Origin of the sequence: Cutibacterium granulosum (assembly GCF_900186975.1) — a bacterium.
Classification (GTDB): domain Bacteria; phylum Actinomycetota; class Actinomycetes; order Propionibacteriales; family Propionibacteriaceae; genus Cutibacterium; species Cutibacterium granulosum.
The window spans coordinates 1499135-1614477 of the sequence record NZ_LT906441.1 but is presented as its reverse complement, the minus strand read 5'-3'; the positions used below and the strand labels follow the sequence as shown (position 1 = coordinate 1614477).

Here is a 115343-nt window from a genome sequence, read left to right as displayed (position 1 = left end):
GGGGTGCACCCCCAGGACGATCAATTCCTCACCCGGGAGCTGTGGGACCTCTCGCAGACCCCGGAGTCGAGCCGGCCGCTGCTGCTGCACTACCACCCCCTGGTCATCTACCGCCACCAAGTGCTCAAGCAGGCAGATGTCGTCCTGGCACTCTTCCTCCAGGGTGACCAGTTCACCGACACCATCAAGCTTGCCGACTTTGAGTACTACGACCCGATCACGACGGGGGACTCCAGCCTCTCGGCAGTGGCACAGTCCATCATCGCCGCCGAGGTGGGACACCAGGAGATGGCGATGGACTACTTCCGGGACGCGCTGTTCTGCGATCTGGCCAACATCCATCACAACTCCGACGACGGGGTGCACGTCGCCTCGGCAGCGGGGATCTGGGGATGCCTGGTACAGGGATTCGGAGGGATGCGGTGCGACCGGCAGAACCTGAGGTTCGATCCACGTCTGCCACAAGGTTGGACGTCGATCCGGCACCACATGGTGCTCGGCAACTCCGACATGTCCATCGTCGTGGAACAGGACGCCATCACCTTCCAGATCCTCTCGGGTCGGGACCGCGACGTCACGGTGCGTGGCAAGCTCCACCACATCGGGTCCGAACCGGTGCGGGTACCGCTGGCCGACCAGGGACCGGTACGAGCCCGACTGCACGGCAGCCATCCCGTGACCGGTCTGCGCAGGGCGGACGGTTCCCTGGTGACCTCAGAGGTGCCAGACCTCCCCATGCCGGCAAGCAGTGTGCCGCTGGACACCAGCCGAGGCTGACGTCTTCCCATCCGAGCTGAGGAGGCGGGGTGGACGAGTCTGCCCATCCACCCCGCCGTACGTGTGGCACCGATGGGCCCATGGGAGCCCCTGCGCTCTTGAGGACTGCTGGGTTCTCATCGCTGATCGAGGTTGCCCCTGCTGGGCCTGTCCCGGGACTCTGTCTCCCGGCCCAGCTTCGATCACCTCGTGACGGAGATCACCGGGGACTCGGTCGTCACCGTGTCGGCTGGATGCCCCTCCACCGTGGTGAAGGCGAATCCATTGGTCACCAGCACCGGGGTGATGGTGGAGTAGCCAGCCTTCTCGATGATCTGGGGATCGAAGGTGACCAGCGGTTGTCCGGCGCGGAACTCCTCACCAGCCTTCACGTGCACGTCGAAGCCCTTGCCGTCCAGCTCGACGGTGTCGATGCCGATGTGGATGAGCAGTTCCACGCCGTTGTCCAGTTTCAGTCCCAGGGCATGTCCCGAGTCGGGAGCGGTGAGCACCGTACCCGCGGCTGGGGCGACGACCGCCGTCGACGTCGGATCGATGGCAATGCCCTGACCGACCACACCGGTGGAGAAGACCGGATCGGGAACCTCCTCGATCGGTAGTGCCCGACCGGCCAGGGGAGAGGTGATCTGGATGGGTGCCTGGTCCGCGTCAGGACTGGTGGACCCGGTGCTTCCATGACCCATCGGTACGTCAGCAGGGGTGGTGGTGTCAGGTGTCGTCTGGTCGGCGGACGACACGGCGGCAGAGGTCTCGACATCGGAAACCTCGCCAGTCCCAGTGCTGGCACCGACACTGACGGGGGCGGCTGCAGCCGGGATCGTCGCCCCGGCCGTGCCGTCCTCGCTCGCCGTCTGGGGATCCTGGTAACCACGGAAGAAGACCAGCAGACCCGAGACGACGAAGGAGGCAGCAATGGCAACACAGTACAGACCGATCTTGTCGAAGGCCGGAATCGTCAGCAGGGAGGTGAAGATGAATGCCTGGGTGTGCAGCCCGCCACCAATGCCGATGATGACGCCGCCCACGAGACAGCCGACCAGCATGGACGGGTAGATCCGTTTGTACCGCAGGTGGATACCGTACAGACTCGGTTCCGAGATGCCGCCGAGCAGGCCAGCCGCCAGGGCACCGACGGCCGTCTGTCGCATGGTCTCCTCGTGATTGCGGACCGACAGGGCCAGCACCCCGGCCGTTGCCCCGAAGCAGGCGAAGTTCCATGCCCCCATCGGCCCCTGGATGTAGTCGTAACCCAAGGTCTGGATGTTGAGCAGCATGACGGCGTTGAGTGGCCAGTGCAGGCCCAACGGCACCATGAACGGGTAGGCCAGCGGAATGATGATGGCGAAGATGAGTGGGCTGAAGCTGTTGACGGTGGCCAACCCCTTGGCCAGGTAGGCACCCAGGTACACGCCGATCGGGCCGATGAGAAAGGCCGTCAGCGGGATCATGACGAGCAGCGACAGGAAGGGCACGAAGATGAGCTGCACGCTCTGCGGAATGAGTTTCTTCAACCCCTTGTAGAGTGGGCCGAGCACTGCAGCCATGAGCAGTGGTGGGAAGACAGTTGATCCGTAGTTGAAGATCGTCAGTGGCAGACCGAAGATCTCGACGATCTTCACCGGGGTGCCGGCCACCGAGGCCGAGTGGGACAACGACTCCAGACCAGTGAATCCGGGCAGCATGACGAAGGCCATGATCGCGAATCCGAGCCACGGGTCCACGTCGAGCTTCTTCGACGCGTTGTAGGCCACCATGAGCGGCAGGAAGTAGAACACCGTCTGCCACATGAGGTTGACGAACTGCCAGCTCGGGGGCAGGGTGACGCGCGAGTCGGCCCAGTTCCCGATGACCCCGGTGGTCGCCATGAGCGACATGAAGGTGATGATGAGCGAGGCACCCAACAGGGCACCGATGATGGGACGGAACGAGTCGGAGAGGAACTCGAAGAAGGTGTCCAGCCACGAGAACCTGCCACGTGGCCCCTGGGAACGGGCAGCGGCCTTGACATCGTCATTGCTGCGCGACGCACCCGAGTCGAGAGCCGCCATGTCCGGCAGGGCCATGATCTCCTTGTAGACACTGTCGACTGCTCCACCGATGACGACCTGGAATCGGTCCCCGCTCTGGGGCACGGCTCCCGCGACTCCGGGAATCCTCTCGACCGCATCCTTGCTGGCCCTGGATCCGTCAATGAGTTGGAACCGCAATCTCGTGGCACAGTGTGTGAGGCTGCGAACGTTGCTCGCCCCACCCACTGCCTCGATGATCGCGGCAGGTGTTGAAGACATGTGATGACGCTTTCTGTCCGATCGTGTTTGAAATTGTGCGACTCATCATACGGCATCGCCCACACCACAGACACCTGTGCCACTTTCCGCTGAAAACCTGGTCGCTGACAACGACTTGCCCACGACCAGGTCACACCGCAACCGTGCCACCACACTGCGGTGAGAGGTCAGTACTGCTGCGTGTCCTCCGGTGTGAAGCGCAACCAGACCGATCCCAACGGCGGTACGCACACCGTGGCCCGAGCCGGCCAGGAGTCATTGTCGGCGCAGGGATGTGCCACCGCACGACCAAGATTGCCGAACTGTCCGGTACCGTCGTACTCCGCGGCATCCGAATTGAAGATCTCCTGCCACACACCTGTTCGGGGCAGCCCGATGGAGTACTGGGTCTGCGGGTTGGGGGAGAAGTTCGTGAGACAGGCGATGGTCTGCCCGTCCTCGGAGCGCCGCAGCCAGGAGAAGACGTTCCCCCCGGCGTCGTTGGCGTTGATCCAGGTGAAGCCACGCGGATCCGAGTCCATCTGCCACAACGCCGGATGCTCCCGGTAGATGTGGTTGAGGTCGCGGAACATCCGTTTGAGACCGCCATGACCCCACAGATCGGCGACGAACCATTCCAGGCTCGTCGACTCGTCGAATTCGTGGCGCTGACCGAACTCGCAACCCATGAAGATGAGCTGTTTGCCGGGGAAGGACCACATGTAGGAGTAGTAGGCGCGCAGTGAGGCGAACTGACGCCAGTCGTCACCATCGATCTTGTTGATCATGGAGCCCTTGCCGTGCACGACCTCGTCGTGACTGATCGGCAGGATGAAGTTCTCCGAGTACTGGTAGACCATCGCGAAGGTCATCTCGTTGTGATGGTACTGGCGATGGAACGGGTCGAGCTCGAGGTAGCGCAACGAGTCGTTCATCCACCCCATGTTCCACTTGAACCCGAAGCCCAGGCCGCCCTCGTCGACCGGCTTGGTGACGCCGGGGAAACTCGTGGACTCCTCGGCGATCATGGTGATTCCGGGGAAACGTTGGTAGAGATGGCTGTTGACGTAGCGCAGGAAGTCGATGGCCTCCAGGTTCTCCCGACCACCGTACTTGTTGGGCACCCACTCACCCTCCGCACGGGAGTAGTCCAGGTAGAGCATCGAGGCCACGGCGTCGACGCGCAGGCCATCGACGTGGAACTCGTCGATCCAGTACAGGGCGTTGGAGACGAGGAACGACTTCACCTCGTTGCGACCATAGTTGAAGATGTAGGTGCCCCAGTCCAGGTGCTCGCCCTGACGTGGATCGGCATGCTCGTACAGGGCCGTGCCGTCGAAACGTCCCAGTGCCCAGTCGTCCTTGGGGAAATGGCCGGGCACCCAGTCCATGATGACGCCGATGCCCGCCTGGTGCAGCTTGTCGATGAGCAAACGCAGGTCGTCGGGGGTGCCGTAGCGGCTGGTGGGGGAGAAGTAGCCGGTCACCTGGTATCCCCATGACGGGGCGAAGGGGTGCTCGGCCAGTGGCATGAACTCCACATGGGTGTAGCCCTGCCACACGAGGTACGAGACGAGCTCGTCGGCCAGGTCACGGTAGGTGAGCCCGGCACGCCAGCCACCCAGATGCAGCTCGTAGATGCTCATGGGCTCCTGGTGAGCGGCGGAACGTTCTCGCCGGGCAATCCACTGCGCATCGTTCCAGGTGTGGTGACTGGCGGTGACGATGGAGGCATTGCCAGGAGCCTGCTCGCTGAATCGGGCCATGGGGTCGACCTTCTCGTGCCAGTTGCCCCACTGGTCCTGGATGCGGAACTTGTAGAGGGTTCCCTCACCAATTCCCTCGACGAAGGTGCCCCAGACCCCCGATCCGGGGATGAGCTGCATGGGGTCACCGGTCCACCAGTTGAAGTCGGCGATGATCTCCACGGCCTGGGCGTTGGGTGCCCACACGGCGAATCTGGTGCCGGTGATCGCACCCCGCTCGTCGTCATCGATGGTGACGACGTGGGAACCCAGGCGTTTCCAGCACTCGGTGTCTCCACCGGAGTGGAAACCCTGCAGGTCTGTTCCGGTGAGGCCACCGAAGAGGTCGTGCGCCATCTCGTCTCCTAGATGTGTGGTCGCCAGATGTGTGGATCGTTGTTGCCAATCTACCGGGTGGGTCACCGAAAAGGCTGGTCAATTCCCGGAATGGTCGTGCGTCGACTGGCGCTGGTCCACGTGCCGATCCTGGTCAGCCGATGAGCTCATGCAGCGCCGTCAAGGGCACATCGATCCATTCGGGACGATTGAGTTTCTCGTACACCGTCTCGTATATCGCCTTGTCGGCCTCATAGGCAGCAAGGATGTTCCGCTCCCGACCAGTGGCAGCACCATACCCGTCCAGGAAGGCGGCTCGTGCGCATCGGTACCACTGCTGGGACTCGGTGCTGTGCGGGTCGGGGGTCGCGCTGGTGGCGTAGGAGAGGGAGCGCACCATCCCGGCGACGTCCTTCCAGCGAGAATCCGGTTGCCGGCGTTCCTGCGCCGTCTTGAGCGGCTCGCCCTCGAAGTCGATGATGCGCCAGCCGTCGTCGGTGAGCAGGGTCTGTCCCAGGTGGAAGTCGCCGTGCACCGGTTGCACCGGAACGGACATTGCCCGCAGTGGATCGAAGATCTGCACCAGTGCCGGCTGCAGTTCGATGAGATCGGGTACCCGATGACAGGCCCGGTGGAGTCGAGCCGACATGGCGTCGGCAATGCGAGTTCCCGAGACGGTGGTCGGCGTACTGAAATCGGCTAGGGCACGGTGGATGGCGGCAAGGCCTGCTCCGATCAGACGGGCGTCGTCACCTGCATCGTCCAGATCACGGGCCCTGTCACAGAAGTACTGCCAGCCGTCACGGGGATGGGGAAGTCGCTCGACGACCATGGCGAGATCGGTGGTGAGGGCCAAGGTGATGTCGGACGGGCAGGTCGTGGGGTGCTCGGCCGATGCGACGTGGTGTCCGGGTACGCCCACCGTGGCGTGCATCGCGGCATGCACGGTGGCGACCGAGGTGACACCCGCCTCGTTGAGGCCACGGTGCCGGACGATGTCCAGGTTCTCCCCGGGCTCCAGACGGCGGAACAGTTTGATGATGAGGGTGTCGTCGAGTTCTATCGACGTGTTCGACTGCTCCCCGCCGAAGCGCCGTGCGGTGCGCACCCTCGACCCGTCCACCGGACGATAGGTGTCGATGCTCCAGTGCCCTTCAGCACCACGCGCTGTGGGATCGACGGCACCGGAGAGGATGGCCCGCGCCCAGGCCAGTAGGGCATCTGGGTCATTCGTCGCATCTCGCCACGCACCTTCGGAATCGACGAGCAGGACGTCCTCGTCGTCTTTGCTGGCCGCGCTGAGCAGGAGTTGGTAGTACTCATCCGGCCCCTCGGGGTAGCCCACGGTTGCGATGACGTGACGCACCGATGGTTCGGTGATGACTGGTGACAGAGCAGTGAGTGCGATCAGTCGGCCGCCGCGTCCCTTGCCGGAGAACCATCGCGCGGCACTCATGTGTGCCCACAGGGAGCCGAGATCTGCCGTTGAGCGGTGCGTCATCAATGGTCCTCCCCATGGTGCAACAGGATCCAGGCAAAACCCCATCCCGCCAGGTCGTACTCCACCGTGCCAGCAGGATCCAAGGGGCCGAAGGGCTCGTCGCGCAGCATGTTGACCACCCGGTGCCCACCGAACTGCGGCAGGACGCCGACGTACCTGCGTTCGTCCGGGCTGAGGTTCACAAGGCACAGGATGGTGCTCGTCCGGTCACGACGCAGGAAGGCGAGGATGGCCTCGTCGTCGCCACCCAGATCGATGAACTCACCGGTGCCGAACACCGGGTATCGACGTCGCACCGCGAGCATGGAGCGCAACCAGACCAGTTGGGAGGAGGGATCCTCCATCTGACGCTCGACGTTGACACGTGCTGGACGGTAACCGAACTGGTCGATGACGGGCAGGTGGAATTTCTCCGGCGGAGCGTCCGAGAACCCTGCCGAGGGCGAATTGTCCCACTGCATCGGGGTGCGTACACCGTCCCTATCCGGTAGCCAGGGGTCGTCGCCCATACCGATCTCGTCGCCGTAGTAGAGCACCGGGGAGCCTGGCAGGGTGAGCAGCATGGCGTGGAGCAGACGGATCTGGTCCTGATCGTTGCCCACCAGGGTGGCCAGTCGGCGGCGTATGCCGAGATTGCACCGCATGCGATGTTCCGGGGCGTACTGGCCCCACAGGTATTCCCGCTCCTGCGCCGTGACCATCTCCAAGGTGAGTTCGTCGTGATTGCGCAGGAAGGTGCCCCACTGGCAGCCATCCGGGATCTGTGGGGTTCGGGCAAGAATGTCCGAGATGCTCTGGCGAGAATGCTGTCGGAGGGCCATGAACAGACGCGGCATCACCGGGAAGTGGAAGGCCATCTGGCACTCGTCACCGGCCCCGAAGTACTCGACGACGTCCTCAGGCCATTGATTGGCCTCGCAGAGCAGGATACGTCCCGGATATTCCCTGTCGACCATGGCTCGCAGGTCCTTGAGGATCTGGTGGGTCCCGGAAAGATTCTCACAATTCGTCCCATCCTCCTCGACGAGGTAGGGCACGGCGTCGAGCCGAAAACCGTCGATTCCCATGTCCATCCAGTACCGCACGGCATTGAACATCTCGTCGATGACTCGTGGCTCGTCGAAATTGAGATCGGGTTGGTGGTGGAAGAACCGGTGCCAATAGTACTGCCCCCGTTCCTCGTCCCATTTCCAGTTGGACTTCTCGGTGTCGAGAAAGATGATGCGGGCGTCCGAGTACTTCTCATCGGTGTCGGACCACACGTAGAAATTGCCGAATGGGCCATCGGGATCACTGCGGGAAGCCTGGAACCACGGATGGGAGTCCGAGGTATGGTTCATGACGAAATCGATGATGACGCGCAGGCCGCGGTCATGGGCGGAATCAAGGAATGTCTTGAAGTCCTCGATCGTTCCCAATTCCTCACGAATCCACCGATAATCGCTGATGTCGTATCCACCATCGCGCAATGGGGAGTCGTAGAACGGTGGGAGCCACAGGCAGTCCACGCCCAGCCACTGCAGGTAGTCCAGTTTGGATTCCAGTCCCTTGAAGTCGCCAATACCGTCGCCATTGGAGTCCTTGAAGGAACGCACCAGCACCTCGTAGAAGACGGCGGTGCGGAACCACTGGGTGTCGGTGCGGTCCAAGGAGCCCGTGGGGCGGACGTCGTCCAGTGCTCCGGCCAGCTCCTCGGCTGACATGTCGAGGACGTGCTCGTCCTTGGCAGGATCATGCCGGTTCGGACGTGGTGCCTCACGGTGGTCGAGGTGGGGACCGTCTGAACGTGTGGGATTGGAAACGGTGTGCGACTCAGGGACAGCGTGCAACGGGATGCCTTGATGGTAGCAGGTTCGGGGTTCAGGTTCAGGGAGTTCAGATTCAGGGGACTCGGGTGCGGGAGTTGAGGCGGAGCTCAGCCGCAAGGATCAGGTTCTGGTCGGGGTGGACGGAGTCGGAAACAGGAACCGGAGGATCGGGAAGACCTACATTCAGTGACTCCCTCGGACGGTGAGAATGTGTGCCGGTTGAGCCGGGTACAGGTTCACCCAGGCCTGTTGGGACCAGGTGAAATCGGCTCCGGTGAGTTCATCGTGGACGTCGAACTGGGCGTCGGACCTCAGGCCAAGTGCCGCCATGTCGAGCATCACCTGGCTGCTCGCCCCCCACACCGGATCCAGGCTCACGGCAACGATGACGACGTCGGAACCGGACTTCTTGGAGAAGACCAGGATGCGATCGTCAGGGGCGTGGTGGACCGTCACGTCACGAAGCTGTTGCAGAGCGGGGTGCTCTCTGCGGATCTCGTTGAGCCGAGTGATGAGGACACTGAGATTGGGTTCGCCGGAGTAGTCGCGCGGTCGGTACTCGTACTTCTCGGAGTGGTCATACTCCTCACGACCGGGCAATGGCACGTGCTCGCACAATTCGTACCCGGAATACATTCCCCACGACGGGCTCATCGTCGCGGCCAGAATCGCGCGAATGGCGAATGCAGCAGGGTTGCCGTCCTGCAGGTAGTAGGGGTTGATGTCAGGGGTGTTGACGAAGAAATTGGGTCGATACCAGGCAGAGGTCTGTGTGGACACCTCGGTGAGGAATTCCTCCAACTCCCATTTCGCGCTGCGCCACACGAAGTAGGAATATCCCTGCTGGAATCCCACCTTGGCCAAGGCCTGCATCATTTCCGGTCGGGTGAATGCCTCCGCCAGGAAGATGACCTCGGGATGACGGCGACGCATGGTCGCCATGAGCCAGGCCCAGAAATTGATCGGCTTGGTGTGCGGATTGTCCACCCGGAAGATCGTCACGCCGTGGGCGATCCAGAGTTCCAGGATGCGCACGCACTCGTGGTAGATGCCTTCTGGATCGTTGTCGAAGTTGATGGGGTAGATGTCCTGGTACTTCTTCGGCGGATTCTCCGCATAGGCGATGGTGCCATCCACTCGGGTGGTGAACCACTCCGGGTGCTCATGCACCCATGGATGGTCCGGGGAGGCCTGCAGGGCGAAGTCCAGGGCGACCTCAAGGCCCAGGGAATGGGCATGTGCCACGAAGTGGTCGAAGTCATCGAAGGTGCCCAGGTCCGGGTGGATCGAGTCATGGCCACCGTCTGGCGAGCCGATGGCCCACGGCGATCCCGGATCATTCGGCCCGGCATCCAAGGTGTTGTTCGGCCCCTTGCGGAATGCCGAACCGATCGGATGGATCGGTGGCAGGTAGACGACGTCGAAGCCCATGGCAGCGATCTCGTCCAGACGTTTCTCGGAACTGGCGAAGGTGCCGGACACCCAGCTGCCGTCGGGACGGCGATGGGCACCCTGGGAACGGAGGAAGAACTCGTACCACGACCCGTACAGCGCCCGACGGCGCTCGACGAGCAGGGGAGTGCGTTGCGTCGGGCTCACGAGGTCTCGATCGGCATGACGCGCCATGACCTCACAGAACTCCTCCCAGCCCACGACATCGGTGAGCAGGGCCTGAGCGTTGCCTGCCGACTTGAGACGGCTGAGCCCCGCACCAATGATCTCGGAGTCGGCGTCGTACCCGGCATCACGGGCACGATCGAAGGCGGTTTCGGCTAGGCAAACACCCTCGGCCCGTACCAGGTCGACGTCAATGTCGGCAGCAAGCTTGGCCTGCGCGGCATGGTGCCAGGTGTGCCACAGATCCGACCACCCCTCGACATGCATGGTCCACGAACCAGTGGCGTCCGCGTGCACCCGAGCCGACCAGATGTCCAGTCCCATGGGTTCCTGCTGGCACATGTCGGTACGCAGCTCGCGTCCGTCCGGTGCGGTGAGCACGACGGTGGCTCCCACCTTGTCGTGGCCCTCACGAAACACGTGCGCGGTGACCTCGAACTCCTCGTCGACGACGGCGTAGGCGGGCAGTCGACCCCCCTCGACCACAGGCTGCACGTCATGGACCCCGATACGTCCGAAACCCCGCAATGGGGGCTGTCCGGGGCGATCGATGGGAGGGTCCTGGAGGTCGGTGCCGTCGTCGGGGGCGGCGTGTCGTGGTGTGGTGGCGGAGGATTCCGGGATCACGGAACACTGCTGCACCGGTGCGTCCGGGGATGATTCGGGCATGTCCTCGATGCCACCTGGAACCGTGTCGCAGCCTTCATGGATCCTGGCCGCGTCGTCATCGCGCCGATTTCGCCTCCACATGTACCCAACGGTACCGGCTCGATCCGCGTGCGGCAGACTCCCGACGGCAAAATCTGCAATCGGAAGGCAGCCGCGGTTCCTCACTGCCGAGTGTCACCAGCTGGTGGCTGGCCAGTGGGGTCATCCACCAGCATACGACCAGTACCACTGGTCCCCGGTGACTGCTCGTCGGCGGCGTCGAGATCCTGGGTCTGGGGCTCTTGGGTCGGTCGAGAGTGGTCATGGGTACCAGCGGAGTCGTGGCGGAGCGTCGCACGGAAAATCGTCACACTGCGTGGTGGGATGACGAACTGCGCAGTTGGGGGGAGCGGGGCGTCGATCACCTCATCGGGGTGGGCCGTGGTGAGCTCCAGCTGCCAGTTCTCCCCGAACTGACGTGCTGGCAGTCGTGCACCCAGCGGCTGATCCCCACTGTGGAACCACATGAGGAACGCCTCGTCCGCACTCGAGGAATACATGCCCAGGGTGCGACGCCCCTGGTCGTTCCACTCCTCGGTGCACATCTCCGCACCGGACTCGGAGAACCAGGCCAGGTCTGGACGTCCGGTGTCCTGGCCGTCCTCGGTGTGCACCGAGCCATGATGCCGGTACGTGTTCGGACGCAGCGCTGGATGACTGGCACGCAGTGCAACGAGTGTGGTGGTGAGTTCGGTGATGTCGGACCACTCCACGGCGTCATCCCAGTTGAGCCAGGAGATCGGTGAGTCCTGGCAGTATGCATTGTTGTTGCCGTTCTGGGTACGCCCCATCTCGTCGCCGGCGGTGATCATCGGCACCCCAGCGGCCAGGAGCATGGTGGCCATGAGATTGCGTACCTGACGGTGTCGCAGATCGACGATCGCGTCGTCGGTCGTCTCACCTTCCCAGCCGCAGTTCCACGACCTGTTGTCGTTGGAACCGTCCCGGTTGTCCTCGCCGTTGTCCTCATTGTGCTTGTCGTTGTACGACACCAGGTCGCGCACCGTGAATCCGTCATGGGCGGTGACGAGGTTCACACTGTGAGTGGGATCGGCGTAGAGGTCCTCGGAGCCGGCCAGTCGAGTGGCGAGTCCCTGCACACCACAGGTCGCCATCCGCCAGAAGTCGCGGATGTGGTCGCGGAAGTGATCGTTCCACTCGCTCCAGTCCGCACCCCATTGGCCAACCTGGTACCCATAGGGACCGACGTCCCACGGCTCGACAATGTGCTTGACCTGGCTGAGCACCGGGTCATGGGCCATGGCCTGTTTGAACGGATGGTTCTGATCGACGCCGTGGGCGGCGTCACGAATGAGTGTCGTCGCCAGATCGAAGCGGAAGCCATCCACCCCCATCTGCGTCACCCAGTAGCGCAACGAGTCCAGCACCATGTCGAGCACCTCGGGCTGGGAGGTGTCCAGGGAATTGCCACACCCCGTGACGTCGTAGTCGTCACGGCAATCCTCGTTGAGTCGGTAGTAGGTGGAGTGGTCGATCCCTCGGAACGACAGGGTGGGGCCCTCATGGCCCCCCTCACCGGTGTGGTTGTAGACGACGTCGAGGATGACCTCGATACCTGCCCGGTGGAAGGCGGTGACCATGGCCTTGAACTCGTCGACCTGCTGGCCGAGGCTGCCCACCGAGCAGTAGGCCGCATGGGGGGCGAAGAATCCCAAGGTGTTGTATCCCCAGTAGTTGCGCAATCCCTTGGCCACGGAGAACGGCTCGGAGACGAAGTGGTGGACCGGCAGCAATTCCACCGCTGTCACCCCCAGACTCACCAAGTGCTCGATCACAGCCGGGTACGCCAGACCGGCGTAGGTACCACGCAAATGATCTGGCACCAGAGGATGGGTGCGGGTATAACCCTTGACGTGCATCTCGTAGATGACGGACTCGTCCATCGGTCGACGTCGGGCAACCGGTTCGGGAGCCGGTGAGTCCGCCACGACGATGGACAGCGGCACGCAGGCAGCCGAGTCGGTGGTGTCGGGCTCGAAGTTGGACTGCGAGGTGTGATCGAGAATCGGTCCGTGGTAGTCGACACCAGCAGTGATGGCCCGCGCATAGGGGTCCAGAAGCAGTTTCGCCGGGTTGAATCGCATCCCGTCGTCGGGATTCCACGGCCCATGCACCCGGTAGCCATAGATCTGTCCGGCTCGTACGCCGGGCACGTCCAGCTGCCACGCACCGTTCGCGCCACGGTTCATGTCAGTATTGTTCTGCGTACGGTCGAGGGACACGAGCACGAGTTCCACCCGTTCTGCTCGCGGTGCCCACAGGGCGAAACGACAGCCGCCGTCATGCAGATGTGCCCCGAACATCTCGTACGTGGGCGAGACGCTGTTCGAGGGGAGCGTGTCGGGCATGCATGGACCTTTCTGGTTGCAGCTGCCAGTCCTTCACGGCAGGACAATGGTGATGCCTTTGCAGACTGGCCACAAATTGCCACGGCCGAGACATGGCAGGAGGAAACCCACGAATGCTAACTGACCACGGTGAAAATGCACAGTCACCGGAACCTCGCGAGGTGCGCCGGCCCCGACGGACCTACCTCGACCATGCCGCGACCTCACCATTGCGCCCCTGTGCTGCCCAGGCGATGGCAGACACCCCGGCACTGGGCAATCCATCGGCGGTGCACGGATCCGGCCGGGCTGCTCGAGCCATGCTGGAGGACGCCCGCGAGGAGATCGCAGCCCTGCTCGGTGTGCGACCCCTGGAGATCATCCTCACCAGTGGTGGCACCGAGGCCGATGCTCTCGCGATCCTCGGTGGGCTGGCACCCCAGGGCAGGCTGTGGACCTCCGGCGTGGAGCATCCAGCCGTGGCAGGGCTGGCAGATCCGCGGCTGCTGGGTCAGCGCGTCAGCACGGTACCGGTGGACGGGCATGGGGTCGTCGATCTGGCTGGTTTCGCTGGTGGCAGAGGAATGGGGGACGGGCGGGGACCCCGGCCGGGGGATGTCGTGTCCCTCATGATGGTCAACAACGAGACCGGCGCCGTCCAACCCGTGGCCGAGATGGCACGGATGGCTCACGACGCCGGGGCGCTGGCCCACACCGATGCCGTCCAGGCCTTCGGACACATCGATGTGAACCCAGCCGAGCTCGGGGTGGACCTGATCTCGATCTCGGCACACAAGATCGGTGGTCCCGTTGGTATCGGCGCGCTGTGGGTTCGGCGTGGTGTGAACCTCGCCCCCATCACGGCTGGTGGCATGCAGCAGGCTCAGGTGCGATCCGGCACCCAGGCCGTCATGCTGGCCCGGGGATTCGCCGCCGCCGCCCGGCAGGCCGTCGAGAACCTGGACCGGGACCGAGCCCAGTGGCAGGCGTGGCACGACCTCATCGTCGCCGAGATGGGCCGACTGCCCGGTGTCCACGTCGACGACGCCCCGCAGACAAGTCCGTCGATCTGCCACCTCACCATCGACCGGGTACGTGCCACCGACCTGCTGCTCGTCCTGGACTCAGCAGGCATCGACTGCTCAGCCGGGTCCGCCTGCCAGGCCGGAGTCGCCCGACCCAGCTCCACCATGCTCGCCATGGGGCGCAGCGTTGATGAGGCCCAAGGGGGGCTGCGCATCTCCATGGGACACACCACCACTCGCAAGGACATCGAGCAGCTGCTGGACGTCCTGCCCGGGGCGATCGAGACCGTTCGCGGGGCGCGGTAGCAGTTCCGAATGCGGTTCATCGACACCTAGACTTGGACGGTCGATGAACAGGAAGCCAGGAGGAGAGACGGATGCGGGTACTCGCGGCGATGTCCGGGGGAGTGGACTCTGCTGTGGCGGCGGCACGTCTGGTGGCCCAGGGGCACGACGTCACAGGTGTGCACCTGGCCCTGTCCCGCAACCCACGTTCACAACGTGAGGGATCACGAGGCTGCTGCTCCCTGGAGGACTCCTTCGACGCACGGCGCGCAGCGGACAAGATCGGTATTCCGTTCTACGTGTGGGACTTCTCCGACCGATTCGCCGAGGAGGTCATCGATCCATTCGTCGCCGAGTACGCGGCCGGGCGCACCCCCAATCCGTGTCTGCGCTGCAATGAGCGGATCAAATTCGCTGCCCTGCTGGAGCGTGGACTTGATCTGGGATTCGACGCGGTGGCCACCGGCCACTACGCCCGTCTGGAACGCACCGCCTCGGGTACGAGGATGTACCGGGGGATCGACGCGGGCAAGGACCAGTCCTACGTGCTCGCAGTGCTCAACCAGGAGCAACTCGCCCATTCGATGTTCCCGCTGGGCGACACCGTCAAGATCGACATACGTGCCGAGGCTGCCGAGCTCGGACTCGCCGTGGCCGACAAGCCGGACTCCAACGATATCTGTTTCATTCCCGACGGGGACACCGCAGGATGGCTCTCGGGTGAACTTGGTGAGCGTCGGGGCGAGATCCATGATGAGTCCGGAACCGTGGTGGGCAGCCACGACGGCTACCACCACTTCACCATCGGGCAACGCCGAGGACTGCACCTCGGCGTCCCCGCCCAGGACGGTAAACCACGATACGTGTTGAACATCGAGCCGGTGTCCAACACCGTCGTCGTCGGCGGAGCCGAGGGGTTGTCCGTCAACCGTCTGGAGTCCATCCGTCCGGTGTGGTGCTCCGGGGAACCTGCTGACCAATGGGACGGTGAGGTGCAGGTGCGGGCGCACGGCACCCCAGTGGCAGCACATCTGAGACGCACTGAGGACGGGGTGATCACCGAGCTGGCCGAACCACTGCGCGCAGTGGCACCTGGGCAGGCCGTTGTCTTCTACGACGGTGATCTCGTCATCGGTTCGGCGACGATCTGTGGTACGGATCGGGCTGGTACGACGGCTGCGCTGGCCAGACAGGACGACAGGGCCGTGCCGGACACGACCACCCCGGATACAACCACTCCGGTGCAGTCATGACGATGCTTGCCCAAACCATGACCCGCACCCGACCGACGAGGAAGCTTCGATGAGAGCCACGACGATCGGGTCCGTGCCCGGCACCGACATGCGCGGTTGCCTGGCAGAGGTTGCCGAACTCTTCGATGACCTCATTGCCCTGCCAGAGTTGCCCGCGCGAGGGGCATCGGCTGGCATGGCTGGGCGTCTGACGGCTGTGCTGTGCGGACTGGACGTGGACCTGGGGCCCGGCGGTTGGCGATTGGCGGACAGCTCCGATGCGGCACATCGTCGGGCGCGCGCCCTGCTCCGGCAGGATCTCGACGATGTCGAGGAGACGCTCGCCGACAGCCAGACGTGCGCCAAGATCGCGTTCTGTGGTCCGGTGACGGCAATGACCCTCCTGCACCTGCCACGTGGTGAGGTCGTCCTTGCCGATCATGGCGCCGTGCGCGAGGTGGTGCAGAGCATGGCGAGCGGTCTCGCCGAACTCGTCGACGAGCTGCATCGACGCATGCCACAGGTGGAGTGGACGCTCCAGCTGGACGAGCCAGCTCTGCCCGCAGTCCTGGCTGGACGGATTCCCACGCAGTCCGGACTGCACACCCTTGCGCCAGTGTCCATCCACGAGGCCCGGCGGAGCTGGCAGATCCTCACCGAGGCATTGGACGGCATCGCGGTTGCCCTGCACTGCTGTGCGCCGGGGGTGCCGCTGGAGGAGCTGGGAACCGCCATCGACGCAGTGTTCCTCGACCTCACGGCGGCACTGGCCACTGGATCGGGCACGGGCATGGACACGGTGGCCGGCCGTCTGGAGGCTGGCCGGCAGGTGGGGCTGGGCGTCATTGCCACTGACGTTCCAGACGTCGTCGCCCCGGCTGATCGCATCATCACCACAGTCGTACAGCTGACTCGGCGGTGGGGAATCGATCCGGCCCTCGTGGTGGACCATGGTCTGCTCACCCCGGCATGTGGCCTGGCCGGCTGGTCGGTGCCGGCGGCACGCGAACAGATGCGTCAGCTCACCCGGGCGGCACGTCTCGTCGACGAACAACTTGGGTACGGAAAGTAGCGTGACCATCGTGGGTTTGTTCTCCAATCTTGACCTCAACGGTGACACACCGACACGTGTCCAACCCCAGCCTGGCTCGCAGCGCCCCATATCAGAGCCAGGACAGCCCCAGCCTGGCCAGCCGCCGGCATCTGGACAGACCTCGTTGGGGATGGCACCCCCACATACGTCTGACCCAGCGCACCTCGAATCAGGTCATCCTCAGCCCTCGCCATGGGCCCCACGTGGGGTGCCGTCCATCCGTCGCAAGAAGGTGCAGCGAGTGGTCGTTCCCATCGCATTCGTCCTGGTCCTCGCAGCTCTGGTGGCTCAGGGGTACTATTTCTTCACCGCGATGATGGGCTGAGCACCCTGGTGTGGGACGACATGGATCGGTGATACCCCGGCAGGTCCTGCCTTGGATGAACAGGCCCGAGGATCTTCCTTGGATGAACCGGTCCGAGGGCCTCTCAGATGAACAGATCGATGCCCCACACCGTGGCCAGCGCCAAGGCATAACACCGCAGGAAGAAACCGATGACCATGGTGACCATGAAGGGCACGGTGCGCATCTTCGTCGTTGCCGCGTAGATCGACGTGAGATACACCGGGGGGACACCGGTGATCGTGGAGAACATGAGGATGGCCACCCCCCACTTGGGGTGCTCCACGGCATGCGCTGCCTTGACGTTCCACCGACGCAGTTTGTCGCGCCAGGAGCCCGGTTCCACCGGTTTGGGCTCCTTGTGCCGGAACCAGCGGGAATCCTTGCCCTTGCGAATCCCCACAAAGATGATGAGCTTGCCGATGGCATGGCCAATGGCAAGACCGATCGAGATCTCCAGAGGACCGAGCAGGCCACTGGCCAGGGAACCAACGATGAAGATCTCGGAGTTGAGAACAGGTACCAGGCTGGATGCGATTCCAAAGCCCAGGGAGGAGAGAACCTCGTACCAGAAACGCCAGGTGAGCCAGGTCGACACGAAGAATCAGTTCGCCAGAGCCGCCATGTGACGCAGACGGTTGACCTCCGATGCCAGGAACACCGGGCCACCACGGCGCCCCAGCACCAGGCAGCGTCCACCGGACAGCGGGGCAAGGGCCACCACGGTGGCGCCCCATCCAGGCATCCAGGTCTCATCGAGTTCGACGCGACGCGGCTCATCCATCGCACCGAGCGCAGCAATCGCCTCACTGGTGAACTCCGGGGAGAGCGCAGTCGACGTCAGCACCTCATGACCAGGTCCGAAGAGAGTGGCCCACTGGCAGTGAAACACGGTGGGTGCCGCCTCGGTGAGCAGTTCGGCAGCATGCTGCTGGTCCTCGGCCATGCGGTTGAGGGTCGCGATGTCGGACTCCAGGCCCCAGTCCTCGAGGTGGCGCGACAGCCACAGGACCTTGACTCCCTCGAGCTGGTCACAGGTGGAGACCAAGGTGTCGGGCATGGTCTCGGTGGGCAGGGAGAGGATGAAGTCGTCAATGGCGTATCCATCGCCCTTCTCGACGATCTCCACGGCAGAGATGTCCGCGTCGACGGTCCCCATCGTCGTGGCCACCTTGCCGAGGGCGCCGGGGACGTCAGGGACCTGGATACGAAGAATGAGCACGTCTCCATTGTCCTACGTCGGGAGATCTCACCCAAATACGCGCCCGCATGTGAGACACGCGGTGTGCAGGAGCACCTGTTCCATCGACCGTGATCGGCAGTGCCGAGACATCGGCAGGACGTCAACCACTAGACTCGTGCTGTACGGCACATGCCGGACACCTTCCATCAGTCCACCTCCAGGAGAATCATCGTGGCCCTGACGCCTGATGACGTCGCCCGTCTGGCTGGCCTGGCACGTATCGACCTGACCGAGGAGGAGAAGGAGAACCTGGCCCCGCAGCTGGGACTCATCCTTGACTCGGTGGCCGTCGTCTCCCAGGTCGCCTCGGCCGACGTCCCACCCAGCTCGCACGCCCTGCCACTGTCCAACGTGTTCCGTGAGGACGTCGTGGCCCCGTCCATGCCAGTCGACGATGCCCTGGCCATGGCGCCCAAGGTCGAGGACAACAGGTTCCGTGTCCCCAGGATTCTGCAGGAGGAGCAGTGAGCGATCTCATTCACAGCACGGCTGCCGAACTCGGCACGCGCATCGCCCGCCGCGAGGTGTCGTCCGAAGAGGTGACTCGTGCCCACCTGGACCGCATCGAGCAGGTGGACGGTCCGGTCCATGCATTCCTCGCCGTCGACGGGGAACGTGCGATCGAGTCGGCTCGCAGGGTTGACGAGCGCATCGCCGCAGGTGAGAAGCTTGGCCCCTTGGCTGGGGTGCCCATCGCCGTCAAGGATCTCTTCTGCTACCGGGGGATGCCGACCACCGCTGCGTCACGGATGCTGGAGAAGTGGGTGCCCCCGTACAACTCCACCGTCGTACAGCGCTGCCTGGACGCCGGCCTGGTCGTCCTCGGCAAGACGAACCTCGATGAGTTCGCCATGGGATCCTCGACGGAGACCTCGGCATTCGGCCCCACCCACAACCCGTGGGACCTGGACCGGGTACCCGGCGGCTCCGGTGGTGGTTCGGCGGCAGCCCTGGCGGCCCACGAGGCACCCCTGGCCCTGGGCACCGACACCGGAGGCTCGATCCGTCAGCCCGCTGCCGTGACCGGCACCGTCGGCGTGAAACCCACCTACGGTGGCACCTCGCGCCACGGCGTCATCGCCATGGCGAGTTCCCTGGATCAGCCCGGCCCGTGTGCCCGCACCGTCCTGGACACCGCTCTGCTGCACGAGGTCATCGGCGGCCACGACCCGATGGACCAGACCTCCATCGACCAACCAGTCCCCGCAACCACCGAGGCGGCTCGCATCGGCGAGGTCCGTGGCATGAGAATCGGCGTCGTCAAGGAGCTCTCCGGTGAGGGGTACCAGCCCGGTGTCGAGGCACGGTTCACCGAGACCGTCGAGCTGCTCACCCGTCTGGGCGCCGAGGTCGTCGAGGTCTCCTGCCCGAACTTCGAGTACGCCCTGTCGGCCTACTACCTCATCCAGCCTGCTGAGGTGTCGAGCAATCTGGCCCGTTACGACGCCATGCGCTACGGACTGCGTCTGGACGACGATGGTGACCACAGCGCCGAGCAGGTGATGCGTGCCACCCGCGGTGCCGGCTTCGGGGAAGAGGCCAAGCGGCGCATCATTCTGGGCACCTACGCCCTGTCCGCCGGGTATTTCGACGCCTACTACGGTTCGGCGCAGAAGATCCGTACCCTCATCCAGCGTGACTTCGCGCAGGCGTGGCGCAGTTGTGACGCCCTCGTGGCCCCGACGACCCCCACTGTCGCCTTCACACTGGGGGAGCGCACCGATGACCCGATGGCGATGTACCGTGCAGATCTGTGCACCATCCCTGCGAACATGGCCGGTGTCGCGGCCGGATCGTTCCCGTGCGGTCTGGCCGATGGGTTGCCGGTGGGTCTGCAGGTCATGGCACCGGTCATGGCCGATGACCGCGTCTACCGAGTGGGTGCGGCTGTCGAACACGCCCTGGAGGAGTCGTGGGGTCATTCCCTGCTCTCCGAAGTTCCCGACCCGGCCAAGGAGGACGCACGATGACGGCCTATGCCACCGATGATCTGCTCGACTACGACGAGGCGATGGAGCGTTTCGACCCAGTCCTGGGGCTGGAGGTGCACGTCGAGTTGTCAACGGCCAGCAAGATGTTCTGCAGCTGCTCGACGAACTCCGACGCCGAGCCGAACACGAACGTCTGCCCGGTGTGTCTGGGACTTCCCGGTTCGCTGCCGGCAATCAACGGCAAGGCCGTGGAGTCGGCCATCCGCATCGGCCTCGCACTCAACTGTGAGATCGCCGAGTGGAGTCGCATGTCGCGCAAGAACTACTTCTACCCCGACATGACCAAGGACTACCAGATCTCGCAGTACGACGAGCCGATCTGTCACGACGGCTACGTCGACCTCGAGGTGGACGGGCAGACCTATCACGTCGAGGTCGAACGGGCTCACATGGAGGAGGATGCCGGCAAGTCGCTGCACGTCGGCGGCTCGGACGGGCGCATCCAGGGTGCTCAGTACTCGCTGTTGGACTACAACCGAGCCGGTGTCCCACTCATCGAGATCGTCACCAAACCGGTACGTGGCCTGGGGGCCAAGGCGCCGGAAGTGGCTCGTGCCTACATGGCCCATCTGCGCGACGTCATGCTTGCCCTGGGAGTCTCCGAGGCACGTATGGAGCGAGGCAATCTGCGCTGTGACGCCAACGTCTCACTCATGCCCAAGGGCTCTGATGTCCTGGGGACGCGAACCGAGACCAAGAACGTCAACTCACTGCGTTCGGTTGAAGGTGCGTTGCGTTACGAGATCTGCCGTCAGGCCGCCGTACTGGCTTCCGGAGGAAGCGTACGTCAGCAGACCCGCATGTGGCAGGAGAGTGGTGAGTATACCATCGCCGGTCGCGACAAGTCCGATGCCGAGGACTACCGTTACTTCCCCGAACCCGATCTGGTGCCGGTGGCACCGAGTCGGGAGTGGGTGGAGGAGCTGCGTGCCACCCTGCCCGAGCTGCCTGCCGTCAAACGAGCCCGACTCAAGGAGCTGTGGGGATTCGACGAGGTGGAGATGTCGGCCATCGTCAACGCCGGCGCCCTAGACCTCATCGAGCAGACGACCGAGGCAGGCTGTGCACCGGCCCCGGCCCGCAAGTGGTGGCTCACCGAGCTGTCCCGCCGGGCCAACGAGGCCGGTGTGGAGCTGCCCGAGGTGGGCATGAGCCCGGCCCAGGTCGCTCAGCTGCAGAACCTCGTCGACGACGGGACCCTCACCGACAAGCTGGCCCGTCAGGTCATTGACGGCGTCACAGCGGGGGAGGGCGATCCAGAGCAGGTCGTGGACGCCCGCGGCCTTGCCGTCGTCTCGGACGATGCCGCCCTGGGAGCTGCCGTCGATGACGCCATCGCCGCCAATCCGGACGTCGCAGAGCGTATCCGCGGCGGCAAGGTGCAGGCCGCCGGGGCTCTCATCGGCCAGGTGATGAAGGCCATGAAGGGTCAGGCCGATGCCAAGCGGGTGCGCGAGCTCATCCTGGAGAAACTCTCCTGAGACCGAGCACCCTGCTGGGGCCGGTGACGGGTGGGTCCGCACCGGCCCCAACACGTGGCGTTCATGTGTGAATGCGATGGGGTGGGGGTATTCCCCACTCAATGCACGAGCAGCGACCGAAATCACCCACCGTCAACTTTTCATGGGAGACGGCGTTCACAGAAAGGCAACGTTCACACGCAGGGGCAGGCAGAAGGCCCATCCCGACATCTTCAACTCGTTGAGAAGGCGACGTTCACACGCAGGGCAGGTTGTTTCCTCTCAGCTTTCAGGCACTCACCTGGCAGTACCACGACCGTGTCAAGCACAGTCCGGTGGCCGCTGAATGTGTGCACGTTCCGAACAGACCCCCATCCGACCTGATCAGGTACGTCATTGAACCTGGACGGACCCGCGTGTTCCCAGGTCCCGTGGTCACGGTTCTGTCGCCGCACCCTGGTTCACTGATGACGAACCAGCGAACAATGGGGTCGTGCTCATTCTTCGTATCCAGGTCCCTGACGTCCCCGGCGCCCTCGGCAAGGTGGCCACGACGATGGGGACGGTCGACGCGGACATCTCTGCCGTGGAGATCGTCGAGAAGGGCGATGGATACGCCATTGACGACTTCATCCTCTCCCTGCCCACCGAGACCATGCCCGACACCCTGGTCTCCACCTGCGACCAGCTCGAAGGAGTCAAGGTCCCGTAAGCACCATCCCGGCACGGCACCACATGCAACCCAAGCTGGATTTACGGCGATGACCACGGCTGATGTGTCATCCTGCCCTCGTCGTCCGTGCAGGGTTCACCGACAGCTCCAGCAGTCAGACAGAGCACTCCGTCTGGAGGAATGCCTCGACGCTCTCGCGTTCCCCAAGCACGGTGACCTGGGCGACGCTCTTTCGTCCATAGCAGTGCAGCAGCACCTCGGCAGGTTCTCCGACCACGGTGACGATACGGGATCCCGGACGCACCATGAGTGTGTGCAGGTCACCGCTCTGCCCAGTCATCTCCACCCGCACACCCACCGGGCTGCGGCGCAGGAGCAGGCGGGCATGTTGCTTGACGATCCTTGCCAGGTGGGTCTGGGTCTGGTGCCCCAGCTCTCGGGGTGACCACCCTTCCTCAGCCCGCAACACGTCCTCATGGTGCACGAAGAACTCCGCCCCGTTGGCGACCCGGTCGAGAAGCGGGATACGAAACGCACTCCACGGTTTGGGGCCGCGTCGGAACTGTGCCACCCGTTCATCGAAAGTCGTTGACGCTTCCAGGCGACGTGCTCGCGCAGCTGTCGTCTCGTCCAGCAGGTCGACCGCCATACCTGGAATGGCCAGTGGATCATTCTCACGCAGCAGCATGTGGGTGAGTAGGTCGTTGGTCGTCCACCCCTTGTCGAGGGTCGGGGCATCGGGGCCCAGACGATCCAGATCCCCCGCCAGCCCGGCTCGTTCACTCTGTGCCAGAGACATCGTCGTGTCCTTTCCCGGGAGCATGGGCATGCTCGCGTCACGTTTTGCCCCATTTTGCCAGCTCCAGAGGCAACAATGTGTGACATGCCTGATGATCGACTTCCCAACTCGCGTGGTAATCGTGTGTGCAACCCAAATAATCACCACAGCACCGACGCATCCTCGACCCGTGGGGACACGATTACCACAGCTCATGATGGTTCGGTCCCCACCTCGAGCCTTGCCCCCGCCATTGCTGCCCGTCTGAGGAAGAACGATGCTGGTCTCGTGCCAGCCATCGCTCAGGAGGCCAGCACTGGAGACGTCCTCATGCTCGCCTGGATGGACGAGGAGGCGCTTGCCCGCACCCTGCGTACCCGGCGTGCGACGTACTGGTCTCGCTCTCGCCAGGAGTACTGGGTCAAGGGAGAGACTTCTGGACACACCCAGCATGTCCGTGAGGTGAGACTGGACTGCGACGCAGATGCGATACTGCTCATCGTCGATCAAACCGGACCGGCCTGCCACACTGGTACGCACAGCTGCTTCGACACCGATGTGCTGCTCCACCCTGATGATCGGCCGAGCCATGTCAGTGGCACATGATCGATCTTCCCAGGATGGTTGCCTCCAGCGACCAGTTGACAAAGAGAAGGTTCTGACAGGGGACGAACCGCAGATGCGGATCCTGTTGAGGTGAGTGCGCCTCCATCAGTGCTGGAGGGCTAGCCCGGTGCGCTCGTCGCCATCCTTGCGACCCATGATGCGTGAAGCTGTAGGAATGTCGCACCATGAGAATTCATGCATGCCGAGATCCCGATAAGGTACCCCATGGGGGAGTAAACAGTGCATAACCAGTTTGGTCATCTGGAAGCTTGACCCAGCAGCCAATTTGGCTTGGTACCCAGTTGGACTCAGCAACGTTCCTGACGCATGGTCATTGTGGTGCCCACCAAGTTCGCGTCTGGCTCGGTTCCGACCTACTGGTTCTTGGTCACCAGATCCGTCCGAACAGGTTCCGTGCGACCCGCACCAACAAGGAGAAATCTCATGACGATCCAAGGCATGACGCCCGCAGTTGCACTGAGCATTCCCAGCCCGAATTGGAGCGGTTGGAGCATTGGTCACGTCACCATCCACATGTATGCCATCTGCATCCTCGCCGGGATCATCGTGGCGTATGTGCTCGGGACGAAACGATATGAGGCCCGCGGTGGCAACTCTGAGGAATTCGATCGAATCGCGACCTGGGGGATCATCTTCGGGATAGTCGGTGCAAGGACATATCACGTCATCACCGATCATCAGCTGTACTTCGGTCCCGGACGGCAGTGGTACCGCGCGTTGTACATCTGGGAAGGAGGCCTCGGGATCTGGGGCAGCATTGCCGGCGGCGCCCTGGCCGTGTGGGTCGTCACCCGGGTGCACAAACTGAATTTCGGCATCATCGCCGACAGCCTCGCCCCAGGCATCCTTTATGCCCAGGCCATCGGACGGTTGGGGAACTGGTTCAACCAAGAACTTTTCGGCCGCCCTACCGAAGTTCCATGGGCGCTGCGCATTGACTCCTCACACCGGCCAGTCGGGTACGAGCAATTCGCAACCTTTCACCCAACTTTTCTGTATGAGCTCATCTGGAACTCCTTGGGTGCCACGGTTCTGCTACTGGTGGACCGACGTTGGAAGCTCGACCATGGACGTCTTTTCGCGCTCTACGTCGTCGTCTACACCACAGGTCGGTTCTTCGTGGAACGACTGCGCATCGACCCTGCCAATCATGTTCAGGGATGGCGGATCAACTCGTACACCTCGATCATCGTGTGGGCAGCAGGGCTCGTCGTCTTCATCGCGCTGCAGGCCAAGTACGGACGTCACGATGGCAAGGAACCCGTCGAGCATCATGAGACCGAGGTCACCAAGAACTGACATCTGAGCTGTCCCCCACCGAGGTGAGAGCTCAAAGGCCCGTCGCGTTGAGTAACGGGATCGAGGTGCTGGCAGATTGATGAATTTTGTTCCGGCGGTGGTTGGCAATCACTACCGACAATCCTGATCCTCGCTTCTGCTTCACTGGTTCTCTCAGCATGAGTATGGTCAATCACAGATGAGCGGCCAACCGTGAGACAACTTTGCAATGCCTGACCATTCCTTTGTTCACTGACCAGATGCAAGCGTGGCCCCATTGATCTGAGAATCCAGAACCTAGCGTCATCAGCTACCTGTCGGTCAATGAGCGGACATGACTGCCTACTTTCTCCCTGCTGCCGTCCACGCATGTGGACAGTCCTGGTGCCCATCATGGAGAAATGTTCATCTTGGGTGAACACGCTCATCCAAGATGAACAGACGTTGCCAGGACCGTCAGTCACCGTTCTGCCACGTTCCTAGATCATGAATCCTCATAATGTGGTGCGGCCAATGGGTGACTGCTCATGAGGTCGTGGCATATCAACGGCGAAATGCACCCGGCACCACCCATAATCTCCCCAGCCCCTCCCGTCGTCCATGGCTGGTCTCGTACCTTCATGTCTGTGGTGATCGTGGTGGAAAACATGAGCGATGCCAGCACGTATGTTGGTGAGTGTTTTCTCTACCAAGATGTCCACAGCGACACACCTGATCCCGACTCTGGTTTTCCACAAGTTGGCGGGCTTGTGCCGGGATACAGGGCTTGGCCACGATAACCACAGGCATGAAGAGCTTGTATGAGCACCTTGAGCATCATGGCGTGGCCCGTATTCATCGCCACAGCCCAATACGCGGTCAGGCTGACCGAGCTGTAGCCAAGGGAGAAGCGATCCGCGTCTTGCCAGGTGTGGTCGCTGCCACAGTCTTGGCCAGAGATCCCAGAACCCTGATAAGGGCACTGTGGTTGTGGCACCGTGATGTCGTACTTGTGGGGAAAGCCGCCTTGTTGATGTTGGGGATGACGTCACCCCAATCTGGAAGATCACTCGATTTCACTGGCATCTCTCAAGTTGAAGCCTTCTCATGTACCCGTCGACTGGTACGGCCCGGAATACACGTGCATCGCTGGCACGTCCCTTGGAAATTCATCACTGAACGCGAACAGATCCGTATCGCCACCGCAGAAGTCTCGGTACTGATACTTGCGATCGAAGGAGAATGGGAGTGGGTGTGTCACGCTTTACGCCTCCGCCTGGTGACACCGGATTCCTGCAAGGCTGCTCGGCGTAGCCTCACTGGTCGGTACCCACAGCACCAGGTGGACAAGGCTCTTGCGGACATTGCCCTGGCTGCTTGGTCAATCCCTGAACTTGAGATGGCTCGGATATTGCGAGCAACTGGGGTTACGGGTCACAAGCCCAACCACAAAGTTCACGTGGGAGATCGTTTCTATTATCTCGACCAGGCCTTCGAGTCAGAGAAAATTTCGCTGGAGATCGATGGACGTTGTGTCCACGGCACAGCCGAAGGCTACGAATCAACCATGATGCGTTCAGCCAATCTTGACCGTCATGGTTGGAAGGTACTCCACGTCACGCCCACCATGCTCCGCCGCTGTCCACGTTTCGTCCTAGACTGGTTGACCTCCTACCTTCGCGCTCGGCACAAGCCCAAACGCCAATACAGTGACCACGTACTTCGACGCATCATGAACGGTCACATCACACCTGAGAAATCAGAGATACCCAAGAAGCCTCAGAGTAGCTAGCAAATTCAGATATCGATCGTCGCTTCCTTCCTCGTTGCATCACGACAGCCAACCCCCACAGTGCCCGTGGTAATCCGGTTGCCGATCACCCCATCTGCTGTGACACGTGGCTCTCCGCCAGCTGGCAACAAGATATCCACAGCTGAGAGACGAAGAAGGTATCACGTCATGAGAAGCACCAGTTTCAAGGCACGAGCAGTACGGGGTGAAGATGATCGTTGTTGGGAGCGCACACCAGCCATGCCAGAAGATCTGATGACGCACACGGATTGAAACCACTAGTCAGTAGATCGAGATCCCGCATCACTCACAATTGTGAGCAGTAAGTCCAGCGCATTCACATCAGCGTCAGCCGTCTGCTCTCACCAGATGTAGCTTCTGGCATCCTCATTGCCCAGCTTGTGGCAATCCTGCGTGCAGTGGCATCTGCAACCATGCACGAGGGCAAGCAACCGATCGCAAACCTAATTACCACAGCGGCGGTAAGGGATGGCAGCTGGGAAGATTGGCTAGAACTGGGGGGAGATGGAATGGAAGATGGGTTGCGGGAAAATGGCTCGCCAAGTGAGTGAGCAGCTCGCACAGAAGCGACTGTGCGGCCAGGGCGAACCGACGTGACAGGAAGGCCAATGACGGTGACGATCAAAGCGCGCAGAAGCGAGATGACCAGTACAGACCTGATCGAAAAGATTGGTGCCCTGAAGCGATGATTCAGAGGAACAGGTGTCATCATCGTGGATCGATCCGAAGAACGGCGCAACCGGGCAACCTGCCCCACAGAAGCGAGGCCCCGAACATGGCCCCGATCCCTGACCCAATACGAAGGGATGCATCTACCCCGCAGAAGTGAGATGACCAGTGCGGCCCTGAGCGATGCCCCAGAGAAACGGACGCTGACAACGTGATTGCTCCCGAGGAAGGGGTGCTGTCAACACGGATTGACCCAGAGGAACGGACCAGACAACGCGGATCGATCCAGAGGTAACGGGTGGCAGCCGGGCAGCCTGCCCGCAGAAACGAGGCCCCCGAACATGGCCCGCGATTCCTGGCCCCATGCGGCGAGAGGCATTTTCCTCGAGATCAGCCAGTGATCTGCGGTCCCTCGTTCCTCTGCTGCTTGTCACCTGGCTCATTGACGACCTCGCCCTCGACAATCGTATGGTCCGGCCGGCCGGCACGAGCAGCATTCAACGAGGACGACACCTGTGAGCTCACCTTGCGGATCCCCACTCCGAGCCCGATGTGGCTCACGCCGTAGGCGAGTACTGCCAGCCCGAGAATCCAGCTCATGGCCACCGCACCGAAACCTGGGTGAACGAGAACCGCGATCCCCGCAATGAATGCCACCGCACCTGAGACCAGACCCCAGATCCATGCCCTCTCAGTGATCGGAATGAGCAACACCGCGATGGCAATGATGAAAATTCCAGACACCAGTGCCCATGCACCCACCAGGACCACGATGAGGTTCATCACTGCTTGCGGGTGGGCCAGCATGATGATGGCAATGATGCCGCCAAGAACTCCCCAGACAACCATGAGACGTGATCCCGCGACGCCACGCATGGCTGCACCGTTGGCAACGGATATCACGGCATCCACCAGGACATAGACACCCAGCAACACGACAAGGGCGGTGATCGTTGCACGTGGCATCGCCATGGCGATGATGCCCACGACAACGGCGACAACTCCCTTGATGAGGGGGAGCCACCACACGGAGCTCAACGGACGGGACGTGGATGTGTCAGACATGTGATCAGTCTACGTTGAGCCAGTGAGCCAAGTCGCGGAACATCTGATGCCGTCGTGAATGCCGTTCCGTCGACTCGGCCGGCTAGGGTGGAGACCCCAACTGCCCATCGGCCCGAGGTCTCATTGAAAAAGGTCGACTGTCATCGGAAGGATCGTCGTGGCGCGTTCTGACTTCGTGCACCTGCACACTCACACCGAGTACTCCATGCTGGACGGTGCGGCGAGCAATGAGCGGTTGTTTGCCGAGGTGGCGCGTCAAGGCATGCCGGCTGTGGCGATGACCGACCACGGCAACATGTTCGGTGCCTATGAGTTCTTCCAGATCGCCAAGAAGTACGACGGCAACGAGAACCCCCTCGTCAAGCCCATCATTGGCATCGAGGCCTATGTGGCACCCTCCTCCCGCCACTCCCGCAAGCAGGAGTTCTGGGGACGTCGGCGCGGTGACGGCGGCGACCCGGACGTCGAGGGTGGCAAGGACGTCTCCGGTGGTGGTCGGTACACCCACATGACGATGTGGGCCAGGAATCCCACCGGACTGCACAACCTCTTCACCCTGTCGTCCCTGGCCTCCTACGAGGGCTATTACATGAAGCCTCGTATGGACCGCGAGATCATCAGCCAGTACAACGAGGGGGTCATCGCCTCCACCGGTTGCCCCTCGGGTGAGGTCCAGACCAGGCTGCGGCTGGGCCAGTTCGACGAGGCCGTCGAGGCGGCTGGTGCCTACCAGGAGATCTTCGGCAAGGATCACTACTTCTGTGAGCTCATGGACCACGGCGTGCCCATCGAGCGCCAGGTTCGCTCCGACCTGCTGCGACTGGCGAAGAAGATCGACGCCCCGCTGTTGCTCACCAACGACTCGCACTATGTCAACGAGGACGACGCGGACGCACACGACTCCTTGCTGTGTGTGGGCGTGGGGCGCAACAAGGACGACCCCAACCGATTCCGCTTCAACGGGTCGGGGTACTACATCAAGTCGTCCGACGAGATGCGTTCACTGTTCCCGGACATGCCGGAGGCCGCCGACAACACGTTGGCCCTCACCGAGATGATCGAGAGCTACGACGACGTCTTCGCCCACGTCGACCGCATGCCGCAGTTCGACGTGCCGGAGGGGGAGACCCAGGAGTCCTGGCTGCGCAAGAAGATCGCCGAGGGGCTGGACGAGAAGTACGGGTCCAATCCTCCTCAGGAGGTGCTGGACCGCATCGACAAGGAGCTGTCGGTCATCGAACCACTGGGGTTCTCGTCGTACTTCCTCGTCGTCTCCGACATCTGCAACTCTGCCCGTGCCATGGGGGTGCCAGTGGGGCCGGGACGAGGATCTGCCGCCGGTTCGATGGTCGCCTACCTCACCGGCATCATCCAGGTGAACCCGTTGGAGCACGGGTTGCTGTTCGAGCGATTCCTCAACCCCGAGCGAGTCAACCCGCCCGACATCGACCTCGACTTCGACGACCGTCAGCGCGACAAGGTCATCGACTACGTCACCAGAAAGTACGGCGCCGAGTACACCAGCCAGGTCAACACCTTCGGCAAGATCAAGGCGAAGGCCGCCGTCAAGGACGCCAACCGTATCCTCGGCTACCCCTTCGCCCTGGGCGACAAGATCACCAAGGCCATGCCACCCGACGTCATGGGCAAGGGGGTGCCACTGAGCAAGATCTTCGATCCCGAGCACCCGCGCTACGCCGAGGGCACCGAGTTCCGCCAACTCGTCGCCGACAACCCGGACGTGGCCAAGGTCGTCGAGACCGCCCGTGGCCTGGAGGGGCTGATCCGTGGCACAGGTGTGCACGCGTGCGCATTCATCCTGTCCAGTGCACCGCTGCTCGACCTCGTGCCGATGCACCGCCGCGACAAGGACGGCATGATCATCGCCGGGTTCGCCTACCCCCAGCTCGAGGAGATGGGGCTCATGAAGATGGACTTCCTGGGCCTGCGCAACCTCGGCATCATGGATCACTGTCTCAAGATCATCAAGGAGAACCGGGGCGAGGAGGTCGACCTCAACGCCGTCCCCCTCGATGACCAGAACACCTACGACATGCTCTCGCGTGGCGACACGCTCGGCGTCTTCCAGCTCGACGGCACCGCCATGCGCTCCCTGCTGCGTCTCATGGGGCCGACCGGATTCGACGACATCGTCGCCGTACTGGCCCTGTACCGGCCGGGCCCGATGGGTGCCAATGCGCACGTCCTCTATGCCCAGCGCAAGAACGGCCGCGAGCCGATCATCCCCATCCATCCAGAGCTCAAGGAGGACCTCGACGAGATCCTCGCTCCGACGTACCACCTCATCGTGTACCAGGAGCAGATCATGTCGATCGCCCGCAAACTCGCCGGGTACACCTTGGGTGGCGCCGATCTGTTGCGTCGCGCCATGGGCAAGAAGAAGAAGCACATCCTGGAGGAGAACTTCGTCCCCTTCCAGGCAGGCATGCGCAAGAACGGCTACTCCGACGACGCCATCCAGACCCTGTGGGACGTCATGGTCCCGTTCGCCGGATACGCCTTCAACAAGTCCCACGCCGCAGGCTACGGGCTCGTCTCGTACTGGACGGCCTACCTCAAGGCCAACTATCCGGCCGAGTACGGTGCTGCCCTGCTCACCAGTGTGGGGGACGACAAGGACAAGATGGCGCTGTACCTCTCCGACATGCGCGCCCAGCACATCAAGGTGCTGCCACCTGATGTCAACGCGTCCTCCTTGGAGTTCACGGCCGTCGGTGAGGACATCCGATTCGGCCTGGGGGCCATTCGCAATGTCGGGGCCAGTGCCGTCAACGACATCATCGCCACTCGTCAGGAACACGGCCCGGCCAAGGACTTCTTCGAGTTCCTCGACCGAGTGCCGTTGGGAGTGTGCAACAAGCGGCTCATCGAGTCGCTCATCAAGGCGGGGGCCTTCGACTCGATGGGTCACTCCCGGCGCGGTCTCATGGCGGTCTACGAGCAGGCCGTCGACGCTGCCACCGAGCTCAAACGCAACGAGGCCAACGGCCAGGACGACCTGTTCGGCATGGGCGCCACCGACGCACCACCCGAACTGGGTGTCGAGCGGGTGGTGCCTGAGGAGGACTGGGAACGACGCACGAAACTCTCCTTCGAGCGTGAGATGCTCAGCCTCTACGTCTCCGACCATCCGTTGCGCGGGATGGAATCGATCCTCGAGGCGGAGCGGGATGTCCCGCTGGCGCGTCTGGTGTCGGAGGATGGTCCACGGGAGGGCACGGTGACCGTCGTCGGCATGGTGACCCAGATCGTGCGTCGTACCACCAAGAATGGTGACATCTGGGCTTCGGTGACCATCGAGGATCTGGATGCCACCTTCAATGTGGCGTGTTTCCCCAGGGTCTACCAGCGCATCGAACCACTGCTCGCCACCGACGCGATCCTCAAGATCAGGGGGCGGCTGCGTGAACGCGACGAGACCGTCGAGATGTCCGCCTCCGACGTGTGGTTGCTGGACATCCGTGACAACGCCTCCCTGCCAGTGACCGTCCAGATGCACCAGACCCGGTGCACACGTCCCGTGGTTGAGCAGCTGCGCGCGGTACTGCGCAACCATCCCGGTCCCTCCGAGGTGCATCTGCGCCTGCTGGGGGACGAGTCGGTCACGGCCTTCAAGCTGGCCGACGAGCTCAAGGTGGCCAACGGCCAGCCGCTCATGGCCGATCTCAAGGCCCTGCTCGGCCCGCACTGCATCCCGGGAAGGACATCATGAGCAGTTCCCACGACTCGAAGGACGACCTCACGGCGGCCGCGTCGAATGGCCCCACGGCGGCCGCGTCGAATGGCTCAGCAACGCACCGGGACGGCGACCGGCAACCGAGTTCCCGTGAGACGAGGGTCGGTGACAGCCAGGTGGGGTCCGGCGGCGCAGCGGCGGCAGACGAGACGGTGGGCCGAGGTCATGCGTCCGGAACCCTCACCAGCGGAGACGGCGAACCACGGACGACCGAGGAATCCACGAGTGCGGAGCCAACTGGTGCCGGTACCGCCACCACACGTTCCACCGACCCACGGTCCCCGGTGACTGGTGTGCAGGGAAGGCAGGAGCACCACGCCGGGACCGACCGGCAAGAACAGGTGACGGACCCCCGCCCGGGAGTGTGGGCCCGAGTGAGGGACCTTCCAGAGGAACGTCCGGGACGGGCGGTCGTGCTCTGTCTCGCTGCCGCTGTCATCGCGGGCGTCGTCTGCGCGCTCATCTGGCACGCCTGCGTCCACCTTCCCATCTACCAGGTGGACGACAAGGGCTATGCCACGACGTCGGAGCGAGGGCTCACCGCCATCTTCTCCATCGACTCGACCTTCGCCCTGATCGGGATGGTCGTCGGGGTGGGATGCGGTTTCCTCTCGTGGTGGGCCCTGCACCATCGCGGAGTGGTCGTGCTCGTCCCGACGATCGCAACGGCATTGGTGAGTGCAACGGTGTGCTGGGCAGTGGGCACCCTCATGGGCCCGCACGATTTTTCCGACCGGGTGGCTGCAGCCTCACCGGGCGACGAGGTCCCGGTGGATTTCCGACTGCACACATGGACCTCCCTGCTCGTGTGGGTTCTTGGCGCACTGATCGTCACCCTCATCCTCGCAGTGGTCCACACAGTAGGTGATCAACGTTCTGCGAGCACCGGCCAGTCCGACCCCCATGAGGTCGAGCAGGGCCATCGGGGCCGGAGCGACGAGGGGAGCGGGCAGCAGGGCAGTGATCGGGATGTCACGCATCCCACCACGTGACGCCGAACCAGCACCACGGCCACGCCCTCGTACACTTGCGTCATGGTGAGAACAATCGACATCTGCGGGAAGGACCTCGAGGACTACCGCACCATCGTTCCCCGTGCCACGTTCGACGTCGAGACGGCGCTGCATGACGTCGTGGGAGTCTGCGATGCGGTTCGGGACCGAGGTGAGGAGGCCCTGAGAGAGTTCAGTGAGCGATTCGACCATGTGGTTCCCCCACATCTTCGTGTTCCCACCGACCAGCTCGACCAGGCCCTGGCCGAGCTGGACCCACAGCTGAGAGCTGCCTTCGAGGAATCCATTCGTCGCCGCCGTGGCGTGTGCGAGGCCGTCGAACTGGAGACGAGTTCACACCAGGTGGAGCTCGCTTCCGGTGCCCATGTGCGCCAACGCATCGTTCCGGTGCAACGGGTGGGGCTCTACGTGCCCGGTGGGCTGGCACCACTGGCCTCCAGCGTCATCATGAACGTCGTGGCCGCCCAGGTGGCCGGTGTCGAGTCGATCGCCGTCTCCTCCCCGCCGCAGGCCGAGTTCGACGGTCTGCCGCACCCGAACATCCTCGCCCTGTGTCGTCTGCTCGGGGTCGATGAGGTCTACGCCGTGGGGGGTGCCCAAGCCATCGCCATGTTCGCCCACGGTGTTGCCGGACTGTGCCGCCACGTCGACATGGTGACCGGACCGGGGAACATCTACGTTGTTGCCGCCAAGCGTCACGTACGGGGGATCGTGGGCATCGATTCGGAGGCTGGCCCCACCGAGATCGCCATTCTTGCCGATGAGACGGCCAATCCCCGGTTCGTCGCCGCCGATCTCATGAGTCAGGCCGAACATGACCCGATGGCTGCCGCCGTCCTCGTCACGACGAGTCCGGAGCTTGCCGACCAGGTGCGTCGCGAGCTTGACCCCATGATCGAGAACACGACGCATCGCGACCGCATCCGTACCTCACTCGGATCACAGCAGTCCGCGATCGTGCTGGTCCGTGACCTGGAGCAGGGAATTGCCGTCGTCGACGACTACGCCGCCGAGCACCTGGAGATTCACACCGCCAATGCAGCGCAGGTGGCCGCCCGAATCCACAATGCCGGGGCCATCTTCGTCGGGGAGTGGTCCCCGGTGTCGCTGGGGGACTACTCGGCGGGATCGACCCACGTCCTTCCCACCGGCGGAGCTGCCCGTCACTCCTCGGGGCTCACGGTACGTTCCTTCATGCGCGCCATGCACGTCATCGATTACGACGCCGATGGTTTGACGCAGGTCGCCGACGGTGTCGAGAGATTCGCCCACAGCGAGAACCTGCCCGGTCACGCCAATGCCATCTCCGTGCGTCGGGAAGCCAGGAAGGGTGACACCCATGACTGAGCGCGACCTCGGGAAAATCTCGCACGTCAATCCGATCACCTTGGCCGATCTTCCGCTGCGTGACGAGCTCGTCGGCGAGCAGCCCTACGGGGCTCCCATGCTCGAGGTGCCCGTACCGCTCAACGTCAACGAGAATCCGTACCCACCGAGCCCCGCGATACGACGCGAGATGGCCCGGGCCGTGGCCGAGGCGGCCGAGACCCTCAACCGGTACCCGGACCGGGAGGCGCTGGGACTGCGCGAGGACCTGGCCCACTACATCGGTTTCGGGGTCGGTTCCACCCAGGTGTGGGCGGCCAATGGTTCCAATGAGGTCATGGTGCAGATTCTGCAGGCCTTCGCCGGGCCGGGACGAACGGTGCTGGGTTTCACTCCGACGTATTCCATGTATCCCGAATATGCCCGAAACACCCATTCGCACTACGTCACTGCCGATCGGAACAGATGGTTCGGTCTCGACGTCGATGACGCGGTGCAGGCCATCAATGACTCCCATGCCTCCGTGGTGCTCATTGCCACCCCGAACAATCCCACTGGAACCGCGATTCCGGTCTCGGTCATCGACGAGATCTGTGAGCGGACCACGGCCATGATCGTCGTCGACGAGGCTTATCAGGAGTTCTCCGATGCCCCGGACGACTCCGCCATCGCCTTGTTGCCCAAGCATGGCCGTCTCATCGTGGTACGCACTCTCTCCAAGGCCTTCGCCCTGGCCGGTGGGCGAGTGGGGTACGCCGTCGCCGCCCCCGCCGTGGTCGACGCGTTGCGTGTCATACGGCTGCCATACCACCTCTCGGCACCGACCCAGGCCGTCGCCCGGGTGGCTCTGTCACATGCCCCGCAGATGCTCGACAAGGTGGCGGAACTGCGCATCACCCGAGATGAGACAGCCACCTGGTTGGCTCGTCATGGCCTGGACGTCGTGCCCAGCCAGGCCAATTTCGTGCTCTTCGGTCGATTCGCCGACCGACACAGCGTCTTCACCACACTGCTGGAACGCGGTGTGCTGGTGCGCGAGGTCGGGCCGGAGGGCTACCTGCGCGTCAGTGCCGGCACCCCGGAGCAGATGTCGGAGTTCCGGGCTGCGATGATCGAGGTGATCTCCACCTCGCCCCGACTGCCCGCCGGCCCCAGTGACGCGGGACACGGCGATCCTGGGCCGAGAACCACGGACTCTGCGGCGACGAGGGATCCCCGCCACGTCCCAGGAGGCCACGATGACTGAACGCACCGCACACATCGTCCGTCACACCAGTGAGTCCGAGGTCGACCTGCAGATCAATCTCGACGGCAGTGGATGCTCGCAGATCAACACCGGGGTGGGGTTCTACGACCACATGCTCACCACGCTTGCCAGACACTCCGGGATGGACCTGCGCGTCACGACCACCGGCGACCTGCAGATCGACGGCCACCACAGCGTCGAGGACACCGCCATCGCCCTGGGTCAGGCCATGTCCCAAGCACTGGGCGACAAGGTCGGCATCACCCGATTCGGTGAGGCCACCATCCCTCTGGACGAGGCCATGGCACAGTGCGTCGTCGACGTCGCCGGACGCCCCTACGTCTCGTGCACCGGTGAGCCCGAGGCACAGGCCTATGCCCGTATCGGAGGCTCCGGGGTGGCCTATCAGGGGTCGATGACGTATCACGTCGTCACCTCGTTGGCGCTCAATGCCGGGCTGTGCATCCACCTGCGGCTGTTGGCCGGACGCGATCCACACCACATCTGTGAGGCACAGTACAAGGCACTGGCTCGAGCCCTGCGTGTGGCCCTGGCACCCGATCCGCGTAGTGCGGGACGTGTGCCGTCCACGAAGGGAACCCTTGATGCCTGAGCCGATCGGAAAGCCCGGCGACGTGCATGACAGGGGGACTGGTCGCGTCCCGGATCCTGCCATCTGTGGTCGACGTGGCCCGCTCGTCGGAGTCATCGACCACGGTTCGGGCAATCTGCACTCCGTGTGCCAGGCGTTGCAGAAGGCCGGGGCGCACCCCAAGCTCGTCTCGGAGACTCGAATGCTCAGTGCTGTCGACGCTGTGGTGCTGCCCGGGGTGGGAGCGCTCGGCACGGCCATGGCCAACCTGCGACGCATCAACGGCGTGCAGCAGGTGCAGGAGCTGGTCCAGCGGGGGGAGCGCCCGGTGCTGGGCATCTGTGTGGGTCATCAGATGTTCTTCGAGCAGGGCACCGAACGAGACGAGACGGTCGATGGGTTGGGGTGCCTGCCCGGCACGGTCGTCCCCATGCCCACTTCGCGTCTGCCACACATGGGGTGGAACACGGTGCATCCCCCAGCTGACACTGCACTGTTCACGGGAATATCGGGGGAGCGGTTCTACTTCGTCCACTCCTGTGCCGTGGTGACGGTGAGCCCCTGTGCGCTGGCGCACGTCGAGGGTGATGCGGCTGCGCTGGCGCACACTGGGGATGACGCGACCGATCCCGAGACCGGCACGGGGACGGCATCGCCCGGAGCCATCGGGCACACTGCGGCGGGTCCCGAGTCAGCCCATGCCATGACAGGCCGGAACGGCCACCCGGTACGCACCACCACCACGTGTCATGACGGCTGCACTTTCGTCTCGGCAATCGAGTGCGGCCGGCTGTGCTCCACCCAGTTCCATCCGGAGAAGTCCGGCCCGGCGGGCATCCAGCTGCTGCGCAACTGGCTGGCGATGGTCTGATCCCGCTCGGCCACATCCCGACTGCTCCAGGACCTGGGTGGAGCTGAGAGGTTCCCGCTCCCACGCGGCACCCCAACCGTCAGGTGGGGGAACCGTCAGATGGGACGCGGGAACCTCAGGGTGCGGTCACTGCGCCCGGTACGCACTCTCGATCTGCTCGCCGACCTGTCGGTCGATCTTCCTCCAGTACTCGAAGACCCGCGAGAGCACCGGTTCCTCGACCTCGTCGAGCATCCCCACGACGGTGTCGACGAGCCGCTCACGGGAGGCGTCGTCGTAGACGTCCCGCACCAGGGTGTGGGCCTGTCCGAAGTCGTCATCCTCGGCATGCAGGCTGTAGGCGGCGCGCATGAGCTCACCATCGGTCTCCCAACCCGCCTCGTCGACGACATCACCGCTCTGGTAGGCCCGGTCGTAGGAGTTGGGCGCATACACCGGGGCGTCACCGCTGTGCTCGAACTGCATGGCGCCCTCCTTGTCGTAGGAGTTCGTCGGGACGATCGGGGCATTGACCGGCAACTGGTTGTAGTTGGTGCCGATACGGGCGCGCTGGGCGTCGGGGTAGGAGAACACACGCGCCAGCAACATCTTGTCGGGACTGAAACCGATACCGGGAACCACGTTGGACGGGGAGAAGGCGGCCTGCTCGATCTGGGCGTAGTGGTTGGTCGGGTTCTCGTTGAGGGTGAAGCGGCCAACCTCGATACGCGGGTAGTCCTTCTTGGACCACGTCTTGGTGAGGTCGAAGGGGTTGAACCGGTAGGTCTTGGCCTCCTCGTAGGGCATGATCTGCACCTTGAGGGTCCAGCTCGGGCAGTCCCCACGGTCGATGGCCTCGAAGAGGTCGCGACGGTGGAAGTCGGAGTCCTCACCGGCAATCCGGTCGGCATCCTCGTTCGAGAGGTACTCCACGCCCTGGTCGGAGATGAAGTGGTACTTCACCCAGAACCGTTCCCCGGCCTCATTGACCCACATGTACGTGTGGGAGGAGTAGCCATTCATGTGCCGCCACGTGCGTGGGATGCCACGGTCGCCCATGAGATAGGCCACCTGGTGGGCACTCTCCGGTGACAGGGTCCAGAAATCCCACTGCATGTTCTTGCTGCGCAGTGCGGAATCGGGAAGACGCTTCTGGGAGTGGATGAAGTCGGGGAACTTCATGGGGTCCCTGATGAAGAACACTGGGGTGTTGTTGCCCACCATGTCGTAGTTGCCCTCGTCGGTGTAGAACTTCAGGGCGAAGCCGCGCACGTCCCGCCAGGTGTCGGGGGCACCCAGCTCACCGGCAACGGCGGAGAATCGGGCCAAGACCCGGCAGGTGGCCCCAGGTTGCAGGAAGGATGCCTTGGTGTACTTGCTCACGTCTCCGGTGACGGTGAACTCACCGAAGGCCCCCGATCCCTTGGCGTGTGGGCTGCGTTCCGGAATGCGCTCCCGGTCGAAACGGGCGAGCTTCTGCACCAGGGCAACGTCGTGGAGCATGAGCGGACCGTCCGCGCCGACGGACAGGGACTTCTCGTCAGAGAGTCGCGTCTCACCGGATTCGGTGGTGGAGGGAATCTTGGGATCAAATGTCATGATGGATTTCTCCCGTCGCTGGGGCGAGGCATCGCTGCGCATACTCGCTGTGGTGATGTACCTCCACCGTAGATGTGGCAGGGGGCATGTCAAGCAGATGGGCGCAAAGACACCAGCTGGTACTGTCGGGCGTGTGGAAGAACTCATCCTGCTGCCCGCCATCGACGTCAAGGACGGTCGCGCCGTGCAGCTGCGACAGGGGGTGGACGGCTCCGAGCGCGTCTTCGGCGACCCGGTGGAGATCGCCACCGCATGGCAGCGTGCTGGTGCGCAATGGCTCCACGTCGTCGACCTGGATGCCGCCTTCGGTCATGGGGCCAACACCGAGATCATTCGTCGCATCACCGGTGATCTCGACATCGACGTCGAGGTCTCGGGTGGTATTCGCAGCACCGAGTCCCTCACTGCGGCCCTGGACGCCGGCGCGAGCCGGGTCAACATCGGCACCGCTGCCCTGGAGCAGCCCGAGTGGTGCGCCGAGATGATCCACCGGTTCGACGACCAGGTGGCCATCGGCCTGGACGTGCGCGACGGGGTGCTGGAGTCCCACGGCTGGACGCAGTCCGGTGGGGACCTGCTGGACGTCGTGAGCCGATTCGAGCAGGCCGGCTGCCGACGCTACGTCGTCACCGACGTCACCAGTGATGGAATGCTCACCGGCCCCAGCTACGAACTGCTCGGCCAGGTCTGCGCCCGCACCCAGGGCAGGATCATTGCCTCGGGCGGAATCTCCACCCTGGAGGATCTGCGCCGGCTGCGTGGACTCGTCCCCATCGGGGTGGAGGGGGCCATCGTCGGCACCGCCCTGTACGTGGGCAATTTCACCGTGGCCGATGCCCTGGACGTCTGCCAGGGGTCCGTACCAGCCGACGCATCGCCGCAACCACACGACTGAGCGAGCAGACACCGCAGGGCATCGGATACTCACTATTTCCGGCAGGCCTCGGAAGTGTAATATGGAACACCGTCTGCGTAACAGCCAGCACATCACTGACGGCTGTCTTCACCATCACACTGAGCCGAGGAAGCGAGGAACTGCCTACATGAGCGGTCACTCCAAGTGGGCCACCACCAAACACAAGAAGGCGGCGATTGACGCCAAGCGCGGCAAGCTGTTCGCCAAGCTCATCAAGAACATCGAGGTTGCCGCCCGCACCGGTGGCGGGGACCCCTCGGGCAACCCAACCCTCTACGACGCCATCCAGAAGGCGAAGAAGAACTCGGTGCCCAACGACAACATCGATCGCGCCGTCAAGCGCGGTTCGGGTGAGGGTGCCGACGCCGTCAACTACGAGACGATCATGTACGAGGCCTATGCCCCCGGCAGCGTCGCCATGCTCATCGAGTGCCTCACCGACAACCGCAACCGGGCCGTGTCGGACGTGCGCGTCGCCGTGACCCGCAATGGCGCCACCATGGCGGACGGCGGTTCGGTGCAGCGTCTCTTCGAGCGCAAGGGCGTCGTCACCGTCTCCAAGACCTTCGAGGTCACCGAGGGACGCAAGACCACCACCCACGAGGTGGACGAGGATCAGCTCATGGAGGCCACCCTCGAGGCCGAGCCCGAGGACATCGTCGATCTGGGTGAGGCCTTCGAGATCATCTGTGACCCCAACGCCATCGTCGACGTCCGCAAGGCCATCCAGGCTGCCGACATCGACTACGACTCCGCCGAGGTGGAGTTCCGTGCCGGCTTCGCCCAGCCCGTCGAGCTGGAGGATGCCCGCAAGATCGCCAAGATCACCGAGCTGCTCGAGGATCTCGACGACGTGCAGAACGTCTACACCAATGCAGACATCACCCCGGAGCTCGCCGCCGCCCTCGAGGAGGACGAGGACTGAACGCCGACATCTCACGCCGACCCGGGTCCCGCCTCACCGTCATGGGGGTGGACCCGGGTCTGACGCGTTGTGGTGTCGGAATCGTACGCGGGGGAGTCGGAACCCCACTGGAGCTGCTCGGGGTGGGGGTGATACGCACCCCGTCCGATCTGGATCATGGTGCCCGTCTGCTACGCATCCACGACGGTCTGGAGGAGTGGTTCGACGCCCACCACCCCGATGCCATGGCGGTGGAGCGAGTCTTCGCCCAGCACAACCGCAGCACCGTGGCAGGTACCGCGCAGGCCATGGGACTCACCCAGATGATTGGCGCTCGTCACGGGGTTGCGGTGGGGGTGCACACCCCCAGCGAGGTCAAGGCGGCCATCTCAGGTTCTGGCCGGGCCGACAAGGCCCAGGTCGGCCTCATGGTGGCTCGTGTCCTGCACTTGGAGAAGCCTCCCACCCCCGCCGACGCTGCCGACGCGGTCGCCCTGGCCATCACGCACATCTGGCGTGGCGGTACGCAGAGCCGGATCGAGGCAGCGATGGCCGCCCAACAGCACTCACCGGCACGAACGTGGCGTCAACGCTCCACTCCACGCACCTGGCAGGAGCACCACCTGCGATGATCAGGGGTGCGTGGCATCGCGCGGCTGGTTGACCGATGGCGCCTCCGATGATTCGTGCCACCGATGATTCGTGGGGGCCGTCCCGGCAACCACCGCGATCGCACTCATGATGGAAGGATTTCCTCGCATGATTTCTCACCTGCGTGGCACGGTTGCGGCCGCCGGACCCACCTGGGTCGTCGTCGACGTGGGCGGGGTGGGAATACGCGCGTCCTGCCCACCGGCCACCGCCGCCGCAGCACGGATGGGGGAAGAAATTCATCTCGACACCTCCCTGGTGGTACGGGAGGATTCCCTGAGCCTCTTCGGATTCGCCACGACGGCTGATCGGGATGCCTTCGACATCGTCCTGGGGGCGGTGGGCGTCGGCCCCAAGCTGGCTCTGGCGATCCTCTCGGTACTGGACGCCGCCCGTCTCAAGGAAGTGCTGCAGAGCGAGGACGTCTCAGCCCTGTGCACCGTACCGGGGATAGGCAGGAAGACCGCGGCCAAGCTCATGGTGGAACTCAAGGACAAGGCCGTGCACCTCGAGGGTGGCCCCTCGGCCACGCCTGCTCCCAGCAGCACCGACACGTCATGGCGCCAGCAGCTCATGGAAGGGCTGGAGGGGCTGGGCTGGTCCACGCATGATGCCGAGCAGGCCGTCGAGACCGTGGCCCCACTCAAGGACGACGATCCCCGGGCCTCCCTCGGGGTGCTCATGCGAGCTGCACTGCGCAGTCTGGCACGATGACCCTGCACCCCCTTGCACCGACAACCGGGCGCGACGAGAACGGCAAGGCCATGATCCCCGGCGCGGCAGACTGGGACCTTGGCCAGCACATCCTTGTCGTGCGAAGGATGTCGCGTCATGGTGACAGTGTTGGGTCAGGGGTGCATTCGAGAAAGGACGACCGATCATGGAGACCTCACCGGTGACGCCGTGGGCAGATCCCCCGGAGAAGGCTGAGGAGGTCGCCCTGCGACCCAGCGCTCTGGCCGAGTTCCAGGGCCAGAAGCGGGTCGCCGATCAACTTGGCCTGGTACTCGCTGCCGCTCGCAGTCGCGGTGGCACCCCTGACCATGTCCTGCTCTCCGGTCCTCCCGGGTTGGGCAAGACTACCCTGGCCATGATCATTGCCGCCGAGATGGGCGCACCCATTCGCATCTCGTCCGGTCCGGCGATCCAGCACGCCGGTGACCTCGCAGCCATCCTCTCCTCACTCACCGAGGGGGAGGTGTTCTTCCTCGACGAGATCCACCGCATGAGCAAACCGGCCGAGGAGATGCTCTACCTGGCCATGGAGGACTTCCGAGTCGACGTCGTCGTCGGCAAGGGCCCGGGGGCCACGGCCATCCCCATCGACATCCCACCCTTCACCCTTGTCGGGGCAACGACCCGGGCCGGACTGCTGCCCGGGCCGCTGCGAGACCGATTCGGGTTCACCGCTCAGCTCGACTACTACGACACCAACGACCTGGCGCGCATCGTCGAGCGGTCCTCCGAGGTGCTGGGGGTCGACCTGGCCGAGGGCACCTCGTCGACCATCGCCAGCCGTTCCCGAGGCACACCACGTATCGCCAACCGACTGCTGCGTCGGGTACGTGACTACGCCGACGTCCATGCCCAGACACCCGTCACCCCACAGGTCGCTGCTGCCGCCCTGGACCTCTACGAGGTGGACGAGCTGGGCCTGGATCGTCTGGACCGTGCCGTCCTAGAGTCCATCTGCGGCAAGTTCCACGGTGGCCCGGTGGGGTTGTCGACCCTTGCCATCAGCGTGGGGGAGGAGCCGCAGACGATCGAGGAGGTCGCCGAGCCCTTCCTGGTTCGTCTGGGATTCCTCATGCGTACCCCACGTGGCCGAGTCGCCACCGAACGGGGCTGGCAGCACCTGGGCATGCAACCCCCGCAGAACCGCACACAGCTGTTCTGAGTCACTGCTGGAACGGACTGCGCCCGTGGTCGTGCCCGCCGCACGACCGAGGCCCGGCGCTGTCGGTGACATCGTCTGCTCATCAGCACGACAGCGGTCATTTTTCGCCGTTGGAGGGATGGGCGGGTATCATATGTGCGCCAGCGTTCCGTCGTAGAAAGCAACCTCATGCCCCTTCAGAGCTCCAACGCGTTCGCGCAGTTGATGCCCGCGATCCTCATCTTCATCGTCATCCTGGTCGTGATGTCCTTGGTCACACGACGCCAGGAGAAGAAGCGTAACGAGGATCGCGAGACCCTGGAGTCCTCGCTGCACCCCGGCGACCGGGTCTTGCTGCACAGCGGTGTCATCGTCACCGTTGACACCATTGGCGACAAGCAGCTGTGGGTGGAGCTGGCCCCGGACGTCAAGGTCGTCGTGCTCAAGGCCGCCGTCATGCGCAAGGTGACGGATTCCGAAGAGGAATTCATCGTTGCCGAGGATCAGCCCGAAGACATCGACGAGCCGGCCGAGAACTCGGCACAGGAGGCCCCCGCCGATCCGACGGAAGGTGCGTCGGAAGACACCACTGCCGAGTCCGATGACTCGCTTCCCGACGCCAGCACCACCGTTGACGGTGACACGAACACCACCATCTCCTCCGAGGGGGAGTACCCTTCGGCTGGAGAGCAGCGCGACTGACGCGCGGCACAACCCCATCACGAGTCTCTCCGGTCAACCGGTGAGTGACGTCGTCTGATCAAGGATTCCTCGACTGTGGCAACTCAGAAGAAACAACCGCGCCCGGGCAGGACATTGACGATCTTCTTCGTCTTGATTCTTGCCATGTACGTGCTCATGGCGGCCACCCGGACGTGGACGCCACGTCTGGGCCTGGACCTCAAGGGCGGCACGTCAGTGACGCTGACCGCCAGCAGCACCAACGACAAGTCCGTGACCCCGACCAGCCTGGAGCAGGCACGCGTCATCATCCAGCAGCGCGTCAACTCCTTGGGAGTCGGTGAGTCCTCGGTCAAGACGATGGGTGATCGCAACATCGTCGTCTCGGCCCCCAACGTGGACTCCGAGAAACTCGTCGACATGGTGGGGCAGACGGCCCAGCTGGGATTCCGCATGGTGAACACCTACGACCGGGCACCGGATGCCGGAGCCTCACCGTCACCCTCGGCCTCGCCGTCCGCCGGACCCAACGGCATCAAGGCGACGACACTGCCCGAGGCAGCTCCCAGCAGTTCGGCCAGTGCCAGTTCCGGCCCCAGCGCCTCCGCCAAGGACAAGAAGGCTGAGCCCAGCGTGGCCACCGCCCAGAAATGGCAGCCCAGCGAGGCGGACCAGGAGGCCTTCACCAAGTTCAAGTGTGGCGATCCCATCACCGACGAGCCGGGCAAGCCGCTCATCACCTGTGACCGTGAGAAGCAGCTCAAGTACATGCTCTCCCCGGTCGCCTTCCCCGGCACCGTCGTCACCGACGCCAACCAGCAGCAGCTCAGCAATGGAATGGGCTACGGGGTCGGCCTCAAGTTCGATTCCAAGGGTGCCAAGGATTTCGCCGACGCGACGACCTACCTGTGCAGCCAGCAGGACCCGCGCAACCAGTTCGCCATCGTCCTGGACGGCAAGGTCATCAGCGCGCCGCGTCTGGACGGCAGCAAGGGAGGGCAGTGCCCGATCACTGCGGGGGAGGCGCAGATCACCGGCAACTTCACCATGGAGTCCGCCGACGACCTGGCCAACGTCCTCAAGTACGGCGCCCTGCCACTGTCCTTCGACGTCTCCAGCGTCGACACCGTCTCGCCGACCTTGGGTGGTGAGCAGCTCAATGCAGGTCTCATCGCAGGAATCATCGGCCTGGTCCTCGTGGCCGCCTACGCGCTCATCTACTACCGCGGACTGGGCGCTGTCACCATCGGATCACTGTTGGTTGCCGGCCTGGGCACCTATGCAGCCATGGTGCTGCTCGGCCCTGCCGTGGGCTTCACCCTTTCACTGGCCGGTATCGCCGGTGCCATCGTGGCCATCGGCATCAGCGCCGACTCGTTCATCGTCTACTTCGAACGTATCCGAGACGAGATCCGAGACGGCGGAACCCTGCGACGCTCCTTGGAGACCGGGTGGCAGAAGGCCCGCGGCACCATCCTCATGGCGGACGGCGTCTCACTGTTGTCGGCCATCGTGCTGTTCCTGCTGTCGGTGGACCAGGTCAAGGGATTCGCCTTCACCCTGGGCCTCACGACCCTCATGGACCTCTTCATCTGCTTCTTCTTCACCCACCCACTCATCATCCTGCTGGGACGCACGAAGTTCTGGGGTGAGGGACGCCGTGGATCCGGCCTGGAGGCAGCCCACATGGGTGTGACCCAGGATGCCCTGCTGGGCAGGAGGCGTCGACGCACGGCGCGATCCCGTCGCACAGCACACGCATCCGCCACCAACACGTCCGAGGAGGCCTGAGATGCCCAATTCGACGATTGCCGACGTGGAGAACCAGGACACCGAGGTGACCACGAACGACGAACGGAGGGCGGCAACCGGCCAGAAAACCGGATTCGCCCACAAGCTCTACACCGGCCAACTCACCTACCAGTTCATCCCGCACCGCAAGCGCTGGTACGTCGTCACGGCGGTCATCATCCTGGTGGCCCTGGGCGGACTCATCTTCCGCGGACTCAACCTGGGCATCGACTTCCGGGGCGGCGTGGAGTTCCGGGCCAACGTCTCTGCCACCAGCGCCAGCGCCGACGACATTCGCCGTGCCGTCCTCGACACCGGTCTGCCCGAGCTGGATGGCACCCAGGTCGTCGAACTCGGATCCGACCAGGTGCAGATCCAGACCCGCGCCCTCGACTCCTCGGAGGTCACCACCCTCAAGAAGGGCATTGCCAAGGCATCCGGATCCAGTGAGTCCTCGGTCACCTACTCCAAGGTGGGCAGTCAGTGGGGCAGCCAGATCACCAAGAAGGCCGTCCAGGCCCTGGTGGTCTTCCTCGTGCTCGTCATGCTGCTCATCTGGGCGTACTTCCGGGAATGGAAGATGTCGGTGACGGCCATGCTCGGCCTGCTCAACAACCTCATCGTCACCCTCGGTGTGTACGCCCTGGTCGGATTCGCGTTCACCCCGGCAACCCTCATCGGTATGTTGACGATCCTGGGTTACTCGCTCTACGACACCGTCGTGGTGTTCGACAAGGTTCGCGAACTCACCCGTGACCTCGATCGATCCCCGTACACCTATGACGAGGCTGTCAACCGGGCCCTCAACCAGGTGTTCGTCCGCTCGGTCAACACGACGATCATCGGTGTGCTCCCGGTGGCAGCCCTGCTGTTCACCGGCGTGTTCATCCTGGGTTCCGGCCCGCTGCAGGACCTCGGCATGGCGCTGTTCGTCGGTATGCTCGCCGGTGGTTACTCCTCGATCTTCGTCGCCACCCCGCTACTCACCGAGTTCCGCAGGAACGAGCGCGTCGTCAAGGACCACGACGCGAAGGTGCTGCGTCGCCGTACCAAGGAGGAAAAGGCCGCCGATCGCACCCGCAGTAGGTCCCAGGAGTCGGGTGCTGGGGAGAGTGCCAGCTCAGCCGATGATGCTGCCGATGGGGCAGGGATGCCACCCAGCTCGTCGGTCGCACGAGAAGCTGCCGAGTCATCCACCTCGTCCGCCAGCTCCGCACGTCCCCAACCCCGTCGAATGACTCGTTCCCAGAGGAAGAAATGATGGAATCCAAGAGTGAGCTCATCGAAAGCCTCATCCGCGACGTTCCGGACTTCCCGAAGCCCGGGGTCGTCTTCAAGGACATCACCCCGCTGCTGGCCAACCCCAACGGTTTCTCCGCAGCTATCGAGGAACTGGTGCTGCGTTCCCCACGCGACATCGACGTGGTCGTCGGCATGGAGGCTCGCGGCTTCCTCTTCGCCGCTCCGGTGGCCCTGGCCATCGGGGCTGGATTCGTGCCGGTGCGCAAGCCGGGGAAGCTCCCCGGCCAGGTGTATTCCGAGACCTTTGCCCTGGAGTACGGGGAGGAGACCCTCACCGTCCATCAGGACGCCATCAAGCCCGGGTCGCGCGTCATGATCGTCGACGACGTCATGGCCACCGGCGGCACGGCCGTCGCCACCGCGAACCTGCTCAAGCAACTGGGCGTGGAGCTCGTCCACGTCTCGGTGCTCATGGAGCTCAGCTTCCTGCACGGCCGCGATGCCCTCACCAACTCAGGAATCGACTCCTTCAGCTCGGTGCTCACGGTCTGAGCCCTACCACGGCCGTCCCCGAGACGCGGGATCCCAGGACAATTTGGTACGGAACGACTCGACACCGAGCGGTTCGATCCAGGACGATTCAGCACAGGGAGATCCGGCACAAAGTGATTCGGCCCTGGATGATTCAACACAGGGCGATCCGGCACGTCGGCAACACCCCGGTGGCCCTCCCACGTGGTACCGAGATCGTGGCACTCACGTCGCTGCATCCTGCGTGAGCGTCCGGGACGCCCGGGGCCGAGGGCACACCGTTTCCCGGGCGTGCGCACCCTTGAAAGCAGACGATCATCCTGGGGCACGTCGCGGGCGTTGAACGCGCCACGACACACTCCGGTTCTCAGTTCGCTGTGGGCATCTGCCCACGTACCAGACGCCAAGGCACTAAACTGGCCAAAACCATAGATGTGAAGGAGGTCGCCGCCATGGCCGACGAAAGCGTCTATGGCCCGTACCACGGCAGCAAGTCCGCCCTGGGCGTGCCCGGCAAGGCCCCGGACAAGCCGCCACAGCCCCGCATGGGGATGCGGGAGCGTCTCATCCGGTGGAGCAGCCCGAAACCTCAGAGTCAGGGCGTGCTCGACCCGCTGCTGGCTGTCGTGCTCAGTCAGCACCCCAAGGCCGACGTCGCCCTGCTACAGCGTGCCTTCGACACCGCCGATCACTACCATCGCGGCCAGAAACGCATCTCCGGCGACCCGTACATCACACATCCACTGGCCGTCACCATGATCCTGGCCGAACTCGGCATGGACGACCAGACCCTGTGTGCCGGGCTGTTGCACGACACCGTCGAGGACACCTCCTACACCAAGGAGCAGCTGACCGCGGATTTCGGCGAGGAGATCGCCCAACTGGTCGACGGCGTCACCAAGCTCGACAAGGTGCAGTACGGCGACTCGGCCAAGGCCGAGACGATCCGCAAGATGGTCATCGCCATGAGCCGAGACATCCGGGTGCTCGTCATCAAACTTGCCGATCGGCTGCACAACATGCGGACCCTGGGTTACCTGCGTCCGGACAAGCAGAATCGCATCGCCAAGGAGACCTTGGAGATCTTCGCCCCGCTGGCCCACCGCCTTGGTATGAATGCCATCAAGTGGGAGCTGGAGGACCTCGCCTTCGCCACGATGCAGCCCAAGGTCTACGACGAGATCGTCCATCTCGTCGCCGAACGGGCGCCGGGGCGTGAGAAACAGCTCAAGGAGGTCATCGAGATCGTCCGTGCCGACCTCACCGAGGCCGGTATCACGGCCACGGTCTACGGGCGCCCGAAGCATTACTACTCGATCTACCAGAAGATGGTGGTGCGTGGCCGGGACTTCTCCGACATCTACGACCTCGTCGGTCTGCGCATCCTCGTCGACACCCCCAGGGACTGCTATGCTGCCTTGGGCGTCATGCACGTGCGATGGAACCCGCTTCCCGGCCGGTTCAAGGACTACATCGCCATGCCGAAGTACAACATGTACCAGTCCTTGCACACGACCGTGCTGGGACCGGGCGCCCACCCCGTCGAGTTCCAGATCCGCACGCACGAGATGCACCGTCGCGCCGAGTACGGTGTCGCCGCCCACTGGAAGTACAAGGAGGACCCCAACGCGGTCGGCAAGAAGGTGCAGGCCGACGGCTCGGACCTCTCGTGGGTCCACAACCTCAATCAGTGGTCCCACGAGGAGGATGACCCCAACGAGTTCCTCGACGCGCTGCGCTTCGAGATCAACTCCCGCGAGGTGTACGTCTTCACCCCCAAGGGTGACGTCATGGCCCTGCCGCAGGGTGCCACACCGGTGGACTTCGCCTACGCGGTGCACACCGAGATCGGCCACCGCTGCATCGGGGCACGTGTCAACGGACGCCTGGTGCCACTGGACTCCGAACTCAGCAATGGCGACGTGCTGGAGATCCTCACCTCAAGCGCACCCGACGCCGGGCCGAGCCGCGACTGGCTGGGGTTCGTCGCCTCTGGACGGGCCCGGTCCAAGATCAAGTCGTACCTCACCAAGGAACGCCGGGAGGAGTCCATCGAGCGAGGCCGCGATGCGATTGCCCAGCAGATCAAGCACCAGGCCCACTACCTGCAGAGCGTCCTCACCCTGGAATACCTCACCGCCGTTGCCGACGAACTGCGCGTGAGCGACGTCAACGCCCTCTACGCAGCCGTGGGGGAGCACAACATCAGTGCCCAGACGGTTGTCGATCGACTCATCGACCTGGGGGGCGGGGCCGAGGAGACGGTCGCCGATGCCGGAGAGGATCTGCCTGTCACCGACGCCAAGCCCAGCAGGCAGCGCAACGGCGACATCGTCGTCGACGGCGACCCGGACATGCTCGTCAAACTGGCCAAGTGCTGCACCCCCATGCCCGGTGACGAGATCATGGGATTCGTCACACGCTCCGAGGGGGTGTCGGTCCATCGACGTGACTGCTCCAACGCCCAGCACCTGTTGAAGTTCCCCGAGCGAATCATCCCGGTGTCGTGGACCGGTGCCAAGGCCGACGGATACCTCGTCACCGTCCAGGTGGAGGGGCTGGATCGTTCCGGGCTGCTGCGTGACACCGGCAGGGTCATCGCCGAGCAGGGCGTCTCGCTGGTCTCCGCGGAGATGAGTGCCGCGAAGAATCACATCGCCCAGCTGCGTCTCACCTTCGTCTCACCCGACACCACTCATCTGCACCACCTCATCGAGTCCATCAAACGGATCTCCGGGGTCTACGAGGTGTATCGCGTCAAGGCCTGAGCACCCCGTCAGCTGTTGCCCGTGGCGGTGCCGAATTCACGGGATCTGCGGGGATAGAACGGAGTCTGCCGGGGCAGCAGAACCTGGGAGGCGCCAACGGAACCTGGTGCACCGGATGGGCAGCCGTGCGCCGGGAATCCAGGCGTCGGCAGCATGGCCCGAGGGAACACGGGCAGGGCCGACCACGTACCGTGACGGGCACGACGCAACACGTGGGGCCGGGAGATCCCCCCAGCCCCACGTTGACTCCCGGTCACGACATCACCCCGGGCCAGCACCTCAGGAGGTGAAGTCCTTGAGAGCCTTGCGAGCCTGGTCGAGCCAGGACTCGTAGGTGGCGATGGACTCGCGAGCCTTGGCGGCAGCAGCCGTCCTGGCATCCGCCTCTGCCTTGGCAGCGTCGGTCTTGAGCTTGTCGATCTGGGCAGTGAGCATGTCGACGGTGGCCTGGGCACGCTCCCTGGCCTGGGGATCGGTGCGTTTCCACTCAGCCTGCTCGGCGGAGTGGACCTTGCCCTCCAGATCCTTGACCCGAGCGTCGATGCTGCGCATGGCGTCGCGAGGCACCCGGCCGATCTCGTTGAACGTGGTGAGGAAGTCGCGCAGCGCCTCCTTGGCAGCCTCGACGTCCTTGACCGGCAGGATCTTCTGCTCCGCCTCGTCGAGCAACTTCTCCTTGGCCTCCTGGTTGCCGCGGTACTCCTCGTCCTGGATGGACTGGGCCTTGGCACGCGCGTCGAAGAAGACGTCCTGGATGCCGCGGAACTCCTTCCACAACTTCTCGTCGACGTCGCGCGGAGCCGGGCCAGCGGCCTTCCACTCATTCATGAGGTCACGGAAGGCCCGAGACGTGGTGCCCCAGTCGGTGGAGTCGGCGAGCGGGCGAGACCGCTCGATGATCTGTTCCTTGATCCTGCGGGCCTGTTCCCGCACGGCGTTCTGCTCGGCGAAGTGCGCCTTGCGGTGCCGGGTGAACTGGGTACGCGCCGTGGAGAATCGGTGCCACAGCTCGTCGTCGGTCTTGCGGTCGATGCGCGGAAGTTGCTTCCACTCCTCGAGCAGTTTGCGGAACCGCCCCACTCCGCCTCGCCAGTCGTTGGAGTGAAGGATCTCCTCGGCCTGGGCAACCATGCGCTCCTTGGCAGCCTTCGTCTCGGCATGGGCGGCAGCGCGCTCCTCGCGGCGAACCTCCGCCTTGGCCTCGATCGTGGGAGCCAGAGCGTCGACCCTGGCCTTGAGACCTTCCAGATCGCCGACGGCATTGGCCTGTTCGATCGACGTCGACAGCCGTGCTGCCGTGCGCTGCGCCTCGGCTGGTGCCACGGAACCCGAGGACACCCGCGACTCGAGCAACTCGACCTCCGTCTGCAACGACGTGAACCGACGGACGAAGAACTCCATCGCCTCGGAGGGGCTGGCATCCGGCACCTGTCCGACGGACCGCTCACCAGAGGATGTGCGGACGTAGACGGTCCCGTCATCGTCGACTCGGCCGAAGGACTGCGGACCTGTATCTTGACTCATGGAGCCAATTTTGCCCGATAAAATCGGTTTGTGCTCATCGTGTCATTCGTCATCGGACCATTTTCGGAAAATTGTTACGTCCTGGCCCACGAGGAGGGCGGTGACGCCGTCATCGTCGATCCCGGAATGGGATGTGTCGAGCCGCTCCAGCAGGCCCTCACCGCTCACCACCTGCGCCCAGCTGGGATGGTGTTCACCCACGGTCACATCGACCATGTCGGGGGAGCACGTGAGGTGAGTGAACTCCACGAGATCCCGTCCTACTGCCCGGTCGACGACCGTCATCTGCTCAGCGAACCGATGGAGGGACTGGCGGATTTCGCCCTGCCCCTGGTCATGAACCATTACGGCACCACCCACCTCACCGAACCCGAGACGGTTGTGGACGTGATGCCCGACACCCACCACGAGGTCGCCGGGTTCGACCTCGAGTTCATCCATGCCCCGGGCCACACCCCCGGTTGTTCCATGATCCGCTTCGTGGACGAGGAGCACGGCCCGATCATCTTCTCCGGTGACGTGCTCTTCGCCGGAGCCATCGGCCGTACCGACCTGCCCGGGGGAGACCCGAACGCCATGACAAGCAGTCTGCGAGACGTCGTGTGGCCCCTTCCCGATGCCACACACGTCCTACCCGGCCATGGTGGCAGCACCCAGATGGGGTATGAGAAGAAGGTCAACCCATACCTGCAACTGTGATGCGGCCTGCACCTCGTGATGCGGATAGACTTGGCCCACGCGACCGCGTGATCGTCACTCGATCTGCTGGTCTGGCATTCCCGGCCCGGCGAACCGGTCGACATCCGACCCATCCACTCAACGATTTGTCTCGAAGGAACGTTCCATGGCTCGTCTCAAGCCTCTGTCCGGTTTTCCCGAATTCCTGCCCCAGGGCCAGATGGTGGAGAACCATGTGACGCACATCCTGGAGCAGACCTTCGAACTGCATGGGTTCGCACCGATCCACACCCGCGCCGTGGAGACGATGGAATCGCTCACCCGCAAGGGGGAGATCGACAAGGAGGTGTACGTCGTCAACCGGCTGCACGCCGAACCCGGCGAGAAGCCCAACCCCAACGACCACCTCGGGCTGCACTTCGACCTCACCGTGCCATTCGCACGCTACGTTCTGGAGAACTCCGGCCACCTCTCGTTCCCATTTCGCCGCTACCAGATCCAGAAGGTGTGGCGTGGCGAACGCCCCCAGGAGGGCCGGTACCGCGAGTTCACCCAGGCCGACATCGACATCGTCGGCTCCGAGACCCTGGCCGAGCACCACGACATCGAGGCCCCGCTGGTGATGCTCGAGGCCTTGGAGCGATTGCACACCGAGTTGGGGTTCCCGACCGTGACGATGCACGTCAACAACCGCAAGCTCTCCGAGGGGTTCTACCGCGGCCTGGGCATCGAGGAACCCGCAGCCGTGCTGCAGCGCGTCGACAAGTACGACAAGATCGGTCCGGCAGCCGTCAAGGAGCTGCTCACGGGTGAACTCGGCCTGTCCGACGAGGTGGCCGACAAGTGCGTCGCCCTGGCCGGGATCTGCACCTCCGACTCGTCGTTCATCGAGCAGGTGCGTGACTTCGGCGTGCACAACGACATGTTGGAGGAGGGGTTGGACTCCCTGAACCGGGTGGTCGGTGCGGTGAACCGCGAGGTGCCCGGCCGCATGGTGGCCGACCTCAAGATCGCCCGCGGCCTGGACTACTACACCGGCACGGTCTACGAGACGATGCTCTCGGGGCACGAGTCGATGGGGTCGGTGTCGTCTGGTGGACGCTATGACTCGTTGGCCTCCGACGGCAAGCACACCTACCCCGGGGTGGGGATCTCGCTGGGGCTCACCCGGCTGCTCGCCCCGATGATCGGCAAGGGCAGCATCGCCGCGAGCCGCAGCGTGCCCAGCGCCGTACTCGTGGCCGTCAACACCGAGGATGATCGAGAGGTCTCCCAGCACATCGCCCGCCAGCTGCGCTCCCGTGGTGTTCCGTGCGAGGTGGCCCCCAAGGCGGACAAGTTCGGCAAGCAGATTCGCTATGCCGACCGTCGCTCGATCCCGTTCGTGTGGTTCCCCGGATCGGTGCACGACGGGGTCCGTGGTGATGACGAGGTGAAGGACATCCGCTCCGGTGAGCAGGTGGTGGCCCGGGCCGATTCGTGGAATCCTCCGGCCGCTGACCTGTGGCCCACCGTCGTCGGCACCTGGTGACGACGACGCAATCCAGGACGACGTCGCACCTGGTGACGACGCGATCCCAAACAGAGTCGTCACGTGATGGCCGGGGCCCAGCGGGTCCCGGCCTCGGTCATCGGTGGATGTCGAGCCGCGCCCGGTGGGCGGGGGGATGCGCCGATGGGTGCTGGGCGACTAGAAGCAGGGCAGGGCTTGGGCCGCCGTCACCTCACATGACACCGAGTGAGACGGCACCACGGGCGTCCTTGAGATCAACGGCCCCAGCCATACCGGCATGCTCGGAACCATCCTGATCCCCACCTTGCGTACCTGAGGCTGCGCCTGGACCATTCGTGGCCGAGCCGCCACCAGCGACGTGCTCCCCACGGATCGGCGCACCCTGCTCGACGTTCGTGAGCTCCTCATGCCGGTCCCGTGCCGTGGCAGCCATGAGCTTGATGCGGTTGAGCTGGTTCACCTGTGAGGCACCGGGATCGTAGTCGATGGAGGCGACGTTGGCGTGTGGGTACTGCCGACGGATCTCACGGAAGATGCCGCGCCCCGTGACGTGGTTGGGCAGGCAGGCAAATGGCTGCACCACGCAGATGTTGGGCACCCCCTCCTCGATCATGTCGATCATCTCGCCCACGAGGTACCAGCCCTCTCCGGACTGGTTGCCCAACTGGACGATCTGCTGCGCCTCCTCGACGATTCGCGAGATGTGGGTGGGCACCTCGAAACGTTGGGAGGTGCCCAGGGCGGCGTCCACCGGCTTCTGGTACTGCTGGAGCACGGCCAGGAACCCCTTCTTGAGGAAGCGCTTCCACTTCTCGGTGCCAAACGTCTTCCAGTTGTAGTCGCCACTGGTGAGGGCGTTGTGCACGAACCACATGAGCCCGGGCAGAACGGCCTCGCACCCCTCGGACTCGATGACCTCGACGATGTGATTGTTGGCATCGGGATGGAACTGCACGAGGATCTCACCCAACACCCCCACTCGCGGTTTGCGTGGCTCGTCACGCAACGGCAGGGCCTCGAAGGCGTCGACGATGCCGCGCACCAGTGCGGAGTAGCTGGTACGTCGTCCCCAGGTGGGGGAGGTGCCTCCGTCCTCGAAGTGCTCCCGACAGATCGTCTGCCACCGTTGCATGAGCTCGTCGGCTGAACCGGGCACGGCCTCGTAGGGGCGAGTGCGCAGGTGGACACGCTGGATGAGGTCGCCCAGGGTGACGGCCTGGGCCATGCGATGGACGAGCGGACCGGTGAGCTTGAACCCGGGGTTGTCCTCCAGACCCTGCAGGCTTGCCGCGATGACGGGGATCTGCCCGAATCCGGCATCCTTGAGGGCCTTGCGCAGCAGGGCGATGTAGTTCGTCGCCCGACACATGCCGCCGGTCTGGGTGAGGAACAGCGAGACGTGGTCCAGGTCGTACCTGCCAGACTTCAACGCCGAGACGAGCTGCCCGATGACGACGATGGCGGGGAAACAGGCATCATTGTTGACCACGGCCAGCCCCCGTTCGATGTCGTCGTGGGACGCCACCTTGAGCACCTCGACCCGGTAGCCGCACGAACGCAACGCCGCCTCGGCGATGGCCGTCTGGTAGGTGGCCAGCTGGGGGACGAGGATGGTGTGGGTCTTGCGCATCTGCTTGGTGAACCGGACCGGGGAGGCCGACACCTGATGGTTCACAACCGGACGATCCTCCTGACTGGCCCGCTCCTTGGCAGCGGCCTGCAGGGAACGCACCCGGATGCGTGCCGCGCCGAGGTTGGAGACCTCGTCGATCTTCAACGTCGTGTAGATGCGGTCGCGGGCAGCGAGGATCTCCCGTACCTGATCGGTGGTGATGGCGTCCAGCCCACAACCGAACGAGTTGAGCTGGACGAGTTCCAGGTTGCCCTGGCTGCGCACGAATGCCGCCGCCTGGTAGAGCCGGGAGTGGAACATCCACTGGTCACGCACCCGCAGTGGACGTTCCAGCAGATCGGCTCCCAGATGGGCCACCGAGTCCTCGGTGAGCACCGCCATGCCCAAGGAGTTGACCATCTCGGGGATGCCGTGATGGATCTCGGGATCGACGTGGTAGGGGCGTCCGGCCAGCACGACGCCGGGCACGTCGTGGACGCGCATGTACTCCAGCGCCTCCTCACCCATCCGTCGAATGTCTGCGTGGAAGGCCTCGTCCTCGGCGGTTCCAGCGGCAACGGCGCGCCGGGCCTCCTCCAGGGTGACACCGTCGGAGGCGAAGATCTCGGTGAGACGCTCGGCGAGCTTGTCCTCATTGGCCAGGGACAGGAACGGCGAGATGAGCTCGACACCTTGCTCACGCAGGGAGTCGACATTGGCCCGGATGACCTCGGGGTAGGAGGCGACCACCGGGCAGTTGAAATGCGCATCGGCCTGCTCCACCGAGACCCGCTCGAAGCGGATGCATGGGTCGAAGACCCGCTTGACGCCGCGTTGCACGAGGTCCTCGATGTGGCCATTGGAGAGCTTGGCGGGGTAGCAGATGTTCTCCGAGGCGATCGACTCCATGCCCTTGTCGAACATCTCATGGCTGGACCGCCCCGAGATCATCACCCGATAGCCCAGCGTGGAGAGCACCGTGAACCAGAACGGGTAGTTCTCGTACATGTTGAGCGAACGGGCGATGCCCATGTCGCCACGGTACGCCTTCTTGGCAGTGAGTCGGCGATAGGAGAACAGCCGCTTGTACTTGGCCTCGAAGAGGTTGGGCAGCTCCGACTTGGGGGCTCGCTTGAGTTTGCGATTGTCCACCTGGGCGCCACGTTCGCAGCGGTTCCCCGACACGAAGACGCGACCGTCGGAGAAGGTGGAGATGGTGCGCTGGCAGTGATTCTGGCACAGCATGCAGTCGTCGCGGTGGGTCTCCACGGCGAAACCGTCGAGCTCGCCACGGTCTCGCAACCCCACACCGGCCGGTTCCCCGGCGTGGAACCGGGCACGTGCCGTGAGGGCAGCTCCGTAGGCACCCATGAGACCGGCCTCGGAGGGACGAACCACCTCCCGTCCGGTGAGCAGTTCGAAGGCACGCAGCACGGCGTCGTTGAGGAAGGTGCCCCCCTGCACGACGACCTTGTCGCCGAGCTGGGCCGGATCGGTGAGCTTGATGACCTTGTACAGCGCATTGCGCACCACGGAGTAGCTCAATCCGGCGGCAATGTCGGCGGGGGAGGCCCCCTCCTTCTGCGCCTGCTTGACCGAGGAGTTCATGAACACGGTGCAGCGACTGCCCAGATCGACCGGGTGCTCGGCGTCCAGGCTCATCGCGGCGAAACTGCGGATGTCGGTGTCCATACCGGCGGCAAAGGTCTGCAGGAAGGAGCCACACCCCGATGAGCAGGCCTCGTTGACGCTGATGGAGTCGATGACCCCGTCGACGACGCGCAGGTATTTCATGTCCTGACCACCGATGTCGATGATCGAGGTCACCCCGGGGCACAGGTGGGCCGCAGCGCGGTAGTGGGCCATCGTCTCGACCTCACCATCGTCGGCGCCCAGGGCTGCCTTGACGAGTCCCTCCCCGTACCCGGTGGTGCAGGTTCGAGCGATGACGGCCCCGGTGGGCAGTTCGTCGTACAGGTCGGCGAGGATCCGCACCGCGGCATTGACCGGATCGCCCTCGTTGGAGGCGTAGGAGCTCGCGACGATGTTGAGGGAGTCGTCCAGCACGACGGATTTGATCGTCGTCGAGCCGGCGTCCACCCCCAGGAAGAGTTCTCCCTTGGCGTGGCCGATGGGGATGCGTGGCAACTTTGCGCGAGCATGTCGGGCGCGGAAGGACGCCAGTTCCTCCTCGTCATGGAAGAGCGGGGGCATGGACTGGTTGACGCCGGTGGCGGCCCGGCTGTGTCGGGCGACCCGTGCCAGCTCGTCTATCCCGATGGAGGTGCCGTGCGCGGTGAGAGCCGCTCCCATGGCGACGTAGAGCTGGGCACGCTCCGGGGTGACGAACTCGTCGACCTTGCCGTCGAGGATCGTGGCGAAGGCATGTCGCAGACTCGGCATGAAGTGCAGCGGGCCACCGAGGAAGACGACCTGTCCCCGGATCGGACGGCCGCAGGCCAGACCTGCGATGCACTGGGTGGCCACCGCCTGCATGACCGAGGCGGCAAGATCCTCGTGCTGGGCACCGTCGTTGATGAGCGGTTGCAGGTCCGACTTGGCGAACACGCCACATCGCGAGGCGATGGGGTACGTCATCGACGCGTTCATCGCCAGTTCGTTGAGCCCTGGGGCGTCGGTGTGCAGCAGGGTGGCCATCTGGTCGATGAACGCACCGGTTCCGCCGGCGCACGAGCCGTTCATGCGCTGTTCCGGTACCGGTTTGAGGTAGGTGATCTTGGCGTCCTCACCACCGAGTTCCAGCAGGACGTCGGCATCGGGGTTCCAGTGCTGCACCGCAGCGGTCTCGGCCATGACCTCCTGGATGAACGGGATTCCTAGGGCATCGGCAGTGCCCAGTCCGGCCGATCCCGTCACCGATGCGATGACGCGGCGTGCGGGCAGGGCCTCGGCGGCATCGGCGAGCAGGCTGGCAAGCGCACCGGTGATGTCAGCTCGATGTCGGCGATAGTCCTCGAAGAGGATCGGGGCGTCCGCGCCCGGATCGCCGTCGAAAACCACAGCCTTGATCGTCGTCGAACCGACGTCGAGCCCCATCCGCATGACCTGTGCGTCCATGTGTCCATTTCAACACCATGGAAATTGATCTGCACAATTGCACACCGAATCCCGGCGAGAAAAATCCGAGATTAGGCTGAGGGGTATGTCATCGGCATCTGCTCGCAGCACTGGCACGTCGGATCATCTGCCAGCTGGGCCACGACGAGGCCCCCGCACCGATGCTGGAGCGGCACGCTCGGCAATCCTCACCGCGGCACGCAGCCTCTTTCAGCAGATGGACTACCAGTCGGTGAGCATGCGAGCCATCGCCCGCACGGCCGGGGTGGACACCTCGTTGGTGAGCTACTACTTCGGCACCAAGCAGGAGCTCTACCTGCAGACGATCTCGCTGCCCAGCGGTCCGCATCGCATCATTGCCGAGGCCTGTGCGTCGTCGAGCATCGACGAGCTGGGGGAGACACTGGTACGTTCCTTCCTCACCGCCTGGCCCGGGCAGGGCACGGCGGATCAGGACGACCGGACAGCAGGAAACTCGATGCAGGGCATGACCCAGGCACTGCTGCAGGAACCCGATGCGTTCCACAATCTGCACGACTTCTACCAGCACATGATCGTCGAACCGGTTGCCCATCTGCTGGGTACGCGTTTCGACGAGCAGGAGGCCGAGGTGCGAGCCGCCCTGGCGGTCACCCATCTGCTGGGAATCTTCATCACCCGCACCATTGTGGGACTCGACGCCCTGCGCCACCTGCCTGACGACGAACTCATCGCCCGGGAGGCCCCAACCCTCCAGACGATTCTCACCGGATCGCTCCCCTCATCGGCCCCGATCGACGACGTCTGGAAGGACAACCCCGGCCCGGCAAACACCGTGCCCCGTGGCCGCACCCCATGAATCCGGACTAGGCTGGGGTGCCAAAGACCGACAGGACGCACCGCTGCACACCTGAAGACACATGTGGGAGAGTTCCAAATGACGATTGCCATCAAACTCGGCTTCCTCGATGACGCGCCGATTGTCGGCGATGACGGACAACTGACCAAGCATGGTTCGGGATCCAACATCGTCGAACGACTGATGAAGATGTACCCCCATGCCGTCATCGTGGGACACGAGAACAAGGACTGCCCGGACTTCCGACTGCGTACCCTGGACAATCTCGACGTCAAGTCGACCCTGCTCATCAATCTCGACGTCATCGACTCGGTCGGCGCCTTCCAGGTGATGCACCGCGAGGGACTCGAACCCAAGATCATGAACTTCCAGTGGCTGCCGCCGTCGCACTACCACCACAAGGTGAACTTCGCAGCGATGGGTATGTCGTACGCGCTCTTCCCCACCCTGTGCGCGGGGGAGCGCACGGCTGGTGAGGTCGTCGAACTGGCACGGCGATGGATGATCCCACCGCTGGCCCACCAGTGCCGTGTCGCCTGGGTGCAGCCCGGTATCCGTGACGACCTCCTGCGCGAGCACGTGGATCCGGAGGTCCCGACCGTCCTTTACCCGTCGATCCACCTCAACGACAACAAGCAGCCCAAGGTCTTCCTCGACATCGTCTCCGAGGTCGCCGAGCACATGCCGCTGCAGATGGAGGCCCGGCTGGGACAGCGTGACCTGGCCAGCGTCCTCGCCATGAAGATGAGCTCACCGACCTGGGCCCAGGTCGGTCCGCTCTTCGGCGAGCGCGAGGAGTACTGGGAGGCGTTGGCACGTACGACGGCCTTCCTGGCCACCGCGAAGGACGAGGCATACGGGTTCGAGTACATGGAGGCACTGCTGGCCGGCGTCGTCGGCGTGCTGCCGCGCGCCAAGTGGAGCAGCGACATCGTCCCGGAGACCTACCCCTATCTCTACGACAACTCGCGTCATGCCGTCGCCCTGCTCGAGGAGGTGCTCACCGATCCCAAGGCGGCCCGGGCGAAGATCGATGAGTCGGCTGGTGGACCGATCAGCGAATGGATCCTCGGGCACCATCGCCGTTCCGGCGGCAATGAGGCCATCGCCAACCAGATCAGCGACTGGTTCCCGGAGATCTCGGCCGACTGAGAGTACGCGACGCTCATTCCCCACACCACGTGAACTCCCGTGATGCGGTGCGGTGGCGTGGGGGATAGTGTGGTGCCTGGTCTGCACCGTCTATGCATGGCCCACCACACAATGGAAGGATGAATCCCGTGCTGCGAACCCACGACGCCGGAAGCCTGCGCGCCAGCGACATCGGCGAGGAGGTGACTCTCGCCGGATGGGTCGGTCATCGACGCGACCATGGCGGCGTGGCCTTCATCGACCTGCGTGACGCCTCGGGGCTTGCCCAGGTCGTCATCCGCGACGAGATCCTCGACTCCTCAGGTGCCCATGACCTGCGCAACGAGTTCTGCATCCGCGTCACCGGCGTCGTCGAGGCACGTCCGGAGGGCAATGCGAACCCGAACCTGCCGTCGGGTGAGATCGAGGTGAACATCTCCACCCTCGAGGTGCTCAACCCGTCGGCACCCCTGCCGTTCCAGATCGACGAGCACATCAACGTCGGTGAGGACGCCCGTCTCAAGTATCGTTACCTCGACCTGCGTCGTCCACGTCAGCACGAGGCCCTGGTGCTGCGCTCCAAGGTGACGCACAAGATTCGCGAGGTGCTGGACCGCCACGACTTCTACGACATCGAGACACCGACCCTCACCCGCTCCACCCCGGAGGGGGCTCGTGACTTCCTGGTACCGGCCCGTCTGGCCCCGGGCAGCTGGTACGCCCTGCCACAGAGCCCCCAGCTGTTCAAGCAGCTGCTCATGGTCTCCGGCATGGAGCGTTACTACCAGATCGCGCGATGCTACCGTGACGAGGATTTCCGTGCCGATCGCCAGCCCGAGTTCACCCAGCTCGACGTTGAGATGAGCTTCGTCGAGCAGGACGACGTCATTGCCCTGGCCGAGGAGGTCATGGGAGAGTGCTGGAAGCTCATCGGAGTGGACATTCAGGCCCCGCTGCAGCGCATCACCTGGCACGACGCCATGAACCGTTTCGGCTCCGACAAGCCCGATCTACGATTCGGCAACGAGATCACCGAGGTCACCGAGTTCTTCGCCGACACCCCGTTCCGGGTGTTCCAGGCGGCCTACGTCGGTGCCGTCGTCATGCCGGGCGGTGCCTCCCAGCCACGTCGTCAGTTCGACGCCTGGCAGGAGTGGGCCCGTACCCGCGGCGCCAAGGGTCTTGCCTACATCACGGTGGCCGAGGACGGCACACTGGGTGGCCCGGTCGCCAAGAACATCTCCGAGGCCGAGAAGGCCGGAATCGCACGGAAGGTCGGGGCCAACCCCGGAGACGCGATCTTCTTCGCCGCCGGTGCCCGTACCGCCTCCCAGGAACTGCTCGGCGCAGCCCGCCTGGAGATCGGCAAGCGCTGCCACCTCTACGAACCGGGTGACTGGGCGTTCTGCTGGGTCGTCGACGCCCCACTGTTCAAGTCGACCAAGGAGGCCGAGAGCTCGGGCGACGTGGCCGTCGGCGACGGGGCATGGACCGCGGTGCACCACGCCTTCACCAGCCCCACCCCCGGCTGCATCGACACCTTCGACACCGATCCGGGATCGGCCTTGGCCTATGCCTACGACTTCGTCTGCAACGGCAACGAGGTCGGCGGTGGCTCCATCCGTATCCACCGCCGTGACATCCAGGAACGGGTGTTCAAGGTCATGGGCATCAACGCCGAGCAGGCCCAGGAGAAGTTCGGCTTCCTGCTGGACGCCTTCAAGTTCGGCGCCCCGCCACACGGCGGCATCGCCTTCGGACTGGACCGTCTGGTCATGCTCCTGGGAGGATTCGACTCCATCCGCGACGTCATCGCCTTCCCCAAGACGGGCAACGGCTTCGACCCGCTCACCGAGGCTCCCGCCCCCATCACCCCGCAGCAGCGTCGTGAGGCCGGTGTGGATACCAAACCCGCCAAGAAGAAGGATGCCGAGGCGAAGGACGCAGCGTCCGCGAAGTGATCGCAGACGTGGGTTGAGCACGTCCGCACCCGGTGTCATCCCCGATGGGGACAGCCGGACCCGACGAGGCTGACCGTTCGGCCCCGCACCCACGGTGTTCTGCCAGCAGAGTCACCGGATGCGGGCCACGACTGCATGACCTCGCTAGGGTGGGGACGTGGCATTCTCCTGGATCGAACTCGACGGCGTCCTCAACATGCGCGACCTGGTGGGCACCCGGTTGGCCGGTGGGGATCGGATCGCGCCGCATCGGCTGGTGCGCTCCGACAACCTCAACTTCCTCACCGACCACGACGTCGCGGTGCTCATCGAGCAGATCGGGGTGGTCGACGTCGTCGACCTACGATCAAACTACGAGTGCCAACGCATCGGGCTGAGCCCTCTGGAGGACGACCCGCGAGTGCGAGTGCATCACGGGTCGCTGTACCCCGAGACCGATCCGAGCAGTGACGTGCCGCCGTGGAAGGCCTCGGTGGATGCCATCGGCTCCGCCAATCGCAACGACGAGCTGGCCCAGCACTATCTCAATTACCTGCGCTGGAGCCCCGAGGTCGTCGTCGACCACCTGCGCGTCATCGCATCCAGTCCAGGTGCCACCGTGGTCCACTGTGCGGCCGGAAAGGATCGTACCGGGACGATCATCGGGTTGCTGCTGTGCGCCCTGGGTGCCGACGAGCAGGACATCATCGACGACTACGCCGCCAGCGGGCAGCGTCTGAGCCAGATCGTTGCCCGACTGGGGGAGGCTGCCAGTGCAGGAGCTGCCACCCACGGGGCATATGACACCCCCGACCAGTCCACACCGCCAGAGGTCATGGCCCGGTTCCTCGAGTTGCTCGGCGGCCAGCAGGGTGCTCTCGACCTGCTGGGTTCCCACGGATGGACCGCGGCCGATCACGAGCAGCTGCGCCGAACCCTCACCAGCCCCCACACCACGGTGGGCAGTCGTGACGGTGCGTCTGCTCGCCATCCGGGCGACGGTGGGCGTGTTCCTGTCGCCGGGAGCGTCCCCACCACCGGCCAGCAACCCCCTGCCGAATCCACGACCCAGGACCACGAGCTGTGAGCACCGACCTCTTCGGAAACCCTGATCCGCGCGACCAACCGACCCCCGCCACCACGGGAGGGTCGCTGGACGCCGTCAATCCCGATGCCCCGCTGGCAGTGCGGTTGCGTCCCCGCACGGTGGACGAGATCGTCGGTCAGCAGCACCTGCTCACCCCCGGCTCACCACTGCGTCGTCTGGCCGAGGGAACGGCCGCGATGAGTGTCTTCCTGTGGGGGCCACCCGGGGTCGGCAAGACGACGATCGCCTCGGTGGTCTCGCACTCCACCAATCGCCGGTTCGTCGAGATCTCCGCGGTGACGGCTGGCGTCAAGGACGTGCGCCGTGAGCTGGACGTTGCGCGCCGGGAACTCGTCAACGGGCGGCCCACCGTGCTCTTCGTCGACGAGGTGCACCGGTTCTCCAAGGCCCAGCAGGACGTCCTGCTGCCAGCAGTGGAGAACCGCATCGTCACCCTCATCGCCGCCACCACCGAGAACCCGTCGTTCTCGGTCATCTCGCCGTTGCTCAGCCGGTCCCTGCTGCTCACCCTGAAACCCCTGAGCACCGAGGACATCTCCCGCCTCATCGACCGAGCCCTGAATGACGAGCGCGGCCTGCGCACCCCCGACGGGGGCGGTTACACCTTGGCCGAGGATGCTCGGGCCGATCTGCTGCAGCTCTCAGGTGGGGACGCCCGCCGCGTCCTCACCTATCTGGAGGAGTCCGCTGCCGGGGCCGACTCCGCACACACGACGACCATCACCTCCGAGCTGCTCACCACTGCCGTGGACCGGGCCGCTGTGCGCTACGACAAGGGCGGCGACCAGCACTACGACGTCATCAGCGCCTTCATCAAGTCGGTGCGTGGCTCCGACGTCGACGCTGCCCTGCACTACCTGGCACGCATGATCGAGGCGGGGGAGGACCCCCGATTCATTGCCCGGCGGCTCGTCATCCTGGCCTCCGAGGACATCGGCATGGCAGCTCCCAGCGTGTTGCAGACCTGTGTGGCGGCGGCGCAGGCGGTCCAGCTCATCGGTATGCCCGAGGCTCGTCTCAACTTGGCCCAGGCCACCATCGCTGCTGCGACCGCACCCAAGTCCAATGCCGTCATCACGGCGATCGACTCCGCCCTGGCCGACGTGCGCGCTGGCAAGGGAGGACCGGTGCCACCACATCTGCGCGATGCCCACTACTCCTCGGCAGCAGACCTGGGCCACGGCATCGGCTACAGATATGCCCACAACTTCCCCCAAGGAGTGGCCCCGCAGCAGTACCTGCCCGAAGACCTGGCCGAGGTGCGCTACTACCAGCCCACCGATCACGGCAATGAACGCAACATCGCGGGATTGTTGCCCGGACTACGGGAGCTGCTGGGGCGGGAAGCCACCAACCAGCGCCGGTCCGAGGGCAACGGACCGAATCGGTGATCGGGTCGACACAGGGAATCACATGGCTGAGGGCATCACACAACTGAGGACACCACGCAACTGACCTGCGGCAGGCCATGGGCCTACGGCTGCAAGGCCCCGGGATGAGACACGCCCTCTCATGGGCAATGGCAAAACGACATTGGCGTCGCAAGGCCCCGTGAGACACGCCCGATCGCCACAGCACCATTCTCCAATCACCACAGTCACCATCCCCGATCACCACCGACACCCTCCTCATCCTAGGCCCCGCACTGCTCACTGAAACGGGATGGCAACCGCCATCAGCCAACACGTGACCACTAGGCTGTGGTAATCGTGGTTGCAAACCGGATGTGGGGAGCATCCAGTTGCAGGACCGTTCCGAACAAACGAAAAAGCCAGGAGGACATCGTGAGCATCGGAAGCATTGCTGCACTCATTGCCGCGATTGCCGCCGTCGTCCTCGTGGCACTGCTTGCCGTGCCCATCGTCAAGCTCGGTCACGTCATGGACGAGATCACCTCCAGCGTGCGCGATGTCGACCGGTCCGCCCTGGAGATCCTCGAGGAACTGCGCCAGACGGTCATCACGACCAATGAGGAGATCTCGCGCATCGGTGACGTCACCGAGAACGTCAACCGCATGAGTGAGCACGCCGCCAATGCCACCCAGCACGCCAGTGACGTGGGCCGGGTCGTGGCCACCGTGGTCGGCGCACCAGCTCGGGCCACCTCACGCATGCGCACCGCCATGCACCGGCATCGCAGGCCCAAGGCGGTGGCTGCCATCGAGGCACCGACCCGGCACCAGGCCGCGCAGGATGCGCGCGAGGCGGCATCCCGCCGCGGCGAGCCACAGTCCCCCCGCGAGGACGAACCGACCAAGCGTGGGACAGGGCCGGCCCCCATCACTGCGGAGCCCCTTGCCACCGACGAGTCCTGACTCGTGGCCAACGATGACGCACCGCCCAAATTCTCCACACCGTGTTCCGCCCAGGTTGATCGACTCGGGCTGATCGGCAGGTACGAGGAACCGCATCAGCAGGCCACCTCGAACCGCACCTGCCCCGCCCCGACACCTGATTCAGCCGCGACGAGGATTCGCCGCCCCTGATCCCTCGGCACGGGGCTCACCGGAGCTGCCGGAGCCAACAACCGCAACAGCACCCCTGACCTGCTCAGCACGGGCTCACCTCTGGCGAACACCCCATCGCGACGAAACGGGTAGGGTTGTCCAGTGCACGGCCGTACATCACGTCGCCAGCCGACCACCATCGACAAGGAACAAGCATGAGAACTGCGGAGATCGGACAGCGTTTCCTCACCTTCTTCGAGGAAAGGGGACATGACGTCATCCCCAGTGCATCGCTGCTCTACAACGATCCGACCCTGCTGTTCGTCAACGCCGGCATGGTGCCGTTCAAGAATTACCTCATGGGGGTCGAGCCCGCCCCGTGGCAGCGCGCCACGAGCATCCAGAAGTGTGTACGCACCCTCGACATCGACGAGGTGGGGCGAACGACGCGCCACGGGACGTTCTTCCAGATGCTGGGCAACTTCTCGTTCGACGACTACTTCAAGACCGACGCCATCGAATGGGCCTGGGAACTGGTGACCGGCCCGACGTCCGAGGGCGGTCTGGGATTCGACCCGGCGAAGATCTGGGTGACGGTGCTCGGCCCCGGCTTCCACCCCGACTATCCCGACGGTGACGTCGAGGCCCGACAGACCTGGCTCAAGGTGGGGGTGCCCGCCGAGCACATCCAAGGTCGGTCCCTGGCAGACAACTACTGGCACATGGGCGTTCCCGGCCCGGGTGGCCCATGCTCGGAGATCTACGTCGACCGTGGGCCGCAGTTCGGTCCGGACGGCGGGCCCGAGGCCGACGAGGATCGCTACCTGGAGATCTGGAACCTCGTCTTCGAGACCGAGGACCTGTCTACCGTGCGTTCCAAGACCGACTTCGACATCACCGGTCCACTGGCCAGGCGCAACATCGACACCGGCGCAGGTCTGGAGCGCATCGCCTACCTCCAGCAGGGCGTCAACAACATGTATGAGACCGACCAGGTGTTCCCGGTCATCGAGCGGGCGGCCCAGTTGTCGGGCAAGAGGTACGGCCTCAACCCCGACGACGACATTCGGCTGCGCATCGTCGCCGACCACGTACGATCCAGCCTCATGCTCATGACCGACGGCGTCACCCCCGGCAATGAGGCGCGCGGCTACGTCCTGCGTCGTCTGCTGCGCCGCGCGGTGCGCTCCATGCGGCTGCTCGGGGTGGACGCGCCCGTGCTGCCCGAGCTGCTGCCGATCTCGCGAGACCTCATGAAGGATTCCTTCCCCGAGGTGCTCACCCAGTGGGATCGCGTCATCGACGCTGCCACCGCCGAGGAACAGACCTTCCGACGCACCCTGAGCGCCGGAACCACACTGCTCGACACCGCCGTGGCCCAGACCAAGGAGTCCGGCTCCACGGTGCTGCCGGGGGAGAAGGCCTTCCAGTTGCACGACACCTATGGTTTCCCCATCGACCTCACCCTGGAGATGGCCGCCGAGCAGGGACTCACCGTGGATCGTGACGCCTTCACCCGGCTCATGGCCGAGCAGAGGTCCCGTGCCAAGGCCGACGCCAAGGCCAGGAAGGGCATGCTCACCGACCCGGAGGCCTATGCCACCATCCGGGCCCAGGGCGAGACGCCGTTTTTGGGATACGACGAACTCACCGTGCCCACGACGGTGGTCGGCATCATCGCCGACGGCCGCTCCGTGCTCCATGCCACTGCCGGCTCGATGGTCGAGATTGCCCTGGCGCAGACCCCGTTCTATGCCGAGATGGGTGGTCAGGACTCCGACACCGGCATCATCCGCGCCAACGGCTTCGATCTCGAGGTACTTGACGTGCAGGCCCCGGTGCCCGGTCTCATCGTCCACAAGGTGCAGCTTGACGGTGATCTGGCGGTGGGTGACGAGGTGAGTGCCCAAGTGGATCCGGCGGCGCGCTTCGAGGCGTGCAAGGCTCACACCGCCACCCATGTGCTACACGCCGCGCTGCGTGAGCTCGTCGGCCCCAGTGCCACCCAGGCCGGTTCCTACAACAAGCCGGGGTACCTGCGCTTCGACTTCACCGCCACCAAGGGACTGTCCGGGCAGCTGCGTTCCGAGATCGAGCAGCGTTGCAACGAGGCCATCCACGACGACTTCGAGGTCACCGACTCCCGGATGCCTCTGGAGGAGGCTCGGGCGATGGGCGCCATGGCCATGTTCGGCGAGAAGTACCCGCCGATCGTCCGTGTCGTCGAGCTCAATGGAGCGTGGTCGCGCGAGCTGTGTGGTGGCACCCATGTGCCCTCCACCGGACGTATCGGCATGCTCGACCTGCTCACCGAGCAGTCCGTCGGTTCGGGGACCCGCCGGGTGGAGGCTCTGGTGTCCACCGATGCCTTCTCGCACCTGGCTGCCGAGCGGGCCCTGGTCAACGAGCTCACGACCATGCTCAAGGTGCAGCCCGACCAGCTTGCCGAACGCGTGGGCAAGCTCGCCGCCGACCTCAAGGACGCCGAGCGCCGCTTGGCCCAGGCCCGTACCAAGGAACTCTTCGCCCAGGTGGACCAGATCGTCGAGACGATGGCTCCGACCGGAAAATTCGATCTCGTCAGCGCCAAGGTTCCCGGTGTCACCGGCGGTGATCTGCGCTCCCTGGCCACCCAGATCCGCTCCAAGGTCGCCGAACGCCCGGCCGTCGTCGTCCTCATCGGTGGCACCGACGACAAGCCGGCCATGATCGTGGCCACCACCGAGTCGGCCCGTGCTGCCGGTGCGAAGGCCGGAGCACTCATCAAGGTGGGCATCTCCCGACTGGACGGTCGGGGCGGCGGCAAGGACGACATGGCCCAGGGGGCCGGCTCCAACGCCTCGGGTGTTGACGATGCGCTGTCCACCGTCGCCTCCGAGCTCTCGGCGTTGTGAGACCCTTGTTTGTGTCGCCCATGAGCATGTCGAGAGGTCGATGATCGTGTCGGAGGAACCAGTGACGACGCCCAGGGGATCGACGCTGGGAGTGCGGGTCGCCGTGGACTGGGGCAAGGCCCGTATCGGGGTGGCTGCCTGTGATCGGGAGGGTATCCTTGCCTACCCGGTGGAGACGGTGTCGGCCAAGGACCAGCCGATTCGCCGGCTCAGCCAGATCGTCGCCGAGTACGAGCCCGTCGAGGTGGTCATGGGCCTGCCGGTGGCACTCAACGGCACCGAGCAGATTGCCGCCCGTGACGTGCGGGCGGCCGGACGAGACCTGCAGCAGGCCATCGCCCCGATCCCGATACGGTATGTCGACGAGCGCATGACGACACGTACGGCTTCCCGTGCGCTGCACGAGACGGGACGCAACACGCGCAAGCAGCGCTCGGTCATCGATCAGGCAGCTGCCGTCGCCATACTGGAACAGGTACTGGAACAAGCCCGTCGCGGTGAACTCCCAACCGTCCCCGAGCAAGGAGATCAACAGTGAGTCGAAACTCCTCCGATGACGACCCCGGCTTCTGGTACCACTTCCGCAGTGCCTTCGCCGTCATCCTCTCCTTCACCGTCATCCTCGGCAGCATCGGCTACGTGGGCAAGAAGGCCTACGACACCTACATCTCCTTAGCCTACGCCGACGACTACCAGGGCGCTGGCGAGGAGGAACTGTTGGTGCGCATCCCCACGGGTGCCTCCGTCAACGAGGTGGGTGAGATCCTCGTCGAGGAGGACGTCGTGAAATCCGAGAAGGCGTTCAAGGAGGCCGTCCGTGACGCCCCCAACGAGGTGACGATCCAAGCCGGACAGTACCCCCTCAAGAAGCACATGAGCGCCGCCAAGGCCGTGCAGGTTCTCGCAGACCCCGACAACATCCGGCATGCACGCGTCACCCTCACCGAGGGGCTGACGATGGATGAGCAGTTCGATCTGCTCGCCAAGGCCAGCGATCTGCCACGCAAGGACTTCGAGACCGCCGCGACCAAGAACGCCGACAAGCTCAACCTGCCCAGTTGGGCGAAGAACCGGCCGGAGGGATTCCTCTTCCCCGACACCTACGAGATTGCCGACAACCCCACGGCAGGTGACATCCTCCGCAACCAGACCAAGCAGTTCACCAAGGTCTCCGACACCCTGAACTTCAGCGGGCAGGCCCAGAACATCAAGCAGGATCCCTACAGCGCCCTCACCGTCGCCTCGATCCTCGAGAGGGAGGCCAGGAACCCCAAGGACATGAAGATGGTTTCGGGAATCATCTACAACCGACTGTCCAAGGGCATGCCGCTGCAGTCCGACGCAACAGTGCTCTACGCCAACCATGCCAAGGGCAAACTCACCACGACCGACAAGCAGCGAGCCATTGATTCGCCGTACAACACCTACAAGGTGAAGGGGCTTCCCCCCGGCCCCATCTCGAACCCGGGATCCGAGGCCATGGAGGCTGCCGTGACACCGACGAAGTCCGACTACCTGTTCTGGGTGGTCACCGATCCGGACAAGGGCACGACGGCCTATGCCAAGACCGCCAAGGAGCACCAGGCCAATGTCGCGAAGTTCCAGCAGTGGTGCCAGGACCACAAGGGCAAGTGCTGACCGGTGAGTTCTCGGCGCTGTGCGGTGATCGGCCATCCGATCGCCCACTCCCTCTCCCCGGCCATGCACCGGGCCGCCTATCGCGGTCTGGGGCTCGACTGGAGCTTCGACGCAGTCGACGTCGCTCGTGACGGGCTTGCCGACTTCGTGGCTGGGCTGGACGAGTCCTGGCGGGGGCTCGCCGTGACGATGCCACACAAGCAGGAACTGGCTGGGCTGGGGGAGCCCGATGAGTTGGTTCTTCTGCTCGGTGTGGCCAACACCTGGGTGCGTACCACCTCCGGCCCGGTGGTACGCAACACCGATGCATCCGGGGTCTGTGATGCCCTGCGCCAGGCTGGAGTACACCAAGTCAGCAGCGTAACGGTGCTGGGTGCCGGGGCCACGGCACGTTCGGTGCTGGCTGGGGCGACGCGTCTGGGGGTGCGGAGTGCAACCATCGTGTCTCGCAGCCGCGTCCGGTCCCAGCAGACCCTGGCGCTGGCGTCTGCACTCGGTGTGACTGCACATTGGCAGCCGTTGGATGAGCCGCTGGCACCTGCCGACCTGCTCGTCTCGACGCTTCCGAGGCAGGCCTTCGACGAGGGGGAGCACTGCCCACCAGACTTCGACGGAGGGGAGCACCGCTCCCCGGGCACGACGCTGCGTGCCTCACGGGCCGTGACATGTGCCCCGGTGATCTTCGACGTCGTCTATGACCCGTGGCCGCCGGTGCTGCTCGACCTGGCACGACAGGAGAACAAGGTGTGCATCGACGGACTCGACCTGTTGGCTGCCCAGGGCAGGAGGCAGGTGGAGATCATGACCGGCCAGCACGTGGCGATGACGACCATGCGCCAGGCGGCACGAACCGAACTGGCCAGACGAATGACGAGACGATCGGAAGAACGATGCTGAGGTATCTCACGGCGGGGGAGTCACATGGCCCGGCCCTCGTGGCCACCATCGAGGGACTCCCCGCCCAGGTTCGGATCATCACGGACGACATTGCCCATGAGCTGCGTCGCAGACGACTGGGGGCCGGACGGGGAGCCCGAATGGGTTTCGAGACCGACGAGGTGGAACTGCTGGGTGGGGTGCGGCATGGGCGTACCCTCGGCTCACCGGTCGCGCTACGCATCGCCAACGCCGAATGGCCCAGGTGGCGCACCGTCATGGCAGCCGATCCCGTGGATCCCGACGACCTGAGCGATCAGGCCCGTGCAACGCCACTCACCCGTCCTCGCCCCGGACACGCCGATCTGGTGGGGATGCAGAAGTATGACTTCGACGAGGCCCGGCCGATCCTGGAACGCGCCTCGGCACGCGAGACGGCGGCACGGGTGGGCATCGCCGCCGTGGCCAAGGCCTTCCTGGCCCAGTCGGTGGGGGTGCAGATCCTCTCCCACGTCGTCGGGCTCGGGACGGTTCACCTGCCGGAGGACACCAGCCCCACCCCCGATGATCTGGAGCGTATCGACTCCGACCCGGTGCGGTGTGCCGATCCGCACACCTCGGCCCGTATGGTCGCCCAGATCGACGCCTGCCACCAGGACGGTGACACCCTGGGCGGGGTCGTCGAGGTACTGGCCCACGGCATGCCGGTCGGACTCGGGTCACACACCCAGTGGGACAGACGTCTGGACGCACGCCTCGCCGCTGCCCTCATGAGCATCCCGGCGATCAAGGCCGTCGAGGTGGGCGATGGACTGTCCCTGGCCCAGATGAGGGGTTCCACAGCCCACGACGAGATGGCACCAGCACGGCGAACGAACAGGTCCGAGCGAGGGATCCGACGGCTGAGCAACCACTGTGGGGGCATTGAGGGCGGTATGAGTACCGGCCAGGTGCTGCGGGTACGTGCAGCCATGAAGCCGATCGCCACGGTTCCCCGAGCACTGCGCACGATCGACACCACCACTGGTGAACCAGCTCTGGCCCATCATCAACGTTCCGACGTGTGTGCCGTTCCTGCTGCTGGTGTCATTGGTGAGGCGATGGTGGCCCTGGTGCTCGCCGACGCCGTCCTGGAGAAGTTTGGGGGTGACAGCGTGGCCGAGACGACCCGCAACTACGAGGCACATCTGGCTCGGCTCGCGGAACATGGCTGGGTGGTGGCCCGATGATGCGCCGAGTCATTGCCCTCATCGGTGCCCCCGGGGCCGGCAAGACGACGACCGGGCAGAGTCTGGCAGCCCGTCTGGGGTGTGAGTTCGTCGACGTCGACCAGCTCATCGAGTCCCGGGAGGGCCGCACGATTCCCGAGATCTTCCTGCAGCAGGGTGAGGAGTTCTTCCGTTCCAGGGAGCAGGAGATGACTCTCACTGCCCTCGGTGACGGCGACGGACCGCACTCAGACGACATGTCTGCACGCTCTGCCTGCAACAGCGACGCCACCCGGATCGTTGCCCTGGGCGGAGGGGGGCCACTCAACGCGGCCATCGCGGCCCGTCTGGAGCAGGTGTACACGGTCTGGCTCAGCGTCAGTGCCCGCACCGCGTCAAGTCGAGTCGGGCTCAACGACACCACTCGACCGCTGCTGCTGGGCAATGTCCATTCCCAGCTGGTGAGGATGATGGCGCAGCGTCGTCCGGCCTATCAGCGCCCAGCAGATCTCGTCGTCGCGGCCGACGAGCTGTCCGTCGACGAGGTCGTCGACGTCATCGTGCAGGCCCTGGAGGGGTGATGGACTCAGGACATGTCGATGGCCATAAGCAGCGACGAGTCCAGCGTGCTGGCACAGTTGCCTGAGGTGATGGCCATGGATCGAATCACGGTACGCACCGAACGCCCCTATGACGTCGTCGTCGGCGCTGGGGCGAGTCGGCTTCTGACAGATGTCGCCTGCGGCCGTCGGGTGGCGCTCATCCATCCAGCGAGCGTGACGGAACAGGCCCGAGAGCTGAATGCGCTGCCCACCGATTCCGTCGAGATCATCGTCCCGGACGCGGAGCAGGCCAAGACGCCTGAGTGCCTGCTCACCTGTTGGCAGCGCCTGGCCGAGGCAGGATTCACCCGCGACGACCTGGTCGTCAGCCTTGGGGGAGGGGCGGCGACCGATCTGGCTGGTTTCGTCGCCGCCACCTGGCTGCGCGGGGTGGACGTCGTCCATCTGCCGACGACGGTGCTGGCCATGGCGGACGCCGCCATCGGCGGCAAGACGGGGATCAATCTGGTGTCCGGGAAGAATCTCGTCGGGGCGTTCCACCAGCCGCTGGCCGTACTGTGCGACACCGACCTGTTGGGTAGCCTCAACGGACGTGAGGTGCGCTCCGGACTCGCCGAGATCGTCAAGTGCGGCTTCATTGCCGATCCGAGCATCCTCGAATGCATCCGCGCCGCACCACAGGCAGTGCTCGACACCGGCAGCGAGCAGTTTCGCACCGTGCTCGAGGCAGCGGTGCGTGTCAAGGCGGCGGTGGTGGCTTCCGACCCGCACGAGCAGACCTCGCATGGTGATGACGTGGGACGAGAACGTCTCAACTACGGGCACACCCTGGGGCACGCGGTCGAGGCCCACGAGCACTTCACCTGGCGGCATGGCGAGGCCGACGCGATCGGCATGATCTTCGCCGCCGAGCTGTCGCATCGATACCTGGGGCTGTCGGAGAACGTCGTGTCACTCACTCGGACCATTCTGTCGGATCTTGGGCTGCCGGTGAGCTTCGACGACGTTGCCTGGTCCGATCTGCGTGCCACGATGGCCCTGGACAAGAAGACCCGGATGGATCCGACAACTGGGCGACGGGTGCTGCGCTTCGTCGGCATCCGTGCCCCCGGGTCGGTCGCGATGATCGTCGATCCCGACGAGGACGCCCTGGCCAAGTGCTACCGGAGCCTGCGAACAGATTGACCGACACGTTCGGGTCGGTGCCGCAACTCAGCCAATCCGTACCTTCCCCCAGTCTCGTCACCCACACGCAGAGCCGGAGACCCGTATTCCGACCCGAGCCATGGCCGGTCGCCCCCGTGGCTGGTCGACCCAGTGACAGATCGATCCCCTGACTGTCGACATGGGGGCGTCATCGCCCGGACGGGGTGCACGGACCCTCGCCAGCTCACCTCTCGGAGACCCCGGACACCCCGAGTGACCTCACGGTGCGGGACACCTGCCTCCTGGTCTCCTTGAGCCGAGCCCGGTTTCCCCTGCCCGACGAGAGTTCGGCATTGACGGCATGGATCCGAATCGGCCCCTCGGACGGTGAACCGATGTAGACCGGGATGTACTCGGCCCTGGACAGGGATGCCTTCCCCGATCTCACGTCAAAGGTGGCCCGCCCGACGACACCTTCATGGGTGCGGGGCATGCTGGAGGGCTGATTGCCCACGAGATTGCCCAGTCCGTAGATGACGAGTTTTCCGTTGATCTTGGCCCACGGCTGCACGACGTGACTGTGATGGCAGTAGACCATGTCGACGTCGGGGGAGGCGGTGAGACGCGTGGCCAGCTGGATCTGTTCCTTGGTGGGTTCCTGCTGGTACTCCTCGCCGGTGTGTGCCGCGACGATGACGACGTCGGCGCCGGCCCTCCGCGCTGCCGCTGCGCGGGCGAGGAGGTGATCGGCCCGGGCATCACTCCAGGCCCATGACTTGTCCTTGGGGACGCTCTGCCCATTGAGCCCGTAGGCACCCGAGACGAGCCCGAGTTTCAATCCGTTGTGGGCGGTGAGGATGACTGGTCTGTCGGCCTCGGCAGCGGATCGCGCCGTGCCGGAATGGGCGACGTGAGCCGAGTCGAGGGCGTCGAGGGTGGCCTTGACACCGGAAAATCCCTGGTCCCACGAGTGGTTGGAGGCGGTGCTACAGGCGTCGAATCCCACTGTGGCCACCCCCTTGGCGACATCTGCGGGAACAGCGAACACCGGGTAGTTGGAGTAGCTGGTTCCCTTCGGCGCGACGGGCACCTCCGTATGGCACACCGACAGGTCGGCGGCACGGATGATGGGCGCGACGCTGCCGAAGATCGGTGCAAAGTCGTAGCTGCCATGACCATCCGACTTGGCCGTGCGCCACGTCGAGTTGTGCCACAGCAGGTCACCGGAGACGGTGAGGGTGAGGGATCCCGATCGTGTGGAGTGCGGCACGGTCCCCGCGTTGCCACCCGATGGCGTCGGTATCGCCGATGTGCCCGAGGTGCCGCGCATGCTCGCCGTGGCACTGGCAGTCGGGGCAGCCGTGGGCGACGGATCCGCGGAGGGCGTGCTGTCCGACACCCCGACAAAAGATTTCTCGCTGGTGGAGGCAGCAGAGTCGTGCGGGGTGGGTGAGGCGCTGCGCCCACAGGCCAGCAGTCCCAGTGTCAACGCCGTTGCCAGGCACTGACGTGGACCTGGCCTGCGATGACTGGCAGGCATCCTCAGTCCCCGATCGTGTCGCGCGCGCGCTTGACGATGAGTGGGTCGGGTTCGCCGATCACCTCGGCGTTCTTGCCGTCGTAGTCGATCTGGGAGAGGAAGTGACGCATGGCGTTGAGCCGGGCACGCTTCTTGTCGTTGGAGCGAATGGTGATCCACGGGGCCTCGTCGGTGTCCGTGGCTTGGAAGGTCTCCTCCTTGGCGAGGGTGTAGTCGTCCCACCGTCCCAAGGACTCAAGATCCATCGGGGAGAGTTTCCAGCGTCGTACCGGATCCAACTGACGAATGGCGAACCTCGTGCGCTGTTCCTGACGAGTGACGGAGAACCAGAACTTCGTCACGTGGATCCCCGACTCGATGAGCATGGCCTCCAACTGCGGCACCTGGCGCAGGAACTGACGATGCTGCTCAGGGGTGCAGAATCCCATGACCCGCTCGACCCCGGAGCGGTTGTACCACGACCGATCGAACAGGACGATCTCGCCGGCAGTGGGCAGGTGCTGGATGTAGCGCTGGAAGTACCACTGGCCCTGCTCTCGGTCCGACGGCTTGGCCAGGGCGACAGTGCGGCAGGCCCGCGGGTTGAGGTGTTCGGTGAACCGCTTGATGCAGCCTCCCTTGCCGGCCGCGTCCCGACCCTCGAAGATGATGAGGTGCTTGTCCCCGGAGTCCTCGATCGAGTACTGGAACTTGAGCAGTTCGATCTGCAGCAGGCGTTTCTGCTCCTCGTACTCCATGCGATCCATGAGTTCGGGGTACGGGTAGTCCTCGTGCCAGGTCTCCACCGCGGAGCCGTCGGGAGCGATGAGTTCCGGATCATCACCATGGGTGTCGGAACGCACGACGTACCCGGCGTCGTGCACCTGATCGATGAACTCACGCAGGCTGTGCTGGCTACCAGTCAGAATCGGATCAGGCAAGGATTCGGTCATGTACATCAGCCTAGTGCCCACAACTTCCGACATGGATGGGCAATGCCGGCACGTCACCTGTTCTTTGCTCAATCTTCACTCGTGGTTTTCTGTCGCGGTGGTTTGGATCTTTCCGGAGCAAGGCCACTTCTGCCGCCAGATCTCGGGTTTCGATGCCAGCCGACACTGCAGCTCGCATGCAGCAACGCCGATGGGATAGGGTTTGCGGGTATGGGTTGTGCCCGGCAATCCTCCGGTACGAAAGGTTTCACCTGTGGTCATCTCCACCAATGACATCAAGAACGGCACCGTGCTGAACCTGGACGGTCAGCTCTGGACGGTCATCTGGTTCCAGCACCACAAACCGGGCAAGGGCAACACCGTCGTGCGCACCAAGCTCAAGCACGTGCTCAGCGGCAAGACCGTGGACCGCACCTTCAACTCCGACACCAAGATCGAATCGGCCGAGGTGGATCGACGCGAGATGCAGTACCTGTACCAGGACGGCGACTCCTTCATCTTCATGGACGTCACCAGCTTCGACCAGCTGCCCATCCCGACCGAGGTCGTCGGGGATGCCAAGGACTTCATGCTCGAGAACCAGAACGCCACGGTCGCCCTGAACGAGGGCAACCCGCTGTACATCGACCTGCCGGCCTCCGTCGAGCTCAAGGTGGAGTACACCGAGCCGGGCCTGCAGGGAGATCGCTCCACCGGTGGCACCAAACCTGCCACGCTGGAGACCGGCCGTGAGATCCAGGTGCCGCTGTTCATCACCACTGGTGAGACGGTCAAGGTGGACACCCGAAACGGCGACTACCTCGGTCGCGTCTCCGACAAGTGAGCGAGCACGATCACACCACCGAGGCGCCGGTTGAACAGATCGGTGACCTCGAGGTGCAGCGTATCAGCGGTGACATCCAGCAACACGCTGCTCTGTCGACCCGGTCCAAGGCCCGCAAGCAGGCACTCGACATCCTCTTCGAGGCTGACACGATGGGGACGGACCCGGTCACCGTCTTGGCGCTGCGCCCCACGGTGATCGACAACCCGGTCCGTCCCTTCGCAGCCGAACTGGTCGAGGGAGTGTCCACCCACCGCACCGAGTTGGATGCCGCCGTGTCGGAATGCCTGGCACCTGGCTGGACGCTGCGACGCATGCCACGGGTGGATCGGGTGCTCGCGCTCGTGGGGGCCTACGAGATCCTCTTCACCGACGTCCCCAATCCCACGGCAATTTCCGAGGCCGTGGAATTGGGTGGGGAGTTCTCCACCGATGACACCCCTGCCTTCCTCAATGGCCTGCTCACCGGAATCGCCGAGCATGGACCCTTCGAGATGGCATCGCCGCAGGCCGACTCGCAGGATCCCGATGAGGCGGCGGACACCGCCGCGGAGCCTGAGACACAACCAGACTGCGTCACCACGGATCGGACGGCTCCGGGGGCTGCGGCAGACCATGACCCGCAGGGCCCCACCGAGCCAGCCACTACCGAGCCCATCGAGGCTGCAACGCAACCACCGACGGACGAAGACGTCGACCTTGTCGAGGCAGCGGACGATCATCCCTCAGATCCGGCAGCGGAGTGATCCCGGGTTTCTCGAGAGCTGCCGCCTCGGACCCATGTGATCCATGAGCGATTCGTGACGATTCCTCGTCCGGGTCGCTCATTTCGCATCCCGCCATGACCGGTGCCGGAAAGATCGCAAAATGATCACAATTTGGATGCTTTCACTCACATCCCCATCGCGTTTCGATAATCTGTGACCAATCAAGTCCCAGAGAGAACAGTTGTCTTACTGGACAGTGACCATGTGGCGTAGATGGGAGCGATCGTGTCCATTCCAACCTTGACCCCCGAGCAGCTCAGCGCTGCCCGCGATCGTGCCACCCAAGCACGTCGAGCACGCGCCGAACTCAAGACGAAGGTGCGTTCTGGGCAGATCACGCTCTCCGAGGGCCTTGACGAAGCACTGGCAGACGACACCCTGTCACACATCAAGGTGGTCGACCTGCTGAAATGCATGCCCCGGGTGGGGGACAAACGTGCCGCCGAGATCATGGAACGTCTCGACATCGCACCAAACAGGCGCATTCGAGGACTGGGGCGTCATCAGCTCGACGATCTACGTGCCGAGTTCGATCCCGCACGGCACTGATTTCCTAACTCCTTCCCCAGCCCCGGGCCGTCATCGAAAGACAGTCGCGGGGCGATCACGACACGCGAGATCATGACGTAAGAGGGTCATGGCGTAACGGGGATCATGGCGTAAGGTGACCGTCATGCTTGATGGCGCCAACCCCACACCACAGATTCCCCAACCACGTGGCCTGACACAGGATGGTCCGGTGCACGTTGCCGTGATCTCCGGACCCACTGCCGTGGGCAAGGGAACCGTGGTTGCCGAGCTGCTGCGTCGTCATCCCGACCTGATGGTGTCACGATCCACCACGACCAGACCACCGCGTCCCCATGAGGTGGACGGGGTGCAGTACGACTTCGTCACCGATGAGCAGTTCGACGATCTCGTCTCCTCCGACGGCCTGCTGGAGTGGGCCACGGTCCATGGTGTTCACCGATACGGAACACCTCGCAAACCCGTGCTCGACGCCGTGAGTGCCGGCAGAGTCGTCATCCTGGAGATCGACCTGCAGGGGGCACGTCAGGTACGTGAGTCCCTGCCCACCGCCACCCGCATCTTCCTGGCACCGCCATCCTGGGACGAGTTGGTGCACCGTCTCGTCGGCCGCGGCACCGAGTCCCCCGAGCAGCAGGAACGACGTCTGGCCACGGCACGTACCGAACTGGCATCGGCCGACGAGTTCGACGCCGTGGTCGTCAATGACGAGGTCGACCTGGCTGTTGAACGTTTGGTAGACTTGCTTGGTCTGTGACCACATCCAGGAGGACCTTCCTTGTCTGAGACCAACTCCGAGGGCATCACCTACCCGCCGATCGACCAGCTCATGGAGCACGTCGACTCCAAGTACCGTCTGGTGCTCTTTGCGTCCAAGCGGGCCCGTCAGATCAACGCCTACTACTCCCAGCTGGCCGAGGGGCTGCTGGAGAACGTCGGCCCCCTCGTGGAGACCGACAATCAGGAGAAACCGCTGTCCATCGCCATGCGTGAGATCCAGGACGGTGTGATCCAGACCCATGAGATCACTGCGGAGGAACAGGCCGAGATGGATCGCCAGGCGGAGATGAGCACCGAGGACCTGCTCAAGTCGATGCTCGCCGAGACCGACGAGGCTGCCGATCCCGAGTCGTCGTCAACCGAGTCGGAAAGCTCCGACTGACCATCGGAGGGGATTACCTGATGGTCTGGTTCACCAGGAGCATCCACCGGTGCGATCCTCCTGGTCGGCCAGCTTGGTTCGGGCCGATCCCACACTGATACGGGAAGTGCGTCATGGCCGTTGTAGCAGTAGGCGTGGGCGGCGGAATCGCCGCCTACAAGGTGTGTCAGATCGTTCGGCGTCTGGCCGAGAATGGCCATGACGTTCATGTGATTCCCACCGACAGTGCCTTGGAATTCGTCGGCCGACCCACGTGGGAGGCCCTGTCCGGTCACTCGGTGCACAGTGGGGTCTTCGATGACGTCCCCGGCGTCGAACACGTACGTCTGGGTGAACAGGCCGATCTGATACTCGTCGCGCCGACGACTGCCGATCTGCTCTCCCGGATAGCCCAGGGTAGGGGGGACGACCTGCTCACCACGACGATCCTGGCCTCCCGGGCGCCCAAGCTCCTCGTGCCAGCGATGCACACTGCCATGTGGCTCAATCCCGCAACCCAGGAGAATGCCGCTGCTGCCCGCAGGCACGGCATCGTCGTCAAGGAGCCGGCTCGGGGCCGCCTGACCGGTCGCGATTCCGGTCCGGGGCGCATGCCCGAGCCCGACGAGATCGTCTGGCTGGCCCAGAGCCTTCTCGACGATCCCGAATGTGCCGAGCCGATGAGTGCCCAGGACCTTGCTGGCTGGACGATCCTCGTCTCCGCCGGGGGCACACGTGAACCCATCGACCCGGTGCGATACATCGGCAACCTCTCATCGGGGCGTATGGGGTTCGCCATCGCGACCAATGCTGCAGCTCGCGGTGCGAAGGTCACCGTCGTTGCTGCCCACACCCAGGCTCAGCTGCCCTCCAGCGTCGAGGTCGTGACGGTCGACACCACCGAGGACCTCTGCCAGGCCATGACGCAACGAGCTCGACAGGCAGACGCCATCGTCATGGCGGCCGCAGCAGCCGATTTCGCTGCGGCCCCGGCCACCACCAAGATCAAGAAGCACGAGGGCACCGACCATGTGGGGGAGTCGATGACCCTCGAGCTGCACCAGACCCCCGACGTGCTCGCCCAGATCTGCGCCGATCCGGTGCCCGGACGAGTCGTCGTGGGGTTTGCCGCCGAGACCACCGACGATCGGGAGCAGTTGCTGCACCTTGCAGACGCAAAGCTGCACCGCAAGGGATGCGACGTCCTCATCGTCAACGACGTCTCGGCAGGACGAGTCTTCGGATCGTCCGACACAGACATCACCGTGGTCCACCAGCAGGGGCCAGGGCGACGAGTCGTGGGCTCCAAGGCGAGGGCAGCTGCTGCCATCGTCGACGAGATCCACCAGCTGCTGGCCCAATGAAACCGGCCCACCAGTGGTGGGCCATGATGCGCGGCTCTTCGCCGCGCGGTCAGGAGACCAGAATGTCCACTCGAACACTGTTCACCTCGGAATCGGTGACGGAGGGCCATCCGGACAAGATCGCCGATGCGATCTCCGACCGGATCCTTGATGAGATGTTGGCCCAGGATCCCACCAGCCACGTCGCCGTGGAGACGCTGGTGGCCACCGGTCAGGTCATGGTCTGTGGTGAGGTCACCACAGAGGCCTACGCCGACATCTCCAGCATTGCCCGTCAGACGATCGTCGAGATCGGCTACGACTCCTCTCGCAAGGCCTTCGACGGCGCCTCCTGCGGGGTCAATGTCGCCCTGGACAACCAGAGTCCGGACATCGCTCAGGGCGTCAACAACTCCTGGGAGGTACGGCACGGGTCGACTGATCCCCTGGATGCCCAGGGAGCCGGCGACCAGGGCCTCATGTTCGGCTATGCCAGCAACGAGACCGCCGCGCTCATGCCTCTGCCGATCGATGTGGCCCATGCCCTGTCGCTGCGACTCACCGAGGTACGCAAGAACGGCACCTTGGACTATCTGTGGCCCGACGGCAAGACCCAGGTCACGGCCCAGTACGACGAGCACAACCGTCCGGTGGGAATTGACACGGTCGTCGTGTCCAGCCAGCACGAGGACGGCGTCGACATCGAGGGGCAGATGACCCCTGACCTCGTCGAGCACGTCATCACTCCTGTGCTGGATCGCTACGACCTGGCCACCGACGACATGAAGGTACTCGTCAATCCCACCGGGAAATTCGTCATCGGTGGACCGATGGGTGACATCGGACTCACCGGGCGCAAGATCATCGTCGACACCTATGGTGGTATGGCTCGACACGGCGGCGGTGCCTTCTCGGGCAAGGACCCCTCCAAGGTGGATCGTTCGGCCTGCTACGCCATGCGCTGGGTGGCCAAGAACGTCGTGTCCGCTGGACTTGCCGATCGCGCTGAGTGCCAGGTGGCTTATGCCATCGGCAAGGCGCAACCGGTCGGGTTCCGCATCGACACCTTCGGTACCAACAAGGTGCCCGAGTCCGTCATCGAGAAGGCGGTGCTCGCCGTGTTCGACCTGCGTCCAGCAGCCATCGTGCGCGACCTGGACCTGTTGCACCCGATCTACAGCCAACTCGTCGCCGGGGGACACTTCGGCCGCGCCCTGCCGGGAGTCACATGGGAGCAGACCAATCGCGTCGATGACCTGCTCGCTGCCGTGAAGTGATCCGGGAGGCCTTCGAGGCAGCCGAATCTGCAGGGCGCCATGTCGGAACCGCACTGACTCACGACATGGCGCCCCCATGCCGTCCGTCGTAGTCTTGCGATCATGACACGTCGTACCACACCGTCCACCCTGCTGATTCCACCGGACAGCGAGCTGGCCGAGTCGCCCTTCGTCGCGATGGACTTCGAGACCGCGAACCGACTGAGCGGTGTGTCGGCCTGTCAGATAGCCTTGGTCCGCGTTACGGACGGGGTCGTCACCGAGGAGCTGGACACCCTCATCAAACCGCCGAGTGGGTGGGACCACTTCGAGTTCACCTACCTGCACGGTATCGGCCCGGACGAGGTACGTGATGCACCGAGCTGGCCAGCCATCGCAGACCAGGTACGCGATTTCGTGGCAGACGTGCCGGTGTATGCCCACAACGCCGCATTTGACCGCGGCGTCTGGGCGCAGCTGGACGAGTTCTTCGACACCTCGACCCTGCCACGACGGTTCTACTGCTCCTACCGGACCGCCAAGCGCATGGTTCCCGGGCTGCCCAACTACAAACTGCCCACCGTCGTACATGCCTGCAATCCGAACTTCGACCTAGATCATCACCACGCCGGTTCCGACGCCCAGGCCTGCGCACAGATCGTCATCGCCCTGCAGCGGATGAGTTCCAAAGCCTCCGACGACTGAGCGTGATCACGCAGAGGGGCACAGGAGAGTATGGCTGCCGGAGGAATGAGTAGTCCCCGGCCCGAAGCTGGCTAGGGTGGAGAGGACGCAGTCGACTCCCCGGAAAGGCTTGCCATGACCATCGAGCTTCCCGTCGCCCCACAGGTCGTTGATGATCTCATCTCCCGTTTACCACGAAGCTCATTCATCAATGGTCACTTCATTGATGGTGAACCACATATGCACGTTGTCAACCCAGCCACTGGCGAGGACCTCCTCACCGTGTCCGCCGCAGACCCGCAGACCAGTGGGGACGCTGCCCTGACGGCTGCCTGCGCTGCCGGGCCTGCATGGGCTGAGTCCACCCCACGACGTCGCTCGGAGACATTGCGTCGTGCCTACGAGTTGTGCCACGAACGAGCTGATGACCTGGCCCTCACCATGACCCTGGAGATGGGCAAGCCGCTGGCCGAGTCCTATGGCGAGGTCACCTATGGCGCGGAGTTCCTGCGCTGGTTCTCCGAGGAGGCGGTACGTGGCCCGGGACGCGCCCGCCCGGCGCCTGGTTCGGTGGGGCAGGACATGATCGTCACCTTCCAGCCAGTGGGACCGTGTCTGCTCATCACACCGTGGAACTTCCCCCTGTCGATGGGCACTCGAAAGATCGCCCCAGCCCTCGCAGCAGGCTGTCCCGTCGTCCTCAAGCCCGCATCGGCGACACCACTGACCGCACTGCTGCTCATGGAGATCCTGCGGGATGCCGGTGTCCCCGATGGGGTCGTCAACTGTGTGGTACCGACGAGCTCCTCGGAGTTCTCCAACCATCTCATGAGCGATCACAGGTTGCGCAAGATGTCGTTCACCGGTTCCACCCAGGTGGGACGTGACCTGCTCTCCCGGGCCAGTGAGCATGTGCTGCGCACCTCGATGGAGCTGGGTGGCAATGCTCCGTTCCTCGTCCTGGACAGCGCCGACATCCCCACCGCAGTCACCGCCGCCATGGCTGGAAAATTCCGCAACAATGGTGAGGCGTGCACTGCTGCAAACCGGATTTACGTCCATTCGGACGTGGCTGATGAATTCATCCATGCCTTCGTGGCGCAGGCCGAGAAACTGGTTCTCGGTGACGGTTGTTCCGCGGCAACCACGCTGGGCCCGCTCATCGACCCCGACGCTGTGACCAGGTGCGCTGAACTCGTCGACGACGCGGTGTCGCGAGGTGCAACGGTCCTCACGGGAGGCACGATCCCGGACCGGGAGGGGTTCTTCTACCCAGCGACTGTGCTCAAGGACGTTCCTGCCGATTCCCGGGTGTGCCATGAGGAAATCTTCGGACCAGTGGCGCCCATCATCGTCTGTGACGACGTCGACGAGATGCTTGCCCTGGCCAATGACACACAGTTCGGACTCATGGCCTATGTCGCCGGCCAGGATCTGGACCAGGTGCGTCACGTGGTGCGCGGACTCGATTCCGGAATGGTCGCCGTCAACGTCGGGGTGGCCTCTGACCCGGCTGCACCGTTCGGCGGGGTGAAGGAGTCCGGGATTGGACGAGAGGGCTCTCACGAAGGACTCAGTGAATACCTCGAGCTGAAATACGTGCGCCTGGGGTGAGCGAACAGATGACCTCGGACGAGGAGCTGGTGATTCCTGACGAGCAGTGGGTGGCGCACGTCTGCGTTGCCTCGGGGCTGGCCCATCTTGATCGGCCATTCGACTACCTGGTGCCTGATGACCTCGTGGAGCAGGTGAGTGTCGGGGTACGGGTGCGCGTACGACTGGCCGGACGCCTGTGTGACGCAATCGTGCTCGCCGTCGACCATGACCACATCGCGGGGATGCAGCTGGCGAATCTGGAGAAGGTGGTCTCGGCCCAGCCGGTCACGACTGTCGAGCAACTGCGACTGGCACGCGCAGTGGCCGACCACTATGCCGGAACCCTGGAGGACGTCCTACGCTGGGCGATTCCCACCCGTCATGCCCGCACCGAGGCCGCCACCCCGCCCGAGTGGCCACAGCCCCGACCACTCGAATCCGACGTTCCTGCCCCCGACAGCCCCCAACTCACCACAACGGGACCCGGTGCGCATGATCCTGTCGCAACAGGACCCCATGTGACCGGATCTGCCGAGCCTCGGCCGGTCGCCACGCGGGAAACCTCGGGGATGGCTGCCATCGAACGGGGAGCCCAGTTCCTCACCCAGGTGCGAGCCGGGGAGTCCCCACGTGGCTTCTGGCGGGTGACACCGGTGAGTGGACCAGCCGATGAGCTCGCACTGGGTTCCTGGACACTGGGACTGTGTCAAGCCGTGTCGGCAGCCGTGGTCAGCGGCCGTACTGCCTTGTGCTGCGCTCCCACTGTTGAGGAGGTCGATGAACTCGCCGAAACCCTGGAATCCCAGCTGGGGCCAGGGACGGTGGCCAGACTTCATGCCGAGCAGTCCACTGCCGCTCGGTGGCGCAACTATCTGGCAGTGCTACGCGGCCAGGCGCGGATCGTCGTCGGAACACGTTCGGCCGTCATGGCTCCACTACGAGATCTTGGTGTCATCTGTGTGTGGGACGAGGGATCGGACGTCCACGACGAACAACGTGCCCCGTATCCCAACACTCGGGACGTGGCGGCACTACGTGCCCACACCGAGCACGCTGCGCTCCTGCTGGCTGACCACGGTTGCTCGGTGCCGGTGGCCCGCTGGCTGGAATCGAGGTGGCTCGCCCTCATCCAGGCGGATCGCGGGACGGAACGTCGGGTGTGCGCGCCCGTTCGGGTACCTGGCGATTCCGATGTCGCCCTCGCCCGTGACCCCCTGGCGACCTCGGTACGCATCCCCGACCTTGCCCTGCAGACCATTCGTGCTGGGCTCGCTCAGGGACCGGTCCTGGTTCAGGTTGCTCGCACCGGAGACCTGGTGCGTCCGTCCTGTGACCGCTGCCGTACACCCATCGTCTGTTCCTCGTGCGGCGGGCCGATGCACGCGCGTCGCACCACCGACGGCACCGAGCTCACCTGCCAGTGGTGCGGGCAGAAGCAGACGGACTGGTCGTGCGCCACCTGTGGCGCCACGACGATCCGATCCGGTCTGGTGGGTGCCAGCACCACTGCCGAACAACTGGGACAGGCCTTCCCCGACACGACGGTCGTCGACTCCTCGTCCGATCACGTCACCACGACGATTGGAACGCAGCCCGTCCTCGTGGTGTGCACCCCAGGGGCAGAGCCACGCTCGGAGTCCGGGTATGCCGCTGCCGTGGTGCTGGACGCCACCTCGGCCCTGGAACGGCCCGGGCTCACCAGCGTCGAGCAGACCGTGGATCGGTGGTTCCACGTCGTCTCCCTGGTGCGGGGCGCCCCGGAGGGGGGACGGGTGGTGCTGGTGGGCCCGACGGGGGACCGCGCCGTGCAGGCACTCATTCGCAATGACCCGGTCGGTTGGGCCCGACAGGAGCTTGCCGACCGTCGGGAGGCGGGTTTCCCCCCAGCCACGTGCGCCGCCATCATCAGTGGCTCGGACCAGGCCGTGCGGGCCGCCGTCGAGCAGTTGTGCGCCGCATCCAGCGATGCAACGGCAGTCACCGGAACACCGGCACATGTCGACGTGCTGGGGCCGGTACCGATCCCGAACCGACACGATGACGACGAGCCCCGTCTCCAGGCGATCGTGCGCACCCCGGCCAGTGAGACAGCCTCTCTGGCCACCATCCTTGCCCACTTACGTGCCCAGCACACCATGATTCGTGCCGAGGGGACCCTGCGCATCCGCATGGATGGCGCCACCGAGATATGAGATCCCCCATGCACGACTGGCACGGCGCTGCCCACAACTTTGGGACAACGCCAGGGAGCTCTCCCCGTGCACGGCTCAGCACAACGTCTGCTCACCTGCCCCACGGAGGCACCGAATCCGACCCCTCACCGCTGGAGCACCACGCCATCGACGCAATGATGGATAGGTTGGAGATTGTGAAACTGCTCTTTGCTGGAACACCCGAGATCGCCTGCCCAGCGCTGGCGGCACTGGACGACGACCCCCGCCACGACGTGGTGGCCGTGCTCACCCGCCCGGACGCCGCCGTGGGCCGGCACCGTACTGCGCGCCCCTCACCGGTGGCCGCCCTGGCGCACCGACGGGGGATTCGCACCATCAAGGCTGCCTCGGTACGCACGGGGGCCGGCCATGACGAGGTGGCCAGTCTCGACGTGAATGCCGCCGTGGTCGTCGCCTACGGTGGGCTCGTCCCGGCCGATCTTCTCAAGATCCCCGAGCACGGCTGGATCAACCTGCACTTCTCACTGTTGCCGCGCTGGCGTGGTGCCGCCCCGGTCCAACGAGCCATCATGGCAGGTGATGAGCGGACCGGAGCCTGCGTCTTCCAACTGGTTCCCGAGCTCGACGCGGGGGCGGTTCATGCGTCGATGACGACCACGATTGGACCCACGGAGACCTCCGGTGAGCTTCTGGAACGTCTTGCCGCCGACACCACTGGTCTCATCACGACGGCCTTGGACCGCATGGCCGATGGCATCGACCCCACCCCGCAACCGGAGCAGGGCTTCACCCATGCCGCCAAGATCACCCCACAGGAGGCCCGTGTCGACCCGTCGCTGCCGGCTCGCACCCTGGATCGTCTCATCCGTGGCACGTCCCCGGCCCCCGGGGCGTGGGGACTGCTGGATGGCAGACGCTTCAAGATCCTGCGCACCTGCCTCGTCGATCCAGCACGCGACCACGAGACAGATCTGGACTCAGACCTTGCCCCCGGTGAGCTTCATGCCACGAAGAACAACCTGTACCTGGGCACGGGGGAGGGGGTCCTGCGGCTCATGGAGGTCCAGGCATTCGGCAAGAAGGCGATGCGCGGTGCCGACTGGGCACGTGGCGCACACCCGAATGGCAAGGTGCTGTCATGAGTTCGCGGTCGCATTCCAGGCGTCGTCGCCGCTGCGACCCGGTGCGTCGCGTCGCCTACACGGCTCTGTTGGCCACCGAGACGCGCGGTGCCTATGCCAACCTCGCCCTGTCCGAGCAGCTACGGATGAGCGCACTCACCGGGCGCGATGCCGCCTTCGCCACAGAACTGGTGGACGGTACGGCCCGCGGCACCGGGAGTTGGGACCGCATCATCACTGCTGCAGGTGGACGTCCTGCCAGCACATTGCAGCCTGGGGTGCGCGTCGTCCTACGGATGGCCTGCCACCAGATCCTGCAGATGCGGGTGCCCACGCACGCCGCTGTCGGCACCTCGGTGGATCTTGCCGCCCACGTCATCGGGGAGCGGGTCACTGGACTGGTCAATGCCGTGGCCCGCAAGATCTCCCTGCACGGCCTTCCCGAGTGGGCCGAGATCATTGCCCCCGACGATCCGGTCGAACAGCTTGCCATCGCCACCTTGCACCCCCGATGGATCGTGACGGAGTACGCAGAGCTGCTGGATGGTGACGAATCGCTCGATTCCGAGAATCTCGCGGCCGGCTGTGCAGCGGGCTCCGGCGAGGTGCGCCGTGCCCTCATGGCCGACAACATCGCCGCGACCCCCACCCTCGTCGTGCGGCCCGGACTCGCCACGGTCGACGAACTGCTCGCCCAGGGGGCGAGCGCGTGTGAGTACTCCCGATTCGGCGGGCACCGCGCCGGAAATCCACGCGAGGTGCCGGCAGTCGCCGACGGACGAGCCGGCGTGCAGGACGAAGGATCCCAACTGGTGGCAACTGCCCTGGCCGACACCTGCGATGTCGATGGGCCGTGGGTCGACATCTGTGCTGGCCCCGGAGGCAAGGCAGCACTGTTGGCCGGACTGGCCGCCGAGCACCATCGTTTCTTCGCTGCCGGTGAGCTGCACCCGCACCGTGCCCGACTGGTTGCCAATGCTCTGGCCCCGATCCCCGGGGATCATGCCGTCCTCGTCGCCGACGGCACCCATCCACCCGTGCGACCCGGAGTGTGTGCCGCCGTCATGACCGACGTGCCGTGCTCCGGCCTGGGAGCGCTGCGCCGCCGTCCCGAGTCGCGCTGGCGGGAACGCGACCTCGACACCCTCGTGCCGCTGCAACAGGACCTCCTGCACCATGCCATAGCACTGGCCAGGCCGGGCGGCGTCATCGGATACGTCACCTGCTCACCACATCATCGCGAAACCACCGAAGTCGTCTGCCAGGCGCTCCGGCACGAACCGGTGGAGGCCTTGGACACCCCGAGTCTCATGGCCGGCGTGCCCGACTGTGCCACCGGCCCGGACGGCAGGTTCGTCCAGCTGTGGCCGCACCGGCATGGTACCGATGCCATGTTCTGCGCAGTCCTGCGTAGAACGTCCTGACGGCCGTGACGGGCTGTCTGGGAGGTCACATCGAGGCCGTGGCCAGAGATCTGTGAATCAGCACCGATCCTCTAGGCTGGGGTCATGACTGTGCGCATCACCCCGAGCATTCTCAATGCCGATTTCGCCGACATGGGCCGGGAGGTGGGACGCATCGAGTCCGCCGACGGCGTCCACATCGACGTCATGGACAACCATTTCGTGCCGAATCTCACCATGGGTGTGCCGATGGTCGAGGCGCTGCGCAAGGTGAGCGACCTGCCGTTCGACGCGCATCTCATGATTGAGGATCCCGACGTGTGGGCGCCGGGATATGTCGATGCCGGTGCCCAGACCGTCACCTTCCATCTGGAGGCGGCCAAGGCACCGATTCGTCTGGCCCGCGAGATTCGCTCCCGCGGTGGACGGGCCGCCGTCGCCCTGAAACCGGCCACCCCGGTGGAGCAGATCGCAGACTTCCTCGACGAGTTCGACCAGGTGCTGCTCATGACGGTCGAACCCGGATTCGGCGGTCAGTCATTCCTGGACTGCGTCCTGCCCAAGATTCGTCGGACCCGGGAGCTCATCGACCGCACTGGCAAGGACATCTGGCTGCAGGTCGACGGGGGAGTCTCGCCACGGACGATTGCCCGCGCGGCACAGGCTGGTGCCGACACCTTCGTCGCAGGATCGGCCGTCTACCGGGCGGAGGCACCCGATGAAGCGGTGCAGCGATTGCGGAACCTCGCCACTCGTGCCACGGCCTGACGGCTCTCGAGGCCCTGCCGGCTGGGAGCGGGCAGGGTGTTGCACGACCTGGTGACGCGCCTCGTGGGCCTCACGCCTCTGGACCAGACCCCTCACCTCGGGGAGGATCGTCCTTCCTACGATTGCGCAGGTACGACTGGAACTCCACGGCAAGGACGTCTCCGGTGAGCCCTTCGGGCAGGTCGGCGTCCTGCTCCTGCTCCATGTCGCGAATGTACTCGGGCAGCCCCTCGGTCTGGGTGGCCTCCTGGGAGACCTCCTCGACCCACTGCTGGGATTGCGCACGCAATTCCTCGGACACCAGGGCCAGACCGGTGAGTTCCTCGACGCGCAGCAGCAGGGCAAGCACGGCAGGAGGGCAGGGCGGTTCGAAGGCGTACTGGGGCACGAACGCCCACAGACCCATGGCGTCCGTGCCAGACTTACGTACCTCCTCCACGAGGACGGAAGGCAGCCCGACCGGCCCCTCGTAGTCCACCTCGTCAATTCCCAGCCGCGATGCCATCTGCGCATCACTCACCGTCCCCGACACCGGCAGCGGGCGGGTGTGGGGGACGTCGGAGATCATCGCACCGAGCACGACGACACCGGCCGGGTCGAGCCGCGCGAACTTCTCGATGAGGTCGGCGCAGTACCGTCGCCAACGAAGATTGGGCTCGGGGCCGGTGACGCACACCACGGGCTGCTCCTCGTCGAGTCCCTGCCACAGGGTGGTCGTCGGCCATGTGATGGTGGCCTCGGAATCCGTCACCCGTCGTACGGGACGCAGGATCTGGTAGTCGTAGTAGTCCTCGCAGTCCAGTTCCACCGATGGCATGAGGTGGTAGCGGTCGACGATGTTCATGACGGCATCGAAGGAGGCGCCTCCAGCGTCGTTCCAGCCTGAGAATCCGACGACGATCCACGGACCAGATGACTGTGAAGACGGCATGGTGCACAGCCTATGCCATGTTCCCCTCGTACCGGTAGAGTCGTGGACGCTCGTCGAGGTGGCCCTCGACAGCTCCTGACAACCCGATCCGTCCAGACTCCGGAGCCGCTCCATGCACATGTTCGCCGCCGTCCTGTGGGATTTCGATGGCACCCTCGTCAACACCGAACCTCGGTGGGCGCAGGCAGAGGACACCCTGTTGGCGCGCTACGGCACGTCCTGGGGTGAGGACTCCCACAATTTCACCGGACGGCCGGTCATCGAGGTCTGCCAGGAGATGGCTCGGATCATCGACAACGGGATGAGCGCGCAGGATGTGCTGACCGAGTTCGTCGCCATCGTTGCGCAGCTCAACAGGGAACAGGACGTTCCGTGGATGCCCGGCGTCCCGCAGCTGCTGGCCGACCTGCACGAGGCAGGGGTGCCGATGGCCATCGCCACCAGCGCACTGCGCAGTACGGTCCAGCCCATCCTCGACCACGTCGACCCCGACTGGTTCGGCGCTGTCATCACTGCCGACGACGTGGACCACGAGACGGCCAAACCCCATCCCCGTCCCTACCTGGACGCTGCTGCCGCGCTGGGGGTGGCGGCCACCGACTGCCTCGTCGTCGAGGATTCGGCCACCGGGGCTGCTGCCGCGGCCGCGGCTGGTGCCGTCACCCTCGTCGTCGACGGGGCAGCCACCCCTGGCCCGGCACCACGACGTGTTCATCGCCATGATCTGTCCGGTCTGCGCACCAGCGATCTCGTCAAGCTCTGGAACCTGGCCCAGGAACAGCCCGTGCCCTTGGCCTCGGGGGGCGGCGGGGTGCTGCGTGAGGGGGAGCGGATCACCCTCACCGACAACAAGGGGCGTCGTCATTCCATCGTCCTCAAGGCTGGCGGGATCTTCCACACCACCAAGGGAGCCGTGCGTCACGATGACCTCATCGGGGGACCGCAGGGGGTCGTCGTCTCGTCGGTGGGCGGGCTGGAGTTCCTGGCCCTGCGCCCCACGTTGAGCGAGTTCACCGTGTCCATGCCGCGTGAAGCAGCCATCATCTACCCCAAGGAAGCTGCCCAGATCGTCATGTGGGCAGATGTCTTCGCCGGGGCACGGGTGTTGGAGGCGGGGGTGGGGTCCGGCGGACTCTCCATCCCACTGCTGCGTGCCATTGGTCCGACCGGCAGGCTGCACTCCTACGAACGGCGTGGCGAGTTCGCCCAGGTGGCAGCTCGCAATGTCGAGAACTTCTTCGGGACGACACCGGACACGTGGAGCCTCGAGGTGGCAGATCTCGTCACCGACATCGATCCGGAACCCATCGACCGGGCGATCCTCGACATGCTCGCCCCGTGGGAGTGCATCGACGCAGTGGGGCGAGTGCTCGTACCCGGCGGCCTGCTGTGCTGCTACGTGGCGACGACCACCCAGATGGGGCGAGTGATGGAGACCTTGCGTGCCGAGGGCGGCTGGACCGAACCGGAAGCCACCGAGACCACCACTCGCCCGTGGCACGCCGAGGGATTGGCGATCCGCCCGGCACACGGGACGACGGGACACACCGGGTTCCTCGTCATCGCCCGTCGCCTCGCTCCCGGCGTGCAGGCACCGATCCGCAAGCGACGCCCGGCACCCGGAGCGTACGGCCCCGACTACCACGGCCCGCGACCCATCCATCTGCCGGATCCCCGTAACCTGACGGATCCCCAGGACGAGAATCCCCAGACCAAAGATCACCATGCCGAGGATTCCCGTGCCGAGTGACTGACGCACAGGGTGTCACGATCCTGCTGGGCCCGGGCGTGACACCCAGACCCACGACTGACGGTGGGCATCCCGGCAAGATCCTCGTCCTGCCCGGCCCCTCAGCCGTGTCCGGCGATGATCTGAGTCATCCGGGTCACCCAGGACGCGTCGGACTCACTCCCGGTGCACCAGCACGGCAGCGGTGCACCGGGAAACCCTGAGGCCCCTCACCTCGGGTGAACTGAGAAGGCAAAATCACCACTGGAGTTGGAGGTGACCATCGGCGGGTGCAGGTCTCGCATCCGGAACCTCTTGTGTCGGTGTCCCAGCCAGGCGATGCAGAACAGACTGATGGCGAGCAGGACTGCTTGGACCGTGATACCCGTGACGAAGTAGTGCAGCGGACCGTCGGAGATGAGGTATCGGAAGGCGTCCACCGAGTACTTCATCGGCATGAACACCGCCAGGTGCTCGTAGAAGGTCGGCAACATGGTCACCGGGAAGGTGCCACCACAGGTGGGCAGCTGCAGCACGAGGAGAATGAGGAACACCGCCGTCTGCGGACTACCCATGATGAGTCGCAGGACGTGTGCCATCGCCATCCAGGCCAACGACGTCACCGTCACGAACAACAGGAGCAGCCACGGGTGCACTGGATCCAGTCCAAGAACCAGCCACACACCGAAGATCATGATGAGTGCTCCCACCAGACAGACGGTGGCAGCTGGGCCGAATCCCATCATGAGCAGGCGTACCGACGAGGCACGTCCAGCCTGGGCGCGTCCGGAGATGGTGCGCAGCACGAGGAATGTCGAGATCGCGGAGATCCACATGGCGATGGAGAAGAACATCGGCGCCAGGCCTCGTCCGTAGTACTTGGCCGGATGGTCGACCGTCTGCTCGACGTCCACTGGAGTGCTCATGACCTTCGACATGGTCTCGGTCTGGGTGGGGCTCAGGCTCGGCATCTTCTTGTAGCCGTCCTGCAGTCCCGTGGACAACTGGCTGGCACCGGTGGTGAGGGTGTCGGTGCCCTTCTTGAGCTGACCCAGTCCGTTGGACAGTTGCACGACGCCCGAGACCACCTTGGGCATCTTCTCGGTCGCCTCGCGACCTGATTGGGTGGCCTTGTGCACCGCGGAGTCCATGTCCTTGGCGCCGGACTCGGCGGTTGCCATGGAGGCCTTGAGCTGATCGGTTCCCGCATTGGCCTTGTCGACGTCGCGGTTGAGGCGATCCAAGGCAGACTTGGCGTTCTGTGCCGCCTGGTTGGCCGTGGACTGGTCAAGGCTCAGATTGAGCCCGGCGGAAGCGTTGACGACGGCGGCGACATTCGACGAGACGGTCGTCGTCGCACTGGCAGCCCCGGAGAGGTTCTTGACGAGCTCGATGTAGTGCGCGTCATTGGCAAGTTCCGGGTGGGTGGAAAGCAGCTGGGTCGACGCGTCGCGGGCACCGGAGACATTGCTGTTGATCGTCGTGACAGTGGGACCGTTGGGATTCTCGAGTTTCCCGGTGGCAGTCACCAGATGCTTCGCCTGTTGCTGCAGAGCTGGCAGGTTGTTGTTGATCTGATCGATGAGTTGACCGGTCTGGGCATTGACGACCTGGGCGTCCTCACCGACGTCCTGCGCAGCGGCGGCAATCGTCGTACTCCCATTCCTGGCCTGACCGACGGCCTGGGTGAGCTTGCTCGATGCCGAGTCGGCGTCGTTGAGGGCGGAGTTGACGCGATTGACGGATTCCTGGCCTTCTCCCAAGGACTTCGTCGCGTCGAGCATCTTGGTGTTCATGAGGGTGACGGCGTCGTTGACGGACTTGTTGCCGTCGGAGACCTTCTTGGCACCATCGGAGGCATTGCCCAGGGAATCCTTGATCTTCTGCAGGTTGCCGAAGACCGACTCGAAGTACGTCTGGGTGACGGACTCGTCCAAGGCCTTGCCCAACGAGGTCTCCACCTGGGAGGTGAGCAGGCCGATGATGAAGCCATTGGCATCGTCGCGACGCAGCTGCAGGGTGGCGCGAGCCGGTTTGTAGTCTCCGGCGCTGACAAGGTTCTTGGAGAAGTCCTTGGGGATGGTGATGACCATGTAGTAGTCACCGGCGCGCAGGCCATCAACGGCAGCCTGGGAGTCGGTGCCCATGAAGCGCCAGTCGAAGAGGGGACGGCTCTTCAATTGGCTCTCCAGCTGGTTACCACCGTCAACCGTCTTGTCCCCGAAGGTGGTCGGCTCGTCAAGATTGACCACCGCGATGGGCACATCGTCGGTGTTGGCGTAGAGATCCCAGTTGGCGTGCAGGTACACCCCGCCGTAGAGCAGCGGAATGATGAGCACGAAGAACAGCGCCAGACGGGAGCGTCCCTTGAATCGGCGGAACTCATATTTGAGAAGCTTGGCCAAGTTGATCAACATGAACTGTCACTCCTCGTTGTCGTGTGCGGAACTGTCGTCGTCATGGCGAAAGACGTCACCAAGGGTGGACGCACCGTCTGAGTCCTCGCCTGGATCCGGGGCGGAGCCCGAGCTGGATTCCTGTTTCTCCTCACCAGCGGTGTAGGACGCGGGTTCATCGGAACGTGACCTGCTGGGGACGAAACCATCGGGTCCGGGTTGCTGGGCAGCTGCCTCGCGACGTTTGGTGTTGAACCGGGGCAGCTGATCGAGCTTGATCGGTTGGGCCATCGCCATGCGTTTGGATCGCGGAAGACCGAGATCCACGGCCTCGGGAGGCACCGAGTCGTCATCCATCGTCGCAGCGATGATGGTGGCATCCTCATGCCGGGCAAGTTTGAGCAGGATGTCGAACAGTGGACGCTGATGGCGGTGGGGGACCATGGAATCCGCGTCGTCCAGGACGATGACCTTGGCAGGCCGCAGCATGGCCAGGCACACGGAGGCGACAGCCCGTTCCACCGACGAGAGCTGCTCGAGTTCACAGGAGTGGTCGATCGTCATGCCCAAGGTCTCCTCGAACTCACGAACCCGATCCTTGCCCTGCTGGGCGGAAATCGCGTCGATGTAGCACCGCTCCACCACCGACTCGTCGATGGTGAGACGATCCTCGGGCTGCACGTAATCGGCGAGTCGGGCGACGCTGGTGTACTTCATCGCCTCGTAGGGTTTTTCTATCGCGTTGATGCCGTTGATGAACAAGGTGCCCTCGGCCCGCCGGAACCGTGCCGTCAAGGACAGCAACAGGGCAGACTTTCCAGATCCCCGATCGCCATGGACGATACCCAGTTGCCCCGGGTACAGGTCGAGGTCGAGAGGACCGAATATCGTTCCCTGACGTGCCGAGGCCGTCAGTCCAACCGCATGTACGAGCGGTTCAGTCATTGCAGAATTCCCTTGATAGTTCGACAGATGGCATCTGCCACCAGTGACTCGGTGACGATGTCGGGCAGTGCACAGTGCTCCAGGGCCATGGCATTGGCCAGACCAAGGATGGCGATGGACATCGTCTGCATGTCTGCGCCGTCGATTCCCATGGATGGCGAGAAGGTGGCCAGGGCCTCGCAGATGGCGTCAAACCGCTGTACCACCAGGTCCCGGTAGGCCAGGGCGACCTTGGGATCGGAGTTGGAGATCTGACGAAACTCTGCGAGACGTAGCTGCCAAGGAACATCGTCCATCAGTGAGGTCGCGACACGACGGCTGAAGTCACCGACTGGGTCGGAGCTCCCACTGGTACGTACCTGATCGATGGTCTGGGCGATGGACTCCAGTTCGATGCGTGAGTGAGCCATGCACACCTGGCAGAACAGTTCGGGCTTGGAACCGAAACTGGAGTAGATGGCTCCCTTGGTGTAGCCAGCGTCCCGGGCGATGGTGCGCAGATCTGCACCGGAGTAACCGTGCTCCTGAAAGTTCTGCGCCGCTGAGGCGAGGATGGCAGCGCGTACGTCCGGGCGCGCCTGCCCCGTGTCCTGCGTCATGGTCACCGTGTCTTTCCAAGGTCCGATACCAGCGGAATCGGGTCCCCATCGTAGTGATCATCGTGGTCGATCCAAAATGCTCACCGCTGTGCTGAAGGATTCTCATGAAAGTGTCACGCAGTGGACACCTGGACGCATTCCTCCGGACACCTCGGGGCAAGGGCGATCACACTGCGCTGGTTGCACGCCGTGGTCAAGGGTGGGTGAGAAACGAATACGTCACGGCTCTCCGGAAGATCAGCTTCACATCTGGCGTGAGGGCTGCGTCCCGATAGTCTGGACACGTCGTCGACTGGCAAGGAGGAGCATGACCCAGCAACCGCTCACCCAACGCTCCAATGAATACCTCACCCCTGACACGGCATCGTTTGCCGAGCTGTTGAGCAGCATGGCTCCTCAGATGTGGCCGCCAGCGTCCATCGACTCCTCGGCTCCGGAGATGAGACGTCACGGCACCTCCATCGTCGCGGTGAAGTACACCCAGGGTGTCGTCATCGCCGCACATCGGCGCAGCGCCCTGGGACACGTCATCACCCAGCAGGACATCGGCCAGGTGATCAGCTCCACCGCGAGTCACGCCGTGACTGCCATGGCCGGACCCAGCGGTCTCGTCTTCGAGACGATGCGCCTGTTCACCATCGAGGTGGAGCATTTCGAGAAGGTCGATGGCCATCGTCTGTCCCTGGATGGTCAGGCAGCACGACTGTCCAATCTGGTACGCGTCACCAACACCCCCACCTCGGGTGGAATCCTCGTGACGCCGATCCTCGCCGGATGGGACGAGGACCGTCATCGCGCCCGCATCTTCAGCTACGACGTCACCGGTGGACGCATCGAGGAGGCCTCCTTCGCCTGCGCCGGCAAGGGGATGATCTTTGCCAAGAACCATCTGAGCAATGCCAACCTGGCTGCGATGAGCCAGGCCCAAGCGATTCACATGACCCTGCAGGCCGTTCACGCTGCAACTGCCGACGATCCGGTGCCCAGCCTTGCCGATGCCGTCGTCCCCGAGGTGCGCATCATCGACCCCCGTGGGATCACCACCCCGGACACGACCCAGGTACGACGCTGGCTCAAGGACCTGGTGGACGCACACACCATCGGGACCGACACGACCGCCGCCACACCGCGGACACATCCCACTGACGACACCTCCAACCCGACAGACGCCACCTCCGACGCGGCCACGAGCGAGGACCCCGCCGACCTCGAGCACACAACTGACGATGCGTCATCCCTCGCCAGTGGCGAGGATTCTGGTGGCGAACACCAGGAAGGGGCCTCCGGCCAGACGCATAGCCCCCATGAGGACGGTCTGGACCAGAACACGTCGAAGAAGTCACGCACCACGTCTGAGAAGATGCGCGAGTCTGAGGAGCTGCACGGGTCTGAAAAACTGCATGGGGAGGACCGATGAGCACACCGTGGTACATGCCGCCACAGCAGTGGGTGGACGATCGTCATCGCTTTCTGCACGAGGCCCTGGCCCCCCATCTGCCGCTGGTAGTGGCCCAGTGCGCCAGCGGAATCGCCCTCGTGGGCCCGCAAGTGTCCGCGCAACTGCATCGCACCGGGGAGATCCTGGGTGGCATCGGGATGGCTGCCGTGGGCAAGTTCAGCGAGATCGAGATGCTTCGCATCGCTGGGATTCGACAGGCGGACATCTCGGCATATCTGTACTCCCGCACCGATGTGCACGCACAGTCCCTGGCCAGCTGGTACGGCCGGCATCTGGGAGCTGCCTTCGCCGATCCGACGACCAAACCCTACGAAGTGCAGATGGCCTTGGCCGAACTGGGAACGACGAGTCAAGCCGATGCCATCTTCACCATCGACGCCGATGGCACCGTGAGCGAGTCCGTCGGTCCAGTGATCCTTGGTGCAGACCCTGCACGGACCACGCAGATGCAATCAGATCTCGCCGGACAACAGTCACTGGACGAGGTGGTTCGTACGGTGTCAACACATCTTGGGGTCCCAGCGGATCAGATGGAGGTCGCGCTGCTGGAGCGCGGGCGCGACCCCCGGGCATTCCACCGTGTCGATCCAAGCACGGATCTGCGGCAGCCGTGACGAGCCACACCACAGCCCTCACCGGGCCCTGCGAACTCACCCCGAGAAAGGAGATGCGCACATGGCACGTGTCAATGGTGAAATGGTGATTGCAATTGACGGGCCCAGCGGTTCGGGCAAGTCGTCGACCTCACGCATGGTCGCCACCCAGCTGGGTCTTGCTCATCTGGACACTGGTTCCATGTATCGCGCACTGGCCTGCGCCGTGTCCCACGCCGGGATCGATCCCCAGGACGAGCCCGACAAGGTCATCGATCTGGCAGGCAGCGCCGACATCGAGGTGGACACCCGGCCTGGTCACGACACGTTGATCATCGATGAGGTGGACGTCACCGAGGAGATCCGCGACCCGCGTACCAGCGCCCGGGTCTCTGCGGTTGCCACGATCCCACAGGTGCGGGTGTTACTCGTGGAGCGAATGCGCGACATCGTCGAGCAGAACGATCGACGGATCGTCGTCGAGGGACGAGACATCACCACTGTGGTGTGTCCCGATGCGCAGGTGCGGGTGCTGCTCGTGGCCGACCCTGCCGTGCGGATGGCCCGCCGCGCCCGTGAGTTGGGCGAGGGCGTGGACCACAATCAGATACACGACCAGATCGTTCGTCGCGACCGGGACGACGCCACCGTCAGTCAGTTCGAGACGCCGGCCCCGGGGGTCACCCTCATTGATTCCACCTCGTTGGGACTGGACGAGGTGGTTGCCAGGGTGATGGCGCTCGCCGAGCAGGTGGGTCGACGGTCCTCATGGCGTAGCGCTGCCAACCTCACTGAGATCATGTAAATTGAACCAGTTGTTCGTCGACCAGGAGTACGACATGCCCTTCGAAGATGAGTCCATCGCCTCTGTCCAGGCTGCTGATGCCCCTGACGCCTCGATCCCCAAGCCCCTGGAAGCTGATTTGCAGGACGAGGAGGCGCTTCCCAAGCCGGTCGTCGCCGTCGTGGGGCGGCCCAATGTGGGCAAGTCCACACTCGTCAACCGAATTCTGGGGCGCCGCGAGGCCGTCGTGCAGGACACCCCTGGTGTGACCCGTGACCGGGTCTCCTACGACGCCGAATGGGCGGGGCACGATTTCGTCCTCGTCGACACCGGCGGTTGGGCCTCGGACGCCCACGGCCTGGCGGCCCGGATCGCCGAGCAGGCCGAACTCGCCATCTCCACCGCAGATGCCGTCCTGCTCGTCGTCGACGCCACCGTCGGCACCACCGATGAGGACGAGGCCGTGGTGCAGGTGCTGCGCCGTAGCCACAAACCGGTGGTGCTGGCCGCCAACAAGGTTGACGACATGCACACCGAGATCGAGGCGGCCGCCATGTGGAATCTCGGCCTGGGGGAGCCGCATCCGGTCTCGGCGATCCACGGACGAGGCTCCGGCGATCTGCTCGACGCCTTGGTGGGCGTGCTGCCAGAACGCGCTGCAGCCCCGGTCCTGGTCGGTGGTCCACGCCGGGTGGCCATCGTGGGCAAACCCAACGTCGGAAAGTCATCGCTGCTCAATCGGTTGGCCCGTCAGGACCGCTCGGTGGTCTCCGACATGTCCGGCACCACCGTCGACCCGGTGGACGAGGTCGTGGCGGTCGGGGGAGTGCCGTACCGGTTCATCGACACCGCAGGGCTGCGCAGACGCGTCAAGGAGGCCTCCGGTCACGAGTTCTACGCCTCCCTGCGCACCCAGACCGCCATCGAGCGAGCCGAGGTGTGCATCGTCGTCATCGACGCCTCCGAGTCGATCAGTGACCAGGACATGCGCATCCTCAACATGGTCGAGGAAGCCGGGCGTGCCCTGGTCGTCGCCTACAACAAGTGGGACCTCACCGACGAGGAGCGTCGCCGGTACCTGGAACGCGAGATAGAACGGGACGTGCAGGCCTTCGCCTGGGCCCCGCGGATCAACATCTCCGCCCTCAAGGGGAGAGGAGTCGACAAGCTGTCCAGGAACATCAAGACCGCCCTGCACGGGTGGGAGACCCGGGTGTCGACCGGCAAGCTCAATGCCTTCCTCGGACGACTCACCGCGTCCCATCCGCACCCGGTGCGCGGCGGCAAGCAGCCTCGTATTCTCTTCGGCACCCAGGCCCATAACTGTCCACCGACCTTCGCCCTGTTCACCAGTGGTGTCATGGACGACAGCTACGTGCGTTTCATCGAACGCCGGCTGCGTGAGGACTTCGGATTCGAGGGGACGCCGGTTCAGGTGGAGATCAGGCCCAGGGAACGCCGTGGCGGACGCGGCAGGCCGACGAGTTGAGAGCTCACGCTGCTGCCCGACGGAGTCGATTTGTCGTAGCCGATGAAAGTACGCTAATGTTCTTCTTCGGATTCACAACCGAGTCCATCGGGCTGTAGCGCAGTTTGGTAGCGCACTTGACTGGGGGTCAAGGGGTCGCAGGTTCAAATCCTGTCAGCCCGACCAGAGGCTGTTGAGCACGCAATGACGCGGTTTGATGGTCCGGGCCATGACATGTGGCCGAAGCAAAGATCCCAAGCCGTTGCTCACGGATCACCAATGCAAGCCAAGGCCGCAGGCAGTCGTCATCGAGATGCCTGTCAACACGGTCCATGCGGCGCGGGGAACCCCATCGTCCAGACTCCGCAGAACCTTTTGGTGGGGGTGAGCCTGACGCTGATCTTCCATGTCTGGGAAAGCAGTTGCCTGGCACCGTACGGCACCAGGCAACTGATAATCGATCAACCGATCACATGCATGTGACAGTCACTGCGAGGTACTGGCATTCTCCCGCGCGACAGCCATCTTCTTGACGCGGCTGTAGGCCCCCCACGTCATGAGGGCGATGACGATGAGGCCGACGTACTCGGCGTAGTTGCCGTAGGAGGAGTCGCCGACGACGTCGAGCACGGAACCATTTCCGGTGGCGACGACGACACCGGCGTAGATGACGCCCATGATGGCCTCACCCACGATGAGGCCGGTCGCCAGCAGCACACCGGTACGTTTCTTGCCCTCGACGTCACCCCCGGCCCGCTGGGCCCACTTGTCGTAGCCCACACCGAGCAGGGCACCGATGGGGATGGCCACCGACGTCATGATCGGCAGGTACATGCCCATGCCCACGGCCAGCGGCGAGAGGTGCATGCGATCGGTGAAGTGCCCGAGCAGCTCGTCGACGATGATGGCACCGATACCGATGAGCACGCCCAGCCCGATGAGGTTCCACTCAAGATTGCCACCGAACACACCCTGGGCCAGCGACGACATGAGTCCAGCCTGGGGAGCCGCCAGGGCAGTCTTGGGATCGGCTCCGGGAGCTCCCTGGAAGCCGAAGGCCTGGTGCATGAGGCTGAGCACCGGCGGAATGATGGCCGAGCCGAAGATCACGCCGATGATGAGCGCCACCTGCTGCTTCCAGGGGGTGGCGCCGACCAGCTGGCCCGTCTTGAGGTCCTGCAGGTTGTCGTTGGAGATCGTCGCCATGCCGAAGATGATCGCCGCGGTGAACAGGGTGTACGCCACCAGCACCTTGGACTCCTCCACACCGGTGGCATGGTGGGTGGCACGAATGATGAGGGCAGTGAGGATGACCACGAGAATGCCGACACCCGAGACGGGGGAGTTCGAGGCGCCGATGAGACCAGCCATGTAGCCACAGATCGAGGCAACGAGCAGACCCACCAGCAGGATGAAGACGATCGTCACGAGAATGAGGCCGGAGATCCCGCCATGTACGGCAGTGTCGCGCAGGAAGTCCCACAGCAACAGGCCGATCGGGATGAGCGAAGCGATGACGGCGAGCAGCACGACGCTCATCGGAAGATCACGCTCGGTGAGGTCAACGGTCTGACCAGCACGCTGCTTGCGGTGCGAGACGAGGGCTTCCTTGATACCGCGAATGATCGGACCGAGAATCTTGAGCAGGGTCCACACTGCTGCGATCGCCATCGTTCCAGCACCGACGAACCTCACCTGGTGGGCGAAGACACCGTCGATCATGTCGATGGGCTTGCCGTACATCTGCCAGGGAAGCACGAACCCGTAGGAGATGACGACGCCGACGAGCATGGCAATACCCACCGTCAGGCCGACGAGGTGCCCCACGCCCATGAGGGCCATGGACAGTCCGGCACCGATGTAGGTGCTGGTGTTTCCCACCCTGAAGTTCTTGCGAATCTCACCCTTGACGACGCCGAGGTACGTCCCGACGAGGTACAGGGCCGAGGCGATGGATCCCATGATGATGACCCGGATGCCGACCTTGTTGGCCTGGGCGCCCTCGGTGGTGTCACCGACCTTGAGTACCTCGGCCGCTGCCACACCTTCGGGGTACGGCAGGTCGGAACCTGTGACCAACGCCCGACGCAGTGGAATCGAGTACATGACGCCGAGGATTCCGCCGATCGCACAGATGGCCAGGGTCGTCCAGTAGGGGAAGTGATTCCACCATCCGACCATGATGAGGCCGGGCAGGACGAAGACGATTGCCGACAAGGTACCGGCAGCAGATGCCACCGTCTGTACGATGTTGTTCTCCTGAATCGAATGATTCTTGAACATGTGCAGCACGGCCATGGAGATGACGGCCGCAGGAATCGATGTGGCAAAGGTAAGACCAACCTTGAGCCCCATGTACGTGTTCGCTGCTGTGAACAGAAGGGTGATCAACCCGCCGAGGAGCACTCCTCGCACCGTCAACTCACGTGTACCCATCTGCTCAGTCACTGGAAGTGACATGAGTTCTCCCTTCAACCGGATCGCAGATGATCCAGGTTCTTTCCAGAACAGCCGCTGGGTATGAAGCAGCCGCTGAGTCAAGGGGACTCTACTACGTCTTGATACCAGCTACACAGCGGGCCCAGTGCCACACCGCCACACACGACCAGACTCAATGGTGCTTTTGTCAGGCACAATGGGGCCGTGACGCACGCCATCGACCACCCGTTCCGTGACCCAGCCGCCCATGACAACCCTCATCGGCCAGACGACCTGCGTCGGCTGAGACCGGAGGCCAACCCCCTGGCCTCGAGGATCCGACTCGTCGTCACGGACATGGATGGAACCCTGCTGCGTCCCGACCATCACCTGCCCGAAGGGCTGGAGCCCGTCCTGCAGACGATGGCCCACCGTGACATCATCTTCGCTCCTGCCTCCGGACGGCAATGTGCCGCCCTGGCAGCACAGTTCCCGACAGTGCCGGGCCACAGCCTCATCATTGCCGAGAACGGCACGAACGTCGTCATGGACGACGAGCTGATCTATTCCACACCGCTGGATCCCCGGGTGGTACGACGCACGATCATCCGGGTACGTGAGCTGAGGGCAGCGGGAATCGACTGTGCGGCAGTGGTGTGCCACCCCGAGTGTGGCTATGTGGAACGCGACGACGAGCCGTTCCTGCGTGAGGTGACTCCCTACTACCTGTCACACGAGATCACGACGGACCTCGTCAATGCCCACCATGGGGCCGTGTGTGAGGGGGCGGTGAAGGTGGCGATCCACTGTTTCGACGATGCGGAAACCGTTCTGGCACCGCGGGTGGCAGACTTCGCCGAGCTGTGCCAGGTGACGGTCTCTGGCCAGCACTGGATCGACATGTCCAATGTCGGCACCAACAAGGGTTCTGCCCTCTCGCAGGTGCAGGGTCGTCTGGGGATCAGCCGTGACGAGACGGTCGTCTTCGGTGACTACCTCAACGATCTCGCCATGATGGACTGTGCGACGATGTCGTTCGCCATGGCCAACGCCCACCCCCAGGTCATCGACAAGGCGGCGTACCTTGCCCCACCCAACACCGAGGACGGCGTGGTGCAGGTGTTGAGTGCCCTGCTCGGCCTGTGAGGAGTCTGCCTCGACCGGTGAGAGGTCGGCTCGATCGGTGAGAGATCCGTGCCATCGCACCTGCCGATCCTCTCCTGCCAAAGCAGCTGGGCAAACAGGGGTCCCTGATTTGGACTGAGGCCCTTGATTTGGAGCAGCACCCGACCATCGCTACAACCCGTAACGGGCCGCGGCCTGTCTCAGCTGGGGGCGCGCCTGGGGGTGGGCGGCATTCTCAATGAGTTGACGAGCCTGTTCCCGCTCAGAATTCCCGAACAGCTCGGCCACCCCCTGCTCGGTGACGACGGCGGTGGGTTGCACGCTGGTGACCGGTGCATCGAGCTTGCCGACGATCGTCGACACGCCGGCCTTGAGATGCCAACTTCGCATCGCAACGAGAGCCTGACCGCCGGGGGAGTGCAGCGCCCCGACGAGGAAATCGGTGGCACCACCCGTACCGGAGAAGATCCGCGTACCGATCCGTGAGGCATTCACCTGCCCGAACAGATCCACCTGCATGGCGGTGTTGACACTCGTCATGGCCGGCTGCCGGGCGATGGTTCCGGGGTCGTTGGTCCGCTCGCACCGCAACAACTGCAACCGGGATTGACGCCCGGCCCATTCATACAACTCGTCACCACCGATCAGGAAGGTTCCCACGATCGGGCGATTCGGGTCGAGCACACCGGCATCGTCCACCTCGCGCACCCCGTCGCCGATGAGCTCGGTCCACACGCCCAGATGGCGTCGCGTGGTGACTGAGAGTAGCCCGGGGTGCGAGTCGACCTGGGGTTGTTGCAGGCAGGAGAGCACGGCGTCGGGAATGGCACCGATTCCCGCTTGAATCGTCGCCCCCTCGCCCATGCGTGCGGCAATCGTGTCCCCAATCGTCATGGAGGCATCATCGAGGCTCGCCTTGTCGACGGTGACGAGCGGCGCGTCGATCTCGATGCCGTAGTCGATCTCGTCGGTGGACATGACGCCGTCGCCAGCGACGAACGGCATGCGCGGATTCATGACTGCCACGACGATTCCGCCGTGGGCACGTGTTGCCTCCACGGCAGCCGGCATGATCTGCACCTCGATGCCCATGGAGACCTGGCCGTTCCTGGGAGTGGTGGTGTGCAGGACGACAAGATCAGGTGTGCGGGTGGTCCTGAGCAAGTCCGGTGTGTTGCTCAGCCGACCGGGAAGGAACTCGACGTGTTCGGCATGACGCTGTCCCGGACCGACGAAGATGGTCTCGTGGGTGACCTCGGCGCGGGTGGGCACGCCAACCGGGGCGTTGACGCAGAACAACGTCCAGCGATCCAGCTGTTCGTCAATGAGGTGGAGAGCCTCGCACGGGGTGGCTGCAGAACCCGGCGTCACCACTCGAGGATTGTCTCCCAGGGCATGCAGCACTTTGCGGAAAGCCGTCGTGGTCAGCACCTTCATGGCTTAACCGTAGTGGCAGGTTCGCACTCCTCGCAGCTGGTCACCCCTGTTCCCTGCGCCACGTGATCAGTTCCCTGCGCCACACGATCAGTTCCCTGCGCCACACGATCAGCCCCCTGCACCACGCAATGGGGAGGAAACGTTGTTCCCGACGGATCGGGTGCCGCGGCACACCTTGTTATGGTTGGCCTACCCCGCATGGACAGGATTCTTCTCATGACGACACGACCGGACGGCGACACCTCCGACGAGCTGGATGCCACCGACCGCCACATTCTGGCCCTGCTGGAGTCCGACGGGCGCATGTCATGGACAGACCTGGGCAAGCAGACCGGCATGTCCACCTCCGCAGCGCAGCAGCGGGTGCGTCGTCTGGAGGCCAAGGGGGTCATCAAGGGGTACAAGGCCGTCATCGATCTGGAGTCCATCGGGGCTGGGATTACGGCCTTCATCCACCTCATGCCGGTGGAACCCCAGGACGATGTCGCCATCCCCGGTGAGCTTCTCACCATTCCCGAGGTACGCGGTTGCCATTCCATCGCTGGACGCGCGTCCTATCTCATTCGGGTGCAGACGCGCACTCCCACTGAGCTCGACCACCTGCTCACCCGCATTCGTACCCTGTGCAACTGCAGCACGGAGACGATCGTCGTGCTCGACACCATCTTCGACGACCTCAACATGGTGGGCGAGCGGAAGATCCCGGCAGACGGACTGGTGCGGTGAACGTCCCGCCGGACCCTGCGGCGGACCCACCTGTGCCGAGATCGACCGACTCCTGCTCTGCGGAAACGATTCCTTCGCAGCAGGGCCTCGCTCCTGTGCATCCTCACTGCACGGAAGGCATGGACGAGCAGGGCGCCGGGGCCCCGATCCACCGACCACGACAGCAGCGACACTGGCGGAACGCTCACCCCACGACCACGGAGCGGATCCGTCCGCTGCCGCGATGGTTCACCCGAGACGATCACATGGCCCGGCTCTGCCGTGGCCTGCTCGCCATGGTGACCGGAGTGGCCACGGGGCTGGGACAGATCCCAGGCGGTCAGTGGCTGACGGTTCCGGGGGTTGCCGCACTCACCGTGCTCGTCTGCTGGCATCCAACCAGACGTGCACCACTGCTGGGATACCTGTTCGGACTGGGGTTGTACGCCTCGACGGTTTCGTGGGCCTCGGTGCTGGGATGGCCGGTGGCCGTGCTGCTCATCGCCGTCCTGGGGATGTTCCCGGCCCTCACCGCGTGGACGATCCGTCTGGTGCGTGACCTGCCAGGTGCCCCGGTGTGGGCTGCGTGCATGTGGAGTGCCACCGAGGTGCTGCTCGCCCGCTGGCCGGTCGGTGGGTTCGGATGGGTGCGTCTGGCCTGGTCGGCGATGGACACCCCGGCTGCCGGAATGCTGCGGTGGATTGGAGCGGTGGGAGTGAGCCTCATGGTGGCGCTGGCGGGCCAGCTGCTTGCCTTCACCGTCCTGTACCGAAGAAGGGCACACCAGCTCGTGGACGCAACGATACTGATCCTGGTGCTGGGACTCATGTGTGCCGTGGGCACGTGGACGAGCAATCACCCCAGGACAGGTCGTGCAGCGACCGGAGCAGCGCCCGCGGCAAGCAGCATCCCGTCCGAGACGAGAAGATCCGGCTCAGCCGCTCCACCCCAGTTGGCGGGCCACACTCCACCTGCGAAGGGACGCTCCGGTACCACCGTCGCGCCCACCCGATCGGTACGGGTGGGGATCATCCAAGGTGGTGTGGACGGTACCGCTGGCTCACATGCAACCGGCTATGCCAGCTCGGTGACAGCCAACCACCTCTCCGAAACCATCGCTCAGGTGGCCGACGATCGTGCGCATGGGCGTCCAACCACAGATTTCCTGTTGTGGCCGGAGAACTCCACCGACATCGACCCGGTCCAGAATCCCGAGGTGGGGCGGGTCATCACCCTGGCATCCACGATCGCCCATCAGCCAATCCTCGTGGGGGCCGTCACCCATGGCCCCCACGAGGGCGAACGTCAGACCACTGGCATGTGGTGGCCCGCCCATGCCCACGCACCGACGTCCGTCTACCACAAGCGCAATCTGGTGCCCTTCGGCGAGTGGATCCCGTGGCGCAGCACCCTGCTTCCCCTGATCCCGGTGCTCAAACAGGTGGGCCGTCAGTCGGTACCGGGAACCGCCCCCGGCGTCATCGATGCCCGCATCACCGGGAAACACGTCGTCGTGGGAGACGTGATCTGTTTCGAGCTGGCGTACGACCCGACGGTCCATGACACGGTACGCAACGGAGCCCAGCTCATAGCCGTGCAGTCCAACAACGCGACCTACACCGCGACTCGGCAGCCCCATCAGCAGTGGCGCATGACGCGGGCGCGAGCCATCGAGCTGGGACGCCCGATCGTCGTGTCGACCACCTCGTCATTGTCCGGGCTCATCACGTCGACCGGTGAGGTGGTGACGCAAACCACGGAGGGCACCCACACCCATCGTTCGGTGAGCGTGCCGTTGACCGAAGGCATGTCCTGGGGCGTGGTGCTGACACCGTGGATCACCTGGATCAGCGTCGGTCTCGCTGTGGCAAATGTGTTCCTGGCACTTGTGTCTGCATTCCTGCGTGGTAGGCGATGCCGTCCGAAACACAAATACCACACACCCATCCGAAGCCAGCAGTCCACGAGCTGATGAATCCAGTTCCCTGCACCCAGGGCTCTGCCTCGGGATGGTCCGTCGAACGTGGGCGCGACAATCCAGCTCCCTAAACCCAGGGCTCAGCCTCCAATGGCAAAAAGAAAAGCGAGCAGGACCCAGCTGCTGACACCTAGAGCTCAGCCCTCCGCAAGGTGTTCAGCACTGTGGGTGTCATGCCCAGCTCCCCACGCCAAGGCCCCACCCCCAAGTCCAATCCCCGCACACTCGCTGTGGCACATGTGTTCCTGACCGTCATGTCTGCCTCCTTGCGTGGCAACCGACGCAGTCCCGAACGGAATTACCACGCATCTGCTCAAAACCACCGCAGTGACGAAGACTGAGCGGTCCCGATGAACACCCAGTGTCACAGGTGCGAACTGAACCTTCCCTCGAACATGCCCGCCCTACCGCGTAGCCGCTAAGCTGAGGGGTATTTCAACGGTCCAGAGATGGGAGTGTCATGGCCGGCGAACCGATGGGTGCAGATCTGGGAGAGGTCCTGGTGATCATCCCCACCTACAACGAGGCAGAAAACATTGAGACCGTCACATCGCGACTGCGGACCGCCAATCCGCAGGTGCACGTGCTCATTGCCGACGACAATTCCCCCGACGGCACCGGTGAGATCGCCGATCGGCTCGCCGGCGCAGACGAACACGTCCACGTCATGCACCGCAAGGGTAAGGAAGGGCTGGGGGCCGCCTACCTGGCTGGATTCGACTGGGGGCTCTCGCACGACTACGGCGTGCTCGTGGAGATGGACGCCGATCTGTCTCACCAGCCCGAACAACTGCCAGCCCTGCTTTCCGCTCTGCAGCATGCCGACATGGTCAAGGGATCGCGCTACGTGTCCGGCGGGTCAGTCGTCAACTGGCCCAAGAGCCGCGAGTTCATCTCTCGTGGGGGAGGAGCATGGACTCGGCTCATGCTGGGCATCGACGTCAAGGACCCCACCGGCGGATTCAATGCCTTTCGCGCCTCGACGCTGAAGACGATCAACCTGGCGACGGTCGACTCGGCCGGTTACTGTTTCCAGCTCGACATGACCTGGCGCGTCCTCAAGGCCGGAGGGGTCGTCGTCGAGGTGCCGATCACCTTCGTCGAACGCGAACGTGGGGCGTCCAAGATGAGCAAGGACATCGTCGTCGAGGCCATGGCCCAGACCACCAGATGGGGTGTGGAGCACCGAGCCAAGCAGGTGCGTCACATGGCAGACGAGCTCGCAGGCAAGGCAAGTGGGGCCATCAAGCAGTTCAGACGCTGACAACCGATTCCGTGATGCCAGCACCCCCAAACGGTACCGAGCGGCCGGTGTCCGCATGGCATGTCGCCTCGCCACCTCGGATCTCACCGGTTAATGGTGTGCGCCCCCGATACCAGTGGGAAATCCGTTCGGTAGTTCGGTGCCCTCGCAACTGGGGCGGGGAGCGCCGAGACGGGTCACCACGTCCAAGGGCAAATAGCATGCCGCTGATGACCGACCCGCTGTGATGTACCGTGCGCCACACGCCTTTTGACAACACGTGCAGCGCTGCAGGGACCAACCATCTGATCCATAAGCCATGCAGGGCCAATGGATCAGCAGTCACTGTATGGGCCCAAAAGCCAAGGGACCCTCGCGTCAACTGCGTGATGCGCGTGGCCCCTTCCGCTATCACTCGTGGCGCGAGATCAGTCGTTCTTGCGAATTTCCTCGAGCCGTTCGCTGAGCAGCTCCTCCAGCTCAGGAATACTGCGACGCTCGGTGAGCATGTCCCAATGGGTGCGTTGTGGTTTCTGGGCCTTGCGCTCGGGGTCGGTCCCATCGCTGCGGGTGGCCTCTGCTCCGCAACGTGGGCACTCCCACAGGCTTGGTAGTTCGGCTTCCATGGCAAAGGTGATCTCGAAATGGTGGCCATTGGCGCAGTCGAAACCGACCTCCTTCCGCTCAGCCATCTCGACGCCCTCTTCGTCCTCAAAGCTCTTGGAACCCAGTCCCATGCCTCGCAGAGCCCGATCAGCCACGACATGCTCCTCTCGCTGACGATGTCGGTGATTGGCACCGTACCTTCACCATCATGGCAGAGAACCACCCGTCATGGCAGGCGACCCCTCACACTCAGACCACATGACGCCTACGCATGACGTTGAGCAGGACGTCGGGACGATCAGTGATGATGCCGTCCACGCCCATCTCGATGAGCTGTTCCATCTGGCCGGGATCGTTGATCGTCCACACCTGCACCAGCTTGCCAGCCCGGTGCGCGGCCCGAATGAACGACGGTGTGACGAGGTCGATCTCACAAGGTCCTGCCTTGACACGCCACGGCATCTGGTAGACGACCCCGAGTGGCGCGTGTGTCGTGGGTCGATGGGTGAGGCACGAGGACATCACCCCGACCGGCCCCACGGCCGTCGCCACCGGGTGATTCACCAGACGCCGGAATGCAGCGAGCCTTCGCGGATTGAACGAACCCACGCACACCCGATCCCAGGCCTGATGACGAGCGAGGGTTGCCACGAGCGGCTCGACGGTGCCCGGAGCCTTCATGTCGATGTTGAAGCAGGCGTCTGGAAAGGTGTCGAGCACCTCATCGAGAGTGGGGATGGGTTCACCGTCAATGGTGGCCTCGCGCAGCTCAACCAAGGTGAGCATGGCGACGACGCCGTGGTCGTCGTCGGTGACCCGAGCGAGAACCGGATCGTGCATGGTGACGAGATGGCCATCCCTGGTCACCTGGATGTCGGTCTCCAGATGAGTGATTCCACGATTCATTGCATGGGAGAACGCAGCAATGGTGTTCTCCTTGCCAAGGTTCTCCGGCAACTGGGCGCCACCACGATGTGCCATGGCGATGAATCCAGAGCCGAAGAAGTCGAAGTCGCGTGCATGCATGGCTCGATTCTTCCACCGGCAGGTCATCCGCATGTGAGGCTGCGCCGCTTTTTGACCCGCGAATTTGCATCGCTGTCTCTTTTCGACCGTGTATCGAGATTCCCGAGCCATGGACACCACTCCATCACCGTCGCGTGGAAATCGTGGTGCAGATGCCCCCCACCTGCCATCTGGCGTGGCAGGACGGACGACTCCGAGCACGAATACCACACCACCAAAACCACCCATCCCGACCGAGGCACCCCACCACATCGACCTGCCTGCACCACAACGTGGGGTGAAGATCCATCGAGCTCCGCTCGCCGCCGTGGAAATCATGGTTCTCGTGCCCTCACCTGCCACGTGAGGTGGCAATCAGGTCATTGTGGAACACACGTGCCATGATCGTGGCATGGCATCCATCCCCCCATCCACCATCACCACACCCACAGTTCTTTCGGCCCAGAGCCAGGTGTGTGGCGGGCATGTCGGCAACGGCGCAGCCGTGTTCCCGCTGCAGCGCAATGGAGTCGAGGTCATCTCGCTTCCCACGGCAGTGCTCAGCAACCACAACGGGTACCCGAACGTGGGATCGATTCCGGTGAACGCCCAGGATCTTCGTGCCGTACTGCGATCATTGGGGCACAACGGTTTCCTCGGACGGTGTGACGCCGTCCTGTCGGGATACCTCACCGAGACGAGCGGGCCAGTCGTCGTCGATGCCGTCCAGCAGATCCGCGCCAGGGGAGGGGCAGGACACTACCTGTGCGACCCGGTCATGGGTGACGACGGCCGCTGTTACGTCAGCGACGGTGTGGTGCAGATGATGCACGAGCTCGTCGTCCCGGCTGCGGACATCATCACACCGAACCTTTTCGAGCTCGCGATGCTCACGGATCATCCGGGACTCGCGACCTGCCCGGGGCCCACGAGTCGTCCAGGGGACACGGCCACAACCAGTACCCGGGGAGACGGCAACTCAATGCCCACATGTGCCGAAGTGATTGCCGCCGCGCGATCACTCATGGGGTCAGCACTCATGGGGTCAGCGAGAGACGATGCCGAACACCACGCCGGAACATGGCACGTGATGTCCCACACGACGGGTCAGAATCCTTTCCGACCCCGTGCATCTGGAGCCACGGTTGCCGGACCGCGTGCGGTGGTCGTCACCTCAGTACGAACCACGGATCTTCCCGAGGATCAGACCCATGTGATGACGGTGACACCCAACTCAGCCTGGGTGTGCAGCACCCCCACACTGTCCAGGCATTTCAGTGGCTCCGGTGACCTCTTCGCAGCCCTTCTGCTGGCAGGGCTGCTGCACGGCCAGCAGAAGAACAGTGATGCACGGTTGAGCGAGGCCGTGGCCCGAGCCACCCAGCAGACTTGGCTCGTCCTGTCGGCAACCGCGTCGGACGCCCCAGAGAGCGAGGAGCCGGGCGAGCTGGCGCTCGTCGCCCATCAGGACCTGCTCACCGTTCAGGAGGGCGCTGCGACACATCGTCTCGCCCAGTGACGACCCCCTGTTTGCAGACGAACCAGCAGTACCCCGCGCGAGGAGACAATGTTCCGCAAGCCAGTAGGTACCCCATGAAACGGTGTGCCATGACATGGCAGGGCAAGGACATGAAGGAGCGGGAGGCAAGGAAACCAGCTGGCAACCCGAATCGGCAAGGAAGGACAAGGAGCAGGGCAGGGAGACCAGCAGGCAACCCCTTATCGCGAATCTGATCGGAGCAATGGATTCCCGGCCGCTGCCCCGAAACCCGTAATACGCAAACAGGCACCCGCCTTCGCAGCAACCACTCAGCGAATCACCAAACCCGTGCAGAGCTGGGCGTCACTCGGTGAAGACGCTGATCGACGCCCCCAGAGCATTGAGCCGAGTGGGCAGGTCCTCATAGCCGCGATTGATCATGTAGACGTCCCGCAGAGTTGTCTCCCCAGTGGCGGCTAGGGCGGCCAGCAGCAGACAGACAGCGGGACGCAGGGCAGGCGGGCAGATGAGTTCACGGCCACGCCAGTGAGTGGGACCGTGAACGATGAGCCGATGGGGGTCGAGCAGCTGTACGGATGCACCGAGCTTTCCCAGGTCGACCAGGTGGATGGCTCGGTTCTCGTACACCCAGTCGTGGATGAGGGTCTGCCCCTGAGCCTGCGCGGCAATCACTGCGAAGAACGGCAGGTTGTCAATGTTGAGGCCGGGGAACGGCATGGGGTGGATCTTGTCGGCCACTGCAATCAGGTGGCTGGGGAACACGGTGATGTCGACCAGCCGGGTGAAGTCGTTGTTGGAGGGATATTCCGAGGAGAGCTCATACTTCAGCCCCATCTCCTTGAGAATGGCCAGCTCAATCTCGAGGAATTCAATGGGGCAGCGTTCGATGGTGAGTTCGGAGTCGGTGACGATGGCAGCCGTCATGAGGCTCATCGCCTCGATCGGGTCCTCGGAGGGCCAGTACTCCACGTCGGCGTTGATGTCACTCACACCATGTACCTTGAGGGTGGTCGTACCGATGCCTTCGATCCGCACACCGAGCTTGGTGAGGAAGACGCACAGGTCCTGCACCATGTAGTTGGGGCTGGCGTTGCGCAGCACGGTGAGGCTGGGTGTCTGAGCGGCGGCCAACAAGGCGTTCTCGGTGACGGTGTCGCCGCGCTCGGTGAGGACGATGTGACGTTCCCGGTCGCCGCTCTTGTCGCCGTCCTCACTGACCTGGCAGTTGTAGAATCCTTCAGTGGCCACGACCTCCAGTCCGAAGGCTCGCAACACCTGCAGGTGGGGTTCGACGGTACGAGCCCCGAGGTTGCAACCCCCGGCGTAGGGCAGCTTGAACTCCTTGTAGACGCGTTGCAGGGGGCCCAGGAACATGATGACGCTTCGGGTGCGTCGTGCCGCGTCGATGTCCATCTGGTCCAAGCACAGCTCGTCAGGGCGTGTCAGGGTGAGATCGACGCCGTCGTCGGACCACTCGGTCTGCATGCCGATGGAGCGCAGCACCTCGAGGATGCGGTTGACCTCCTCGATGTGGGCGATGCCGTGCAGCACGGTACGTCCGCGGTTGATGAGGCTGGCACACAGCAGGGCGACAGCGGCATTCTTCGACGACCGCACCTCGATCGAACCGGAGAGCTGGTGACCCCCCTCGATGAGGTAGTTCATCGTGCCGGTGCCCGGCGTCGTCAACAGTGGCGATTCCAGAGCCTGGGCAATCCGGTTGATGTAGTCTAGGGAGAGATTCTG

Annotated in this window: 90 protein-coding genes, 1 tRNA gene and 2 pseudogenes (2 of these 93 running past the window's edge); 68 read left to right on the top strand and 25 right to left on the bottom strand. The window is 64.3% G+C overall.

The genetic code is table 11. The features are described from left to right. Positions 1-777: the final stretch of a glycoside hydrolase family 65 protein gene (locus tag CKV91_RS06875; protein WP_021105834.1), read on the top strand. 1728 nt of this gene lie to the left of the window's left edge; the window shows 777 of its 2505 coding nt (coding positions 1729-2505); the start codon falls outside the window, past its left edge; the stop codon is at positions 775-777. A gap of 182 nt (positions 778-959) precedes the next feature. On the opposite strand, the gene CKV91_RS06870 is transcribed toward CKV91_RS06875, so the two are convergent. From CKV91_RS06870 to glgX, 6 genes are all read right to left on the bottom strand, one after another. Next, positions 960-3065, bottom strand: coding sequence for a glucose PTS transporter subunit IIA (locus tag CKV91_RS06870; protein WP_021105835.1), 2106 nt, complete (start codon positions 3063-3065; stop codon positions 960-962). A 167-nt stretch (positions 3066-3232) separates the two neighbouring features. Beyond that, positions 3233-5146, bottom strand: a complete 1914-nt coding sequence (glgB, locus tag CKV91_RS06865; protein ID WP_021105836.1) for a 1,4-alpha-glucan branching protein GlgB — start codon at positions 5144-5146, stop codon at positions 3233-3235. Positions 5147-5279: 133 nt separating this feature from the next. Next, entirely contained in the window at positions 5280-6626 is a 1347-nt protein-coding gene (locus CKV91_RS06860; RefSeq protein ID WP_021105837.1) for a phosphotransferase, read from the bottom strand. Then, positions 6626-8329 carry a maltose alpha-D-glucosyltransferase gene (gene treS / locus CKV91_RS06855; protein WP_095141098.1) on the bottom strand — a complete coding sequence of 568 codons (1704 nt, stop codon included), beginning with the start codon at positions 8327-8329 and terminating at the stop codon, positions 6626-6628. Before treS ends, CKV91_RS06860 begins: the two co-directional genes overlap by 1 nt. Before the next feature lie 288 nt (positions 8330-8617). Beyond that, positions 8618-10720, bottom strand: coding sequence for an alpha-1,4-glucan--maltose-1-phosphate maltosyltransferase (locus CKV91_RS06850; RefSeq protein WP_051254891.1), 2103 nt, complete (start codon positions 10718-10720; stop codon positions 8618-8620). A gap of 161 nt (positions 10721-10881) precedes the next feature. Continuing rightward, positions 10882-13128: a glycogen debranching protein GlgX gene (glgX, locus tag CKV91_RS06845; protein ID WP_021105840.1), complete on the bottom strand. Its 2247-nt coding sequence runs from the start codon at positions 13126-13128 to the stop codon at positions 10882-10884. 161 nt (positions 13129-13289) lie between these two features. Here glgX and CKV91_RS06840 point away from each other — a divergent pair, with 161 nt between their 5' ends. From CKV91_RS06840 to CKV91_RS06830, 3 genes and pseudogenes are all read left to right on the top strand, one after another. Further along, positions 13290-14438, top strand: a complete 1149-nt coding sequence (locus CKV91_RS06840; protein ID WP_231933709.1) for a cysteine desulfurase family protein — start codon at positions 13290-13292, stop codon at positions 14436-14438. A 71-nt stretch (positions 14439-14509) separates the two neighbouring features. Continuing rightward, positions 14510-15604 (top strand): annotated as a pseudogene (gene mnmA, locus CKV91_RS06835) (tRNA 2-thiouridine(34) synthase MnmA); the annotation flags it as partial. Between the two features lie 154 nt (positions 15605-15758). Further along, a complete protein-coding gene (locus CKV91_RS06830; protein WP_197691386.1) occupies positions 15759-16721 on the top strand; it encodes a uroporphyrinogen decarboxylase/cobalamine-independent methonine synthase family protein in 963 nt (320 codons plus the stop codon). 449 nt (positions 16722-17170) lie between these two features. Here CKV91_RS06830 and CKV91_RS06820 read toward each other — a convergent pair whose 3' ends face one another. Together CKV91_RS06820 and CKV91_RS06815 are read right to left on the bottom strand one after the other, a co-directional pair. Beyond that, complete coding sequence (locus CKV91_RS06820; protein WP_021105843.1) at positions 17171-17683, bottom strand: hypothetical protein; 513 nt, start codon at positions 17681-17683, stop codon at positions 17171-17173. Positions 17684-17689: 6 nt separating this feature from the next. Continuing rightward, positions 17690-18301 carry an ACT domain-containing protein gene (locus tag CKV91_RS06815; RefSeq protein ID WP_065860690.1) on the bottom strand — a complete coding sequence of 204 codons (612 nt, stop codon included), beginning with the start codon at positions 18299-18301 and terminating at the stop codon, positions 17690-17692. 156 nt (positions 18302-18457) lie between these two features. Between CKV91_RS06815 and gatC the strand changes: the two genes are divergently transcribed. From gatC to CKV91_RS06795, 4 genes and pseudogenes are all read left to right on the top strand, one after another. Next, entirely contained in the window at positions 18458-18796 is a 339-nt protein-coding gene (gene gatC / locus CKV91_RS06810) for an Asp-tRNA(Asn)/Glu-tRNA(Gln) amidotransferase subunit GatC (RefSeq protein ID WP_051167162.1), read from the top strand. After that, complete coding sequence (gatA, locus tag CKV91_RS06805) at positions 18793-20298, top strand: Asp-tRNA(Asn)/Glu-tRNA(Gln) amidotransferase subunit GatA (protein WP_065860655.1); 1506 nt, start codon at positions 18793-18795, stop codon at positions 20296-20298. Before gatC ends, gatA begins: the two co-directional genes overlap by 4 nt. After that, complete coding sequence (gene gatB / locus CKV91_RS06800; protein ID WP_021105846.1) at positions 20295-21800, top strand: Asp-tRNA(Asn)/Glu-tRNA(Gln) amidotransferase subunit GatB; 1506 nt, start codon at positions 20295-20297, stop codon at positions 21798-21800. The genes gatA and gatB overlap by 4 nt, the downstream gene beginning before the upstream one ends. 478 nt (positions 21801-22278) lie before the next feature. Further along, positions 22279-22485: pseudogene (locus CKV91_RS06795) on the top strand (ACT domain-containing protein); the annotation flags it as partial. Between the two features lie 121 nt (positions 22486-22606). On the opposite strand, the gene CKV91_RS06790 reads toward CKV91_RS06795, so the two are convergent. Continuing rightward, entirely contained in the window at positions 22607-23251 is a 645-nt protein-coding gene (locus tag CKV91_RS06790) for a TIGR03085 family metal-binding protein (protein WP_021103377.1), read from the bottom strand. A gap of 180 nt (positions 23252-23431) precedes the next feature. Here CKV91_RS06790 and hisI point away from each other — a divergent pair, with 180 nt between their 5' ends. The 3 genes from hisI (at position 23432) to CKV91_RS06775 (ending at position 26906) form a co-directional block, all read left to right on the top strand. Beyond that, positions 23432-23836, top strand: a complete 405-nt coding sequence (hisI, locus tag CKV91_RS06785) for a phosphoribosyl-AMP cyclohydrolase (RefSeq protein WP_051254892.1) — start codon at positions 23432-23434, stop codon at positions 23834-23836. Positions 23837-24280: 444 nt separating this feature from the next. After that, positions 24281-25156 (top strand): prolipoprotein diacylglyceryl transferase, encoded by an 876-nt coding sequence (lgt, locus tag CKV91_RS06780; RefSeq protein WP_021105848.1) that lies wholly within the window; start codon positions 24281-24283, stop codon positions 25154-25156. 766 nt (positions 25157-25922) lie between these two features. Then, entirely contained in the window at positions 25923-26906 is a 984-nt protein-coding gene (locus tag CKV91_RS06775) for a hypothetical protein (protein ID WP_095140996.1), read from the top strand. A 1080-nt stretch (positions 26907-27986) separates the two neighbouring features. Here the strand turns inward: CKV91_RS06775 and CKV91_RS06770 are convergent. Further along, a complete protein-coding gene (locus CKV91_RS06770) occupies positions 27987-28661 on the bottom strand; it encodes an HdeD family acid-resistance protein (RefSeq protein ID WP_051167156.1) in 675 nt (224 codons plus the stop codon). A 157-nt stretch (positions 28662-28818) separates the two neighbouring features. Between CKV91_RS06770 and dnaE the strand changes: the two genes are divergently transcribed. The 6 genes from dnaE to hisH are packed head-to-tail and all read left to right on the top strand — an operon-like array spanning position 28819 to position 37466. Beyond that, the gene (dnaE, locus tag CKV91_RS06765) at positions 28819-32394 is read left to right on the top strand and encodes a DNA polymerase III subunit alpha (RefSeq protein WP_065860657.1); all 3576 of its coding nucleotides are present in this window, start codon (positions 28819-28821) and stop codon (positions 32392-32394) included. Next, positions 32391-33410: a hypothetical protein gene (locus tag CKV91_RS06760; RefSeq protein ID WP_065860658.1), complete on the top strand. Its 1020-nt coding sequence runs from the start codon at positions 32391-32393 to the stop codon at positions 33408-33410. The genes dnaE and CKV91_RS06760 overlap by 4 nt, the downstream gene beginning before the upstream one ends. 42 nt (positions 33411-33452) lie before the next feature. Beyond that, positions 33453-34778 (top strand): histidinol dehydrogenase, encoded by a 1326-nt coding sequence (gene hisD / locus CKV91_RS06755; RefSeq protein ID WP_065860659.1) that lies wholly within the window; start codon positions 33453-33455, stop codon positions 34776-34778. Continuing rightward, entirely contained in the window at positions 34771-36003 is a 1233-nt protein-coding gene (locus CKV91_RS06750) for a histidinol-phosphate transaminase (RefSeq protein ID WP_095140995.1), read from the top strand. Before hisD ends, CKV91_RS06750 begins: the two co-directional genes overlap by 8 nt. After that, positions 35996-36616, top strand: coding sequence for an imidazoleglycerol-phosphate dehydratase HisB (gene hisB / locus CKV91_RS06745; RefSeq protein WP_065860660.1), 621 nt, complete (start codon positions 35996-35998; stop codon positions 36614-36616). Before CKV91_RS06750 ends, hisB begins: the two co-directional genes overlap by 8 nt. Then, positions 36609-37466: an imidazole glycerol phosphate synthase subunit HisH gene (hisH, locus tag CKV91_RS06740; protein WP_065860661.1), complete on the top strand. Its 858-nt coding sequence runs from the start codon at positions 36609-36611 to the stop codon at positions 37464-37466. Before hisB ends, hisH begins: the two co-directional genes overlap by 8 nt. Before the next feature lie 126 nt (positions 37467-37592). Here hisH and CKV91_RS06735 read toward each other — a convergent pair whose 3' ends face one another. Further along, positions 37593-39044: a catalase gene (locus CKV91_RS06735; RefSeq protein ID WP_021103366.1), complete on the bottom strand. Its 1452-nt coding sequence runs from the start codon at positions 39042-39044 to the stop codon at positions 37593-37595. A gap of 133 nt (positions 39045-39177) precedes the next feature. On the opposite strand from CKV91_RS06735, the gene priA reads away from it, so the two are divergent. The 10 genes from priA to CKV91_RS06685 all read left to right on the top strand — a co-directional run bounded on the left by priA (position 39178) and on the right by CKV91_RS06685 (position 50404). Further along, a complete protein-coding gene (gene priA / locus CKV91_RS06730) occupies positions 39178-39939 on the top strand; it encodes a bifunctional 1-(5-phosphoribosyl)-5-((5-phosphoribosylamino)methylideneamino)imidazole-4-carboxamide isomerase/phosphoribosylanthranilate isomerase PriA (protein WP_021105852.1) in 762 nt (253 codons plus the stop codon). Positions 39940-40087: 148 nt separating this feature from the next. Beyond that, complete coding sequence (locus tag CKV91_RS06725) at positions 40088-40885, top strand: YebC/PmpR family DNA-binding transcriptional regulator (protein WP_021103364.1); 798 nt, start codon at positions 40088-40090, stop codon at positions 40883-40885. Between the two features lie 41 nt (positions 40886-40926). After that, positions 40927-41496, top strand: a complete 570-nt coding sequence (gene ruvC, locus CKV91_RS06720) for a crossover junction endodeoxyribonuclease RuvC (RefSeq protein ID WP_021103363.1) — start codon at positions 40927-40929, stop codon at positions 41494-41496. Between the two features lie 127 nt (positions 41497-41623). Next, positions 41624-42229, top strand: a complete 606-nt coding sequence (ruvA, locus tag CKV91_RS06715) for a Holliday junction branch migration protein RuvA (RefSeq protein ID WP_021103362.1) — start codon at positions 41624-41626, stop codon at positions 42227-42229. Between the two features lie 166 nt (positions 42230-42395). Then, entirely contained in the window at positions 42396-43412 is a 1017-nt protein-coding gene (gene ruvB, locus CKV91_RS06710) for a Holliday junction branch migration DNA helicase RuvB (RefSeq protein ID WP_021105854.1), read from the top strand. 168 nt (positions 43413-43580) lie between these two features. Further along, the gene (gene yajC, locus CKV91_RS06705; protein WP_021103359.1) at positions 43581-44093 is read left to right on the top strand and encodes a preprotein translocase subunit YajC; all 513 of its coding nucleotides are present in this window, start codon (positions 43581-43583) and stop codon (positions 44091-44093) included. Between the two features lie 144 nt (positions 44094-44237). Then, positions 44238-45863, top strand: coding sequence for a protein translocase subunit SecD (secD, locus tag CKV91_RS06700; protein ID WP_036957582.1), 1626 nt, complete (start codon positions 44238-44240; stop codon positions 45861-45863). Between the two features lies 1 nt (position 45864). Beyond that, positions 45865-47124, top strand: a complete 1260-nt coding sequence (gene secF, locus CKV91_RS06695) for a protein translocase subunit SecF (protein ID WP_021105855.1) — start codon at positions 45865-45867, stop codon at positions 47122-47124. Next, positions 47124-47657: an adenine phosphoribosyltransferase gene (locus tag CKV91_RS06690; RefSeq protein WP_021103356.1), complete on the top strand. Its 534-nt coding sequence runs from the start codon at positions 47124-47126 to the stop codon at positions 47655-47657. Before secF ends, CKV91_RS06690 begins: the two co-directional genes overlap by 1 nt. 431 nt (positions 47658-48088) lie before the next feature. After that, on the top strand, positions 48089-50404 hold the full coding sequence (locus CKV91_RS06685; protein WP_021105856.1) for a RelA/SpoT family protein: 2316 nt from the start codon (positions 48089-48091) through the stop codon (positions 50402-50404). A 279-nt stretch (positions 50405-50683) separates the two neighbouring features. Here the strand turns inward: CKV91_RS06685 and CKV91_RS06675 are convergent, their stop codons facing one another. After that, positions 50684-51928 (bottom strand): DUF349 domain-containing protein, encoded by a 1245-nt coding sequence (locus CKV91_RS06675; RefSeq protein WP_023035328.1) that lies wholly within the window; start codon positions 51926-51928, stop codon positions 50684-50686. 30 nt (positions 51929-51958) lie between these two features. Between CKV91_RS06675 and CKV91_RS06670 the strand changes: the two genes are divergently transcribed. Both CKV91_RS06670 and hisS read left to right on the top strand, forming a co-directional pair. Then, complete coding sequence (locus CKV91_RS06670) at positions 51959-52627, top strand: MBL fold metallo-hydrolase (RefSeq protein WP_065860663.1); 669 nt, start codon at positions 51959-51961, stop codon at positions 52625-52627. A gap of 145 nt (positions 52628-52772) precedes the next feature. After that, the gene (hisS, locus tag CKV91_RS06665; RefSeq protein WP_065860664.1) at positions 52773-54137 is read left to right on the top strand and encodes a histidine--tRNA ligase; all 1365 of its coding nucleotides are present in this window, start codon (positions 52773-52775) and stop codon (positions 54135-54137) included. Between the two features lie 193 nt (positions 54138-54330). Here hisS and CKV91_RS06660 read toward each other — a convergent pair whose 3' ends face one another. Beyond that, positions 54331-58809 carry an acyl-CoA dehydratase activase-related protein gene (locus CKV91_RS06660; protein WP_411791905.1) on the bottom strand — a complete coding sequence of 1493 codons (4479 nt, stop codon included), beginning with the start codon at positions 58807-58809 and terminating at the stop codon, positions 54331-54333. An 85-nt stretch (positions 58810-58894) separates the two neighbouring features. On the opposite strand from CKV91_RS06660, the gene CKV91_RS06655 reads away from it, so the two are divergent. The 6 genes from CKV91_RS06655 (at position 58895) to CKV91_RS06630 (ending at position 66141) form a co-directional block, all read left to right on the top strand. Further along, positions 58895-59647 (top strand): TetR/AcrR family transcriptional regulator, encoded by a 753-nt coding sequence (locus tag CKV91_RS06655; RefSeq protein ID WP_065860665.1) that lies wholly within the window; start codon positions 58895-58897, stop codon positions 59645-59647. Positions 59648-59725: 78 nt separating this feature from the next. Continuing rightward, positions 59726-60799 carry a hypothetical protein gene (locus CKV91_RS06650; RefSeq protein WP_023035333.1) on the top strand — a complete coding sequence of 358 codons (1074 nt, stop codon included), beginning with the start codon at positions 59726-59728 and terminating at the stop codon, positions 60797-60799. Between the two features lie 128 nt (positions 60800-60927). After that, on the top strand, positions 60928-62739 hold the full coding sequence (gene aspS / locus CKV91_RS06645) for an aspartate--tRNA ligase (protein ID WP_065860691.1): 1812 nt from the start codon (positions 60928-60930) through the stop codon (positions 62737-62739). A 157-nt stretch (positions 62740-62896) separates the two neighbouring features. Next, complete coding sequence (locus CKV91_RS06640; RefSeq protein ID WP_021105862.1) at positions 62897-63805, top strand: tyrosine-protein phosphatase; 909 nt, start codon at positions 62897-62899, stop codon at positions 63803-63805. Further along, positions 63802-65217: a replication-associated recombination protein A gene (locus CKV91_RS06635; protein ID WP_065860666.1), complete on the top strand. Its 1416-nt coding sequence runs from the start codon at positions 63802-63804 to the stop codon at positions 65215-65217. Before CKV91_RS06640 ends, CKV91_RS06635 begins: the two co-directional genes overlap by 4 nt. A 393-nt stretch (positions 65218-65610) precedes the next feature. Next, entirely contained in the window at positions 65611-66141 is a 531-nt protein-coding gene (locus CKV91_RS06630; protein WP_065860667.1) for a DUF948 domain-containing protein, read from the top strand. Between the two features lie 95 nt (positions 66142-66236). On the opposite strand, the gene CKV91_RS09400 is transcribed toward CKV91_RS06630, so the two are convergent. Further along, positions 66237-66383, bottom strand: a complete 147-nt coding sequence (locus CKV91_RS09400; RefSeq protein ID WP_155944881.1) for a hypothetical protein — start codon at positions 66381-66383, stop codon at positions 66237-66239. Between the two features lie 105 nt (positions 66384-66488). On the opposite strand from CKV91_RS09400, the gene alaS reads away from it, so the two are divergent. The 7 genes from alaS to CKV91_RS06595 all read left to right on the top strand — a co-directional run bounded on the left by alaS (position 66489) and on the right by CKV91_RS06595 (position 74637). Further along, positions 66489-69167, top strand: coding sequence for an alanine--tRNA ligase (alaS, locus tag CKV91_RS06625; RefSeq protein ID WP_021105583.1), 2679 nt, complete (start codon positions 66489-66491; stop codon positions 69165-69167). A 91-nt stretch (positions 69168-69258) separates the two neighbouring features. Continuing rightward, a complete protein-coding gene (ruvX, locus tag CKV91_RS06620) occupies positions 69259-69705 on the top strand; it encodes a Holliday junction resolvase RuvX (RefSeq protein ID WP_197691385.1) in 447 nt (148 codons plus the stop codon). Beyond that, entirely contained in the window at positions 69702-70805 is a 1104-nt protein-coding gene (gene mltG / locus CKV91_RS06615) for an endolytic transglycosylase MltG (RefSeq protein WP_021105581.1), read from the top strand. The genes ruvX and mltG overlap by 4 nt, the downstream gene beginning before the upstream one ends. A 63-nt stretch (positions 70806-70868) precedes the next feature. Next, complete coding sequence (locus CKV91_RS06610) at positions 70869-71702, top strand: shikimate dehydrogenase family protein (RefSeq protein WP_051254861.1); 834 nt, start codon at positions 70869-70871, stop codon at positions 71700-71702. Further along, positions 71696-72910, top strand: a complete 1215-nt coding sequence (aroC, locus tag CKV91_RS06605; protein ID WP_021105579.1) for a chorismate synthase — start codon at positions 71696-71698, stop codon at positions 72908-72910. The genes CKV91_RS06610 and aroC overlap by 7 nt, the downstream gene beginning before the upstream one ends. Next, positions 72907-73470, top strand: a complete 564-nt coding sequence (locus CKV91_RS06600) for a shikimate kinase (protein WP_021103336.1) — start codon at positions 72907-72909, stop codon at positions 73468-73470. The genes aroC and CKV91_RS06600 overlap by 4 nt, the downstream gene beginning before the upstream one ends. A 75-nt stretch (positions 73471-73545) precedes the next feature. Continuing rightward, positions 73546-74637, top strand: a complete 1092-nt coding sequence (locus CKV91_RS06595) for a 3-dehydroquinate synthase family protein (RefSeq protein ID WP_036957407.1) — start codon at positions 73546-73548, stop codon at positions 74635-74637. 205 nt (positions 74638-74842) lie between these two features. Here CKV91_RS06595 and CKV91_RS06590 read toward each other — a convergent pair whose 3' ends face one another. Continuing rightward, positions 74843-75868: a CapA family protein gene (locus CKV91_RS06590; RefSeq protein WP_021105577.1), complete on the bottom strand. Its 1026-nt coding sequence runs from the start codon at positions 75866-75868 to the stop codon at positions 74843-74845. Positions 75869-75878: 10 nt separating this feature from the next. Here CKV91_RS06590 and CKV91_RS09825 point away from each other — a divergent pair, with 10 nt between their 5' ends. Next, positions 75879-76106, top strand: coding sequence for a hypothetical protein (locus tag CKV91_RS09825; protein ID WP_021103333.1), 228 nt, complete (start codon positions 75879-75881; stop codon positions 76104-76106). A 34-nt stretch (positions 76107-76140) separates the two neighbouring features. On the opposite strand, the gene ppk2 is transcribed toward CKV91_RS09825, so the two are convergent. Continuing rightward, entirely contained in the window at positions 76141-77076 is a 936-nt protein-coding gene (gene ppk2, locus CKV91_RS06585; RefSeq protein WP_021103332.1) for a polyphosphate kinase 2, read from the bottom strand. 247 nt (positions 77077-77323) lie between these two features. On the opposite strand from ppk2, the gene efp reads away from it, so the two are divergent. The 13 genes from efp to rpe all read left to right on the top strand — a co-directional run bounded on the left by efp (position 77324) and on the right by rpe (position 90674). Next, entirely contained in the window at positions 77324-77893 is a 570-nt protein-coding gene (gene efp, locus CKV91_RS06580) for an elongation factor P (protein ID WP_021103331.1), read from the top strand. Next, on the top strand, positions 77890-78639 hold the full coding sequence (nusB, locus tag CKV91_RS06575) for a transcription antitermination factor NusB (protein WP_021105576.1): 750 nt from the start codon (positions 77890-77892) through the stop codon (positions 78637-78639). Before efp ends, nusB begins: the two co-directional genes overlap by 4 nt. A gap of 234 nt (positions 78640-78873) precedes the next feature. Then, positions 78874-79209, top strand: coding sequence for an integration host factor, actinobacterial type (gene mihF / locus CKV91_RS06570; protein ID WP_036957403.1), 336 nt, complete (start codon positions 78874-78876; stop codon positions 79207-79209). Between the two features lie 124 nt (positions 79210-79333). After that, positions 79334-79945: a guanylate kinase gene (gmk, locus tag CKV91_RS06565; protein WP_021103328.1), complete on the top strand. Its 612-nt coding sequence runs from the start codon at positions 79334-79336 to the stop codon at positions 79943-79945. A 21-nt stretch (positions 79946-79966) separates the two neighbouring features. After that, positions 79967-80350 (top strand): DNA-directed RNA polymerase subunit omega, encoded by a 384-nt coding sequence (gene rpoZ / locus CKV91_RS06560; RefSeq protein ID WP_021103327.1) that lies wholly within the window; start codon positions 79967-79969, stop codon positions 80348-80350. A 113-nt stretch (positions 80351-80463) separates the two neighbouring features. Next, positions 80464-81693, top strand: coding sequence for a bifunctional phosphopantothenoylcysteine decarboxylase/phosphopantothenate--cysteine ligase CoaBC (coaBC, locus tag CKV91_RS06555; protein ID WP_036957402.1), 1230 nt, complete (start codon positions 80464-80466; stop codon positions 81691-81693). Between the two features lie 62 nt (positions 81694-81755). Continuing rightward, on the top strand, positions 81756-82949 hold the full coding sequence (metK, locus tag CKV91_RS06550; RefSeq protein ID WP_021105574.1) for a methionine adenosyltransferase: 1194 nt from the start codon (positions 81756-81758) through the stop codon (positions 82947-82949). Positions 82950-83051: 102 nt separating this feature from the next. After that, the gene (locus CKV91_RS06545) at positions 83052-83633 is read left to right on the top strand and encodes a 3'-5' exonuclease (protein ID WP_021105573.1); all 582 of its coding nucleotides are present in this window, start codon (positions 83052-83054) and stop codon (positions 83631-83633) included. 114 nt (positions 83634-83747) lie between these two features. Further along, positions 83748-85226, top strand: a complete 1479-nt coding sequence (locus CKV91_RS06540; RefSeq protein ID WP_036957398.1) for an NAD-dependent succinate-semialdehyde dehydrogenase — start codon at positions 83748-83750, stop codon at positions 85224-85226. Continuing rightward, positions 85223-87400, top strand: a complete 2178-nt coding sequence (locus tag CKV91_RS10140; RefSeq protein ID WP_021105571.1) for a primosomal protein N' family DNA-binding protein — start codon at positions 85223-85225, stop codon at positions 87398-87400. Before CKV91_RS06540 ends, CKV91_RS10140 begins: the two co-directional genes overlap by 4 nt. Before the next feature lie 176 nt (positions 87401-87576). After that, positions 87577-88524, top strand: coding sequence for a methionyl-tRNA formyltransferase (gene fmt, locus CKV91_RS06530; protein WP_065860669.1), 948 nt, complete (start codon positions 87577-87579; stop codon positions 88522-88524). Further along, positions 88521-89927 (top strand): RsmB/NOP family class I SAM-dependent RNA methyltransferase, encoded by a 1407-nt coding sequence (locus tag CKV91_RS06525; RefSeq protein ID WP_021105569.1) that lies wholly within the window; start codon positions 88521-88523, stop codon positions 89925-89927. Before fmt ends, CKV91_RS06525 begins: the two co-directional genes overlap by 4 nt. 84 nt (positions 89928-90011) lie before the next feature. Beyond that, positions 90012-90674, top strand: coding sequence for a ribulose-phosphate 3-epimerase (gene rpe / locus CKV91_RS06520; RefSeq protein ID WP_021103319.1), 663 nt, complete (start codon positions 90012-90014; stop codon positions 90672-90674). Between the two features lie 70 nt (positions 90675-90744). Here rpe and CKV91_RS06515 read toward each other — a convergent pair whose 3' ends face one another. Further along, entirely contained in the window at positions 90745-91605 is an 861-nt protein-coding gene (locus CKV91_RS06515; protein ID WP_021103318.1) for a proteasome assembly chaperone family protein, read from the bottom strand. Between the two features lie 112 nt (positions 91606-91717). Between CKV91_RS06515 and CKV91_RS06510 the strand changes: the two genes are divergently transcribed. Further along, positions 91718-93355, top strand: coding sequence for an HAD-IA family hydrolase (locus CKV91_RS06510; protein ID WP_065860670.1), 1638 nt, complete (start codon positions 91718-91720; stop codon positions 93353-93355). Beyond that, complete coding sequence (locus CKV91_RS06505; RefSeq protein ID WP_065860671.1) at positions 93352-93558, top strand: hypothetical protein; 207 nt, start codon at positions 93352-93354, stop codon at positions 93556-93558. The genes CKV91_RS06510 and CKV91_RS06505 overlap by 4 nt, the downstream gene beginning before the upstream one ends. A 6-nt stretch (positions 93559-93564) precedes the next feature. On the opposite strand, the gene CKV91_RS06500 is transcribed toward CKV91_RS06505, so the two are convergent. Genes CKV91_RS06500 through CKV91_RS06490 form a run of 3 tightly spaced genes read right to left on the bottom strand, consistent with a single transcriptional unit; the run spans position 93565 to position 97274 of the window. Then, positions 93565-95751 carry a YhgE/Pip domain-containing protein gene (locus CKV91_RS06500; protein WP_021103316.1) on the bottom strand — a complete coding sequence of 729 codons (2187 nt, stop codon included), beginning with the start codon at positions 95749-95751 and terminating at the stop codon, positions 93565-93567. A gap of 6 nt (positions 95752-95757) precedes the next feature. Beyond that, complete coding sequence (locus tag CKV91_RS06495; protein WP_021103315.1) at positions 95758-96675, bottom strand: ATP-binding cassette domain-containing protein; 918 nt, start codon at positions 96673-96675, stop codon at positions 95758-95760. Next, positions 96672-97274 carry a TetR/AcrR family transcriptional regulator gene (locus tag CKV91_RS06490; protein ID WP_036957361.1) on the bottom strand — a complete coding sequence of 201 codons (603 nt, stop codon included), beginning with the start codon at positions 97272-97274 and terminating at the stop codon, positions 96672-96674. Before CKV91_RS06490 ends, CKV91_RS06495 begins: the two co-directional genes overlap by 4 nt. A 307-nt stretch (positions 97275-97581) precedes the next feature. Here CKV91_RS06490 and CKV91_RS06485 point away from each other — a divergent pair, with 307 nt between their 5' ends. The 5 genes from CKV91_RS06485 to CKV91_RS06465 all read left to right on the top strand — a co-directional run bounded on the left by CKV91_RS06485 (position 97582) and on the right by CKV91_RS06465 (position 101764). Next, positions 97582-98691: a 20S proteasome beta-type subunit gene (locus CKV91_RS06485; protein ID WP_021105566.1), complete on the top strand. Its 1110-nt coding sequence runs from the start codon at positions 97582-97584 to the stop codon at positions 98689-98691. Then, the gene (gene prcA / locus CKV91_RS06480; RefSeq protein WP_021105565.1) at positions 98688-99347 is read left to right on the top strand and encodes a proteasome subunit alpha; all 660 of its coding nucleotides are present in this window, start codon (positions 98688-98690) and stop codon (positions 99345-99347) included. Before CKV91_RS06485 ends, prcA begins: the two co-directional genes overlap by 4 nt. A gap of 136 nt (positions 99348-99483) precedes the next feature. Beyond that, entirely contained in the window at positions 99484-100131 is a 648-nt protein-coding gene (gene cmk, locus CKV91_RS06475) for a (d)CMP kinase (RefSeq protein ID WP_231933854.1), read from the top strand. Between the two features lie 34 nt (positions 100132-100165). Beyond that, positions 100166-101599, top strand: a complete 1434-nt coding sequence (gene der / locus CKV91_RS06470) for a ribosome biogenesis GTPase Der (RefSeq protein ID WP_081659064.1) — start codon at positions 100166-100168, stop codon at positions 101597-101599. Between the two features lie 88 nt (positions 101600-101687). Continuing rightward, positions 101688-101764 (top strand) — tRNA-Pro (locus CKV91_RS06465). 300 nt (positions 101765-102064) lie between these two features. Here CKV91_RS06465 and CKV91_RS06460 read toward each other — a convergent pair. Further along, a complete protein-coding gene (locus CKV91_RS06460; RefSeq protein ID WP_331712749.1) occupies positions 102065-103999 on the bottom strand; it encodes an OPT family oligopeptide transporter in 1935 nt (644 codons plus the stop codon). Between the two features lie 222 nt (positions 104000-104221). Between CKV91_RS06460 and CKV91_RS06455 the strand changes: the two genes are divergently transcribed. Continuing rightward, positions 104222-105142, top strand: coding sequence for an HAD family hydrolase (locus CKV91_RS06455; RefSeq protein ID WP_021105561.1), 921 nt, complete (start codon positions 104222-104224; stop codon positions 105140-105142). A gap of 150 nt (positions 105143-105292) precedes the next feature. On the opposite strand, the gene CKV91_RS06450 is transcribed toward CKV91_RS06455, so the two are convergent. Beyond that, a complete protein-coding gene (locus CKV91_RS06450; protein ID WP_411430989.1) occupies positions 105293-106552 on the bottom strand; it encodes an acetyl-CoA hydrolase/transferase family protein in 1260 nt (419 codons plus the stop codon). 222 nt (positions 106553-106774) lie between these two features. On the opposite strand from CKV91_RS06450, the gene CKV91_RS06445 reads away from it, so the two are divergent. The 3 genes from CKV91_RS06445 to CKV91_RS06435 all read left to right on the top strand — a co-directional run bounded on the left by CKV91_RS06445 (position 106775) and on the right by CKV91_RS06435 (position 110506). Next, positions 106775-107284, top strand: a complete 510-nt coding sequence (locus tag CKV91_RS06445; protein ID WP_021103305.1) for an Lrp/AsnC family transcriptional regulator — start codon at positions 106775-106777, stop codon at positions 107282-107284. Between the two features lie 245 nt (positions 107285-107529). After that, on the top strand, positions 107530-109236 hold the full coding sequence (gene lnt / locus CKV91_RS06440) for an apolipoprotein N-acyltransferase (protein ID WP_065860692.1): 1707 nt from the start codon (positions 107530-107532) through the stop codon (positions 109234-109236). A gap of 466 nt (positions 109237-109702) precedes the next feature. After that, complete coding sequence (locus CKV91_RS06435) at positions 109703-110506, top strand: polyprenol monophosphomannose synthase (protein ID WP_021105558.1); 804 nt, start codon at positions 109703-109705, stop codon at positions 110504-110506. A 407-nt stretch (positions 110507-110913) separates the two neighbouring features. Here the strand turns inward: CKV91_RS06435 and CKV91_RS06430 are convergent, their stop codons facing one another. Both CKV91_RS06430 and CKV91_RS06425 read right to left on the bottom strand, forming a co-directional pair. Further along, positions 110914-111246, bottom strand: a complete 333-nt coding sequence (locus tag CKV91_RS06430) for an RNA polymerase-binding protein RbpA (RefSeq protein WP_021103302.1) — start codon at positions 111244-111246, stop codon at positions 110914-110916. 94 nt (positions 111247-111340) lie between these two features. After that, positions 111341-112117: a glycerophosphodiester phosphodiesterase gene (locus tag CKV91_RS06425; RefSeq protein ID WP_021103301.1), complete on the bottom strand. Its 777-nt coding sequence runs from the start codon at positions 112115-112117 to the stop codon at positions 111341-111343. A 391-nt stretch (positions 112118-112508) separates the two neighbouring features. Between CKV91_RS06425 and pdxY the strand changes: the two genes are divergently transcribed. Then, the gene (pdxY, locus tag CKV91_RS06420; protein ID WP_065860672.1) at positions 112509-113615 is read left to right on the top strand and encodes a pyridoxal kinase; all 1107 of its coding nucleotides are present in this window, start codon (positions 112509-112511) and stop codon (positions 113613-113615) included. Between the two features lie 324 nt (positions 113616-113939). Here pdxY and CKV91_RS06415 read toward each other — a convergent pair whose 3' ends face one another. Next, a protein-coding gene (locus tag CKV91_RS06415) for a helix-turn-helix domain-containing protein (protein ID WP_021105556.1) crosses the window boundary here: on the bottom strand, positions 113940-115343 show its 3' portion. The gene runs 135 nt beyond the window's last position; only the last 1404 of its 1539 coding nucleotides appear in the window; the start codon falls outside the window, past its right edge; the stop codon is at positions 113940-113942.

What these genes read in the sequence shown, in the direction of transcription:
- CKV91_RS06870 (WP_021105835.1), bottom strand. Translation starts at nt 3,065, where the DNA reads ATGTCTTCAACACCTGCCGCGATCATCGAGGCAGTGGGTGGGGCGAGC.
- glgB (WP_021105836.1), bottom strand. Translation starts at nt 5,146, where the DNA reads ATGGCGCACGACCTCTTCGGTGGCCTCACCGGAACAGACCTGCAGGGT.
- CKV91_RS06860 (WP_021105837.1), bottom strand. Translation starts at nt 6,626, where the DNA reads ATGACGCACCGCTCAACGGCAGATCTCGGCTCCCTGTGGGCACACATG.
- treS (WP_095141098.1), bottom strand. Translation starts at nt 8,329, where the DNA reads ATGTCAGCCGAGGAGCTGGCCGGAGCACTGGACGACGTCCGCCCCACG.
- CKV91_RS06850 (WP_051254891.1), bottom strand. Translation starts at nt 10,720, where the DNA reads ATGCCCGAATCATCCCCGGACGCACCGGTGCAGCAGTGTTCCGTGATC.
- glgX (WP_021105840.1), bottom strand. Translation starts at nt 13,128, where the DNA reads ATGCCCGACACGCTCCCCTCGAACAGCGTCTCGCCCACGTACGAGATG.
- CKV91_RS06830 (WP_197691386.1), top strand. Translation starts at nt 15,759, where the DNA reads ATGCGCGGTTGCCTGGCAGAGGTTGCCGAACTCTTCGATGACCTCATT.
- gatC (WP_051167162.1), top strand. Translation starts at nt 18,458, where the DNA reads ATGCCGGACACCTTCCATCAGTCCACCTCCAGGAGAATCATCGTGGCC.
- gatB (WP_021105846.1), top strand. Translation starts at nt 20,295, where the DNA reads ATGACGGCCTATGCCACCGATGATCTGCTCGACTACGACGAGGCGATG.
- CKV91_RS06790 (WP_021103377.1), bottom strand. Translation starts at nt 23,251, where the DNA reads ATGTCTCTGGCACAGAGTGAACGAGCCGGGCTGGCGGGGGATCTGGAT.
- lgt (WP_021105848.1), top strand. Translation starts at nt 24,281, where the DNA reads ATGACGATCCAAGGCATGACGCCCGCAGTTGCACTGAGCATTCCCAGC.
- CKV91_RS06775 (WP_095140996.1), top strand. Translation starts at nt 25,923, where the DNA reads ATGAAGAGCTTGTATGAGCACCTTGAGCATCATGGCGTGGCCCGTATT.
- CKV91_RS06770 (WP_051167156.1), bottom strand. Translation starts at nt 28,661, where the DNA reads ATGTCTGACACATCCACGTCCCGTCCGTTGAGCTCCGTGTGGTGGCTC.
- CKV91_RS06760 (WP_065860658.1), top strand. Translation starts at nt 32,391, where the DNA reads ATGAGCAGTTCCCACGACTCGAAGGACGACCTCACGGCGGCCGCGTCG.
- hisD (WP_065860659.1), top strand. Translation starts at nt 33,453, where the DNA reads ATGGTGAGAACAATCGACATCTGCGGGAAGGACCTCGAGGACTACCGC.
- CKV91_RS06750 (WP_095140995.1), top strand. Translation starts at nt 34,771, where the DNA reads ATGACTGAGCGCGACCTCGGGAAAATCTCGCACGTCAATCCGATCACC.
- hisB (WP_065860660.1), top strand. Translation starts at nt 35,996, where the DNA reads ATGACTGAACGCACCGCACACATCGTCCGTCACACCAGTGAGTCCGAG.
- hisH (WP_065860661.1), top strand. Translation starts at nt 36,609, where the DNA reads ATGCCTGAGCCGATCGGAAAGCCCGGCGACGTGCATGACAGGGGGACT.
- CKV91_RS06735 (WP_021103366.1), bottom strand. Translation starts at nt 39,044, where the DNA reads ATGACATTTGATCCCAAGATTCCCTCCACCACCGAATCCGGTGAGACG.
- CKV91_RS06725 (WP_021103364.1), top strand. Translation starts at nt 40,088, where the DNA reads ATGAGCGGTCACTCCAAGTGGGCCACCACCAAACACAAGAAGGCGGCG.
- ruvC (WP_021103363.1), top strand. Translation starts at nt 40,927, where the DNA reads ATGGGGGTGGACCCGGGTCTGACGCGTTGTGGTGTCGGAATCGTACGC.
- ruvA (WP_021103362.1), top strand. Translation starts at nt 41,624, where the DNA reads ATGATTTCTCACCTGCGTGGCACGGTTGCGGCCGCCGGACCCACCTGG.
- ruvB (WP_021105854.1), top strand. Translation starts at nt 42,396, where the DNA reads ATGGAGACCTCACCGGTGACGCCGTGGGCAGATCCCCCGGAGAAGGCT.
- yajC (WP_021103359.1), top strand. Translation starts at nt 43,581, where the DNA reads ATGCCCCTTCAGAGCTCCAACGCGTTCGCGCAGTTGATGCCCGCGATC.
- secD (WP_036957582.1), top strand. Translation starts at nt 44,238, where the DNA reads ATGTACGTGCTCATGGCGGCCACCCGGACGTGGACGCCACGTCTGGGC.
- secF (WP_021105855.1), top strand. Translation starts at nt 45,865, where the DNA reads ATGCCCAATTCGACGATTGCCGACGTGGAGAACCAGGACACCGAGGTG.
- CKV91_RS06690 (WP_021103356.1), top strand. Translation starts at nt 47,124, where the DNA reads ATGGAATCCAAGAGTGAGCTCATCGAAAGCCTCATCCGCGACGTTCCG.
- CKV91_RS06685 (WP_021105856.1), top strand. Translation starts at nt 48,089, where the DNA reads ATGGCCGACGAAAGCGTCTATGGCCCGTACCACGGCAGCAAGTCCGCC.
- CKV91_RS06675 (WP_023035328.1), bottom strand. Translation starts at nt 51,928, where the DNA reads ATGAGTCAAGATACAGGTCCGCAGTCCTTCGGCCGAGTCGACGATGAC.
- hisS (WP_065860664.1), top strand. Translation starts at nt 52,773, where the DNA reads ATGGCTCGTCTCAAGCCTCTGTCCGGTTTTCCCGAATTCCTGCCCCAG.
- CKV91_RS06660 (WP_411791905.1), bottom strand. Translation starts at nt 58,809, where the DNA reads ATGGACGCACAGGTCATGCGGATGGGGCTCGACGTCGGTTCGACGACG.
- CKV91_RS06655 (WP_065860665.1), top strand. Translation starts at nt 58,895, where the DNA reads ATGTCATCGGCATCTGCTCGCAGCACTGGCACGTCGGATCATCTGCCA.
- CKV91_RS06650 (WP_023035333.1), top strand. Translation starts at nt 59,726, where the DNA reads ATGACGATTGCCATCAAACTCGGCTTCCTCGATGACGCGCCGATTGTC.
- alaS (WP_021105583.1), top strand. Translation starts at nt 66,489, where the DNA reads ATGAGAACTGCGGAGATCGGACAGCGTTTCCTCACCTTCTTCGAGGAA.
- CKV91_RS06610 (WP_051254861.1), top strand. Translation starts at nt 70,869, where the DNA reads ATGCACCGGGCCGCCTATCGCGGTCTGGGGCTCGACTGGAGCTTCGAC.
- aroC (WP_021105579.1), top strand. Translation starts at nt 71,696, where the DNA reads ATGCTGAGGTATCTCACGGCGGGGGAGTCACATGGCCCGGCCCTCGTG.
- CKV91_RS06600 (WP_021103336.1), top strand. Translation starts at nt 72,907, where the DNA reads ATGATGCGCCGAGTCATTGCCCTCATCGGTGCCCCCGGGGCCGGCAAG.
- CKV91_RS06595 (WP_036957407.1), top strand. Translation starts at nt 73,546, where the DNA reads ATGGATCGAATCACGGTACGCACCGAACGCCCCTATGACGTCGTCGTC.
- ppk2 (WP_021103332.1), bottom strand. Translation starts at nt 77,076, where the DNA reads ATGTACATGACCGAATCCTTGCCTGATCCGATTCTGACTGGTAGCCAG.
- mihF (WP_036957403.1), top strand. Translation starts at nt 78,874, where the DNA reads ATGGGAGCGATCGTGTCCATTCCAACCTTGACCCCCGAGCAGCTCAGC.
- gmk (WP_021103328.1), top strand. Translation starts at nt 79,334, where the DNA reads ATGCTTGATGGCGCCAACCCCACACCACAGATTCCCCAACCACGTGGC.
- coaBC (WP_036957402.1), top strand. Translation starts at nt 80,464, where the DNA reads ATGGCCGTTGTAGCAGTAGGCGTGGGCGGCGGAATCGCCGCCTACAAG.
- metK (WP_021105574.1), top strand. Translation starts at nt 81,756, where the DNA reads ATGTCCACTCGAACACTGTTCACCTCGGAATCGGTGACGGAGGGCCAT.
- CKV91_RS06545 (WP_021105573.1), top strand. Translation starts at nt 83,052, where the DNA reads ATGACACGTCGTACCACACCGTCCACCCTGCTGATTCCACCGGACAGC.
- CKV91_RS06540 (WP_036957398.1), top strand. Translation starts at nt 83,748, where the DNA reads ATGACCATCGAGCTTCCCGTCGCCCCACAGGTCGTTGATGATCTCATC.
- CKV91_RS06525 (WP_021105569.1), top strand. Translation starts at nt 88,521, where the DNA reads ATGAGTTCGCGGTCGCATTCCAGGCGTCGTCGCCGCTGCGACCCGGTG.
- rpe (WP_021103319.1), top strand. Translation starts at nt 90,012, where the DNA reads ATGACTGTGCGCATCACCCCGAGCATTCTCAATGCCGATTTCGCCGAC.
- CKV91_RS06515 (WP_021103318.1), bottom strand. Translation starts at nt 91,605, where the DNA reads ATGCCGTCTTCACAGTCATCTGGTCCGTGGATCGTCGTCGGATTCTCA.
- CKV91_RS06510 (WP_065860670.1), top strand. Translation starts at nt 91,718, where the DNA reads ATGCACATGTTCGCCGCCGTCCTGTGGGATTTCGATGGCACCCTCGTC.
- CKV91_RS06500 (WP_021103316.1), bottom strand. Translation starts at nt 95,751, where the DNA reads ATGTTGATCAACTTGGCCAAGCTTCTCAAATATGAGTTCCGCCGATTC.
- CKV91_RS06495 (WP_021103315.1), bottom strand. Translation starts at nt 96,675, where the DNA reads ATGACTGAACCGCTCGTACATGCGGTTGGACTGACGGCCTCGGCACGT.
- CKV91_RS06490 (WP_036957361.1), bottom strand. Translation starts at nt 97,274, where the DNA reads ATGACGCAGGACACGGGGCAGGCGCGCCCGGACGTACGCGCTGCCATC.
- CKV91_RS06485 (WP_021105566.1), top strand. Translation starts at nt 97,582, where the DNA reads ATGACCCAGCAACCGCTCACCCAACGCTCCAATGAATACCTCACCCCT.
- prcA (WP_021105565.1), top strand. Translation starts at nt 98,688, where the DNA reads ATGAGCACACCGTGGTACATGCCGCCACAGCAGTGGGTGGACGATCGT.
- cmk (WP_231933854.1), top strand. Translation starts at nt 99,484, where the DNA reads ATGGTCGCCACCCAGCTGGGTCTTGCTCATCTGGACACTGGTTCCATG.
- der (WP_081659064.1), top strand. Translation starts at nt 100,166, where the DNA reads ATGCCCTTCGAAGATGAGTCCATCGCCTCTGTCCAGGCTGCTGATGCC.
- CKV91_RS06445 (WP_021103305.1), top strand. Translation starts at nt 106,775, where the DNA reads ATGACGACACGACCGGACGGCGACACCTCCGACGAGCTGGATGCCACC.
- lnt (WP_065860692.1), top strand. Translation starts at nt 107,530, where the DNA reads ATGGCCCGGCTCTGCCGTGGCCTGCTCGCCATGGTGACCGGAGTGGCC.
- CKV91_RS06435 (WP_021105558.1), top strand. Translation starts at nt 109,703, where the DNA reads ATGGCCGGCGAACCGATGGGTGCAGATCTGGGAGAGGTCCTGGTGATC.
- CKV91_RS06425 (WP_021103301.1), bottom strand. Translation starts at nt 112,117, where the DNA reads ATGCATGCACGCGACTTCGACTTCTTCGGCTCTGGATTCATCGCCATG.
- pdxY (WP_065860672.1), top strand. Translation starts at nt 112,509, where the DNA reads ATGGCATCCATCCCCCCATCCACCATCACCACACCCACAGTTCTTTCG.